This window comes from Chryseobacterium elymi, assembly GCF_003385495.1.
In the GTDB taxonomy this organism is placed as follows: domain Bacteria; phylum Bacteroidota; class Bacteroidia; order Flavobacteriales; family Weeksellaceae; genus Chryseobacterium; species Chryseobacterium elymi.
Genome location: NZ_QNUH01000006.1, coordinates 1 through 115,343, shown reverse-complemented (window position 1 = coordinate 115,343; position 115,343 = coordinate 1). Strand labels below are relative to the sequence as shown.

The following is a 115,343-nucleotide window of genomic DNA, read 5'->3' as shown; positions in this document are numbered from 1 at the left end:
AAAAGCCGGTGATCACTTCGCCTTTTCTTTCAAATGGAATATAATCTGTGGCCTCTGCAGGATCCACCGCCGTAAGAAGAGGAGAATAAAGTGCTGTACAGTTTCTGAGTTGCTGCGTTACTGCTGCCGAAGCGGCATTATTACTTGTAGGTCCTGCCATATCCTGATCGCAATATACCGTATTATTGTTGTTGCCCATAACACCGCCTACCTGGTCAAGATTGAATACCAGCTTAATGTCCAATACTCTTACCCCATTTTGATAAGCTACATTATTGGCGTAATGGGTACTTCCTCTCAATCCCTGTTCCTCACCGGAAAAATGGATAAACTTAATTGAATATTCTGTAGGAACATCTTTTAAAATTCTTGCAGCTTCTAAAATAATAGAGGTTCCGCTTCCGTTATCGTTCACTCCGGGGCCATAGATACTGTCAAAATGCCCGCAGATGATTACATATTTATTAGGATAAACCGTTCCTGTTTTGGTAATGACAAGGTTTTTGGAACTTGTACTCCCAAACGTGAAAGGATCTTCTACGATCTGGCTGGCAGAATATCCAAATGAAGTGTACTTATTTTTCAGCCAGGTTAATGTATTGGCATTTTGGAGTGAACCCGTAGTTTTGATGCCCAGGTTTGAGAACTGTTGTAAGTTCGTGGTAATATTGGTTTGAGAAACCAGATTAGCCCGGTCCTGATAAGCCTGGATAAAAGTCTGGGCCTTACTGCTTAATACTGCCAGACAAACAGAAAAAATTGTGATTGTTTTTTTCATTTTAATTATTTTAAGATTGTGATGGTTGGTGATGAATCTGAACAATAAAAGTCCCGGTTTTTATCCGGGACTTAAGCTGCATTTATTTTTCAATAATGATCTTTCTGGTAATACTGGAACCTTCGGTTTTTACCGTACATAAATAAATTCCGTTTTTTAAACGCGAAACATTCATTTGAGACTTATTTGCTACCTTCAATACAGAAAGCCCCTGTAGATCAGTAATTTCAACGGTGAAATCTTTTATCATGGGATCAGGTAATTCAACAGTTAAAATATCCTTAGCAGGGCTTGGATAAATTTTTACCGATTCCAATGATTTTACTGGCTTTTCTTTATCTGCAGAAACGGCTGTAATGACTGAAGATGCTGTTGCGAAATGCTGCATGGCACCTACCGCAGCTTTGGCTACTTTGAACACATAAACAGGATCTACATTAGTAAAGGTGTCGTTCACCGTATGTTCAGTATAGCTTCTGGTATATTCATAAAAGCCTGTAATCACATATCCTTTCTGTTCAAATGGTATATAATCTGAGGCATAGGCATTGGAAATACTGGTCTGAAGAGGAGAGTACAGGGTAGTGCATGTTGCCAGCTGCTGTGTAACAGTATTGGAAGCTGCATTGTTTCCTGACTGCCCGGCAGTATCTCTTTCGCAGACGATCTTAGTATTGGTTTTGCCTAATTTTCCGCCTACCTGATCAAGGTTAAAGACTAATTTGATATCCAGCTTTTTTACACCGTTTTGATATGCAATATTATTGGCATAATGAGAGCTTCCATATAATCCCTGTTCTTCTCCTGAGAAATGAATAAACTTGATGGAATATTCAGTAGGAACATCTTTTAAAATTTTGGCTACCTCTAAAATAACTGAAGTTCCGCTGCCGTTATCATTTGTTCCGGGTCCCGTGACAGTATCGTAATGTCCGCAAATTATCACATATTTATCAGGGTATAAAGTTCCCGTTTTGGTAATGACCAGGTTCTTAGAGCTTGTACTTCCGAAAGTGAAGGGATCCTCTACAATCTGGCTGGCAGAATATCCGTAAGAAGTATACTTATTTTTGATCCAGGCCAGGGTATTGGCATTATTCAGTGATCCTGTGGTTTTTATCCCTAAATTGGAAAATTCCTGTAGATTGCTGGTAATGCTGGTCTGTGAAACCAGATCAGCCCTGTTCTTATAGGCCTGGATCAGAGTTTGGGCACTGACATTTCCGGCCGCTAATGCAGCCCATAAAAAGATGGTAAGTTTTTTCATATTAAATATTTTGGTGTGGTGTGGTTATTTCTTTATAATGATTTTCCTGGTTACGCTGTTGTTATCAGATTTTACAGTCACCATATACGTTCCGTTTGCCAGGCCGGAAGTATTCATTTTCTTTTCGTTCTCAGCATTTAAAATCAAGCGGCCATTCATATCACTAATTTCTACCTTAAAGCTATTATGGTTCTTTGGCAGTTCAATATTTAAAACATCACGGGCCGGATTAGGATAAATGCTGGTTGCTTCTAACGAATTTTCAGTCTCCACATCATCTGTTGCCAAAACAGTAGTTGAAGCTACTGCAAAGTGCTGCAATGCGCCTAAAGCTGCTTTTCCAACGTTAAATACATAAACAGGATCTACATTAGCGAAAGTATCATTCGGAGTATGTTCATTATAGCTTCTGATTGTTTCATAAAATCCTGTAATGATATCCCCTTTATTTTCAAATGGCATATAGTCAGAATTGTATGCATTTGACATCGTGGTCTGAAGTGGTGAATATAACGTGGTACAGGTCGCTAATTGTTGTGTCATCGCCAATGAAGCTGCGTTATTTCCGGTTTGCCCGCTCTGATCGCTTTCACACTTGATATTATTATTTATATTTCCCAGTTTTCCTCCAACCTGATCAATATTGAAAACCACTTTCAGGGTAAGCTGGCGTACGTTATTCTGGAAAACGACATTGTTTACATAATGAGTACTTCCCAAAAGCCCCTGTTCTTCACCGGAAAAATGAATAAATTTCACAGAATATTCTGTAGGCACATCCTTTAAAATTCTTGCTGCTTCCAGCATAATAGAAGTTCCGCTGCCATTGTCACTGACTCCCGGACCAGCTACTGTATCGTAATGACCGCAGATGATTACATAAGTGTTGGGGTAGACGGTACCTGTTTTGGTGATAATTAAATTTTTTGAAGTATTACCGTTATAGGTGAAACTATCTTCTGTGATCTGGCTTGCCTCGTACCCGTAAGACTGATATTTTGTTTTAAGCCAGTTCAGAGCGTTTGTATTTTCTAGAGTACCTGTAGCTTTTATACCAAAATCTCCAAAGGTCTGGAGGTTTGCTGTAATATTGGCTTGGGATATCTTGTCAACCCTTGTTTGATAGGCCTGTGTAAAATTCTGGCCCTGAAGGCTGTAAGCTGATAAAGAAAGGAGTAAAACAATCGTTATTTTTTTCACTTTTAACTAAAGATTTATAGATTTAATAATTCAACAAATGTAGATAATAAAAATCAATTTTATTTTATGCAAAAAGGAAAATTTTCCAATATGATTTTTTTCTGTAATACATTTTCAGAATCATGAAATTTCTCTAATATATATATGGGGTATAATGATGAAATAATAATATAACAGGTAATATAAAAAATCCCGGACATAGCCCGGGATTTATATTGATAACAAAAAATTCTACATTATTTTACTTGATCTACAACTGCTTTGAAAGCTTCAGGGTGATTCATTGCTAAATCAGCTAAAACTTTTCTGTTAAGCTCTACGTTGTTCTTTTTAAGAGCTCCCATAAACTGAGAGTAAGACATTCCATGCTCTCTGGCACCCGCGTTGATACGAGTAATCCAAAGTGATCTGAAGTTTCTCTTTTTCTCTTTTCTTCCACGGTAAGCATATTGCATTGCTTTTTCTACCGCGTTTTTAGCTACAGTCCAAACGTTCTTTCTTCTACCGAAAAAACCTTTAGCTTGCTTAATAATTTTCTTTCTGCGAGCTCTTGAAGCTACTGCATTTACTGATCTTGGCATAATTTAAATTGTTTTTTTGAAAGGGGCGGCAGCTAAACTGCTCTTAGTGGCACCATTTCAGGGTTAAATTGTTGAATTTGTTTGAATTCTTATAAACCGAATATAGATTTATAAAAACTACTTAATGGCTAATTGACGTAGAACGCTTTTTGTATCCACAGCAGCAACGTAAGAAGTCTGCGTAAGATTTCTCTTCTGCTTAGTTTCTTTCTTAGTTAAGATGTGGCTTTTGAAAGCATTCTTTCTTTTAATCTTCCCAGTTCCGGTAAGTTTAAAACGCTTTTTAGCACCTGATTTCGTTTTTAATTTTGGCATTGTTCTGCTTTTTTATTGTTTTGTTATCAATATCTTGTTTCTTTATTCCTTTGTAAACTTAGGAATAACAGTTTGCAAAATTACGAAAAAAACGTGAAGCCGACTAATTTTTCGAACAATTATTTAAGTAGTACCCGATAAATAGAACAGGGCTGTCTTTGAATTCAATTTCGTCGTTTTTATAGGCATCTGCCATTGGGGTACATTTATCTTTGAAATATTTCAATATATATTTCACACTTGCTTTCTTTACAAAAAAGGTAACGCCTTTATCATACCATGCAGACAGTACTTCCGGTTTTTTGCCATCCATTTCAATAAAATAGAGATAAGTGTCGGCAACAATGGTATTTCTGGTATTATAAAGTCCCATATAATCAGTCTTATCAACGGACTGATATACATCCAGCTTTAGTTTAGGATCATGAATTAGTTTCTTGTACAAAAGAAATTCTTATTATGTTCTACCGGGTAAAAAGGGAAATGTGTTTTTTGATTTTTCATAAATCTAAATAAAAAACTGCAAACAAAAATGTCCGCAGTTTCTATAATTTATATTAGATAAAATTATGACTTGAAAAATTCCAAGAGATCTTTATTGATCGTTTCAGCTTCTGTCGTAGGCATTCCGTGAGGGAAGCCAGGGTAAGAAATCAGCTTTCCATTCTTAAGAAGGGCAGCAGCAACTTTACCCGTTGTTTCAAACGGTACAATCTGGTCATCTTCACCATGCAGTACCAAAACCGGCACTTCTGTACTTTTGAGGTCTTCCGTGAAATCTGTTTCAGAGAAAGCTTTGATACAGTCATAATGAGCTTTAATAGATCCCATCATTCCCTGTCTCCACCAATTTCTGCGAATTCCTTCAGATTCCTTTGCACCTTCTCTGTTATAACCATAGAATGCTAACGAGAAATCTACAAAATACTGTTGTCTCTGAGTGGCTGTATTGTGACGGATATCATCAAAAATAGACATTGGAACACCATTGGGATTATTTTCAGTCTTAAGCATAATTGGTGTTACCGCGCTTATCAGGACTGCTTTGGAAGCTCTTCCTTTGCTGTATTGGGCTACATATCTGATTACTTCACCGCCTCCGGTAGAATGTCCTACATGGATAACATCTTTAAGATCTAAAGCTTCTACAATTTCTGCAACATCAGAAGCATAGGTATCCATGTTATGTCCTTCAGCAGTCTGTTCAGATCTTCCGTGACCTCTTCTGTCGTGAGCAATAACTCTGTAGCCTTGTCCCAGGAAGAACAGCATTTGCGCATCCCAGTCATCGCTGGATAATGGCCATCCATGATGAAAAAATACAGGCTGTCCTTTTCCCCAGTCTTTGTAATAAATCTCAGTTCCGTCTTTTAATGTAAGTATGCTCATTGTTTATTTTTTTATGATTAATAAATTAAAATGTATTTATTTTTATATTTCACAAATGTAGATGGAAAATATTCATAATACATTGATCTAAGATAATATATTGATCAGCTTATAAAAGCTAGGTAATGCATCATTAACGCTAAATTTAGTAGAGAATTTAAGGATCTAGCCTCTTATACAATTAAAATATAGCTGATAATAGGGATTGTTTTATTTTTTACTTTCTTCTAATATTGGTAAGACATCTTTTAAACTGCCAAAGACCTGCCTTTTAATGTTGCGAAGAGAAACAATTCAAGTTAACAATAAGATAAAATGACAGATTTAATAAAATTTTTTCCAAAGTATGAAGAAGTATTTTATGATATCGATTAGCGGGTATTTTACCTATATTTACATTCCTTAATAGAATAATATTTAATAGAGACAAGGGTTTGATGTACAGGTTGTTATTTGTATTTACTTTATGTATTTGTCCGTTTTTTACTCAGGCACAGGATGTTTTAAGCAAATTAGAAAAGGAATATAGCCATGCTTCAAACAATACAGCAGAGCGGCTGAATCTGGCCCCAAAATTCGTTACTGCCTTATTTTTCCATAAGTTTAAATCCAGATCCTATCAGGTTTTAGAAACCAACATTCCCATTGCAGCAAAACAGGCCGATGGAAAATACGCTACTATTTTGTATGCTGTGCAGGCTATGAATTATCGACTTGATAATAAAGAGTCTGAATCTTTAAAAAGTCTGGAGATGGCAAGGATGTATAGTTTAAAAACAGGCAGCAACGAAGCTAAAGGCTATCTGCAGTACGCAATGGGCTGGATTCTGATACGCAATAATAAAACGGCCGATGCTGTTGCTGCTTACTTGAAAGCCATTGACTATTACGAAAACTCGCCCACGACTTCTACATTGTATGGAAGATTTGGCAATGTAGCTAAAGAATTATCCGCTATTTATTCTAACCTTAATGAATACCAGCTGGAAGAAAAATATAGCAAACAGTTTTTGCTGTTGGCATCCAGACAAAATGATCCTAACCTTATTTTCGATGCCTATATGCGGATGGGTTACGTATACGAACAGAAATACGCTCAAAACCCATCGGATAACGCGTTGAGAAATAAGGCAGAACAGTATTATTTGCAGTCTGTTGCGACTTTTAATAAAAATAAAGAGGCGATGTTCAACAGGAGCAGTCTTTCATATGCGGCCATCAATTTAGCCAATTTGTATACCGGTTTTGATAGAGATAAGGCGATACAATATGCACAATTAGCCAATAGTGTGAGCCTGGAAAACGGTGATGCCATTCATATCGCCTCTTCATTTGGAATTTTGGCAGAACTGGCCCTGCAGGATAAAAATTATGATTTGGCAAAGTCTTACTTTCTAAAAGCCTCCATGGAAATTGGAAAAAGCCCGGTTAGGGATCATAATATAGAATTATCCATTCTTGAATCTTTATCCCGAATTAGCGAAGAGCAGGGCAATTACAAAGAAGCGCTGACGTATTATAAAAGTTATGTTGATAAATACAAAAATGTTTACGATCAGGAAAAACTTGATATTACCAAAAGATTGGAATCGCAGTTTGATAAAGAACGGCAGGAACAGAAGTACATAAAGCTGCAGCTGGAAAGTGATAAAAAAGCACAAGAAATCAGATTGATCAACATACTTCGGGCACAACGTGAACAGGTTTACAACAATTTGAAACTGGTGGAGGAAAATCAGCGGGAACGACTGAAATTTTCAGAACTTGAATCGGAGAAAAAAGAGCAGCAGCTTCGACTGGCAAAATTAGAAACCAAGCAAAAAAATAATGACATCAGTAACTATAAAAAGCTGTTGACATTCAAGGAAAAGATCAATACTTACTACATTGTTTTTATCTTTATTTTCATCGTTTTGATTCTTGTATTGCTGTATGCCTATAAGCAACGGGCAAAGTCGATGAAGCAAAGAGACGAGCTGCATGCCTTAGCCATGGAAAAAGAGAAACAGAATTCAAAAATATCTACACTTACCGCATTGTTAGAAGGGCAGGAACAGGAGCGTGGCCGTTTAGCCCGTGATCTTCATGACGGATTGGGTGGGCTGCTTTCAGGGACTAAACTCCAGCTGTCTTCTTTAGACCCACATCAATCCGAAAATATAGAGGAAGGAATTTCAAAATCGATTAACCAGATTGATGGTGCTGTGGAAGAGCTGAGACGCGTAGCACATAATTTAATGCCCGATTTATTAATGAAATACGGTTTGGAAGCAGCTATTCAGGAGTTTGCTAACCGCATGTCCAATAACACAGTAGACATCCATACCGAATTTATCAATTACAGTAACTCTATATCTGAAGACAAGCAACTTATTTTATACAGGATCATTCAGGAATTGGTTAATAATGCCATAAAACATGCCGATACTTCCGAAATTATTATTCAGATAAGTGAAGAAGAAAATGTATTACATCTTACGGTAGAGGATAACGGTAAAGGTTTTGACCCTGCAAGCTTAGACGTAAGAAAAACGGCAGGTTTTCATAATATAGAGTCAAGGGTCCAGTTTTTAAAAGGAACGATGAACATCACCTCCGAATTGAATATCGGGACCAGCATAGAACTTCAAATTCCTATTCATTAACATGATAAAAGTAGCCATAACAGACGATCATCCACTTCTATTGGAAGGATTGAAAAATATTTTAGGAAACAGTGATACCATAGATGTGGTAGATTGTTTCAAAAGCGTTTCAGAAATGAATGCAGGCCTGGCAAAACAGGCTGTCGATATTTTGTTGCTGGATATTAACCTGGTAGATACCAACAGTATCGAACTCATAAAACCTTTAAAGAAAAAGTACAGGAATCTCCGGATTATTATGCTTAGCGTTCATAATGAACTGCCTGTGATTAACAGTACTCTGGCTGAAGGCGCTTTAGGATACATCCAGAAGAATGCTTCGGTTTCCGAAATTCTTGAAGGTATTAATGCTGTATATGCCGATAACCAGTTTTTATGCTCGCAAACCAGGTCTGTTTTGGAGAAAAAATCCGCAGATGGGCTACATCAGGTTCCGAAACTGACGAGAAGAGAAAAAGAAATTTTAGCCGAAGCGGCGAAAGGACTTACGACCAATCAAATGGCAGAAAAGCTTTTCATCAGCCCGCACACCGTAGAAAGTCACCGGAAAAACCTTATTGAAAAATTCCAGACTTCTAATCTTAGTTCAGCCATTAAACTGGCCATAGAATACGGTTTGATAATCGAATAAAACATTCATCCAACAAAAAGGCCTGCTTACATCGTAAAAGCAGACCTTTTTTATATAAATCAAATAATTAGGTGCATAATCATTAATCTTTGAAGCTCAACACAGCCTGAAAAAGGTTTTTCTTTCCTGTTAAGTCATATTCATTGTTATATACGGGCTCATACATTAATACATAAGCATTTCCTTCAAAATCTTTTAAACTGATTGCCTGATCTGCCATGATATCATAAAACCTTGTAATAGTACGCGTAGCCGTCCATTGTTTTAAATTGCCTTTAGGGGTTTTATCGAATCTATGGTCTTTTGCATCGGTATAATACCAATAGGATGGTGCCGTGTCCATCAAAAACAGTTCTTTGTCTTTGTTATACAATTCCTCCGCCATACCCGTATTCTGAAACCATGGAACTTCGGGATTATAAAGACCTGCAGCAGCCGTATAGATATCCTTATCCATAGTGGCTCCCATTAAAAACCCTTCCAGATTGGTAGAGGTAATTTCGAACAGGAAAGCAGATTTTTTCAGTTCGTAAACATCATTTACAGGTTCAATTACTTTTCCGTCTTGTTTAATAACTACTTTCAATGACTGTGCAAAAGCCAAACAACTTAGTAAACAAAAAAGGAGAGTTAAACTTATTTTTTTCATTGTATATTTTAAATAGCTGCAGCAAAGATATTGGACTTTAGCTTCATGAACACTGGCTGATTTCAGGGGTTTTTAATTTTTCTGAAATATTCCTTCCTAAAACAGATCAGCCTTCAACTGGATTTTGATATAAGCTGTTTTTTGCTTTTTACCATTGGCCGAAGCTGAATTAAGCGGATAAACTTCTGCATAAAAGGTATCGTTATCCGTCCAGAATGCCTTTTTTTTATCATCTGCTATTTTGAAGTTGGTAAAATTCACATATAAAAGGTTCTCCTGTTTTTTGGTTTGCGGTAAGTATTTAGCGATAACAAAATTACTCCCCACATCATTATTGGATGAGATGTATGTAACCCAGCTCTTAGCAGGAAGAATTTGTGGATAGCCCTCCGTACCCAATTCAAACACGACTGCATTTTTTATGTTGTAAAAAGAATAGAAAGTATCTGCAACTTCGTCAGAATTTTCTTTGAAAACCTCCATGTTTAAGTAAGATGACTGTCCTACATATTCATTAGCCAGTGGTCCGGTCTCTGTAGATATATTTTCATGTTGTGTAATAACCTCTTTTATGTCATTTTCAATGTATACCCAGTTATTATCCTGCCTTTTTATATTGGGATTTTTTACCAGTGTTTCACCGGTTCGGCTATTTGAGTTTGCTTTAAATTCTTGTTCTGAAACTTCAGCAATGGTACCAAATTTATTAAAAGATTTGTTCTTAAAATCGGATGATTCCTTAAATGTGCTGCTTCTTATCTCGTAAAGATCCACACCTTGTAAAGTAAGCTCAAATGCCGCAGTGAATTCTGATTTCAAGACAAAAGCCTCAATGCTGTTCGAAATAGTATTATTAATGCTGTAATGAATAGAATAGAAGTCATCAAACTCCTCAAATCCATAATAGTTATCCAGTTTATTGTAAGGCATTTTCAGGTAAGCTGCAGCTTTATCCGGAGCTATGAAAAACCTTACCGAATCTAGCTTGGTAAATAATTGAAAGGGGACATCCTGCACATTATCTACACCTTTTATCTTTTTGAAATCGGCAAATGTTATGGTTTTCTGTGTAACTTCCGCTTCCGGTTTATTGGTTTCTGATGTATTGTTTTGCGGATTACATCCCGTAGAAACAATGACCATAGATGATATAAAGAACTGATAAGAGGCTTTCATTTTCTATATTTTTAACCAAAGGTATAAGTATCCGGAGCAACAGCCAATAAAACGGCTTAATATAGAGGGTAAATGGCTGAAATCAGGGATATATTGAATGGTATATTTTAGAGAATTTTACAAAAGATAAATTAAGTATTGTAAATTATTGTAGACCCATGAAAAATATAATAATCAACTTTTCACTTGTGACCGCTTTGCTGGCATCTTGTTCACCTGCTACAGAAAAAAAAGTGGAAAACACAGCTTCTACAGCGGTAAAAAAAGATGCTGTTCCAACGTCCGGTCAGATAGAGAATCATATTTCAAAAGCTGATATACCGGCTGATTTTTCTGTGCTGGTTCCTATTGATTTGCTGAACAGAAAAAGTACAAATACATATGAAAAGTATGGGATAGAGTTCTCCGGCAACTGTTATTCATGTGATTTGGCAAGCTTATCCATTACAAACGATAAAATGGTATGGACCAATGTCTGCGATGAAAATGATACCTTTAAAATTAATGGGTTCTCATTCTCTATTGAAGAAAACAAAACTATTCTAAAAACGTCAGAAAGAACATATATTTTAACCCAGATAGATAAAGCACCGGTCTACGAGCTGCTTGTAGAAGGTCAAAAGCTGCAATTAAATAATAAAAGAATATCCAGATATTTTACCACAAAAAAAACTTTACCCCATTTCAAAGAACATGATTGTGGTGATTTTGAAGGATAGCTCAACTATCTTTTTCTAAAAACATTAAAATAAAAAAACCTCAAAGTAATTTGAGGTTTTTATATGATAGAAGACAGACATTCAGTCTGTTAAAATTATTTAGCTGGTTTTTTAGGACTCATCATCATAATCATTCTTTTTCCTTCAAGCTTTGGAAGCTGGTCTACTTTTCCAACGTGCTCCAATTCCTGGGCAAGCTTTAGAAGTAAGATTTCTCCCTGGTCTTTAAAGATAATTGAACGTCCTTTAAAAAAAACGTAAGTCTTCAATTTAGAACCTTCTTCAAGGAATTTTTCAGCATGTTTCTTCTTAAATTCATAATCATGGTCGTCAGTCTGAGGTCCGAAACGGATCTCCTTTACCACCACTTTTATTTGCTTGGCTTTAAGTTCTTTCTGCTTTTTCTTTTGCTCGTATAAAAACTTTTTATAGTCTAATATCCTTGCAATGAAAGGTTCGGCCTTATCCGAAATTACTACCAGGTCTAATTCCTGTTCCATTGCAAGCTGTCTTGCTTTATCAATTGGAAAAATTCCCGGCTCTACGTTATCGCCCACTAAACGAAGCTCTCTCACACGAATTTTATCGTTGATCAAGTGTAAGTCCTCCTGTACAGGACGTCTCTGTGGGCCCCTGTTGTTAAATCTTTGTGCTATTGTATTATAATTTTATTGGTTAATTACTAATTTTAATTGAACATTTGAAAGATTAATATTCGTTTCAAAATTTTTCAATCTTTAAATTCTTTAATATTTAAATGTTCCTTAGATTGCTGCTTCTTTTTTAAAGTAAGAAACAAAATCTTCCATATTCATGACTCCAAGATCACCTTCGCCACGTCTTCTTACTGAAATTGTGCCGTCATTCTCCTCATTTTCACCTACAACCAGCATGAATGGAATCTTTTTCAATTCCGCATCACGGATCTTTTTCCCTGTCTTCTCATTTCTGTCATCAATCAGACCGCTAATATCGTGATTTTCCAAAAATTGTGAAACTTTTTTTGCATAATCTACATATTTTTCACTGATCGGTAGAATAGTGAACTGATCAGGGCTTAGCCATAACGGGAAATCACCTGCGGTATTTTCTAAAAGGATTGCAATAAAACGTTCCATAGAACCAAATGGTGCTCTGTGGATCATCACCGGTCTGTGCTTCTCATTATCGTTTCCGATGTAATGAAGATCAAATCTTTCCGGTAAGTTATAATCCACCTGAATGGTTCCCAGCTGCCATTTTCTTCCTAAGGCATCTTTTACCATGAAATCCAGTTTTGGACCGTAAAATGCAGCTTCACCATATTCTACAATCGTTTTCAAACCTTTTTTCTCTGCTGCATTGATGATTGCGTTTTCGGCCTTTTCCCAATTTTCATCGGAGCCGATATATTTTTCTCTGTTATCAGGATCTCTTAAGGATACCTGAGTTACAAAATCTTCAAAACCTAATGACTTGAACACATAAAGCGTTAAATCAATTACTTTTTCAAATTCTTCTGAAAGCTGATCCGGAGTACAGAAAAGGTGGGCATCATCCTGAGTAAATCCACGAACTCTAGTCAATCCGTGAAGCTCTCCGCTCTGCTCATATCTGTAAACCGTACCGAATTCTGCGTATCTTTTCGGAAGATCCCTGTAGCTCCATTGTGAAGTTTTGTAGATCTCACAGTGGTGAGGACAGTTCATAGGCTTCAGCATGAATTCTTCTCCTTCATTTGGAGTTTTGATCGGCTGGAAGCTGTCTGCACCATATTTATCCCAGTGCCCGGAAGTTACATACAGTTCTTTTGACCCGATATGTGGGGACATTACGAACTCATAGCCTCCTTTTTTCTGAGCATCAGAAAGGAAATTCTCTAATTTCCTTCTTAAAGCAGTACCTTTTGGCAACCACAACGGAAGTCCTGCACCTACCTTTTCAGAAAATGCAAAAATGCCAAGTTCCTTACCCAGTTTTCTGTGGTCTCTTCTCTTTGCTTCTTCCAGTTTTTCAAGATATTCAGTAAGCTCCTTCTGTTTAGGGAAAGAAATACCATAAACTCTTGTTAATTGAGGATTTTTTTCATTTCCTCTCCAGTAAGCTCCTGCCGCATTTAAAATCTTAACAGCTTTTACAATACTTGTATTGGGAATGTGTCCTCCACGACATAAATCCGTGAAATCATCGTGGGTTACAAAAGTGATCTCTCCATCATTAAGATTAGAGATAAGCTCTACTTTGTAAGGGTTATCTGCATATGTTTTTAATGCTTCTTCTTTAGAAACAGGATATAAAGAGAATGTTGAACCTTTTTTGGCATTTTCCAAAACTTTCTTTTCAATCTTCTCAAAATCCTTTTCAGATAAACTCTCGTCCCCGAAATCCACATCATAATAGAATCCGCTTTCAATGGCGGGTCCTATCGTTAGCTTAGCATCAGGATAAAATTCAAGGATAGCCTGCGCCAACAGGTGGGCAGAAGAATGCCAGAACGCTTTCTTTCCAAGATCATCATTCCATGTCAACAATTGCACCGTTGAATCCGTGGTTATAGGTGTGGTCGTTTCTACTTGTTTGCCGTTTACAACTGCGGAGATGGTATTTCTAGCCAATCCCTCGCTTATAGATTTCGCCACATCTAAAGGAGTAACTTCTCCTTCGAATTCTTTGACACTATTGTCTGGAAGTGTAATTTTTATCATTGTTTACTAAGAAATTTTAAGTTGCAAAAATACGCATTTTTTAAATAATATGCTATTTTTAAAGTATATTTGAAATAAGAATTGCTGGTGAATCTTCAAATTTAGATTTGTTATTTTAAATGTACTCATTCTCAACCTAAATTTTTCATAGAAAAATGTCCTGAAATTTTCAGTATTTTGCAGTAATAATGCTGTGGAAATGAGATTTGTGTGCTGTAAATTTACACCAAATCAAAGAAAAAGATATGATAATATGTACGATGATATGAAAAACTTTAATATTGACCTGCACTGCGACTTGTTATGCTATTTATTGAAAGCGGGTTCAACAATCGATGACAGAGAATTGGGATGCTCACTTCCTTATTTAAAAGAAGGAAATGTAAAACTCCAGGTGATGGCGATATATGCTTCAACCGATGGAAACAGTACTGTTGATGGTGTAAAGCAAAGTGTAATATTTTCAGATCTTTTGAAGAATGAAAATTTCTTTCTGTTTGAAAGCGGGAATTATAAAAATACTGAAAATAAAGATAGAGTAGGCATTATAGCCTCGATTGAAAATGCATCGGCTTTTTGCGGAGAAAATGACACTTTGGAAGCAGGGTTTAAAAATCTGGAAGCCATCATCGAAAACACACAAAAAATTCTTTACCTGGGAATTACCCACCACACTGAAAACCGTTTTGGGGGTGGGAACAACTCTGAAGCCGGCTTGAAAGATGACGGAAAAGTGCTGATCGATTATATTGCAGACCGGAGAATTGCTATTGATCTTTCCCACACAAGTGATCAACTGGCATATGATATCCTTAATTACGTAGACCAAAAAAATTACAATATTCCTATTCTGGCAAGTCACTCCAACTACCGGAATATTCAGAACAAAAAAAGGAATCTTCCGGATGAACTTGCGAAAGAAGTTATTAAAAGAAAAGGGCTGATAGGACTCAACCTTATCCGGGAATGGCTTGATGAAAAGAATCCAGAGAGATTATATGAACATATTCAACATGGACTTGATCTGGGAGCAGAAGATGTTATTGCCTATGGTGCGGATTTTTTCTACGATAAAGAACATCCGGATAAATCCCGTTATCCTTTTTTCTTTGAAGGATATGATAATGCATCATTATTTAACACCACCAACAACAGAATTGAAAAGGATTTTTCCACAGAAATAATGGAAAAGATCAGCTATAAAAATGCTTTAGATTTTATTGAAAGAATATAAGTATACGGTGGTGGCTGAGGCTCTATAAGTCACCACCCTGATTTCTAACTCTTCCTTTTATACCGTACTTTCTGTTTGATAATTTCTATCACATCCACATTTTTTATTTTAGATTTTACCCATCCATGGATGTCAATATAAAACAGTGATCTCCTGTAATATTCGTTTTTAGAAAATCCTTCAAGGACTTCATCGAAAGCTTCAAATGATTTCTGTTGTTTATTTAAAACCAAGCTGTTGATGTTCTTAAAAAACTGAATGCTTTCAAAATGAAAGGCTTCAGGTTTTTTCATTTTTTTTGCAAATTTCAGCGTTGAATTGATGAACTCATCATAATCTTCATCATTTCCGGATTCATATTTGGCCATTAAGATCAGAATTCTTGTATGAAAAAGAAGATCTTCCTGTACATTTCCTTTGCATTCAACCACTTTCATCGAATATTCAATGGATTTTTCAAAGTTTTTACTTCCAAAAAACATGGCGGCCATTTTCAGATAAAGGATCATAAAGTGGTGTTCGTCAATTCTTTCCCGCAGTCTTTCCATTTTCAATTCAATTTCAGGGATGAGTTTCGTGCCTGCAAAAAATTCACCTTTTACAAAATGGATATTCATCAGAGTATTGTAATGGGTAAGAAAAATTAAAGCCTGCAGATTTTCATTCTGGGCAAAATTCTCAGCATTGACGGTTGTATTGAAATTCTCGAAATGTTCTTCCAGAATATCAATATTTCCATACAGAAACAGGATTTTAAGCAGGTAGGTATTCCCTTTGATATACCACACCGGATGGCTAAAAATCATTTCAGGTTTTTTATGGAAAAGATCTACCCACTGATAGGCGTATTTTAAAGTGTATTTGTAATCCTGAAGCAACTGATTTTTCCACACATGGGCTTTGAAATACCATAGTTTTTCCGTGAAATTCAGTTTTTCCAGTTTTATTTTTTTGATTTGATCATTAAAAAGTTCCAGTACTTTCTCACGGTCCGTATCATTTTTTACATAGCCATACGTCAGCATTTCACTGTACAGTTTCAGGGAAAGATTGGAAAGTTCCGTTGCATAATGATTCTGTCGGCTAATCTCTGTAGACTGCTCAATAAGTTCATCAGCCCGCCCTTTTATACTTCGGGTAATAAACTGAGACTCAATTACTTTTTCAAGATCGATGATCTCGGAAGCAATACTTTTCTCATCCAGTTCCAGGGCAGACTGTTTGGTTTTGTCCAATATTTTTAAAGCCTGCTTGTAAAGACCTTTCTGGTACAGGATATTGGCAAAATCCAACTGTTCCCGAAGTTGTATCCTATAATTCTGATGGCTTGGATTCATTCTGAGGCTCACCAGAATCTGCTTATACAGATGGGCCTTCAGGTTGGAAAGCTGCTGTTTGGTGGATATTTTTTTCTCAATGATGATATGTTCATCGTATTCCTTCATCTTATCCAGTTCCGAGAAAAGGAGCAGAAATTTAGCATCAACATTAATTCCAAGACGGTTCACGTACAGCCTGAACTGACGTTTTTCAGAAGTAGTTAATGACTTAATCAGTACAAACAAAAAATCTTTCTGCAATTCTGCCATTGTAAATTTATAAAATGTAATAAATTGATTATTAAGTAAATGTAGTTATTCTTCCGGCTGTTGAATATTGTAATTTTCAGTAAAGATGAAAATGTAAAAATATTGTAAGCGGTAGTTTTGATCAAAATTAAGTAAAAAACTTCATTATGAATTCCGAAAAAATCGAAATTTTTGATACGACGCTGAGGGATGGGGAACAGGTTCCCGGATGTAAACTGAATACAAAACAAAAACTGATTATAGCAGAAAGGCTCGATAAGCTAGGGATTGACGTAATAGAAGCCGGTTTTCCTATTTCAAGCCCCGGAGATTTTGAATCTGTTTCTGAAATTTCAAAGCTGGTAAAAAATGCTAAAGTCTGCGGACTGACAAGAGCTAATAAAAAAGACATTGATACGGCTGCTGAAGCATTGAAATATGCAAAGAGGCCCCGTATCCATACAGGAATCGGAACTTCTGATTCCCATATTAAATATAAATTCAATTCAACGCGTGAGGATATCCTGGAACGGGCAGCAGAAGCTGTAAAATATGCCAAAAGCTATGTAGAAGATGTAGAATTTTATGCAGAAGATGCAGGAAGAACAGATAATGCCTACCTGGCAAGAGTCTGCGAAGAAGTAATTAAAGCCGGAGCTACTGTTTTGAATATTCCTGACACAACAGGGTATTGCCTTCCCGAAGAATATGGTAAGAAAATAAAATATCTGAGAGAGAATGTAAAAGGCATTGAAAAGGCAATTCTGTCGTGCCATTGCCATAATGATCTAGGACTTGCTACGGCTAATTCAATTGCCGGGATAGTCAACGGAGCACGCCAGATCGAATGTACGATCAATGGATTGGGAGAAAGAGCTGGAAATACAGCTTTGGAAGAAGTGGTGATGATCTTAAAACAGCATAAAGGCTTAAATTTTCATACAGATATCAATTCAACAATGCTTAATGAAATGAGTTTGATGGTTTCAGATCTTATGGGAATGCCTGTACAGCCTAATAAAGCTATTGTAGGAGCCAATGCTTTTGCACACAGCTCAGGAATCCATCAGGATGGTGTTATTAAAAACCGTGAAACGTATGAAATTATAGATCCCGCAGAAGTAGGCGTCAATGCTTCATCCATTATTCTTACAGCGAGAAGCGGACGTTCTGCACTGGCATACAGATTTAAGCATATCGGTTATGATATCACTAAAAATGAACTTGATTTCCTGTATCAGGAATTTTTAAAAATTGCCGACCGGAAAAAAGAAGTTAAAAATGATGATCTGTACATGATCATGGAAACATGCAGCCGAAAAATAGGATAGTATTGATTTAAAAATCAAGGAAATTGAAAATGGACAACAATAAAAAGACACTTTTTGACAAAGTCTGGGATGCTCACGTAGTAGAAACGATTCCCGACGGCCCTCAGATTATTTATATAGATAAACACCTGATCCATGAGGTAACCAGTCCTCAGGCTTTTGCAGAACTTGAAGCCAGAAATCTTGAAGTTTTCAGACCAAAACAGATCGTAGCTACGGCAGATCATAATGTTCCGACCCTTAATCAGGAACAGCCTATTCGGGACGAACTGTCCAGAAATCAGGTGGAACAGCTTACGGAGAACTGCAAAAAAAACAATATCGAATTATTCGGATTGGGACATCAATATCAGGGAATTGTACACATCATAGCTCCGGAATTAGGGATTACCCAGCCGGGAATGAGTATCGTATGCGGAGACAGTCATACTTCTACCCATGGGGCTTTTGGGGCCATTGCTTTTGGGATTGGAACCAGCCAGGTTGCTCAGGTTTTTGCCAGTCAGTGCCTGCTGCTCAATAAACCGAAGTCAATGAGGATTACAGTCAATGGAAAACTGAATGATCATGTTCAGGCAAAAGATGTCATCCTATATATTATTTCCAAAATCGGGACTGATGGAGGAACTGGATATTTCTGTGAATATGCAGGAAATGTTTTTGAAGAAATGTCCATGGAAGGAAGAATGACGGTCTGCAATATGAGTATTGAAATGGGAGCACGAGGGGGAATGATTGCGCCAGATCAAACCACTTTCGATTATGTAAAAGGAAAAACATTTGCGCCTAAAGGAGAAGAATGGAAAGATAAACTGGCCTATTGGAAAACTTTAAAAACGGATGAAGGCGCTGTTTTTGATAAAGAACTTACCTTCGATGCTTCGGATATTTTCCCAATGATTACTTACGGAACCAACCCGGGAATGGGAATTCCGGTGCACGAAGTCATTCCGGTTCCTCAGACTGAATCTGAAGAAAAAGCTCTGAAATATATGGGATTGAAAGCCGGACAGGAAGTTTCAGGCATTAAAGTACATTATGTATTTATCGGAAGCTGTACCAATGCACGGATAGAAGATTTCCGTTCTGCAGCAGCCTATATTAAAGGAAAAAATAAGTCCGAAAATGTAAAGGCCTTAATTGTTCCGGGTTCTCAGCAGGTTGTAAAGCAGATCTACGAAGAAGGTCTGGATAAGATTTTCAATGATGCGGGATTCCAGATCCGTCAACCGGGATGTTCTGCCTGTCTGGCGATGAATGATGATAAAATTCCTGAAGGGGAATACTGTGTTTCAACCTCTAACAGAAATTTTGAAGGAAGACAGGGGCAGGGAGCCAGAACTATTCTTGCCAGTCCGCTTACTGCAGCAAAAGCAGCGATAGAAGGTAAAATTTCTGCTTTTGAAAATTTAAACTAAATCCATTAAAAAGTACATGCAAAAATTAGTTGTTTTAAAATCCCGTGCAGTACCGCTGCCGGCAGAGAATATAGATACAGACCAAATTATTCCGGCAAGATTTCTTAAAAGCATTGACAGAAAAGGTTTTGGAGAGAACTTGTTCAGGGACTGGAGATTCAATATTCATACAGGAGAACCGAATCAGGATTTTGTTTTAAACAATCCTAAATTCAGTGGTGAAATTCTTGTTGCGGGAAATAATTTCGGCTGTGGAAGCAGCCGTGAACACGCGGCCTGGTCTTTGACAGATTATGGCTTCAAAGTAATCATATCAAGCTATTTTGCTGATATTTTTAAAGGAAATGCCCTGAACAACGGACTTCTCCCTGTGAAAGTTTCTGAAGAATTTTTAAAAGAAATTCTGGAAGGAATCCAGGAAAATCCTGATAATGAAATTGCCATTGATGTGGAATTACAATCGGTAAGCTTTAAGGATACAACCGAAACTTTTGAGCTTGATTCCTATAAAAAAATATGCCTGCTGAACGGCTATGATGATATTGATTTTTTAATCAGCAAAAAGCAGGCTATAGAACAATTTGAACAAAAAACACAAAAGTATGAGCAACAGTTATTTTAAAATAGCAGTTCTTCCCGGCGACGGGATTGGGCCGGAAGTGGTCAGTGAAAGTATTAAAGTATTGGATGCTGTAGCAGAAGTCTTTAAATGCAGATTCCAATATTCCTATGGATTAATGGGTGCTGAAGCCATTTTTACAACTGGCAATCCACTTCCCGAAGAAACATTAAAGATTTGCAAAGATTCGGATGCCGTTCTTTTTGGAGCGATTGGAGATCCGGTTTTCGACAACAATCCTGAGGCAAAGGTAAGACCTGAGCAAGGGCTATTGAAGCTTCGTAAAGAACTGGGATTGTATGCTAACATCAGACCTCTGAAAACCTATCCTTCACTGATTGATAAGAGTCCTTTGAAAAGAGAGATTATTGAGGGAACGGATATTCAGATTTTCAGAGAATTGGTGAGTGGTATTTATTTCGGTGAAAAATTTACAGATCCGGATGGCAAATACGCCTATGATGTCTGTAAATACAGCACGGAAGAAATTATTCCTATTGCCCATATGGCTTTTAAAGAAGCTGAAAAAAGGAAAAAGAAGCTTACGCTGATCGATAAGGCTAATGTTCTGGATACTTCAAGGCTTTGGAGAAAAACCTGCCAGAAGATTGCCTCTCAATACCCTGATGTACAGCTGGATTATATATTTGTTGATAATGCGGCTATGCAGCTTGTTCTGAACCCAAAACAGTTTGATGTTATCCTGACCGAAAATATGTTCGGAGATATTATTTCTGATGAAGCCAGTGTTATTGGCGGTTCCATCGGGCTTTTGCCATCTGCGTCAATAGGTGAAGAAAACGCGCTATTTGAACCTATTCACGGTTCTTATCCGCAGGCTAAAGGAAAAGGCATTGCCAATCCTGTGGCCTCTATCCTGAGTACAGCCATGATGCTTGATTATCTTGATCTTCCTGAAGCTGCTGACAAATTGAGAAGGGCAGTGGAGCACGCTATTGAGAACAGATATGTTACAGTAGACCTTAATGCTGAACAGCATTATTCTACAAGTGAGGTAGGGAGTTTTATCGCAGACTATATTAAGTATTCTGAGAAATCCTATTACAATTTTGAAAATATTAAGATCGGAAAATCTACAATCGTATAGTTTTACACATAGTTCACATAAATAATAGATTAGTTAGAAGGTTCTGTTCATTCATTTGAGCAGAATCTTTGCGTTTCTATCTGCTTAAAATTTATAAGAACATGCTTTTTAAGTCACAAAAGCTTATTGAACACTTTAGTTATTTTAAGGTTAATACATTATGCATACGAAGTACACTTAAGTTATATTAAAATCTTTGATTTTAGGTTTAATATTTTCAGGATATAAAACTTCTGAAACTAAAGTGTTCAAAAAACAAAAAAACTTTTGTGCCTAAATTTCAAAAAAAGGTTCCACTCAAGTGAGCAGAACCTTTTGGTTTATTTTTTAGTGTTATCCGTTTTTCCTGATTTGTTTTTGGAAGACTTCTGAACATCTTCTTTATCAATATCAGGAGGATTGCTTTTTTCTGAGGAAGCAGGAATATTTTGAAAATCCTGATTCTGTTTTTTCGTTTCTGCACTGTTGGCAGATTCTTTCTTTTTGTTGTCTTTTGAATCCATAGCTTTACATTTTTAGAGTCCTAAAACACCGAGTTTGCCGGTTTCATCTTCTATGGTATAATCCAAAGCTTTTGCCAAAACGAAAATATTATTAAGATTTTCTATTAATTGTTTGCGGCCTTCCGTTCTCAGCTGATTCTCATTAATAGATTTAATTGCAGTTTCCTTAGCTTTCTGGGTAACATTTTTAATATCTTTTTCTGAAATCCTGTTGAAAAAAGAATCGTCCAGCGACTGGATCTCAACGCTAGGCGTAATTCTTATTTCCGCATCAGGAAGTTCAGTGATAACCAGCTTTTTGTTGATAGAATCTACTTCTATCTTCATCTTGTTAAGATCATAAGAAACCTGTGCATTGGTCTTGGTATAGGTAATAATGCTGTTGTTTGAGACTTCTTTTCCAAACACTTCATAGCTCATCTTGGTTTTCTGCATGCTGGACATATTCTGTTCCATGACTACCATTTTATTCATTTTAGAAATCTGGTTGGTAAGAATATAATAATCTGACTTCTCCGTCTTTTCACCAAAATTAAAGCATGATTTAAGCCCGAAGAAAAGAATCAGCATAACGATAATTCCCGCTGCAAATGATATGATTACTTTGTAATTTCTCAATTTTATTTGTTAAAAATTTCTTTGATTACAGAACTGTCGTCTTTTTTCACGATTTCAGCCAAATCCCTTTCAATATATCCTGTTTTAGGCATTTCTATGATCCTTCCGATTTCTTTACCGTACCTTTCAACAATAATGGTGGGAACTTTCTGGATGTTATAACGGACCTCGTCTCCTGTAGGAGATTCCTTTTTGCGGTTAACAGCAATGATCGTGAGCTTATTATCCTGATATTTTAATTCCTCAAGAATCTTCATCAGTCTTGGAAAATCTCTGTGACTGTCTTCACACCATGTTCCTATAAAAACAACAAGAGAATAAGTGTTGAACTTGGCTTTCTTTAGTTCGCCGATCGCCTTCTGATCAATAGCATATTCGTCATGCTCTTTCACATACCAGTCTGCATACGGAGCTTTTAAGAACTGTTCTTTAAATTGGTTCCCTAAAAGCATTTTGCCGTCGTTCTGCGTGTCTACTTCACGGTTCATCACCACTTTTTGGGCACTGAATTGCTGGGAAGCCAGAACTAAGCTTGAAACGGCAACAATATTGGTAATAAATTTCTTCATATTATTTTTCGATAATTGTTTTTAAATCTGCAGGGGAGTAGTACTTGTTTTTAAGAACTTTATGGTCTGCTTTTCTGTAGACATTAAATTTCTCTCCTGATTTTTCATAAAAAGATTCTACCTCTTTTTCTTTGTAAAATGCTACAGTTTCCTCTGCCTGTTCTGCAGTATCACACGCTTTAGACATATTGGAACGTTGTACTTCGTTAAATAGCTCTACAAATTTATTGCCAAGTCCGAATTCCAATACAGCTCCGCTTAAAACATATTGAAGATCACACAGGGCATCAGCTATTTCTACGATGTCATTATCAGCAATAGCCTGCTTTAATTCATTTAACTCTTCCTGAAGAAGTTCAACTCTGAGATTGCATCTTTCCTGGGAAGGGATTTGTGGTGTATCTAAAATAGGGGCTTTAAAAGTGGTGTGGAATTCTGCAACTTGGTTCAGACTGTCAATTTTATCCATGAATTTTATTATTTACCGCAAAGATAGAAAACGATTTTGGAAAATTTGTAATACCTATTAGATATCTGTTCTGATAAAAAGTTAAATAATCGTTGGCTGCAAACATGTTTTCACTAAAAACCCACAGCTTAAACTGTGGATTTTTTTATTGTCAAATCTTTCTGATTGATGTTAAAATAGTAATAAAATATTATTCCAGTTCTTCATACTTCCAGATGCCTGAAATATTTAAAAGTGTCAGACCCGGTTGTTTTTCACCATAGCTGAATACACAGATATAGTTTGAATGACAAACCTGACAGTCTGTGCCAAAATATAAGGTTGGTAAATCGTTTACCGTCAAATCTCCAAAATGGGCCATTCTTTGTGAGGTTTCGGTAATAATTTTGTTATTTAATAATTCACTTTTTGATAATACTGCATCTTCATTATAAATCTGGAGGATCGGAAATCCGGTTTCATATGGGAAAATTTCAATTGTATTTTGATGGCCGCAATCGCAGCAGGTATATTTTGTTGCAGCAGATGGAATTATTTCATCATTGCTGAAGTGTTTCTTTATAATAGCAGCCTGCTTGCTGATTTTAATTTTTTTTGATATTGAATGCATCTGAGTTTATTTATTGCTGAATAACAGTTCCTACCAAATTATTGTACTTTCCGCTTGGACTTTTTTTAATGGTAATTTTCACATAGCCTTCCTGTGCCAGTTTATTCCATGTTTTCTGATAACCTGTTGCTACATCGATCGGGATTTTCCACATCGTCTGTTTTCCACCGCCAATCTGATTAAACCAGGGAATTACATCTGCTGTTTGAGATTTGAAAGGTAGTAAATTATTCAGGACATCTATTTCATAATAAAAATCATATTTGTTTTCAGGCTGGTTTAAGGCTCTTTGTGAAAAAGTATAAACATATCCGTTAATGATCGGACTGGTGAAACTTCCTCCTAGAGTTGGATTTCCATTTCCGTCATAATTCCCGATGGCTCCGCTATATCTGTCGAATTTTTGTCCCGTCTGAAAAGGAACTTCGTCAACAATATTGTATCCTCCGTTTGCAGGCGGCCAACCGCCATTCAGGTTGTTAGCATTAAACAATGCTTCCAGTTCGCTCCATTTTCCAAGTTTATATAAGTCAAAAGCCTGATTTCTGATTGCCTGACTTACGGTTCCTGCCGTATCATAGGTTAAAGCAAACTCATCTGCATTTTTATAGAATACGTGTGTAACGACTCCCGTTGGATTATCAGTTTCTTCATTATCCGAACTGCAGGCAACTGAAAAAAATACGGTTGTCAATAAAAAGATGCACTTAAATAAATGTTTCATAATAAAAGTTTTAATGGTTTAGTTTTTTAATAGTACAGATAATTCTGTTATTTTTTTATAAAAATTATAGTATGAGATAGGTTGTCTGTTCTGATGACATGAAAAGACATTCCTTCCTGTAACCTGACATAGCTTTGACAGTGTAAAAATGGTATTCTTGAGAAATAGAGTCCATTATATGAGCCAAAGAGTCGGTTTAGGGGGTATCTCAAATACTGATTCGGAAAACGGTACAGTGGAAATAGTTTTGAGTGATAAATTTAAATCAAAAATTTTAAATAGTAGTTAATTTTTTAGTAATAAAGCATTATGCGACAAATTAAAGTAAAAGAATAGATGCCTTAATGAAATTTATCCTAAATATTCAAGAGCAGTTAGGCTTCATACATCATCAGGAAATCTATCATTTATTTTCAAATAAAAAGACTGCCCGGAAAGGCAGTCTTCAAAACGTTTATTTAAAGGTTATTAATTTTTAATGAATCTCTTAGCTGCTTCTCCAATCTGGATCATATAAGCTCCTTTAATAAGTCCGCTTACATTCACACTCCCTCTTTCCAGTTTTCCTGAATTGATCAGTTTTCCACCCATATCGAAGATCTTATAATCTTCTGATGCCGTATTTGAAATATGTAATATATCTTTTACAGGGTTTGGATACAGCTTGAGATCAGTGATCAGATCTTGGATATCAAGAAGTTCTCCTTTTCCTGAAGAAACAATATTCAGGGTATAGTCTTCAACCTGACCATAAGTATAAGATCCACATGAAGAAGTTGGTGCAGAGCTGTACTTCATCATCACTCTCATTCTTGTAGAACCTACTGCAGCAGTTGCAGGAATAGTGATACTTCCTGTTGCGGGAGTTGTGGTAGATCCTGCTTTAGACCATGCTAATTCTCCGCTGTCTGTAAAGTCACCGTCACCGTTATAATCGATATACACTGCGTAAGCTTCGCTGTAAACCGTTGATGTCCATGTAGGAGTTACTGAGATGGTATAAGTGCTTCCTCTTGTTACGTTGGTAGAAACAGAAGTGAAGTTTTCATACCCCGCAGTTCCTGTTGAAGTATTGTTAATGGTTCCGAATTTCACATTTCCGATTCTTTCATCTGCTGTATTCGTTGCAGAAGCTGTACAGTAAGTCACCGTACCTCCGGAAAGTGTTGTAACACTTACTGTATTGCTTGAAGGCGATACATTTCCTGCTGCATCTTTAGATTTTACACTAAAGCTGTACGTTGTGGCAGGTGTTAAGCTTGTTACCGTATATGTTGTGGACGCTGTGGAACCAATTAATGAAGCCCCTTGATAAACATCGTAACCTGTAACCGCTACATTATCTGTGGCTCCGCTCCATGAAAGATTAGTGGTGGTAGAAGTGGTTCCGGAAGCTGCAAGGGTAGGAGCTGTAGGAGCTACTGTATCTGTGCCTCCTGAACCTGCATTTACAGTGATATTTGCATTATTAACATCGAAGAAAATATGGTTTGAACCTTTTACCATAATCCTTCCCGTTGTAGTAGACGAATTTGGAATGGTTATCGCCTGAGTTCCGTCGTTCGGAGTTCCGGCAAGAAGGGTAGTCCATGTATTTCCACTGTCTGTTGACCAAAGAATATCTACATTAGCAGCATTTACGCCATTGGCTGTTGTTCCCGCTACATTCCATGTAACAGTTTGTGAACTTCCTCCTGAATAGGTTGTGGCTGAATTTTGCGATGAAACAGTGAAAGGTCCAGCTGTTCCGTTTACAGTAATCACAGCATCATCAGAATTATTTCCTGAACCTCCGGCTCTGTTGTCGCGAACAGTAAATCTGAAGTTTAAAGATCTTGCTACATTGGGCAGTGCTTCTACCGTTATTTCTGAACCTGCAGTGGTGGTGGCTCCTGTTAAGATGGATGCCATTCTTGGGAAATATCTTGTTGGAGAAGTGGTAGGAGTCCATGATCTGAAAGTAGGACCTGATGCTTTGGTAGCACTTGCTGCAGAACTAGCTCCGGTTTGGGATGATGATGCATTATCCATCTGTTCCCAGATATAAGTTAATGAATCTCCGTTAGCATCGGTTCCTGTTCCTGTAAGCATGAACGGTGTGCCTTTCGGAATGGTATAATCAAGGCCGGCATTGGCTGTAGGGATGGCATTTCCTGTAGAAGTGCTTACCGGACATGTTTTAGCTTTGATATTATTAGTAATCTGCTGGATGCTTACGGCATGGAAAAACGCATCCGAATGGGGCTGTACATCCTGGCCGGTAATGCCTGCATACCCCATGATCGTTGATCCTGAGCCAGGCTCCATGTTAACGCCTGTACCCTCATTGCCGTGAGAGAAGGTATGGTTACCTCCGAACTGATGTCCCAATTCGTGGGCTACATAATCAATGTCAAAATTATCACCTGAAGGAATAGCATCTGCCGGAGAAGTGTACCCGCTTCCTTTTGAACCGTTTGTACAGATACAGCCGATACAGCCTGCATTTCCGCCTCCTCCAGAAGCTCCGAATAAATGCCCGACATCATAATTGGCTTCTCCGATCACAGAGGTCAGTGTACTTTGAAGCTGGAATTCCAGTTGCTCATTCCTGATGCCGCAGAATAGGGATCTGTAGAGGCGTTGGTATAAATGACAGCATCATTGTTGGAGATAAGAACCATTCTTGCTGCAAAATCTTTTTCAAAAACTCCATTTACACGGGTCATTGTGTTATTAATGGCAGCAAGAGCATTTGCTTTAGTTCCTCCAAAATAAGTAGTGTATTCTCCGGTAGTTGAAAGAGCAAGTCTGAATGTTCTCAGTTTGGCATCATCTGCGTTCGGCCTTGCAGCAAGGGTATTGGATACTCCTTTTTGTGCCACATCAATAACGGTACATTCGAATTTATTGAGATCATCTTTTTTGTCTGACTTTCTATATACTACATAAGAAGAAAGGTCTTTGGCATAAGGCTCAATAAAAACGGCAGATTTGTCGCCATAGATCTCCATGGAGGAAAGACCAAGCGGAGAAATACTGAAATACACCGTTGAATTAGAATCGGTGAGGCCTTCACCTACGTAAGATTTGATATCCGGATATTTCGCGGCAAGCTGAGGGTCGAAGTTTGAATTTTCTCTCACTTTAAAATTTTCCATATTTCCTTCAGAATTAGGAAAAGAGATGATGATTTCTGATTTTTCTCCCGGTGCAAGCTTTTTTGGGGCTCTTGCGAGAGCATTTTTTAATCCTTCAAAATCTAAACTATAGATTTTCGGATTGTTAATTGAGGTTTTGTTTTCAAAAATGTCTGAAGGTGCTTTTTTTGAACCTTCACTCCAGAGACGATCAGTCTGCGCGAAAGAAATGCCCGTAATAAGAAGCATTCCAATCATGGATAATTGTTTTTTCATAAATTAATTATTTGATTGTGGAATATCAAAGCTAATAAAAAATATGTTACGAAAATCAAAATTATTTAAGAAAAATTTAGAATATGTGTTCAATTTATTATGCAATACATTAAAAATACATTATCTCAAAAAAAGAAAATAGCATACGCTAAATACGTATGCTATTCATTTATTGCTAGAATAATTCTCAATTACATTCTATCATCAGCAGTAGGTCCGTAAAGTCCCGGAACTTTATTTCCTGTTGATCTTAAATAAACTACAAGTTCACCTCTGTGATGATACAGATGATTGTACAAAAATCCTCTGATTACCTGTATTTTCTGTGCAGGAGGGAAAATAACGTTTCCGTTCATTTCCATTTTCCATTCATTAAAATAAGTACTTTCATCAGAATTTTCTAAAACTTTCTGAGCCTTGGCAACATTTTCTTCAAACTTTGCTACTATATTTTCAGCTTTAGAAATATCTCCCTTATCGTACTGGTAAGCTCCCATATCGAAAACATCCAGATTAAAGGTAGGATCATACCAATTGTATACCTCTGCAATATGGGATGCAAGCTGTCCGGTAGTCCAGTTTTTCTCAGAAGGTTTCCAATCTAAGGCACTGTCAGGAATTGCTTTCAAAATTTTTCTCGTGTTTTCTGCTTCATGCAGAAATTCACCTAGAAGAGCCTGTTTAATCATTTGAGAATTTATATTTAAAATTATTTTGTAATGTCTCTTCCTATTACCAGTCTCTGTATCTCTGAAGTTCCTTCTCCTATGGTACATAATTTAGAGTCTCTGTAGAATTTCTCAGCAGGAAAATCTTTTGTATATCCATAACCTCCAAAAATCTGAACCGCATTGTTTGAAATTCTTACACATGCTTCGGAAGCATATAATTTTGCCATTGCCCCTTCTTTGGTCATCTTTTGCTTGGCATTTTTCAGTGTTGAAGCTCTCTGGATCAAAAGTTCAGCTGCATCAATTTCAGTAGCCATATCAGCCAGCATAAAGTTGATCGCCTGGAATTCAGCAATTGCTTTTCCGAACTGATGTCTTTCTTTAGCATATTTTAAAGCCGCTTTATAAGCTCCTCTTGCTGTTCCTAAACTTAAAGCTGCGATAGAAATTCTTCCTCCATCCAGAATTTTCATCGCCTGCTTAAATCCTTCACCTACTTCTCCCAAACGGTGTGAATCCGGTACACGAACATTATCAAAAATAAGTTCAGCTGTTTCAGAAGCACGCATCCCCAGTTTGTTTTCTTTTTTTCCAGAAGTAAAGCCAGGCATTCCTTTTTCTAAAACAAAAGCAGTGGAGTTATTTTTAGCACCTATTTCGCCTGTTCTGGTCATTACTACGGCAATATCTCCTGAAATAGCGTGAGTGATGAAGTTTTTTGCCCCGTTGATGATCCACTCATCACCGTTTTTTACAGCAGTAGTAGACATACCTCCTGAATCAGAACCTGTATTGTGCTCTGTCAATCCCCACGCTCCAATTACTTTTCCTGAAGCTAACTGCGGAAGCCATTTGTTTCTCTGATCTTCATTTCCAAACTCATAGATATGATTGGTACAAAGTGAATTGTGTGCAGCCACAGAAAGACCAATTGATGGGTCTACCTGAGAGATCTCATCCAGAATAGTAACATACTCATGATAACCTAAACCGGAACCTCCGTACTGCTCAGGAACTACAATCCCCATAAAACCCATTTCTCCCAACTGGTGAAATAAATCTTTTGGAAATGTCTGGCTCTCGTCCCACTCCATAATATTCGGTCTGATATTTTTTTCAGCAAATTCTCTTGCTGTTTCCGCTATCATTTTAATGTTGTCAATAGTCTCTGTGTTCATATAGATAAAATAGTTAGTTCCCAAAGATAATTAAATTGACGGAAAGCCAAAAATAATTATTTAGCTCATAGGACTATATGCACAATATTTTAATAATCAATTTTTTATATTTTAATAATTAATGATTTCTTAATAAAAATTTCAGAACTTTAAGTGTTTTAATTTACTATTTTAGTCACCCAATTTTTAAGAATGAAAAAACTTTTACTACCTGTCATTTTAATTTCATCATTTGCTGTTGCCCAGGCTCCTGCCGGTTATTATGACGGAACAGTAGGACTTACAGGCTATGCACTGAAATCTAAGCTACACGATATTATTTCTGAAAAAAATGTCAACTGGCATTATGGTGATTTACCCAACCTGTACAATCAGACAGATTTAGATAAGTATTATGATTATGGGCCGGGTAATACTACTATTTTACTCGATATTTATTCTGAAATTCCTACCGGGGCTGATGCTTATGAGTATACATCGGCAAATTTAATAAGTACTTCAGGTGCTGAAGGATTGGGGTACAACAGGGAACATGCAGTTCCGCAAAGTACTTTTGACAGTAATTATCCGATGTATTCTGATTTACATTTTGTGATCCCTACGGATGCAAGAATCAATCAGCTCAGAAATAATTATCCTTATGGTGTTGGGAACTCCACGGTTCATTATACATTTACAAACACATCCAAAATTGCCAATAGCGCTATTCCTGGTTATATTTACACAAACAGGGTGTATGAGCCTGTGGATGAATTCAAAGGTGATATTGCTAGGATGCTGCTTTATTTTGCAGTAAGATATGAAGATAAGCTGCCTTCATTTAATTACTCAACCAATATTAATCCTGCGATAGACCGATCTCCGTTTGACGGAACGGCAGAACGGGCTTTTGACCCTGCTTATATTTCGATGCTTCTTCAATGGCACCTTCAGGATCCTGTATCTCAAAGGGAAACAGACCGAAATAATGCCATCTATACTATTCAGAAAAACAGAAACCCTTTTATTGATAACCCGCAATGGGTGAATTCTATTTGGGTACAGACACCTGATGCTGTTGCACCACAGGCTCCTTTAAATTTAAATTCCACTCAAACCGGAGCTTACTATACTCATTTGGCGTGGTCACCGAGCACGAGTCCGGATGTTATCGGATACAATATTTATCAGAATGGCGTTTTCTTAACCACTACAAAATCTACATCAATCGTTATTGATCATCTCGCACCTTCCACCTCTTATTCTTTTACAGTAAAAGCATATGACCAAGGTTATCTTCAATCTCCTGACAGTAATGCAATTACTGTATCTACATTAGCTGCAGACACAAATTCTAGAGATCTGTTTATCGTTAAATATATTGAAGGAACAGGGAATAACAAAGCTCTGGAAATTGTAAACAAAACCGGTCATGAAGTAGATTTAAACAATTACAGCATAAGAGTACAATATTACAATAGTTTATATGATTCTTATTATTATGGTAACAGTTTTGAACTTGAAGGAAAGATACCCAATAATCAGAATTTTGTCATTCTGAATCCTAAATCTGCATTATCATGTTACACCAATAATGATGCACGGTTTCTTACAGCAGGTGATGCCCTGACTTTTGCAGGAACCCAATATGTAGAGTTGGCCTATAAGTCAACAACGGTTGATGCTATAGGAAGTAAATTTGTAAGTAATTCATACGGAGATGTTTCTCTTTACAGAAAAACTACGGTAAGCCAGCCAACCACTACTTTTACGATTGGTGAATGGGATTCTTACTCTGCTGATTATTGCCAGAACCTTGGAACATTGTCTACAACTGACCTGATCACTTCCAACAAAGAAGTTAAAATTTACCCGAATCCTGTTAATGACAATCTTTTTATAAATGGAGAAACTCAGGACATAAAAACAGCTCAGGTATTGGATCTTTCAGGAAAAGTTATTTATACAGAAAATAACCCGTTCAGAAATAAGAAAAATATTTCCGTACAGCATCTTTCAACAGGGTTATATTTCTTAAAACTTGATGATAAAGCCTATCAGTTTATCAAAAAATAATAAGTAACTGTCATTGCGAGCGGAGCAATCTCCCAATTAATAAAGTTGAAAATCTTGTATAGATTGCTTCGCTCTGCCCGCAATGACTTCAGTAATGCTTATGTTTAAAGCTTCATTGATATAAGCAGATTCACTAATAATCAATATCTATAAGGGTTTCTGCTTATATTTTTTATTTATAAGTAATTATGCTTATATTTGCATAATGATAGCGGTCATAACCGGTGATATTATAAATTCACAGCATGCAGACACAGAAGTTTGGATCACCAGACTCAAGAATCTCCTGGTAAACTGGGGAAGTTCACCGCTCGCATGGGAAATCTACAGAGGAGACGAGTTTCAGTTCAAATGTAATATTGATGAAGTTTTCTGGCGTTTTCTAGCTATCAAGTCTCTCATAAGAAGCCAGGAAAATTTAGATGTACGGATTGCCATAGGTATTGGTGAAGAGAATTTTTCCTCAGAAAAAATCACCGAATCCAACGGAACGGCTTATGTACATTCCGGAAGACTGCTCAACGACCTTAAAAGTGACGGCCACACCGTTTCTATAAAAACCTCAAACGAAGCCGTAGACAGGGATCTGAACATCCTTCTGAAATGGTCTTCAAAAGACTTCGACAACTGGACGGTAGCTACGGCGGAGATCATTCACGAAATGATCATGAACCAGGATATTACACAGGAAGATCTCGCTAAGAAATTTGCTATTTCACAGTCCTCGGTAAGCCAGAGACTGAAACGTGCCAACTACGACCTTATCGTAGAAACTAATCAATATTTTAGAAAGAAAATCTCAGAACTGTAAGCATGATTTTTACTCAACTCATATTGGCACATCTACTCGGAGATTTTATTCTTCAGCCAAATTCCTGGGTTGCAGATAAGGAACGCCGTAAGCTGAAAAGCCCGTATCTGTATCTTCATGTTCTGATTCATACTGTTTTAAGCTTTGTTTTTCTTTGGAATACAGATCTGTGGTGGATTTCATTGCTTATCGGGATCACTCATTTTATAATTGATGCCTCAAAACTGATTTTCCAGACTGTAAAGAACAAGAAAAAATGGTTTTTTATTGACCAATTATTGCATGTTCTTGTCATAGCCGGGATCTCATTCTATTGTAAAGAATTCAGTTTCGGTTTTCTGCAGAACCCACAATTTTTGAAAGTATTGATGGCTGCATTATTCCTGACAACACCGGCTTCAATTTTTATTAAGATAGTATTGTCTTCCTGGACTCCGGCCCCGGAATCACAAAGCAGTATACAGACCGAATCCCTGTCGAGTGCAGGAAAATATATAGGAATCCTGGAACGTCTTCTGGTTTTCACTTTTATTATGGTGAATCATTGGGAAGGCGTGGGATTTATGGTTGCAGCCAAATCCGTTTTCAGATTCAGTGATCTGGCACAGGCCAAGCAGAGAAAACTGACAGAATATGTGCTCATTGGCACATTGTTGAGTTTTGGATTGGCTGTTTTAACAGGAATTTTAATTAAGTAATATAAAATAAATCTAACTAATACGAATTTAGAAATGGAAAAGAAAGAAATGTTGTACGAAGGTAAGGCAAAACAAGTATTTGCTACCGATAATCCTGATCAAGTAGTAGTACGTTTTAAAGACGATGCTACAGCATTTAATGCTCAAAAAAGAGGATCTGTTGATTTGAAAGGTGAAATGAACAACGCCATCACAACTTTGATTTTTGAATATTTAAATGAAAAAGGGATTAAGACTCATTTCATTAAACAATTGAACGAGAGAGAGCAATTGGTAAGAAAAGTATCAATCATTCCTTTGGAAATGGTAGTAAGAAACTACTCTGCAGGAAGCATGGCTCAAAGATTAGGAGTGGAAGAAGGAATTAAATCTCCGGTTACCATTTTTGATATCTGCTACAAAAAAGACGAATTGGGAGATCCGCTTATCAACGATCACCACGCCGTTTTCTTAGGAGCAGCAACCTATGAGGAGCTTGATGAGATGTATGAGCTTACTTCTGACATCAACGAAATCCTGATTGATCTTTTCGACAAAATGAATATTATCCTGGTCGATTTCAAAATTGAATTAGGAAAAACTTCTGACGGTGAAATCATCCTTGCAGACGAAATTTCTCCTGACACTTGCAGACTTTGGGACAAAGACACTATGAAAAAACTGGATAAAGACAGATTCAGAAGAGATTTAGGAGAAGTTACCGAGGCTTATGTAGAAATCTACAATCGTCTTAAAACTTTACTGAATAAGTAAAGTTTAGAGGTTAGAAGTTAGATATTAGAGGTTAGTATGAAATCGCACAGGATAGAAGATCTTAAAGTTTGGAGTAAATCAATGGCTTTGGTAAAAGAAGTTTATTTGGTGACTGCAGAATTACCAAACGAAGAAAGATTTGGCTTATTGTCTCAAATTAGAAGATCTGCCGTTTCAATACCTTCTAATATTGCAGAAGGAGCAGGAAGGAATAATAAGAATGAATTTTATCAATTTCTCGGAATTGCGTTTGGTTCAACATATGAATTGCAAACTCAGTTACAGTTATTAATAGATTTAAATTTTATTTCTGAAACTAAAATTCTTCCCCTAAAAGAACTTTTAGCTGAGATACAGAAAATGATTTATTCATTAAAGACAAGTTTAAAATTATAATTGAAGTTAACTTAGACTAATTTCTAACATCTAATATTTAACTTCTAATTTAGAAAAAATAGAAATGAAAAGTTTAGACATTCATAAAAGTGAATATTTAAAACAATTTGAGACTCAAACCTACGGAAGAAATCTTTTCAGAACGCAGGAAGAAGAAAGATTGGATGCTCCGAATGAGGAGTGCGGAATCTTCGGAATGTATTCTGATAATGATCTTGATACGTTTTCTCTTTCGCAGTTCGGGCTTTTTGCTTTACAGCACAGAGGTCAGGAGGCGTGTGGTATTTCTGTTTTAAAAGACGGAAAAATCACCAATATGAAAGATGAAGGTTTGGTTTTGGATGTTTATAAAGAGATCCAGGATCCTGAAGCTTTTATGGGAAATTCTGCAATCGGACACACTCGTTATACGACTGCAGGTGACAAAAAGAAGTATAATTTCCAGCCATTTTTCGCAAAAAACGAATATGACCAGATTATTCTTTCTATAGCGCATAACGGTAACCTTACCAATGCGAGAGAATTAAAAAATGAACTGGAAGCTGAAGGCGTAGTTTTCAGAGCTACTTCCGATTCTGAGGTTATTTTAAGATTAATTCAAAAAAATCTTGATTTAGGACTTCGCGGAGCCATTAAGGCGACCATGGAGAAAATTGAAGGCGCTTATTCCGTAGTGGGAATGACGAGAAATAAATTTTTTGCTTTCAGGGATTTCAACGGGATCCGTCCGCTGGTTTTAGGAGCTGTTGACGAAAAAACTTACGTTGTAGCTTCCGAATCTGTTGCATTGGATGCCGTAGGTGCCCAGTATGTACGTGATATTTTACCTGGTGAAATCATTTATACGAATGAAAATGAACCGGGTAAGCTTAATTCTTACATGGTCAATGAAGCGAGAGGTAAGCAAAGGATCTGTTCTTTTGAATACATCTATTTCGCAAGACCTGACTCTACTTTAGAAAATATCAATGTATACGAGATCAGAGAGAAATCCGGTGAAAAAATCTGGGAACAGGCCCCTGTAGAAGCTGATGTAGTAATTGGAGTTCCCGATTCAGGAGTTCCGGCTGCTATTGGCTTCTCAAAAGCTTCTGGAATACCTTTCCGTCCGGTTCTGATTAAAAACAGATACATCGGAAGAAGTTTCATTGTTCCGACACAGGAGATGAGAGAAAGGGTAGTGAACCTTAAGCTTAACCCGATTATTTCTGAGATCAAGGGCAAGAGAGTAGTGATTATAGACGATTCTATCGTAAGAGGAACTACTTCCAAAAGACTGGTAAAAATATTAAAAGATGCAGGCGTAAAAGAGATCCATTTCAGAAGTGTTTCTCCGCCTATTATTGCCCCATGCTACCTAGGAATCGATACCCCTTCAAAGGATGATCTGATTTCAGCTAATATGACTACTGAAGAGCTTAGAAATTATCTGGGTGTAGATTCACTTGAGTTTTTAAGCACAGACAGCCTGAAAGAAATTTTAGGATCTTCCAATCACTGTTTTGGATGTTTTACAGAAGAATATCCGGTAGGAAAAGGAGAGGAGGTAGAATTGTTCAATTAATATTCTAACGATTTGAAATAAATGAAGGGCCAGGTTTGTAAATCTGGCTCTTTTGTTTGTATAAATATATTAAAAGCTTAATATTCCTGTATCATACAATATAAAATCAAGTTTTAATTTTATGCTATTAAAGCTTCATATGAAAAATGTATTTTTAATTGGCCTTTTTCTGGCATTTGCTCAGTTGTATTTCTCTCAGTCTTTTGATAAGCAGGCACACCGTGGTGGAAAGTCTTTATATCCCGAAAATACCATTCCGGCCATGAAGAACGCTCTAAAAATGAATGTCACAACGCTGGAAATGGACCTGGCTATCACGAAAGACAAAAAAGTAATTCTTTCCCATGATGCTTTTCTTTCTCCTGAGTTAGTCACAAAGCCTGATGGAACTTACATTCCGAAAGACTCCGGTTTTTACTATAAAATTTATGATATGCCTTATGCTAAAATTCAAACATTTGATGTAGGCTTAAAGAAACTTGATAACTATCCTGATCAGAAGAAAATAAAGGCCCAAAAGCCTCTCTTTTCAGAAGTAATAGATGCATGTGAGGCTTACTCCCGTAAATTGAAAAGAGCTTTACCTTTTTATAATATAGAAACAAAAACACGTCCTTTTTCTGACCATATATTTCATCCTGAACCAAAAGAATTTGTAGATCTGATGATGAGCATTATTCTAAAAAAAGGAATTCAGGACCGGGTAATCATTCAGTCGTTTGACCCCAGAACACTGGAAATCATTCATAAGGAACACCCTAAGATCATGACTGCCTTGCTGGTGGAAAAAGTTGATGATAAAAAGTTGGCACAACAGCAGGCTCATTTCAAAAATATCCCTGCAGAGAAATTCAGGCAGTATCCTGATCATCTGAATGGCGTAGCAGGAGATATGAAATTTCTGAGCTTTACCCCAACCATTTATAGTCCCGATCATACACTTGTTACTTCAGAGCTTGTGCAGGAATGCCATTCCTTGGGCATGAAAGTTATACCATGGACCGTCAATACCAAAAAAAGATTAAAAGAATTAAAAGATATGGGAATAGATGGAGTGATCAGCGATGATCCAAGAATATTTGAATAACTCCTTTATTCCTTTATTGAACATAATCAGATAGGAAGCCTTTTATAGCAATGTCAGCCAGCAACAACTCTAAAACTCATGGCTCTCTTTCGTGTCTGAGATCTGTGATCTAAAAATCTTTCTCCATATCAATAAGAACGAAAGTCCGGACTTAAAATTTTTAAGTCCGGACTTTACATAGGTTAAATAATTGATTGTCTTCTGTTAGAATTTATAATTCAAGCCTAACTGGAATGTTCTGTGATTCAACGGCTCGGTGCCTTCAGGCTTTTGATTTCTCATATCCGTAAGACTGTTGATATATCTTGCATTGATCCCAATATTTTGAGTAATATCATATCCAAGACCTAAACCAAGACCTAAATTAAACTTGTTAACATTATCTTTATTGATGTCTTCAGAGTTAGATACAGACTGAGTAGTTGTAATCCCCCCTGTAGTCGTAGAAATAGTACTGTTTCCGGAATTTTTTCCGTTGATGAAATAGCTGAATTCAGGACCTGCTTCTACATAAAATTTTTCTGTAGGTCTCATTTGTACCATTAAAGGAACTGAAATATAGTTCATGGTCGTTTTGTAATCGCTTTTCGTTTTAATGTTGGTATCCCCTGTCGTTACGTCCGTAGAAGAGATTACACTTTTTGCTCCTAGCTGATTATATAAAACTTCCGGCTGTAAGCTGAATTTCTGAGAAAGTGGAATATTAACTAAAACCCCCGCATGAAATCCGATTTTCTGGTTGTTAAGGCTTAATTTCTGCTCACTGAAATAAGATGAGTTTCCACCTGCTTTAATACCGAATCTGATAGGCTGTGTTTCTTTTTTGATTGGTTCTGTGCTTACTGTTTTTGTTTCCTGAGCAAACGTCATCATGCCAGCAGCAACTGCCAACCCTAGAAATAACTTCTTCATAATTTTATTTTTAAATTTTACTATTTTACTTTTCACCTGATTTTTCAATCAGACTTGATTTATTTTGCAAAATGCTTGCCAAACTTCAAAAATCCTTATTCAAAGGGCTTCTGCGAAGGTTTTTTCACATTGCCTAGTTTGTGGTTTTAACTGTTTTTTAAGAAAAATTATGTTATGAAAATTAGATTTTTCATAATAATTTTAAACTGAGCTGACTTTATGTTGACGATTTAATATAGAATTAAACTTGGCAAAAAACGGTAAAAGCCAATAAGATTATACAGCAAAATGCCGGACTCTTAAGAAATCCGGCATCAGCTTTTGAAAATATATATAGTATTATTTGAATTTGTAAGCTACACCTACCTGGAATGCATTGTTTCTAACAGCGTCTGCACTGTTTTCTTTATAGATATCTGTAATACCCGCAGTAAATCTGGCTGTTACCCCAAAATTCTGTGTAAAATAATATCCTGCTCCAATCCCGATCCCGAAATTGAATTTATTATATAAATCTTTAATGATTTTTTCTGAAAAGGTTGTTGTCTGCGTAGTCGTAGTATTTCCGGAAGTTCTGGCAGTGGTAATATCACCTTTATTTTTTCCTCCTAAAAGAAATCCGAATTCCGGACCTGCTTCTACATAAAGCTGAGGAAGGATATTATACTGTACCATTACAGGTACAGCAAGATAGTTTAGTGTTTTTTTGTAATCTACTTCTCTGCTGTATCTGTCGGAATTAACATAGTATACTTCTCTTTCTTCAGTTTTTGAACCTAGCTGGTTAAAAAGAAGCTCCGGCTGGATACTGAATTTCTCTGCTACCGGAATATTGGCAAATGCTCCTGCGCTAAAACCAGGCTTTAGTTTCTGATCATTATCATACTGGTCCACTTTACTTAGCGTTGAAGCGTTGAACCCAGCTTTAACCCCGAATGTAACGGGCGAAGAAGATTTAGTTTTTTCCTGAGCATTAACCGAAAGGCTTGCTGCAATTGCTAATCCTAAAATTAGTTTTTTCATGATTATAAAGTTTTAACTTATTTCACCGTACTTCAGCAAAATTCCCGCCAAAGAGAATAAAATGATAAAAGTCATATTTAAGGCGAAAAGATCAGGCTTAAATGAATAAACCTGACCCTTTCTATTTGAAATCAATTTTATATATGAAGAAACTTTCACTGTAGACACTGACAAAACGTCAATGCTTTCAGCTTATTTGTTATAGGCAAACTCCTTGCCAAAAAATTAATTAAAATTATGTACATAAAAAAACCGAATTAAAATAAATTAATCCGGTTTTCTATTGAATATAAAATTTGTTTCTGAATGTATTTGTTTCTGAATGTAAAAGCCTACTATTTGAATTTATAAGCTAATCCTACCTGGAATACATTGTTTTTTACTGCGTCAGATCCATTAGGTCTGTCTTTAGCGACGTCTGTAAGACCTGCAACATATCTCGCTGTAAGACCGAAATTCGGAGTGAAGTAATATCCTGCACCGATACCAATACCAAAGTTGAATGTTTTTAAATCATCTTTGTAGTTATCGGAAGTAGAAGAGTTTCCGTTATTTTCATTTTTGATTTTGTTTTTTGCACTTACCAAGAATCCAAATTCCGGACCTGCTTCTAAATAAAGATTAGGAATCAGATTGTACTGGAACATCACCGGTACTGCGATATAATCTAATTTAGTTGAAGAAGAATATTTAGTTCCTAATAAAGTGTAATCTGCTTTTGCACCATATTGAGAATACAATACCTCTGGCTGAACACTGAATGATTCTGCTACTGGAATATTAGCAAAAACCCCTGCGTTGAAACCTATTTTAGATTTCTGATCATCCAAACCTTCGTCTTTAGAAAGAGAAGATACGTTCATTCCTCCTTTTACACCAAATGTTACCGGGTTAGAAGAAGATGAAGTCTGTTGAGCAAATGCTAGTGAACTTGCAGTTACTGCTAATCCTAAAATTAACTTTTTCATAACTTTAATTTTTTTAATATTTTACTATTTCTAATTTTAAATTTTACTACTGTCAAAAACTTACTACTGAGTTTGACGCAGAGTATCTTCCAAATTGCTTGCCAAAAACAAATAACATGATAAAAGTCAGTTAATAAAGCGGCTTAAAAAACAAGCTTATTGATCTTAATTTATTGACTAATAAGTATTTACTAAAATAATTAAACGTTTGTTTAGATAAAATCTAAATTACTCATTCATTAAAATAATAATGAAAAATGACTCTTTTATATAAATCATTTAAGCATTATTCAGTTTTCTGTAAAAATCCAACGACTTCAAAATGTTTTCCTGGGTGCATTGGTGATCATATGTACATGACCCGATTCCTGAGACTAATGAGAAATTAATTTTACTGTCTGTATTCTTTTTATCGTTCAGCAAAAGTGCAGCAATGCTTTCATCGGTAAAATCGCTTATGTCGAGGTAAGGGTAGTACCTCTGAATGTTTTCAATAATAGCAGCTGCATCCTGTTGACTGATAAGATCTTCAAGAAAAGCCAGATGGGCCTCACAGATCATTCCCATAGCAACAGCTTCACCGTGAAGAATAGGATTTCCCTGGCTAAGACAGAGACTTTCTACGGAATGTCCGATCGTATGCCCGAAATTCAGAGTCTTTCTGATGTTTCTTTCATGAAAATCTTTTTCTACGACGTCCTGTTTAATATCCATTGAAGTCTGGATATGGGGAACTACAGCTTCTACATCAAGTTTGTGGATCTGAATAAGACTTTCCCAATGCGCTTTGTCGGCAATAAGGCCATGTTTCAGCATTTCTGCAAAACCACTCCTTAATTCTTTAAACGGAAGTGTTTCCAGGAATTTAGGATAGATAAAGATATGTTCCGGGAAGGCAAAAGTCCCTACCATATTTTTATAATGCATAAGGTCTATCCCTGTTTTTCCTCCGATAGAGGCGTCACACATTGATAAAAGAGTAGTAGGGATATTGATGAACTGGAGTCCTCTTTTATAGGTAGAGGCCACAAAACCACCCATATCCGTAATCACACCGCCACCAAGGTTAATGACTAGTGCTTTTCTGTCTGCCTGCATTTCGGTAAGAATCTCCCATAGCTGATTAGCTGTCTGGATGTTTTTCATTTCTTCACCAGCCTCAATCTCCAGAATTTCAAAGTTTAAGTCTGTTTCCATGTTGCCTAACAGAACCGGAAGACAATATTCATGGGTATTTTCATCAACTAAAATAAAGATTTTACTGAAAGATTTTTCGTGCAGGAAAGTATTTAATTGAGAAAAATCATCGTTTAATATTGTTATCATTACTGGAGTTTCTTTAAAATTAAAATAAAAGTATTGTGCAAAGTTATGATTCTTAATTTTTAACTCGTAACTAAATTACTATCTTTGCAGAAATTTTTAGAATGAGCAGAGATAACAATAATTCAGAAAGACCAAAAAGACCAAGAACTTCAACAAGAAACAATTCTGATGATTCTCGTGCTTCTAGATCTGGAAATTCTTCAGGATCAAAACCTTTTAAGAAACCTTTTCCAAAAGCTGGAGAAAGAAATTCCGACTATAAAGGAAGCAATTCGAAGTTTGAGCCGAAACCTTTTAAGAAAAGCGGAGACAACCCTACGAACAGAGATGAGGACTCCGGAGCGAAAACAGAGAGCAGAGCTTATATTACCAATTCAAGTGAGGGACGTGAGAGAAAAACTTTTGGTAAATCAGCTCCCAAAAAAGGCGGAAAAAGTTTTGATACCAGAGACAAGTATGAAAGAGGCAGCCTGAAATACGGAAGAAGACCATCCGCTGGAGATGACAAAAATGATGATAAGGCAAGATCTTTTGTACAGAAAAGAAGGTTAAACAAAATTGAGAAAGATGTTCATAAGGACACCATCCGTCTGAACAAGTATATTGCCAATTCCGGGATCTGCAGCAGAAGAGAGGCTGACGAACTGATTACGCAGGGGCTTGTGGAAGTAAACGGGCAGGTGGTAACTGAAATGGGATATCAGGTTCAGAAGACTGATAAGGTAGTTTTCGACGGACAGGGTATTACCCCGGAAAAACCGGTATATGTGCTTTTAAACAAGCCAAAGGGATATATTTCTACAACTAAGGATGACAAAGCCAGAAAAACAGTAATGGATCTGGTTGCTAATGCATCACCATACCGTTTGTTTCCTGTAGGAAGACTGGATCGTTCTACAACCGGAGTTATTCTTTTAACAAATGACGGGCATATGACGAAAAAGCTGACACATCCTTCTTTTGATGCCAAAAAGATCTATCACGTAACACTGGATAAGAAACTGACCCATGAAGATATGAAACTGATTGTGGAGGGGATCCGCCTTGATGAAGGGGTAGCCGTTGTAGATCAGATTTCTTTTATTGAAGGAAAACCTAAAAATGAGATAGGAATCGAAATTCATATTGGCTGGAACCGTGTGATCAGAAGAATTTTCCAGAGACTTGGATATGAAGTGGAAGCTTTGGACAGAGTGATGTTTGCAGGTCTTACAAAAAAGAACATCAAACGTGGACACTGGAGAATCCTTACAGATCTGGAAGTTAATAATCTTAAGATGCTTTAAACGGTTTTCGGGTTGGAAGCCGAGTACAGGTTTTCATTGTATGATGGAAAGCTGAACGTTAAGCAATACAGAAGAATTATAAGCATAAAAAGCGTTGAATTTTATTTCAACGCTTTTTTCTTTTTATGTTACGACTCCTTTACACGAAACCGATTTCTCATATAACCAGCATCCGCAACCGCAAAACTAAAAAAATCTCGAACCCGGTAACCTGAATCTGTTACTGCTTTAAAAACTGTGGAACTTTCCTCTGCGGAGCGGCCTGTTCAAAAGTATAAGCCATATTGATAAGTTTTCCTTCGCTCCATTTTTCTGCGGAAAATAAGATTCCGACCGGTAATCTGTCGATATAACCCATGGTCAGGGTAATGCTTGGATATCCTGCAATAGCGGCTGCATCTGCGCTCCCGAAAGAATATTGATCGCCATTTTGCAGATCAGTTTTCCAGGCTTCTGTGGTGGTAGGGGAAATAATTGCATCCAGGCTGTATTTTTTCATAGTAAGGTCGATTCCTTTTTCACGGCTTCCTTCCTGGGTGGTTTTTACAGCCTTTGCATAGTTTTTTTCTTTCGTTCCTTTACTTTTGGCGGCTAATTCCAGAAATTCCTGTCCGAAATATTTCAGCTCTTCTTTATTGTTTTTGTTGAAAGCAATGAGTTCATCAATATTTTTAATGGGGGCATTTTTACCCAATGATGCAAAATAATCATTCAGGCCGTCTTTAAACTCATCAATCATCAGTTCCAGAGATTTTTCATGGACTTCTCCCGAAAGCGGATCATTTTCTATTTCAACGATGACAGCACCCTGATTTTCCAAAACTTTTAAGGTCTGCAAAAACAACTCATCTACCTTTTTACTGGCTCCTTTGGTGATGCCTTTTACATAGCCTAATCTTTTTCCTTTCAGTCCGTTTAAATTCAGGAAGCGGGTATAGTCTTTATGAAGATACGGCGTATTGCCAACGGTTTTTACGTCACGTTTATCTTCACCAACCATTGTCCCCAGGCTTATAGCAATATCAGTCACAGTTCTGGCCATGGGACCTGCCGTATCCTGAGAACTTGAAATAGGGATGATTCCCTGTCTGGAAATCAGGCCTACCGTTGGTTTTAATCCTACAATCCCATTGATACTTGAAGGGCAGACTATTGAACCGTTGGTTTCTGTTCCAATGGCGATAATACCAAGGTTAGCCGAAATAGCAGCCCCGGAACCGGCACTGGATCCGCAGGTATTTCTGTCCAGAATGTATGGGTTTTTGGTAAGTCCGCCCAGCCCACTCCAGCCGCTTGTGGATTTCATACCGCGGAAATTGGCCCATTCGCTAAGATTGGTCTTTCCAATAATGACAGCTCCCGCTTCTCTTAATTTTTTCACGAGATAACTGTCCTGTAAAGGGAAAGAGTTTTTCAGGGCTAAAGATCCTGCCGTATTGGGCATCTTATCGCGGGTATCTATATTATCTTTCAGTAAGACAGGAATTCCGAAAAGAGGCTTATCTTTTAATTTTGAACTGATATGATCTAAGGAATCTGCAATTCTGACAGCATCCGGATTAATGGTTATCACAGAATTCAGCTGTACGCCGTTTTTGTCAATGTCATTGATCCGTTTCAGGTAAGCTTCAACGACTTCTTTTACCGTTGCCTTATTGCTTTTGTAAAGACTTTGGATCTTCTGGATATCATATTCCAGATATTTGAACTGATCACCCGTGGTATTTTGTGCTTTTCCAAGAATTACAGTGAAAAATCCGATAAGTAAAATCCCTTTTTTCATTTGCGGTATTTCTTTCAAATATAGATAATTATCTTAAAATGCGGGGCAAAAAGTTATGAGTTCCGTGATGCGGGTTCGGGGTTTATGCCGGGTACAATGTGGGGTATCAAAAAAAGACGCAGAAAAACCAATTTCTACGTCTTTGTATCTATTAAATTAAAGCATAAATTATAAGTTTTAAGTTTTTAAATACTGTAAAAAACTCATCACTCATCGTTCAAAATTATCCAAGAACCGTAATTCCTTTCTGAATCATATCATAAATAGCGTCTCTGCCATTTTCAGGCTTTACGTTCACTGCTTTAGTTCCGTTGAAGTGAAGGCATGTGATGTATCCGTTAGCTACAGCATCCGTACAGGTGAATTTCACGCAGTAATCCATTGCCAGACCAACAACCTCAAGCAGCTGGATCTCATGATATTTTAAAAAATCATCCAGCCCTGTTTTCATAAAGTGATTGTTGTCCTGAAAACCGCTGTAGCTGTCAATTTCTGTATTTTTCCCTTTTTGGATAATATGAGTTACTTTATCTCTGTTCAGATCTTTGTGGAATTCTGCCCCGAAAGTACCCTGGATACAATGATCCGGCCACATAAACTGTGGTATGCCATTCAGGATAATGCTTTCGCCAACTTTTCTGTTGTTGTTGCTGGCAAAGCTTTTATGGTCGGCAGGATGCCAGTCCTGGGTAAGAACGATCTGGTCATACTCATTTTCTTCCATCAGAAGATTGATGTAGGGAATGACCTCATTGGCTTCCGGAACTGCTAATGCGCCGCCTTCACAGAAATCATTCTGTACATCTACGATTATTAACGCTTTTTTCATATTAAGATTTCTCGAATTTTTGATAAAATTACTCAAAAAACCGTCCAAAACTGAATTATCGGACAAATCGGCAATATAATTTTTTAGAACCGATAGGAGAGAGGTCTCTGCAACTAAAATTATTAAACTTTTGTTTATAAGAAATTCTATTCGGGTATCTGCCAAATATCAATAGCTTATCTTTGCATGAAATAAATGTTTTTATGTCATTTGAGTCGTTGGGATTATCACACAATATTATTCGTTCTGTCAACAAATTAGGTTACCTGAAACCCTTTCCGATTCAGGAGCAGGCTGTTCCTGTTATTCTTCAGGGAAAAGATCTGATGGGAATTGCACAGACAGGTTCCGGAAAAACAGCTTGTTTTGTGATGCCTATTTTAGAAAAATTACAGAATTCAGAAGTTAAAAAAGACCGTAATGTTCAGGTTTTAATATTGGTTCCTACCCGTGAGCTCGCCATTCAGATTGATGAAGTTTTCAGGGCTTTCACAGAAAATTTAAAACGTGAAGTCCGTACTATGGCTGTTTATGGTGGTGTTTCTATCAATCCCCAGATGAAAGGAATGTTTGGAGTGGAAGTTCTTATTGCAACACCAGGCCGTTTATTGGATTTAATTGATCATAACGCATTGAGTATTGCAGGAATCCGGCATTTAGTGATTGATGAGGCAGATAAAATGTTTCAGCTAGGCTTTGGTGAAGAAATGAATAAGCTTTTCGCTATGATGCCTGTAGCAAAACAGACAACTTTGTTTTCGGCAACTTTAAATGATAAAGTTTCTGAAATGAAGGAACGTTTATCCATTAATCCTACAATTATTGAAATCAAAAAAGAAGAAGTTGAAATTGATAATATCGAACAGCTGGCCTATCATGTTTCTCCTGAAAATAAAGGCCCTTTTTTACGGTATTTAATTAAAGAAAAAAAGGTTGAAAAAGCTTTGATCTTTGTTTCATCTACAAGATCTGCTGATAATTTAGTGGAAAAGCTTAAAAAGAATAAAATTAAGGCCGTAGCCATTCACAGTCAGAAATCACAGGGTGCCCGTCGAAATAATTTAGAAGAATTTAAGGTAAATGGAGCTCAGATTTTAGTCGCTACAGACCTTATTGGCCGTGGGATCCATATCGAATCTTTACCTTGTGTAATCAATTACGAATTGCCGCGTTCACCTTTAGATTACATTCACAGGATAGGTAGAACTGGACGTGCAAGGGAAAAAGGAACTGCCATTACTATTCTGACGGATGACGAACTGCAGCATTTCAGGGTGATCCAAAAAAAGATGGGCAGGAAAGTGACGTTACAGAGAACGGAGGGAATTGATCTGCATGGTTATTAGTAGATGAATTTAATTATATAGGCTTCAATTTTAGAATTGAGGCTTTTCTATTTTTATTCAGTATACTTTTGACTTTTTTTTATTGGCTTTCTGCTTTTCTTGTAGTAATTTTATCACAACAAAAAACTTGATCAAACATACCACCAAGAAAATTAAAAATGAACGATTTAGAGCAAAAAAGATTTCCCATCGGTCAGTTTCAGCAGTCTGAAAACATCTGTGACACCATGCTCGATGAGCATATTAAAGTCATCAAGAATTTTCCGGGGAAACTGAAAGATCTAATTGAGAACTTTACCGATGAGCAGTTAGATACCCCTTACAGAGAAGGAGGGTGGACGGTCCGACAGCTTGTTAATCACATTGCAGACAGCCATATCAACAGTTTTATACGTTTTAAGCTGGCCCTTACAGAAGACAATCCGGTGATCAAGCCTTATGATGAAGCCAAATGGGCAGAACTTCAGGATAGTGTAAACATGCCCATAAAGCCTGCAATGAGAATGATTAAAGGAACGCATCAGAGATGGACGGTTCTGCTTAATACCCTTACCAATAAACAGTTCGAAAGAACTTTCCGGCATCCTGAACAGAATGCAAATTATGACTTAAGGCATTATCTTGCTTTCTATGTATGGCACTGTAATCATCATTTTGCTCACATTGAAAATCTGAAGAGAGAAAAAGGGTGGTAAAAAAAAGTCTGCATAATCCGGTTTATTTTGAAGAAATTGTTTACAGGATTTCCCTCCTTACTGAAAATACTCAACAAAGATGGGGGAAAATGAACGTTTCCCAGATGCTGAGACACTGTGATTTTGTTCTTCAGGTAGCTTTAGGAAAAATTGAACTTTCAAAGATTAACATCTTCTTTGAAGCCATAGGAGTTATAACCAAAATAGAAATGCAGATCTTTAACAACGGAATTCCCCGAAACATGCCTACTTTTCAAAAACTAATCGCTAATTTTGAATGTGATTTTGATGAATCAAAAACCAATCTGCTGAATACACTGAAAGATTTCCGGACAGCATCTGAAAATAAAGATCTTCCGGACCATCACAGATTATTCGGGAAAATGACTGAAAAAGACTGGGGATTTTTAGAATACAAACATCTTGATCATCATTTAAAACAATTTAATGTATGAGTTTTTTTGATAAAATATTCGGAGGAAAAGACAACAATCCTGAGCATCAATCCTTCTGGAAAAAAATAGAATCTGAGGAAGACCTGGCCAAAGCCATTGAAGCCTCCCATCACCATAAAGTTGCTATTTTCAAACATTCAACACGCTGCTTCATCAGCAAAACAGTATTGAAAAACTTTGAAAAAGAAATAGATAATTTGGATGATAAGCTGGATTTATATTTCTTAGATTTGCTGGAATACAGATCCATTTCCAATAAAATTTCCGAAGACTTTGGAATCAGACATGAAAGCCCGCAGCTGATTGTAATTGAAGAGGGAAAAGTTATTAACAGTGCATCGCATGAAGATATATCCGCAAGCCAGATTTCATAATGAAGAATATTAACACATATTTAGCCAAGGTATTAAATGTTCCTTTAGAAAAAGTGAACACGTGTAGCTTACACTATGAAGTAAAGAAAATACCTAAAAATCAGTTCCTTTTACAGTATGGTGAGATCTGCAGGCATATATTCTTTGTAGAAAAAGGGCTGTTGAAAATGTACTCCATTGACAAGAACGGAAAAGAGCACATTATACAGTTTGCCCCGGAGAGCTGGTTGATTTCTGACCGAAGCAGTCTTTACTTCAACGAAAAATCAATTTACTATATAGAAGCGGTGGAAGATACAGAAGTTCTGTTTCTGCATCCCGATTTCTTCAACAATCTCGTAGAGCAGTTTCCCAACAGTATCGAAAGAAGTGATTTTCTTTTGCAGAAGCACATCAGAAGCCTGCAGAACAGGATCAATTCTTTATTGGGCGAAACTGCGGAAGAAAGATACATGAAATTTATTAAAATGTATCCTGATCTTCTTTTGAGAGTTCCACAGTGGATGATCGCGTCTTACCTTGGAATCACACCTGAGAGCCTGAGCAGGGTAAGAAAAGAGCTGGCGCGGAAAAATTTTGTTCCGGACAAATAAATCAGATTTTTTTTGCAAGAGTTCCAACCTGCTGAAGACATAACCTGGTTTCTTCCGTCCACGGAAGACCGATACACAGACGCATGCAGTTTGCAAACTGATCCTGCAGGGTAAACATTCTGCCCGGAGCAATACTGATGTTTTGTTTAATGGCCAGATCATAGAGCTCAGTGGTACGTATATTTTTACCAAACTCCACCCACAGGGAAAGACCTCCTTGCGGGCGGCTTGTTTTTGTGCCCTCGGGGAAAGAATCTGCGATGGTCTGCACATAATTCTGATAATTATTCTGAAGAGCTCTCCGCATTTGTTGAAGGTGCTTTTCATATTTTCCGGATTTGAGGAAATTAGCCACCGCTTCATTAACAATAGAAATGGATGAAGTGGAGTGGAGCAGTTTAAGCTTCATTATTTTATCCTTATATCTTCCCGGTGCAATCCATCCTACACGGTATCCCGGAGCCAGAGTCTTTGAAATTGAGCTACAGTACAGTACATTTCCGTCTCTGTCGAACGACTTGCAGCATTTCGGACGGCTTGGTCCAAAATAAAGATCACCATATACATCATCTTCTATCAGGGGGATCCCGTTTTCAGCAAGAATTCTCACAATCTCTTTTTTATTTTCATCCGGCATACAGCTTCCCAGTGGTGAATTGAAATTAGGGATTAACAAACACAGGTCTATCTGTGGAATCACTTTTCGCAGGGCTTCTATTTCAATTCCTGTTGTCGGGTGGGTGGGAAGTTCAAGCACATTTAATCCCAGTCCGTTTGCCAGCTGTAAAATACCCGGATAGCAGGGACTTTCAATGGCTATTGTATCGCCGGGTTTCCCTAAAGCCATCAGGCAGAAAGACAATGCATTCATCCCGCCGTTTGTAGTAACAAGATCATTTTCGCTGAGATTTCCGCCCCATTGAAGGGAGCGGACTGCGATCATTCTTCGCAGCTTTAAATTCCCCTGAAGTTCCTCATACGCAGTTCCGCCATCTTTTAATTCACGGGTTGCGTTAATGATCTCCTTCTTCAATTTTGCTTGTGGCAGAAGATCTCCTGAAGGAATTCCGATAGAAAAAAATGTCAGTCCTTTCTTACCCATATTTTCATAAACCTTGCTGATTAGTTCGTCCGGTTCATCATTATTGGCAATCAAAGAAGGCCGGCTTACCTCAGGAAGAGGAAGCTTCACAGACATCAGTCTGCTCACAAAATAACCAGATTGGGGTTTGGATTCAACTAAAGACTGGGATTCTAGTTCGAGGAAGACACGTTTTGCCGTATTCATGCTTACCTGATACTCCTTACACATCATTCTTACGGAAGGAAGCCTGTCTCCGGCTTTCAGTAAACCATTCCTGATTTGGGAAGCAATTCCGTCAGCAATTTCTGTATAGATAAATTCTTTGCTCATTTTTTATAACTGTACTCATACAAATATACAAAACTGAGACTGTGTTTATTCATTTCGACGCTTTAATTTTGAATTATCAAAAAAAATATAGAAAAATGATGATTGATAAAATTTCTAAAGATGAAAATATTAGCGGGTTAATTAACGGCTTTATAGGCGTGTTGTTATTCAGTGGATCTATGCCTGCTACCAAATTGGCTGTAATGGAAATGAGCCCTATTTTTGTTACGATTGCCCGTGCAGCTATTGCAGGAATTCTGGCGCTTTCCGTTCTGATAATTTATAAAGAAAAACGTCCTGAAAAGAATCAGATATTTCCTCTTTTGCTGGTTTCTATAGGTTGTGTAGTTGGCTTTCCACTTCTTTCCGCACTGGCACTTCAATATCTTACTTCGGCACATTCCATTGTATTCTTAGGAATGCTTCCTTTGGCAACTGCTGTATTCGGCGTTTTTCGCGGCGGAGAAAGACCGCATCCTATATTTTGGTTTTTCTCTGTTATCGGAAGTCTTTTGGTGATAGGATATGCCATTTCACAGGGAATATCTGCTTCACCTATCGGTGATGTCCTGATGCTGCTTGCGGTTATCCTGTGCGGTATGGGATATGCCGAGGGGGCGAAGCTTTCAAAAACACTAGGTGGGTGGCAGGTGATTTCCTGGGCTCTGGTATTGGCTTTGCCGATTATGATTCCTTTATTTTTCATTTACTTTCCGGATCATATCGAGACCGTAAGTTTTCAGGGATGGTTTGGAATGGCTTATATTTCCCTTTTCAGTATGTTCATTGGATTTATATTCTGGTATAAAGGTCTGGCGCAGGGTGGTATTGCTACGGTAGGACAGCTGCAGCTTTTGCAGCCTTTTTTCGGACTGGCTCTTGCCGCTTATTTTCTTCATGAGCAGGTAAGCATAGGAATGCTGGGCGTAACCATTGGAGTTATTTTATGTGTGGCAGGAACCAAAAGATTTGCAAAATAATCGTAAATAAAGTATTATGATTGAGGTCATAAAAGGCATTTTGTAAATGAATTATCTTTGAAAGCACATTACAAAATACATTTACTATGAAATTTATCATCTTATTAGTACTATTAGGCCTAACTACTGTATTGAGCTGCAAAAAGGAAACAAAAATAGACACTTCTACCACCACAACAACAGACAGTGTAATAATTGATACCCAACCAAAAGACACAACTGTTATTACTACGCCGATGCCTTCGGATACTATCCCTACAGATACTGCTACTGTGAGAAAATAGATAAGGCGAAAGCCATCAAAAAATAATTTACACTTTACAGACCCATAAACCCGTCTTAACAAAACGGGTTTTATTATCCTTCAGTTATCTGCAAGGGTCATTTTGTTGTATAATTATTTAAATTTATTAATATTTTAAATAATAAATTGTTTTAATAGCAAATAATCAATGTATAATTTAATTACAATGTAATCTAATAAATATTTTAACTTAATTTAACAGTTTGCTTAATCGGTAAGGTTCAATATTTGCATATGGTTTACAGAAGCTGATTTCCAATAGAATTTTTTGATAGCAAGATTATATGAAGGAAAATAAAAAATTCAGAATAATACAATCGAATTTTTTTATTAAAAAGCGGTTTCAATAATAAATTTCATTACTTTTTTATTGAAAATATTTTACAAAAACTATGAAGACAATTAGCTGCATGAATATAGCCGAAGAAATACTATATTCATATGGAGGAGAAACCAGACAATATAAAAAAGGTGAGATTATATACAGAGAGGGGGACCATTCTCTTTATTATTTACAGATCATAGAGGGAAAAGTGAAGTTGAACAATTATGATGAAGAAGGCAAAGAATTTATACATAACATTCTCGGAAAAAATCAGAGCTTTGGGGATTCAATGCTCTTTTTAGATAAATTTTATCCTATGAATGCCATTTGTGTCAGTCCTTTGGAAATTATAAGAGTCCCGAAAGATCAGTTTCTCAAGTTGATAAAGACAGATCCAAAGCTTTCTTTGGAAATGAATGCATGTCTTTCTCACAGGCTCTATTTCAAAGCGATTATGCTTCAGAATATGGCCTCCCTGAACCCTACTTCAAGACTTACTGGGCTTCTTAATTATCTTAAAAGCTATCATGATGACAGCTGTGGAAGCTGCTTTCATGTACAGCTTACAAGACAGCAAATTGCCAATCTGGTAGGTTTGCGTGTAGAGACAGTGATAAGAGCTTTAAAAAAAATGGAAAAAGAAGGAAGCATTACCATAGAAAACAGGAAAATTATTTATTAATGCGGGTTTAATATGACTGAAGTCATAAAAAAGTGAATTATTCAGACGTACATTTGAAATATAAGTTTTAATACAATTCTCAAAATCAGATAAGAGCTGTTTAAAGCTTCAGGCTTTTCAGACGATTAAAAAATCAGCTCTACAGCATGAAGCAGCAGATTGCTACCTATCATTCATATTGATTTATAAAACTCAGTAGCAATACTGAAAAACAGCAGCAGTTCAGAGAAATTGATGTTAAAGCTTCCTCTGAAAAAATATAACCACAATTACTCAAATATGGATTGTCACAAAATAATAAAGACTTTGAAGCATAAGCACTTCATTAAGGTTTCCAATAAAGGAAACTGGTTCGAAGATGGTGCGGCTATTTATGCCAAAGAAATAAAAGATAATATTTTTTTATTATTTGTAATCCTGAAAGACATAGAGATAGAAAATATTCAGGCTCTGATTGCACATTTTGACTGTTTCGGCAGTATAGGGCTGAAAGAACCTGAGCAGATCATGTTCCATCTTTCGATCAAAGATAAGGAAGACCTTCATTATTTTGAGAAATATTTAAAAATTTCCGATAACTAATAACCGCTACGGATATGATATTTGAAAACGACACTTTAAAACATTCCGGATTGTATGATAAAAACAATATGATAGAGAATGAATCTCTGTTCCCAAGTGCTATCAATTCTTACGGAGTTACCGCTTTTCTGATTAAATCATTAGAAAAGATAAAAAATAATGCAAAATGTGATATTCTGAAAAATGTAATTGACACTTATATTAAAGAGTATATCCTGAATATCCGCGAGTATCATGGTAAAAGAACCATTTCTCCGGAAAATATGAATGCAGAAATAAATATTGAGAACTCATACTTTACACTCTATGCCAAAACAGCATACTATAAAGTATTAAAAGAAGAAGAATACCTCAGTAAACTGCTGAGCACTCTGGAAAAAGACGGGACAGAAAAAGAATGATCCCATAAAAGACTTTAGTTTGACTTTTTAACCTTCACACCACATTAAAAGTATATTGATATGAAAAATGAGACCCAAAACAACAAAAAGTTAGACCAGCTGGAAGCACACAGTACTTCTAATGAAAACGAAAAACTGACAACCAACCAGGGATTGAAAATCAACAATAATCAGGATTCATTAAAATCCGGAGACAGAGGTCCTACCTTGCTAGAAGACTTCATTCTGAGGGAAAAAATAACTCATTTCGATCATGAAAGAATTCCCGAAAGAATCGTTCATGCAAGAGGCTCCGGAGCACATGGCGTTTTTAAACTGAACAAAAGCCTTAGCGCTTATACCAAAGCGAAATTTTTATCAGAAGTAGGAAAGGAAACCCCTGTTTTTGTAAGGTTTTCAACCGTAGCCGGGAGCAAGGGAAGTACCGATCTGGCGAGAGATGTAAGAGGTTTTGCCATCAAATTTTATACAGAAGAAGGAAATTATGACCTTGTAGCGAATAATATGCCAGTCTTTTTCATCCAGGATGCCATAAAATTCCCCGATCTGGTTCATGCGGTAAAACCAGAACCGGATAATGAGATTCCGCAGGCTGCTTCTGCACATGATACATTTTGGGATTTCATTTCGCTGATGCCGGAAAGCATGCACATGATCATGTGGCTTATGAGCGACAGAGCCATCCCGAGAAGTTTAAGAATGATGGAAGGTTTTGGGGTTCATTCCTTTAAATTTATCAATAAAGAAGGAAAAGCTCATTTTGTTAAATTCCATTTTAAACCCAAACTGGGAGTACATTCTGTGGCCTGGGATGAAGCTCAGAGAATCTCCGGGGCAGATCCTGATTTCCATAAAAGAGACTTATGGGAAGCCATTGAAGACGGAGCTTATCCGGAATGGGATTTTGGTGTGCAGCTGATCCCGGAAGAAAATGAGCATCAATTTGATTTCGACCTCCTGGATCCTACAAAGCTGATTCCTGAGGAAGAAGTTCCTGTAGAAATCATTGGAACCTTAACCCTCAATAAAAATCCGGAAAATTTCTTTGCAGAAACAGAGCAGGTAGCATTCCATCCGGGACATTTGGTTCCAGGAATAGATTTCAGCAATGATCCTTTGCTTCAGGGAAGATTATTTTCATATACCGATACCCAGTTGTCAAGATTAGGATCACCTAATTTTCATGAAATACCGATCAACAGATCTATCAATACAGTCCATAACAACCAGCGTGACGGACACATGAGACAGCAGATTGCCAAAGGAAAAGTAAGCTATGAGCCCAATTCCATCGGAGGCGGATGCCCTTTCCAGGCCATGATGTCAGAAGGTGGATTTACTTCCCATCAGGAAAGAGTTTCTGGTGAAAAGGTCAGAAGAAGAAGCCAAAGCTTTGTAGACCATTATTCACAGGCAAAATTATTTTATAATAGCCAGTCGCTTCCTGAACAGACCCATCTTCAGAAGGCCCTTGTTTTTGAACTCTCGAAGGTGACGATACCGGAGATCAGAGAAAGAATGGTAGGACAGCTGAATTTTATTGATCATGATCTTGCCAAAAAAGTTGCCGGAAAATTAGGTGTAACAGTTGAAAAATTAGAGCAGCCTAACCACAGCATTCCTGCTGATGCTAATATCTCAGAACTTCAGAGCGAAGAAAGAGAGCCTAAGACGAAAATATCTCGAGCATTAAGTATGAAAGATACCGTTAAAGATACCATCAAAAGCAGGAAGATCGGGTTTATTATTGCCAATGGCGCAGATGGAGCTGCTATTAGTAATTTGAAAACTAAGCTTGAAAGTAAAGGGGCAAAAGTAGAACTTATTGCACCAAGTTTGGCACCCGTTAAAACCAATGAAGGATCAATCACTCCAAAACATTCCCTTTCAAGTATTGCCAGTGTCTGCTTTGATGCTTTATATATCGGTGCAGGAGAAAAATCGGCAGCAGAACTAATGGCCCCTGAAAACAGGCATCTTGCTCTTCGTTTCATCAATGAAGCTTATAAGCATTGTAAAGCCATTTATTTCGGATCAGGTACAGAAACCCTTTATAACAACAGTAACATAGCTGCAAAACAACATGAGGATCCGGCCGTGATCGTTTCGAAAGAGGGCGGTTCTGATGAGCAGTTCATTAAAGCTGTTGCCAGACACAGAGTCTGGGATCTCGAAATGGAAAGAAATATGTAGACAAAATACAACACCCCTTCACACCACTAAATATTTAAAATTATGGAATTTCAAAAGAGTCTTTTAGAATATATAAGCCAGTCGCTCATGACTGCAGATGAAACCATTTCTATTGCAGAAAGCGTTACATCAGGATGTCTGCAGCTAGCTTTTTCGCAGATGCCGAATGCCTCACTGTTTTACAAAGGAGGCATGACCGCCTACACATTACCTCAGAAAGTAAAACTGCTGAATGTAGACAGGCAGGAAGCCGAAGAATGCGACTGTGTATCAGAAAATATTGCACGAACCATGGCTCTTAATGTAGCCAAGATATTTGAATCCGACTGGTCAATTGCAACCACAGGATACTGTACACCCATCAGAAACTCAGCTTATAAGATCTTTGCTTACTTTGCTTTTTCTTACAAAGGTGAAATTATTCTTACCAAAAAACTGGAGCTTCATCCTAAAACCCAGGCTCTTAATGCACAGTTATATTATACAGAATTTATTCTGGGATGTTTTAAAAGTGAAATTAATCAACTTCTAATTTTAAAATAATTTCAGATGGGTGAATTAAAAGATAAATCCGTTCTTATTACAGGTGCAGACAGTGGAATTGGTAAGGCAACAGCATTACTTTTTGCGAAGGAAGGGGCTGATATTGCTATTATTTATCATACAGACGATAATGATGCTAAAAAAACAAAAGAACAGATCGAACAGCTGGGTAGAAAATGCATTATTTTTAGCGGGGATATCAATGATTACGATTTTTGTGAAGATACCACGAAGAAAGTAGTTGCTGCATTTGGAGGAATTGATATTCTCATCAACAATGCTGGTGTACAGTTTCCGGCAGAAAATATAAAAGAGCTTGAAGAAAAAAATATCAGGAAGACTTTTGATTCCAATATTATAGGAATGATTCTGCTGACGAAAGTCGTTTTTCCTTTCCTGAAAGAGGGAAGCAGTGTCATTAATACAACTTCTGCGGCGGCTTATCAGGGGCATCCCGAGCTTCTGGATTATGCAGCAACAAAAGGTGCTATTGTATCTTTTACACGTTCCCTGGCACTACAGGCAAAACCAAGCGGCATCCGTATTAATGCAGTCGCACCGGGCCCTGTAGCAACACCGCTTACTCAAAAAACCTTCGGTGAGGAAAAAGAAGATCCCAATAAACCACCTTTTGAAAGAAATGCCACTCCTGAAGAAGTTGCAGCCAGCTTTTTATTCCTTGCCGGCAATGGTGCCGCCCAGATTACGGGACAGGTTCTTCACCCGAACGGTGGTATGATCGTCAACGGGTAAAATCTTAGTAATTTTAGCTTTTGGGGTGTAAATTTTGAATCTTAAACCTTTAAACTGCTGATTATGTCTAAAAAAAGCTTCTTTTACCGTAACAGTTTAAGTATTGTTTTACTTGCATTAATGCTTTTCAGTCTTGCAGGACAGTTTTTTACAGGCTGGAAAACCCTGAATAAAGAACTTGCAGAACACGGAAGTGCAATACTCAGTCTGGGAGCCTATGTCCGGAGCGGACATTTTATACAGGCTACCTTCGAAAACTGGGAAAGTGAATTTCTTCAGATGATGTTATATGTTGTACTGACTGTTTCCCTAAGGCAGAAAGGTTCCAGTGAATCCAAATCTTTAGAAGGAGGAGAAGAGGTAGACAGGGAACCACAAATCCATGCCGACGCTCCGTGGCCGGTAAAAAAAGGCGGAATATGGCTGAGTATTTATAAACATTCTTTATCCTTAGCTTTTGCCCTGTTATTTATTCTGAGCTTCGCGATGCATTTCTATGGAAGTATGAAGGAATTCAATGAAGAACAGGTCATTAAAAATGAACCCGTCGTTACTGCAGTGCAGTATGTCTCAGAATCAAGATTCTGGTTTGAATCCTTTCAAAACTGGCAGAGCGAATTTCTGGCAGTTGCCTCCATAGTCATTCTCTCTATCTGGCTCCGCGAAAAGGGGTCACCGGAATCCAAACCGGTAGATATGCCCCATGATGAAACTCCTTAACTTAATTTTTTTACTTTGGGCTTGGCTTTCATGATTAAATGATAAGAAGATGTAAAAGCAGAAAGGCTTTGGTAACCTACTTTGTAAGCAATCTGGCTTAAAGTATATTGCCCTGTATCAATCAGTTCTATGCTCTTTAATATTCTGACAAGCTGCAGGTATTTTTGAAGAGTAATTCCTGTTTCACTCTTAAAATTCCTCTGTAAACTCCTTACAGACATCTGTGCTTTTTCTGCCAGTTCATCAGTATTCAGATTGTATTTAAAATTTGAATTGATAGAGTTACACACCGGAATAAGGCGGACATCCGATGGAACCGGAATTTCAAGATAGCTGTTTTCTCTGCAAAAGTTAGGAAGACTTTTTAAAATGGCCTTAAGAAACAAATCCTGCTCCTCATCTTCTTTGATCAGCTGATTCCATTTTGAGGCATATAAAAGCATTTCCTTCAAAACAGCAGGAACGGCAAAAACGTGAACATTTTGATAGAAATCATCATCAAAAACAGTTTTGAACAGAAAAACCATTAAATTGACCGTTTGTGCTTCCGAAGTTATCCTGTGCGCTTTCCCTGAAGGAATCCAGATCACATGATACTGTGGCACAAGATAAATCTTCTGATCTATATGAAAATACTGATATCCTTCTTCCACAAAAGTAAGCTGGGAACGCTGGTGAGCATGCTCATGATCATCATGTTTCCAGCTTTTTTCGCACCATACATAAGCTTCTTTTTCAATAGTGTCTTCAAAGCGGCTGTCGGTCTGTTCTGTTAAACCACATTTTACGATGTCGTTCTGCATAGAATTTTTGGCAAATTTAATAAAAACGACAGTACTAACTTTGTATTATAATTATTTATTCTATCAAAAAAATGAAAAAACTAAGTACGGTTTTTGTATTAATCCTATTATTAAAAATCACCACAGTCATGGCACAAGGCAGTAAAGCTAAAATATTAGTCCTTATTCACTCGGACAACGGCGGAACCTATGAACTGGCCAAAGAAATAGCATCCGGTATTGAAAACAGTAAAAATGCAGTGGCAGTCATCAAGCAGGTTAAAGCATCTTGCAATCCTAAACTGAAGAACATTCCTGTAGCTTCGGTGGATGAGCTGCCTTCTTATGATGGAATTGCTTTTGGATCACCTGTTTATTTTGGAAATATCAGTACAGGAATGAGTGAGTTTTTATCTAAAACTGTTCAGTTATGGACCAATCATGTGCTGGAAGGGATACCTGCAACAGTTTTTATGTCTGCTGGAAGCGGAGCAGGAAAAGAACTGGCACTTCAGGCTTTTGGGAACAGTCTTGCAGTTCATGGAATGGTCCTGGTTTCCAATGGAATCCGAGGAACGGATAATATTAATAAAACTATTCCGCAGGGAAATACCGTTTTGGGAATAACAAGCATGGCATCACTAAAAGATGTTGAAAGGCCAACAAAGGATGAACGTGCAGTAGCAGAACTCCAGGGAAGAAATTTTGCTAAAACAGCCTTAGCTTTGAAAGGTACATTCTCTAAAAAACAGGCAGCAGCTGTAATTCCAGTAACATCTCAGGATATCAATGATCTTTTGAAACAGAAAAACATTATTCTGCCACAGGTTCCGCAGCCTGCCGGAAATTACAAGCCGTTTGTACGCTCGGGAAACCTTGTATTCATCAACCAGGTTGCTTTGAAAGAAGGAGAGATTTTAAATCCCGGCAAATTAGGCGTTGACGTTACCGAACAGCAGGTAAAAGAGGCTACAAAAGCTACCATGCTCAATGTTATAGCTGTTTTGAAAGAAGCTGTAAGCGGCGATCTTAATAAAGTAAAACAATGTGTACAGCTGACAGGGATTTTCAATACAAAAGACGATTACACAAAACATGCAGACCTGATGAATGTGGCTTCAGATCTTACCGTAGAAGTTTTTGGAGAAAAAGGAAAACATGCCAGAGCCACTTTGGGAGCTTCATCTATTCCTGTGAATTCTTCCGTAGAAATACAGGCTGTTTTTGAAGTAGAGTAGATCAAACAGAAATGTTCTGCATGCTAATTTCTGAGCATCAAGAATGGAAGAATAAAACACTGGTGGCTGAGATACTCGGTCACCAGTGTTTTTATGTTGTAAGGTGCGTGGCTTCGAGAGTCTCAGCCACCAGTAATTTTTCAAATCAATGCTAATTAAAATTAGCTACTGTAAATATTTTATACTGTGAAAAATTGCTGAATGACCTAAGGGCACTGTTATTTTATACAGTCGCATTTCCTTCCACACCGTCAGCATTATTGGTTTTAATGCCGGTTATGGCAGCAGTTACAAAGCTGAACAGGCTGACAAGTTTCCCGGCTTTCGTATCCCAATAGTAGGTTTCTTTGGGCTCTACACGGATAATCGTTACATCCGGATCATCTTTTCCGTCAAACCATGCCTTGGCCAGTGGCGACCACTTTTCTTCAATGGTGGCTTTATCCTTATAAACAGAGGCTTCACCATAAACAGAAAGATACTGGGAATCGCTATTGTTCATAAAGAAAAGCTGTACTCTCCGGTCTTCTTTTATTTCAAAATTTTTATTACTTGTTCCGCTGCTTATAAACCATAAATTTCCGCTGTCATCTGTTTCCTGAAGGGTCATAGGACGGGAATTGACAGGAACCGTTTCAAGCTCGGTACAGAACATGCATATTCTTGCATTTTCCGACAGTTCTTTGATCTTTTTAATGGCTTCTAGATGGGTTAAATTTTGTGTTGACATAATATTATAATTTAGTGATTGGTATTGAATTATAAATTAAAATTGATTTCTCAAAGGCTGGAATCAATAACTTTTTATTTCTTTAAACATTCAAATACCTGACCAAACAACACTTTTTTGTGGTAGTAATGGTTAAAAAAATCTTTCAAAATCATAATAAAGATCTCACAAAAATCAATATACTTTTCATAGCCTGCTCAGAATTTTGCTGTCAATATAAAACGTTCCGAAAGGAATAAAACAAGCCAAAATAACTTTCCAGGTAGTTTCCTTAAATTTCCACTGCTGTTCAACCCCAACACTTAAGGTGTTGAACAAGAAGAGCAGGAATAAGGTTCCGTGTACAGGGCCCATCACCTTTACAAGAGCTGGATTTCCCAGCCAGTATTTTAAAGGAACTGCTATTAAAACTAAGGTTAGCAGAGATATTCCTTCCAAAATAGCCAGGACCCTCAGGCGTCCGATTTTTGTTTTTAATAAATGTATCATAATTATCTGAAATAAGGCCTGTTGGCAAAAGGAGAGAAGGGCCACGGAATGGCAATAAAAATAACTGTCAGTGCAATTGTAAACCAGATGAGCATGGTTTTGAACTTTTCCCTGTCTGTAGTTTTCCGTTTAGCTAATGCGGACCCGACAGTGATCAGAACAATAGCCGTAATCATAAGCAAGATATGAATCATCCCAAAGAAAAGAAGGTCTAAAGAAGCTTTGGCCTCGCCGAAGTTCTTCCAGAAATACTTTACAATTGGACTTTTTGTATAAAGAATGATTCCCAAAATCAATTGAATATGAGCAATCGTGGCTGTCGAATGCCTGATCAGATCTTCTTTCTTTGTAAATGTTTTATGATTAAAATATCCCTTAAAGGAAATCCATATGGCATAAATAAGACTTAATAAAACCACCCACCGGAATAAGGAATGCAGAAATGTAAGAGTCTGGTACATTTTGAATTTTTTATAACAGCCCAAAGGTATAATAAAACATACTAATTGGTATGTTTTTTAACAAAAAATTATTGCTTTGATTTAAAATAAGATTTAAGTCCTTTTAAATAAATAAGATACACTGATTTTGAATTTTCCAGTTTTCCTAAATTTCTTACTCCCCAATAGCCTGATATTACAAAAACAGCTATTTCTCTGGCGTCAACACCACTTTTTACAGTTCCTTCTTTCTTTCCGTTTTCAATACATGCTATTATTGCGTCTTCCCACTGTTTGGAAAGCAGGTTTAATGCTTTTGTGAAATCTATATGCCACGGAGCCATTTCCTGGGTGAAATTAGAGACGGGACAGCCATATTCAACCTTTAAAAACTCGTTTTCCATTAAAACACCATGCATCAGGTTATAAATACATTCCAATGGGTGATTACTCGTTTCCAGGGGTTTGATGAAAGTGCTTCTGAAGTTGTTGATCAAAAGTTCATTAATGATGGCCAGACCCATGTCATCTTTTGTTTTGAAATGATAATAAAAGGCACCTTTTGTAACCTGAGTAGTCGCAATGATTTCATCAACGCTGGTGGTTTGGTATCCTTTCACATAGATTAGCTCAAAGGCTTTCTGAAGAATATTCAATCGGGTTGCTTCTGATTTTTTCATTGAGGTATACTGGCTTTATTGCAAAGGAACGGAATTTTTAAAATACAAACTTTCATTATTATACAAAATATGTTGGGAAAAGCAAGTCATTCAGGCAGCATACAGACAAATAATTTTACTTGTTTTTATATGAACTGACCAGAGCTGGGCAGTCATTTTTGGGGTAAATATTTGATTATTTTTTTCGACTAAGAGTAATAGATATATGAATTTTTAAGGTAAACAAGGGCGCTCCGCTTATTTATTGAAATACAAATAGAGAGGAAATAATATTTAACCGCAGTCCTAATATTCATGAATTTCAGAATCTGTAAACACAAAGAATTTTCCGCCTTTGGGAATATTTTTGGTATCCAGTCCGGTAAACTCACTGAAAGCAGGAAGAAGTAATTGGTTATTTGTCTGAACAAAACACGGAAGTCTTATTTTTTTCACCGCAGAATTTAATATAATACCGGGATGAATATGTCCTGTGATCTGAAATTCCGACAATGTTTCATCAAAGTCATGGACGAAAGTAAAACCGTCAACCGTCAGAGAATCAGTACTGAAAGTTAAACACAATTTTTTCTCCAGTGCAGTTGATAAACGGTCATGATTTCCTTTTACAAGATAAAAATGAAGATCCGGGTACTGATTTCTCCAGCTGCAGAATGCGTCTACATCTGAATTATCTCCGGCGTGAAGCAAATCTCCAACGACAATAAATTTTTCGGGCTGAAAATATTCAATCAGAAAAGAAAGTCTTTCCAGATCATTTTTCATAATATGATTGGCCAAAGCAATTCCATTTTTTCTGAAATGAGCGGTTTTTCCAATGTGAAGATCCGACAGAATCAATGCTTTCTCCTTTTTCCAAAATACAGCACGCTGATTGGTTAGGGTGAAAATCTGGCTTTTGACGGTAATATTTTTAATTGCGATGTTCAAGTTATTGTTTTGTAAAATGTATTAATGACTTTCTAAAGTTTGGAGACTGGGAGAAGGAGGTTTTATATTATGACATAGAATCCGGAACCCGCACTCCGCAACAAACTCATCATCCACTTATAACTCTAAAACCCTCTTTTCCTTGCCTGTTCCACCATCCGTTTGATCCTTGCATCCAGACTTTCACTCGAAAGTGTCTGCCTTAGGCTGTCTACTTTGATAGGGAAGCTCAGCGGAGTAAAGGTATGGGAATATTTTAAAATGATTTTTGATTTTTCAATTCTTTTAAAGGCTTCTACCAATCGCGGTTCCTGAAGCTGCATATTGAAAACTTCGGTATAGGCCTGTCTGACAAGGAAATGATTCGGGTCGTAATCTTCAAGAACTTTAAAAATGAGTCCGGTCGAGCTTTGCAATGACTTATTCGAACGCTGTTTTCCCGCATAATTCTGGATCACCATTCCTGAGATCACGGCTATATCGCGGAATTTTCTTCTTGCCATTTCTGCGGAATTGATACTGGCTATAACATCATTCATCAGATTGTCACGGGTGAGAATTTTATCTAAATTATCTTCATTCAGAGGAATTTCCTTGTCGCTGAAAAGTTCAAAACCATAATCATTCATAGCCATTGAAAAAGAAATCGGGGCCAGTTTTGAAATACGGTAAGCGATGAGTGCGGCCATCACTTCATGAACCAGGCGCCCTTCAAAGGGATACATGAACATATGGTAACCTTCGCGGTTTTTGATCAGCTCAACAAGAAATTCATCCTCTTTGGGAATGTGTGAATTTTTTTCCTGGCTGGCTAATAACGGATGTAAAAATTTAAGTTCCTTTTCTGAAGCTTTCGGATTTAAGGCATGGGAGAGTTTTTCTCTTAAAAAATGTCCTAAATTGGAGCTTAAAGGAAGTCTTCCACCCAGATAGCTCGGAGCCATTGCTTTTCCTTTTGCTGCACGGACATAAACGGTCATATCTTTGATCATAGCGACTTCCAATGTTCTTCCGGCCAGGATAAATTTTTCTTCTTTTTTTAGTTTTGAAATAAAATATTCTTCCACCATCCCGATATAGCCACCGGAAATAAATTTCACTTTCAGCATGGCATCACTTACGATAACACCCATATTCATCCGGTGCAGCATGGCAATTTTCCTGGAAGTTACTTTGTAAAGGCCGTCTTCCATAATAACGATCTTATGGAATTCTTCATAGCTTTTTAAAACACTTCCGCCGATTGTCAAAAAATCAAGGATGCTTTTCCATTCTTCATCGGTCATTTCCTGAAAAGCGAATACCTTTTTTATTCTTTCAAATGTTTCTTCAGGATAAAATCCGTCACCAACTGCCAGGGTCATAAGAAACTGTACCAGCACATCAAAGCATAGAACCTGCGGTTCACGGGGTTCTGTCACTTTCTGTCTGACGGCTTCTTTTAAAGCAGCGACTTCGATCAGTTCGAGGGAATGTGTAGGAACGCAGTAGATTTTAGAGGTTTCAAAAGGGGAGTGTCCGCTTCGTCCTGCGCGTTGAAGAAATCTGGCAACTCCTTTTGCCGAACCAATCTGAATAACGGTGTCTACAGGCTTAAAATCGATTCCGAGATCCAACGAGGAAGTCGACACTACGGCTTTAAGCTTTCCGGCACTTAAATTTTCTTCGATCCAGATCCGGAGATGAGCATCGATAGAACTGTGATGGATGGCAATCTGGCCCGCAAAATCAGGATAGGCACTCAGCAGGAGCTGGTACCACATTTCGCTCTGGCTTCGTGTATTGGTAAAAACAATGGTAGATTTTGAATCCAGAATAATCGGCACTATTTTGTCGGCTAGTTTTGCTCCCAAATGTCCGGCCCAGGGAAGAATTTCAATTTCATCCGGAATTACCGGAAGAATATCTATCTTTTTATGTTCTTTGGCTGTAATTTTTGTTTTTTTGATAGGATACGGAATTAAAACATCCATTGCTTCATCGAGATTTCCGATGGTTGCGGTAATTCCCCATATTTTTATTTTAGGAACATATTTTCTTAATTGGGAAATAGCAAGCTCAACCATGACACCCCGCTTTGAGCCCAATAATTCATGCCATTCATCAGTTACAACACATTTCATGTCCTGAAAGAACCGGGCATGATTTTTCTGTCCTAAAAGCAGATGAAGGCTTTCGGGTGTAACAACGAGAATTTCCGGCATATTTCGTACCTGCTGCTGTTTTATTTTTGGATCGGTATCTCCATTTCGCACGCCAACGGTCCAGTCGATGCCAATTTCATCCATGGCTTCCTGCATGGCTTTAGCAATATCTTTGGACAGAGAACGCAAGGGAGTAAGCCAGATCATTTTCAATCCTTTTTTGTACTCTTCCGGACGGTTCATGAAATCTGAAACCAGCGCAAGGAAAACAGAAAATGTCTTTCCGAATCCTGTAGGGGCCACCACCATTCCGCTGTATCCACTTCCGAATTTTTGCCAGGTATCGATCTGAAATTTGAAAGGAGAAATGCCTTTACCTGCCATCCATTGCTGGATGACTTTGAATCCGTTGCTGTTTTCAAATGCTTTCAAATTATTGGATCAGTTTTTTTATTTCTTCAAGTTCGTCAATTTCATCTACGGTTTTGTCTTTCCGCCATCTTACAATTCTTGGAAACCTTAAGGCAACCCCGCTTTTATGCCTGCTGCTGAATCCAATGCCTTCAAAGGCGATTTCAAAGACCAGCTCAGCTTTTACTGTACGGACAGGTCCGAACTTTTCTATGGCATTTTTATTGACAAATTTGCTGACTTCCATGATTTCTTTATCAGTGAGCCCCGAATAGGCTTTTGCAATGGTCACCAAAGCACCTCCGTTTTTTACGGCAAATGTATAATCCGTGTAATAGGCACTTCGCCGGCCGCTTCCTTTCTGGGCGTAAATCAGGACCGCATCAATGGTCAGAGGACTGACTTTCCATTTCCACCAGTCGCCTTTTTTTCTTCCGGCATGATAAGGAGAGTTTTTCTGTTTCAGCATGAGGCCTTCGCTGTTGATGTCTCTTGATGCTTCTCTTATTGTATTGAGATCGTCCCATTTTTCAAAGTTAATGACCTGGGAAAGCTTAATATTTGGAGGGGTTTCATTCAGAAGTAATTCTTCGAGCATGGCCCGTCTGGCGGCCATAGGTTTTTCACGGAGGTCGGTTCCTTCAAGTTCAAGCAGATCATAAACAAAGACTTCGATAGGAATATCTGCCAGCATTTTTTTTGTTAAAACTTTCCTGTTTAATCTTTTCTGTAATTCATTGAAATTTAATATATTATAATCCTTTACCGCAAGTATTTCTCCATCTAAAACAAAATTACCTTTCATGGCCTGTACGGTATCTTTTATTTCCGGAAACTGGTCTGTGACGAGCTCTTCACCCCTTGACCATATAAAGACTTCATCATTTCTCCTGATAATCTGTCCACGGATCCCGTCCCATTTGTATTCTGTCTGCCAGTCTTCAGGATCTCCCAGTTCTTCAAGCTCTTTTTCCAGCGGATAAGCCAGGCAGAAAGGATAGGGTTTTGAATTATCTGGATTAACATTTTCTGCCGAAATGAGTTCCTGAAATGTAACTTCTCCGGGAAGCCATTTACCCATCAGGCTGTGCATAAGAGTGCTGGCTTCCTGGGACGAAAATCTGGTCAGCGCATTGATGAGTGTTTTATCTGAAACACCAATCCTGAAACTTCCGCCCAGTAATTTATTAAAAATTAAACGTTCTGTATAATCCAGTCCGTTCCATGATTTTAATACAAATTCTTTTTTTTCAGCATCTGATTTATCTTTTAAATGAACAATATCCAGCATCCATTGGGATAGGGTACGGTCGATTTTTTCGACTGGAGGGGGGAGGATAAGAGAAAGTGTTTCTCCCAGGTCTCCCACTGAAGAATAGCTTTCCTGGAATAGCCAGAACGGCAGTTGTGTGATCTCCAAAGCCCATTCTTTCATATAATTGGTATTGACATTTCTCTTGGGCCTTTTTCCTGTAAACAGAGCAATAAACCATACTTTATCTTCATCCGGAGCCCGTTCCAGATAATCGATGATGGCATCTATTTTTGCATTGGTCTTATTGGTAGTTTCCAACGCATTGATCAAATCTGCAAAATGTTTCATGGCCCGGGGTTTTCAATGATTTCTTTTTCAGATTCTTCCTCGTCTTCTCCGAACTGGGTCTGCACCACATCTGCTTTAATACAGATTTCATTTAAATACTTTGAAAAAATCTCGGTCTGGCCATGAGTAACGTGTACAATTTCAGCTCCTGTAGCTTTTACAGCCTGCAAAAGCCCTTTCCAGTCGGCATGATCGCTCATGGCAAATCCTGCATCGGCACTTCGCCATCTTCTGGCACCACGTACCTGCATCCAGCCTGAACAGATGGCTGTGGCTGCATCCGGTATTTTTTTAATGATATTGCTGTCAAGCAGTGCCGGGGGAACAATAACAATTTCATGCTGAACTTCTTTAGCATTCTCTCTGAAATCAGCGACTGTATAATCCGGAAGATCAATTCCGACAGATTCAAAGGCTTCATTCAATTTTCCGATGGAATAGTGGACATATATTTTCCCCAGGCCTTCTACCGCTTTCATAATACGCTGGGCTTTTCCTAAGGAATACCCTATAAATACAGATGTTTTTGTGTTTTCCCTATTTTTAAGGACCCATGTCTGAAGCTTTTTATTAAGGTCAGGAACTTCAAGCCAGTTATAAATAGGAAGTCCGAAAGTACTTTCCGTGACAAACTCGTTGCACTTCACCAGCTCAAACGGAGTACTCAACCCGTCTTCCTGTACTTTATAATCTCCGGAAATAACGGTGACATAACCTTTGTATTCCAATCTTATCTGTGCGGAACCAATAATGTGCCCTGCAGGGTGCAACGAAACCTTTACTCCATTAAGGGTAAGTGTTTCACCATATTCAACACCCTGGCATTCGATATCAATCCCGATTCTCTGATAGAGGATTGGTTTTGTATAATGATGGCAAAGGTATTTCTTCATTCCCCAGCGGGCATGGTCGGCATGTCCGTGTGTGATGACTGCCAGGTCTACAGGCCTCCAGGGGTCAATATAAAATTTACCCTGAGGGCAGTAAATGCCTTTTTTTGTAAATGTTATCAGCTTCAATGGAAAATATTTTGATTTTCTATAAAACGTTCTGTATTTATAGAAGTTTGGTTATGCTTTATCCTTCAAAAATCTAACCAATTCTGCATTTTGCATGAAAATATTAAAGGGTTTGAAATTAAAACTTTAAAATCAATTTTATTTTGTGTTTCATTTACCTACTCTCACTGAAAATCTCTCAGCAGGCTTTAAATTCTAACTTTCTCATACATTTTTAAGTGATTTAAATATTGTTCAGTTTGAAATGATCAGTATAAATCTGTTTTTATATAGAACTTTCCAGCAATAAAACATTGAACTTTTCAGCAATAAATATCCTTCTGAAATCTATGACCTTTGTCCTGTAACAATAAAGAAAACAAAATGAGCAAAACAATTTTAATTACAGGTGCAGCAAGCGGTTTCGGAAAAATAGCCGCATTTGATCTGGCTAAAAGAGGCCACAGGGTTATTGCAACAGCACAGGTGTATCCTCAGATGAGTGATTTAATCAGGGAAGCAGGCGAACAGGGAATCGAACTTACGGTTGATAAACTGGATGTAACGAATTCACAGGACATCAATTATATCATTAAAAAATATGATATTGATATTCTGATCAGCAATGCCGGTATTATGGAGGGTGGCCCTATTGCCGAGCAGCCACTGGAGCTTATCCGTTCAATGTTCGATGTGAATGTTTTTGGCGGATTGCAACTGGCACAAGGCTTTGTTAAAAAATTCATTGAACAAAAGAAGCGAGGCAAGATTGTATTCACAACTTCAATGGGAGGACTATGGACGGTTCCTTATGTAGCAGCTTATTGTGCTTCAAAGCATGCTATGGAAGCTATTGCAGAGGGATTAAAAACCGAACTGGCTCCGTTCAATATTAAAATCGCAACCTGTAATCCGGGCGTTTTTGGAACAGGGTTTAATGACAGGGGAGTAGACTCTATTTTCCGATGGTATGATCCTGAAGTGAATTTTACTCCGGAATCTGCTTTTGACGGTGCAGCCGATTCGCTTGCCCATCAGCTGGATCCGCAGTCTATGGCAGAGGTAATTGTAGATGTAGCATTGGATGACAATTCTAATTTCAGGAATGTGCACCCTAAAGAAACAGAGGATTTTGTAAAACAAATACAGGCCGATGCATGGACTGCAAAAAGTTAAACAATGAGCATAACATATAACCAGGCTGCAAAAGCTCTTCAGGCAGCTACTGAAAAAGCAAAATCCATCAATATTCCTGTAAGTATTGCCGTTGTAGATACAGGAGGGCATCTTATAAGCATGGCAAGACTGGACAGTGTTTACGGTGTTATCGATTTTGCTGTTAAGAAGGCGAAAACTGCAGTAATGTTCGGTGTTGACAGTGATGTGATGGGAACAATCATTGCCGGAGCAGATATTCACGGATATGGCATGCTGAATTCCAATGACGGGCTTCTTACCATTGCTGGCGGAGTAGTCATCAAAGATGCTGAAGGAAAAATCATAGGTGCAATAGCGTCTTCCGGGGGAACTCCTGAACAGGATAAAGAGATTGCAGAGGCAGGTGCTGCTGTTATGTCTTAAATTTCAGATATTTGTATCATGGAGAAAACTTCGGAAATCATATTTGATAAACTGGTATATTCCTGTGCTTTTGAAATGTACAGGGGGCACGAGGAATTTATTCCCGATCATTTTCTGGGCTATCAGCTGTCCGGTGAAACCCATGCTTTTCATGACAAAGGCAAAACTGTTATAAAGGAGAATACAGTAGTGCTCGTCAGAAAAAATCAACTGATCCGAACGGTAAAATACCCTTCAAAGAATAAAAAATACCAGTTTCTGTCTATAACTCTTGACCAGGAAACACTCCGTCAGTATGCAGCAGAAAATAAAATAACTCCATCCGAAAGATTTCCCGATACTGAAAGGCTTTTTTTTGAACCTGATGAATTTTTCAGCGGGTATTTTGTTTCACTGCTTCCGTATATTAACAAAACAAAAACAGCAACTTCCAGGCTGACTGTTTTAAAGGTTAAAGAGGCGATAGAGTTGATTCTGCAGAGTAATCCTGATTTTAAAAACCTGCTTTTTGATTTTTCAGAACCTCATAAGATCGATCTAAAGGAATTTATGAATAAGAATTTCAAATTCAATGTGCCGGTGGAAACATTTGCAAGGCTCACAGGTCGCAGTCTTTCCGGGTTTAAGCGTGATTTCAGCAAAGCTTTCAACATGACGCCTAAACAATGGCTTAAAGAAAAAAGACTGGAAGAAGCGTATTACCAGATCCGGCATAAAAACAAAAAGCCATCTGATATTTATCTCGAACTGGGATTTGAAAATCTGTCCCATTTCTATTATTCTTTTAAACAAAAGTTTGGTCTCACGACCAGCAAGGTTTAATAAAAAAACACTATCTATAAAAAAGGAGCAGCTTACCGCCGCTCCTTTGGTTTTTATTTTTCAAAATCATAGAAATTGATTCCGACTTCTTCATTCTTAATTTTTACAACCCGGGTATTCAGCGGATAAAAAATAAATTCTCCGGCACCTCGGATTTTAGCATCCATAAGATGTCCGGCCAAAGCGGTATAATCTTCTCTTCCCAATGTAATATGAAGATGAAGGACAGGTTCTCCTTCTATTTCTGAAACATTTCCGGAAATATTGGTTATTTCCATCTGTTCATTAAATGTTTTATCGATATAATTTTTATCAGAAGGCCTGAAAAAGCGCAGAGTAGCTTCATTCACCGCTCCAATACCTGTAATTTCTCCGGCCAGTATATTTTGGTTTTTAACAAAATCGGTCAGTGTATCAACGATACTTGACCCATTTTTCACACTTACAATATAAATCTGATCAACCTTTCTCGCAGACCAATTATTTCCTTTAAAATTCTGTGTATCCATTCTATTTACAGCTAAAATTAATAGTTTAAACTCTCCAAATTCTTTGTATTTACTTTTTCAGGTAATTGATAATGCTGATCACATCATCTTTACCAAAGCCTTCATCATGAGCTGATTGATAGGTCTCACTCAGCACTTTTGATAAAGGGAAGTCAGCGCCTGCATTTTGGGCAAGGAGAATATCTTTCAGCATCAGATCCAGCGCAAAGGCGGGTTCATACTGATTATGGATGAGCATAGGCGTTTTTACTTTGGTAGCACCACTTCCACTGGCACTTTGGTTGATGATTTCCAGCATATCGGTCCGCTCAATACCTAATTTATCTGCAAACAGGACAGTTTCTGCCAATCCCTGATAAATGGCAGAAAGGAAATAATTGATGGACAGTTTTCCGGCAATTCCTTTTCCGTTTTCACCTAAATGCTTCACCGCTTTTCCAAGTTTTTCAAGATAGGGCATTGCTCGCTGCATATCTTTTTCCTCACCGCCAGCCATAATGATCAGAGTACCTTCTGCGGCTGGAACAGTACTTCCAGCTACAGGGGCGTCTATGAAAGAGGCTTCTTTTATTTTAATGGCTCCGCTTAGCTCAGAAGTGGCCTGTGGAGAGATCGTGCTCATATCTATAAAAAGTTTTCCGGTAATGTCCGATTTCAGGATATCTTTGTAAACTGCTTTGGCAGCATGGTCGTCGGTAAGCATTGTGAATACGATAGTACTGTTCTTCACCAGATCTGAAATCTGAGTATAAACGGTTGATTTTTCTTTAAAGTCTTTAGTCTTTTCAGGTGATCTGTTGTAAACTGAAAGCGGAAATCCTGCTTTTTCAAGGTTTTTAGCCATGGGATGGCCCATATTTCCCAGTCCGATGAATCCTATATTTTCTGTCTCCATTTTATTTTTTAATTATAGTTATGTGCAGGCTTCTGTCGTATAATGAAGCTTTGGATGCAGGTGAAAATTTACCGTAGAATTAGATTAAATAATATAAGTCTCTTGTATTGCAGCAAAAAACCTACCGAAATTACTTTTTATATTACGGTTTTATTATCTTTTGATTGTTTATTTCTGGACTATTTTTCACATTTAAAGCTTTTATAAACGGAAAAACTTACTGAAATTTGCAGTAAATAAAATAAATGAGGATCATAGATATTGAAACGTGGAACCGGAAAGAGCATTTTGAATTTTTCTCAAAAATGGACAGCCCGTACTTTGGATTTACCACTGAAGTAGACTGTACAAAAGCTTATGCCTATGCAAAGGAAAACGGCCATTCTTTTTTCGCGACCTATCTTCACAGGTCAATGGTTGCCGTAAATGCAGTAGATGAGCTGAAACTACGGATTGTAGACAATCAGGTGGTTTTATATGATGCCATTCATGCAGGAACTACGATAGGAAGGGCAGACGGGACTTTTGGTTTTGCATTTATCCCTTTTTCAAAGGACTTTAATACGTTCAATGGTATTATGCAGGAGGAAATAGAGGATGTACAGCGCACGTCAGGGATCAGGATGAATAATGGCGAGCTTGGTAAGGATCTCATCAGGCATTCAACCATTCCATGGAATTCTTTCAGCGCCCTGCTTCATCCTACCAGTTATAACAATTCTGAATCTGTGCCGAAGATCACATTCGGGAAATTCAGCATCCGTGACGGTAAAAAGTTTCTTCCGGTTTCTGTGGAGGCTCATCACGGGCTGGCGGATGGAATTCATCTTGCAAGATACCTTGCGGAGTTTCAGAAACAGCTAGATGGCGGGTATAAGCTTGAGTGTTAAGTTCTGTAAAATTTTAATTTATTAAAAATGAGAGAATCAATACATAATTTTCCTATTTTCAATTTTTAAAATCTTATCTTTTTCCATGCTTTTTATCGCTCTTATCACTGTTTCTACACGCAGGCCTGTGAGGGAAGCAAGTTGTTGTCTTGTTAAAGGAACTTGGAAAGAATAAGGTGTTTTGTCCTCATAATAGCTTTTGAAATATTCCATTAGCTGTTTCAGCTTTAGCATAGGATTCTGGAAAGAAAGATTATAAAGCATCATATATTTGTAATACATCCTTTCTGCCATGCACTGATAAATATTCAGAGAGACTTCCTGGTTTTCATTTATTAAATTCAAAAAACTGGATTTTGGAAGTTTGAAAATCTGGGAGTCCTTTATAGCGACTGCATTCATTGGATAGGGACGGTCTACAAAGAGAAGAGATTCTCCAAAACTGTGTCCGTCTGAAAATATATTCTGAATAAATTCTTTTCCATCCTCAGTGTAATTATTGATTTTAACCTGTCCTTTTTCAATCTGGTAATAAAACATAGAAAGCTCTCCTTCGCGGAAAATAATATCTCTAGATTTATATACTTTAGTTTCTGCTCCGAATGAAATTAATAAATCTTCTACAATCATGGTCTAATAAGTTAATTAAAATTTTAAACAAATGTTTAACCATTGATGTCTTTCATTATGCAATAAACAGAACAGCTGAAAATTTCAATAATGTAAAGAACGGCAATTTTAATGAGTTTCTTCAATATAGTGTACCACATACGTACCACAATTTTTTTGGGGCACTATTTCAAATCCTTTTATATTCACTAAGAATAGGGAATGAACTCATCAAAACATTGATTACGATCATAAAAAATAAAATTCACACCTGCTATATTTGTTTATATAAAGTACAAGCTACGTTCAAAAAATTAAGTTAAAAATGGAATAATATACTGTTTATAGATAAAGCGTGGTATGTATGTGGTATTTTAATTCTGCAAAATTTTAATCATTTTCTCTTTCTTTGTTCCATTTAAAGTAGCTGAAGAAATGAGTGTCAGATAGGGGTTTGCAAGAAAAGATACCGGTCTAAAAGTGTATTTATTGCTTCGAATTATGAATTTAATTATGCAACCTTAAGCTTTCCATAAACATCATAAAAACAGCTGTTATACTATAGCAGGAGAGAAGAACAGATACTGATGCTTATACATACAGCATCAGAAATAAGTAGAGATGAGAAATATTATGAAAAACGAAAAACCACAATCTAATTTAGAAGATTTGAACCAAAAGATTTTTATGCAGGACGAAATTATCACTTTAGCAAAAGAAAATTCCCCACGTTTGCTGAATAAATTCAGGTTAGTTTACCCTGATTTTTTTGATAAAATAGCTAAAGTATATCCCAATCTCAAAAATTCTGAATTGATTTTTTGCATTTACCTAAAACTCAACTTTACCACTAAGGAAATTGCAACCTATACTTTTGTGACTCCAAAAGCCATTCAGAACAGAAAAAACAGGATCCGGAAAAAACTTAACATTCCTTCCGAAGTGGATATTTATAAGTGGTTTAATGACCTTTAAACAATTTTGTATTACATTATATTTGGATTACTGCTTTGTCCAGATCGTGGTAAAGCAGTATTTTCCATTGCTCATCAGCAGCTTCTTTCTGCCATTTCAGTCTTAATTCCATAGCTTTTCTGCCATTAAAATCACTTTTATAAGCAAGATGGTATTTAAGGTAAGACTCCTGGGGAAGATCATCCGCTCCGTAAAAAACAGTTTCCCCGTTCTCTCTGATCCAGAATACCTGCATAAAAGGGGTATGGCCACCCACCACTTCAAAAGAAATCCCGTTAGCGATCTCTCCCTGATCTTCACTCATCCATACAATATTGGGAAGGCTGATCAGTTTTTCCAATGTATCAAAATCAAAAGAGGGATTTCCTTTATTTTCCATCGCAAAAGCCAGTTCCCTTTTTTGAACATAAATTTCTGCATTGGGAAATGCCGGTTGAAAATCATTGTCGTTCCGTATGATACTCCCATCAATATGGTCTTTATGAAGGTGTGAAAGAAGAAGTTTTGTGATCTGTTCCGGTTTTATATTCTCTTTTTCCAATAGCTCGGAAATGACAGTCTTTCCTTCAGCGTTTTTCCAACCTATGCCGGCATCAAGAAGGATATAATCATTGGCTGTAATAATAAGAAACGGCTGCACAGACATTTTAATTCCTTTCACTGTATCAAAATTTTCATCTGTCAATAGTGTAAAGTCCTTTGTTTTGCTGGCCGAGAAGTTGCCTTCTTTGAGCGGAATAATTTTCATTCTGCAAATTTCCCAAATATTTCTAAAACCTAAAAACCTTTTTTTCAATAGAGCTCATCGGAAAAAACGATCATCTTACCAGCTGTTCAACCCGTTGTTTAGAGCTTTGATATAATTTTCTTCATCAAAAGAGTAGAGATCAGGAGCTTTATGGGCGCCACCGCGTCTCTGTTCTTCAAGCTTTTTCAGGATTCCCAAAGTCTTCATTTTTGTATAGAAATTTCCCCGGTTAAGCTCTTTTCCCAACACAGCTTCATATAATTTCTGAAGTTCAGGAAGCGTAAATTTTTCCGGAAGAAGGTTTCGCCCGATAGGTATTGCTGCAATTTTCTGCCTCAATATGAGAAGAGCTTTTTCAATGATCTCACGGTGATCCATCGCAAGTTCAATTTCCTGCAGTTTGCTGAGAAAGATCCATTCGCAGGTCTCACTGTATTGATCGGGAATGATGTTAAGCATTGACGGGTTATAAAGTGCATAATATCCTACAGAAATAAACCGTTGCTTTTGAAAAAGAGTTTCATCAAAATCCTCAAAATAAGATTCACTTCTGTTTTTCCTTCCGAACACTCCGAATTCTTCAAGATAAATATCTGCAACACCGGTTCTTTCTTTGAGGATTCTTTTAACAGCTTCATCCAGATCCTCATCTTTTTTAACATAGCCGCCCGGCAGCAACCATTTTTGCCTGTAATTGGTCTTTAGAAGCAGAACTTTAAGTTCATTATGCTCAAATCCGAAAATAACGGGATCGGCTGAAATATGAGGCAGGAAAATTTCTTTTGCCTCGGCAGATTGCTGTAAAAGCTGTTGTTTAAAATCCATGGAACTAATCTGAGATTGTGTCTTATTACAAATTTGCTAAAAAAAAACGAAATCTTACCAAAAATCCTTTGCATAGAGGCCTTAAAAAAAATCACTTTAATAATCTTAACAAAATGAAATCAACTACAAAATATTAACAGATAATTTTCCGTTAGAAATAAGACACAAAATACATGGCTGACTTTTCTGTAAAGCTATTAACTGACGAAAAACAATTCCTGCTTTTACTGCTGACAAATTATTTTAAGATTAAATGCCATAGTTGATTGAAAGAGGCCGTTTATTTGTAACGGCCTCTTTTTATAAATTCATTATCTTTGCTGATCTTAAGCTGAACTTTTTATTTGACTGTTTCAACCTTATACGTTAGCAGTTCTATAATTCTAATCATATCATGCAGGCAAACTTATCCTCTGGCATTTCTCGTACTGTAATCTGGCTTATGGCTGTCATTTCGGGTCTTGTGGTGGCCAATAACTATTATAATCAACCTTTATTAGCACTCATTTCCGATGATCTTCATGTTTCCGAAAGTGCAGCGGGAAGAATTTCCGTGCTTACCCAGATAGGCTACGCGCTGGGACTTTTATTGCTGGTGCCTTTGGGAGATAAATTTTTCCGTAAAAAATTAATTTTATTTGATCTGGTTCTTGTATTCGGATCCTTGCTTTGGATGACCTTTGCCACCGAATTATGGATGCTGTACGCAGCAAGCCTGTTGATTGGTGCAACCTCTGTCATTCCTCAGCTGTTTGTACCTATTGCGGCAGAATTATCTTCGGATAAAGAAAAATCTTCCAATATTGGACTTGTAATGTCCGGGTTGCTTCTTGGAATACTTTTGTCACGCTTTATCGGTGGTATTGTAGGCGAAGTCTGGGGCTGGAGGGCCATGTTCGGAATCGCGGCAGGACTAATGATCCTGGTGTGGATTGCCGTATACAAAATGCTTCCGGAAATGCAGCCAAATTTCAGGGGAACATACAGAGAACTGATGAATTCCGTGGTTCATCTGGCAAAAACACAACCCATATTACAGCTCGCTTCATTCCGTGGGGCAATGGCCTTCGGATCTATGTGTGCTTTATTTACCACCTTGGTCTTTCATATGGAAAAACCGCCTTTCAATGCAGGTTCTTCCGTAGTGGGAAGCTTCGGGCTGGCCGGAGCTGTAGGAGCGCTGGCAGCGGCAAAAGTGGGAAAACTTCAGAAATACCTGGACATCAATAGAATCATATTGTACTCACTTTTTATAGTGGTGGGAAGCTGGGCGTTTACTTATTTTGCCGGGGAAACGTATTGGGGCCTGATCGTTGGTGTTATCCTGGTTGACCTTGGCGTACAGTCCAGCCATATTATGAACCAGACCAATTACTTTTTAATTAAATCCAACGCGGTCAACAGATTGAATACTGTTTATATGGTCTCTTATTTTATTGGCGGATCCCTCGGAACGTGGCTGGCTTCTATAGCCTGGCAATATACACAATGGGAGGGAGTATGCTTTGTAGGAGCGTCTTTTGGACTGCTGGCCATTTTAGCTCATCTTGTATTCAGTAATAAAGTAAACGCATCCCAGCCTTAATTTTCAGCCTCTGCCTTACCCATATTTTCCTGAACCAAGTCCCTGTGTTTGGCTCCCCATTTTTCCAGATCTTCCCAGATCGGGATCAGTTCTCTGGCAATATCCGTGAGCTCATAATCTACTCTTGGCGGAACTTCAGCATGTACTGTTCTTTTTACCAGCCCTTCTTTTTCCAGTTCCCGGAGTTGAAGTGTGAGCATTCTTTCGGTAATTCCACAGATCCGGTCGCGCACTTCACTGAAACGTAGTTTTCCGTCTTTTAACCTATTTAAAATCAAAAGCTTCCATCTTCCGCCAATTTTACAAACTGCATAAGACAGATCACATTCCTGTATATATTTTTTATTAATATTATTCGTCGAATTTTCCTTTATTTTTCCCATAGCTTACAAATTTGTTAGTACCATACAATTAGATGTATACAGTACAAATGTAAGGTTTGAAAATTAATTTTGTCCTCACAAACTGAAAATAAACAGCAGTTCCGGAACAAGATCGCTCAACATTCCAAAAAATAGTATTCACACAAAAAATAAGAGTAATGCAGTTAACAGAACCTATCAGACAGATTTTAAATCACTTAGAAACAATACATTCATTCAATGCCAAAAATCCATTAGAGGATACCCGAAAATACCTTGAAACCATGTCCCTTCAGCTTAGCAGAAAAAAAGAACCTATTGCCATGATAGAAGAGCTGAATATTCCTCTGGAAAGCCATCAGATTCCAGTCCGGATCTACCGCCCAAAAGGGAAGGATATCCAAAATTCATCAGCAATCATTTATATTCATGGAGGATGGTTTATTGCCGGCAGTTTTGAAACCCATGATGCTGTAGTTCGGAAACTGGCCAATAAAACCGGATCAGTGGTGATCTTTGTGGATTACCGCCTAGCTCCTGAACATGCTTTTCCTGCTGGCTTAAACGATTGTATTGACACTGTAAAATGGGTCGCAGACCATGCGGAATCTTTAGGAATTGATGCCAACCAGATCGGTATTATCGGGGACAGTGCCGGAGGCGCACTTGCAACAGGTGTTTCTACCCAGGTAGGAGAGTTGTTGAAGTTTCAGGTACTGATTTATCCTGCTGCAGATCATCAGCTCAATACAAAATCGTGGGAGACGTATGAAACCGGGCCGGTTTTAAATAAAGAAGGAGGTATCCAGGCCTGGAAATGGTACCATCCTGAAGGAGCAGACCATCCAAATCCTTTGGCAATACCTATTTTGATCAAAGATTTTAAAAATACACCACCTACATTGGTTCTCATTGCAGAACATGATGCTTTGAGAGATGAAGGAGAAGAGCTGTCACAGCATATGAAAGACGCAGGAATTCCTGTTCGTATCAGCTTTTATAAAGATATGGTTCATGGTTTCATGCATATGGGAGAGATCCTGAATGAAGTCCAAAAGGCGACTGATGAAATAGCAGAGTTTGCGCATCAACATCTTAAAACTGCAGGAAAATAAGTATGAAAAAATATGCATATATCGGCTGCCTTGGATTCATTGCAGTTATTACCACTGAATTTGGGGTCATTGGAATTCTTCCGCAAATCGCGGAACATTATCAAATAGGTGTAGATAAAGCAGGCTGGCTGCTCAGTGCTTTTGCTTTGATCATTGCTTTAACGGGGCCTTTCATTACTTTACTAATGTCCGGATTTGATCGCAGGAAAGTGATGCTTACCGCAATTTCTATATTTTTGTTTACTGCTTTAGTTTCCTCACTGTCGCCACCGTTCTGGCTTCTGATGCTGGTCAGGGTGCTTCCGGCTTTTTTGCAGCCTGTCTATATTGCCACAGCATTGTCTGTCGCTGTGTCCGGTGCTGATGAAAAGCAGGCGAACAAACTGATGGGAATTGTTTTTATAGGGGTTGCCCTAGCTATGGTGATAACAGTTCCTTTTGCAACATGGCTGGCCAGTGTATGGATATGGGAATCTTCTTTCATTATCCAGAGTGCAGTCAGTATGATAGCTTTGGCTGTTATCTATTTTTTACTTCCTCCAATGCCTGTCAAAGAGAAGAAATCTTACAAAAGTCAGCTTAAAATTTTGACACAGCCAACATTTCTCATCAGTACTGCTATGAATTTTTTCATGATAACAGCCTGGTTTTCTACCTACAGCTATTTTGCAGATTATCTGAATAAAGCTAAAGGAATGGACGGACCGATGATCAGTTATATGCTTTTTCTGTTTGGAATCATTGGTGTTTTTTCCAATTGGATAGCAGGGAAAATGTTAAGCTGGAATGTCTCAAAAACAACAGCTCTGTTTCTTTCAGGTACGGTTATAATGCCATTCCTGCTGTACTTTTCCGGAGACAGCCTGCCCGCCAATGTTATAAGTATCGCGATCTGGGGATTTCTGTATTCTCCAAGTTTTCAAAATGCTTCAACCTATATGATTTCTTCTGTTCCGGGTTCTCTTGAATTTGCCAACAGCCTGGCTACTTCTTTTGGAAATTTAGGAGTAACGCTGGGAACTACCTTGGGAGGCTGGATGATCGTGACTAAAGGAGCCGCTTATAATCCATGGATCGGTTTTGTATTTGGGATGCTGGCTTTTCTGATGATCATTCTCAGAAACATTCTTGAGAAAAGATCCCAAAAGCAGAAGATCGTTATTTCGTGTCATTAATGTATTGTAATAAATTTTGTTACAATTAAGAAATATATTAATTTTGCAGTCTGATAGTTTTATCAGAATTAAAATAAATAAAGAATGAAAATAGAAATATGGTCAGATATTATGTGCCCGTTCTGCTATATCGGTAAGCATAATTTTGAACAGGCTCTTGAAAAGTTGCCGTTTAAAAACGAAATAGAAGTAGAGTGGAAGAGCTTTCAGCTAGACCCAACCTTAGATGCTGCCCAGCCTCAGAATACGATTGAGTATTTCAAAGAGAAAAAAGGATTTCCTGCAGATCAGGCATCTCAAATGATTGGGCAGGTTGCCCAGATGGGAAAAGGAGCAGGAATTGATTTTAATTTTGAAAAAGCTTTGATCATCAATACTTTTACAGCCCATAAATTACTTCATCTTGCCAAAAAATACGGTAAGGCGAATGAAATGGAAGAAGCTCTTTTTAAAGCTCACTTTATCGACGGAAAAAATGTAGGAGATATTGAAGAACTTGTTTCTCTTGCGGGAAATTTAAATATGGATAAAGAGGAAACCAGACAGACCTTAACATCAGATCAGTTTGATTATGAGATCAGTCAGGATATCCAGGAAGCCAAAAACAATGGAATTTCCAGCGTTCCTTTTTTTGTTCTGAATGGAAAATATGCCGTATCCGGAGCACAGCCTGCTGAAGTTTTTGCAGATGCGCTTCAACAGACGTACAAAGAAACAGTAAGCCCGTTTAAAGATCTTTCCAAAGAAGGAGGTGCATCGTGTGATACGGATGGATGCAGTGCTTAATTAATATAATTTATTTTCTTTTAACCACAAATAGATCACTATTGAATAACAACCACATCTGTAGAATTCGTAAAAAGGATTAGTGATACTGGCGTTTTTTATAGAAAGAAATAAAATTCAACTTATTCAGTAAAAAACATCTCAAACTGAGGTGTTTTTTTATTTCATATGGGTCAATAAAAAAAGAAATGGCTCTTGTTTTATCTTTTCAATGCTTATTTTTGTTAAAATATTTACACTCAATGATAAAAATCAATACCGAGGCTCAATATCCGGTTTCTGAAACCCTGTTTGTCTTTGCTTTGGATTCAGAAGCCGGAAAAGCTTTTGATGGGAAAAATAAATTGGTAACAGGAATAGGAAAAGTAAACGCAGCCATAGAACTTACCCGCGAAATTCATTTCAGAAAACCTAAACTGATTATTAATCTGGGTTCTGCAGGAAGTAAAAGCTTCCGGAAGGGTGAAGTAGTCTGCTGCACAAAATTTATACAAAGAGATATGGATGTGAGAGGCCTAGGTTTCAGTCTTTATGAAACCCCTTTATCCGGTATTCCTCCTGTCCTGGAATATGGTCTTCAGATGAACGGTCTGGAAGAAGGAATTTGCGGCAGCGGTGACAGTTTTGAGATGAATCATTCAGAAACGGATTACAATATTGTAGATATGGAAGCCTATCCACTTGCCCTGATTGCAAAGAAAGAAAACATTCCTTTTCTATGCCTGAAATATATTTCTGATGATGCGGGAAGCGATGCCGCAGACGACTGGGCAGTTCAGGTGCATCTGGCTTCTGAAGCTTTTAAAAAACTACTTTTTACTGAAGATTCAGATTTGCATCAAAACTAACGGCCTACTTTTGGACAACGGATAAAAAAATAAATATGAGTGAAATATTAAAACAGCAGCTCTTAAAGATTATAGAGGTTTCTGATCAGGAGTTTGATTATATTTTAAGTCATTTTAACTATAAAAAATTGAAAAAACATCAGTTTCTTGTTCAGGAAGGGCATCAGGTAACGGATGATTATTTTATTTTGTCCGGTTGTGTAAAATCTTATTATACAGATGCCGCAGGGAAGGTTCATATTATTCTTTTCGGAGCCAGAGACTGGTGGATTACAGATTACGAGGCTTACTATTATCAGAAATCAGCAACACTGAATATTGACTGTATAGAAGATACGGAAGTATTGTGCTTAAGCAGTGAAAACCGTGAAAAACTCTGTAAAGAACTGCATAAGGTAGAGCATTTTTTCAGAAAAAAAACCAACCGCAGAAATGTATCCCTGCAAAACAGGATCCTGACTTTACTGAGCAGCAGTGCTAAAGAACGCTATGAAAAATTTCTTTCAGATTATCCTGATCTCGTACGGAAACTTCCCAAACATCTTCTGGCTTCTTATTTAGGGGTAACCCGGGAAACACTCAGCAGGCTCTATACTTCGAAATAATGTGAGGCAGATCACCATTAAAATGTGAGGTATATCCTTTTAAAAGACTGCCCATATTCCCAATTTTGTCAGAGAAACTTTAATACATAAGACAATGACAAAATTTATGATCCAGCCTGAAAGCAGTACGGTGAACTGGACAGGCAAAAAGATCCTTGGACTGCACACAGGAACGATTAATATCCAAAGCGGTTATCTTAGCTTTGAAAATGATATCCTTACCGGTGGAGAAATCGTAATTGATATGACCAGTATCATTATTACGGATATTAAAGACCCAAAAGTAAATAAGGACTTTCTTGATCACCTGAACCATGATGATTTCTTTTCCACAGACCAGTTTAAAACAGCTAAACTGTCTATTATTCACGCAGAAAAATCAGATGGAAAACATACCATCAGTGGTCACTTAACCATTAAGGATATAACCAATCCTATAAGTTTTATAATTTCCGTTGAGATTTTTACAGACTTTCTTCATGCGCTTGGAGAAATAGTGATAGACCGTACGATGTACAATATGAAGTATGGTTCCGGTAAATTTCTTTCCAATCTCGGAGATCAATTGATTCACGATGATTTTGTACTTCAGTTTAAGCTGATCGGACAAAAATAAATAGCTATGAACTGGAAAGACACAAAATTCACAAAAACTTTCGGGACTGAATTCCCTATAATTCAGGGGCCGTTTGGGGGAAAACTTTCTTCGGTGGAGCTTACTGCTCTTGTTTCCAATGCGGGCGGTTTGGGTTCTTTTGGCGCCCAGCCTTTTTCAGGGGAAGAAATGATACATATTTCAAGAGAAATCAGAAGACAAACCACTAAGCCATTTAACCTTAATCTTTGGGTAAAAGACAGGGATGACAATATTGATCAGTTTCAGGGCGGGGATTTTGACAAAGTAATGCAGATATTTCAGCCTTACTTTGATGAGACCGGAATACAACCGCCTTCATTTCCACTTCCCGAAAGTCCCGGTTTTGAAGAACAGGCAGAAGCTCTTCTTGACATAAAACCTTCCGTTTTTAGTTTTGTCTATGGTATTCCTTCTGAAGGTATCCTGGAAAAATGCAGACAGCTTGGCATTAAAACCATAGGAACAGCTACCACACTGGATGAAGCCATTGCCATAGAAAATGCAGGAGTGGATGCGGTTGTCGCTTCCGGTTCCGATGCAGGAGGACACAGGGTTTCATTCCTTGAACAGGCTGAAAAATCTTTAGTGGGAACGTTTTCACTCATTCCTCAGGTTGCAGACCGCGTAAGAATTCCTGTTATTGCTGCCGGTGGAATTGCTGATGCAAGAGGAGTGAAAGCAGCTTTCAGTCTCGGAGCCGATGCAGTACAGATTGGAACTGCATTTTTAGCCACAAAACAGTCAGGAACCAGTAATATCCATAGGAATTTATTATTTTCCGAAGACGCAAAATATACCACACTGACTAAAGTATTTACCGGAAGGCTGTCCAGAGGAATCAGAAATCGCCTTACAGAGGAACTGAATGAGCTACAGCATTCTCTGGCGCCATACCCTTTTCAGGGGAAGATCACTGGAAAACTCGGAGCCTATCCCGCAAATACGGAAACTCACCCCGAATTTAAATCATTTTGGAGCGGACAGGCAGCCCCGCTGCTAAAACATCATGATGCAAAAGTTTTAATAGAATCTTTAATTAATGAAATTAATATGATTATGTAAAATACCTGTGGCTTCTGAACCAGTAAAAAAACATCATTTTTATAAGCATAAGTCCTGAAGAAAATTTTTCAGGATTTTGTTTTCTATTTGTATTTTTACATTTCAGGCCTGCAATTATATGAAAATTACTTTTTATCAACCGGTACATCCTATGCTTAAAAAATATATTGAAGGATATTATTTTGTAGAAAAAGATGATAGGGATGAACCGGTAAGATATCTTACTTTTCCTGACAACTATTTCATTGTATCAGCATGCCAGAATGTGGCTCTAATCCAGAATAGAGGATGGGTGGAAATCCGTAGATCTTTATCCGAAAATTTAGTAATCGACTTTGTTTCCAGATGTTCTGTTCCCACTGAAATTTTTTACCATCAGTCTGTTAATGAAATTACTGTTTATTTTAAGCCATTGGGAATGTATCATTTTTTTGAGGCAGATGACAGTGAGGCTATGCAGGAACATATTCATGTTTCGGATTTTAAAGAAATATCGAATACAGTTATAAATGAGCCTAACAGAAAAAAACAAATTGAAATACTGGAAGAGTATTGGCTTTCGAAATTCCAACAGAAAAATTTAACGTTAGCGTACGCTATATTGACTGATTTTGAAACTGAACTCAGCATCGAAGAGATAGCAGCAAAGAACAATATAACAAGACAATATCTGAATAAAATTTCTAAACGGTATCTGGGTAAACCAGCGTCCGAATTCAGAAAAATCCAGAGATTTCGCAAAGTTTTGATTTCAAATAAGAAAGTAAAAAATCTCACAGAGCTCTCCTATGAGAATCTTTTTTACGATCAGTCCCATCTTATTAAAGATTTTAAAGAATTCACTAAAACAAGTCCCAGAAAATTCTTTGAAAAAGTAGATATTGAACAAAATAATATCTGGCTGTTTATCTAAGTTTCCATTTTTACAATTTATAGGCTTTCCATTGAAATACTTTTACTAAATATTAAATCATATTTCAATGAAAAAAATACTGGCCGGAATTTTCTTTTTCCATTCTCTGATTTCCTATGCACAGAGCGATCATACTAAAGTAGTACTGTCTGATATCACAGAAAAAGTGAAGAACAACTATATTGATAAAGAAGCCTACAAAAAAGTTGATTCTTTATTTCAAAATGAATCTAAGAAAGGCAGTTTTAATCATTTGAGTAAAAAAGACTTTGCAGCACTTCTTACCCAAAAGTTGAGAATAAACATCAATGATAAACATTTTTTTGTTAAATACCTAGAAAACTACAGCCCACAAAAAGCTGTCGATGAGAAAGAAAGAGAAAAAGAGAATAATTTTCATAACAGCCTTGAAAACTTTGGATTTGAAAATATTCAGCGGTTAGAGGGTAATATTGGTTACATTAATTTTAAAGGCTTCGCATCCCCCGAATCCAGTGAAAAAACACTGGCTGCCGCTATCAATTTTGTGGCCAATACCAATTCATTGATTATTGACCTGAGAGAAAATGGGGGCGGAGACAATGATATGCTTCTGTTGTTCTGCAGCTATTTTTTTGATAAAAAAACGGATCTTTATACTACTTATTTCAGAAATAAAGATAAAACAGTCATCAACAGTACACAGCCTAAAACTTCCGGGCAGAAATATCTTCACAAAAATATCACCATTCTTACCAGTAAAAAAAGTTTTTCTGCAGCAGAAGGTCTGGCTTACTTTTTACAGGAACATAAACTGGCCGAAGTAATCGGTGAAAAAACGGGCGGTGCTGCCAATCCGGTAGATCATTTTATCATCCAAAATCAATATTTGCTACTTGTTCCGACAGGAGAAATAACATCTTCCATAAGCCATAAAAACTGGGAGTATATCGGAGTGATTCCTGATCAGGAAGTAAAAGCTGAAGACGCTTTAAAGGCTGCTCATCTTAAAATTTTAAAAAATATTTTAAAAACAGGAACAAAAACTGAATTAAGCATACCGGAAATAAAAAATCTTATTAATAAATTAGAGCAATAAATATAGATATGTCATCAATAATCATTAATAAAGCCGGGATACGGGACCTTGAAACCATTCAGAATATTGGCAGACAGACTTTTTCAGAAACCTTTGCAGAAAGTAATTCAGAAGAAGCTATGAAAACCTATCTGGAAGAAAGTTTCAGCACGGAAAAAGTAAATTCAGAATTAACCAATCCCAATTCTCATTTCTTTATTGCCTGGGAAGAGGATATTCCTGTCGGTTACCTGAAATTAAACTCCGGAGAGGCACAAACTGAGCTTAAGGACGAAACTTCATTAGAAATAGAGCGTATTTACGTCAAAAAAAGCCATCATGGCCAGAAAGTGGGTCAATTGCTTTACGATCAGGCTCTGGAAACGGCTAGAAGCCTGAACAAAAGTTATCTGTGGCTCGGAGTCTGGGAGGAGAATTTGAGGGCACTTCAATTTTACAGGAAAAATGGTTTTGAGGAATTCGGAACTCATACCTTCAGATTAGGAAATGATGATCAGACCGACCTGATGATGAAGAAAATGTTAGATTAAATATTATCAGCTTTGAAAGAATTTTTAGAACAGATCAGTACCTATTATCCTTTATCAGAAGAAACAGTTAAGGCATTGATGAATATCTGTACCGAAGCAACATATCATAAAAATGAGCTTCTTCAGGAAGCCGGATCTGCTGCCAGATATTATTATTTCATAAAATCAGGATTGGTAGGATATTATACTGTAGACGAACAGGGAGATTCTGTATACAAGATTTTCTTTGAAGAAAAAAGTTTTGTGGCTTCTACCGCAGCCATTATCAAAGATACGCCCAGCGACTTCAATATCATTGCTTTAGAAGACTGTTCGGTAATAAAGTATTCTGCAAAAGCTTTCAGAGAATTGATCACAAAATACCATGATCTGGCCTTATTTCACATCCGTTATCTGGAGGAAAACTGGGTGGTTAAAAAAGAACCGTTAGAGATTTCTTTAAAATATGAAACAGCCAAGCAACGTTATTTACAGCTTCTGGAGAACAAACCGCTCCATAACCGGCTGAAACAGCATCATATTGCTTCCTATCTGGGAATTACACCTACTCAGCTGAGCCGCATAAAAAAAGAAATAAACTGACAAAAGCTTCAACATATGTTGAGGCTTTTTTATTTTCTTAGCTTCATCTTTGTCACATAAATAACAACAATAGTACACGTAAATAAACAAACTTACAATGATTACAGATGTACTATAATTCGTCAATTAAAATTTATCCTATGAGAAATTTAGCAAGTATTGTATGTGTATTAGTAGTATCTGCACAGCTTTCCGCACAGAAAGTTATTCATAAAGAAGTCTTTAGTGCCAAAATGAATAAGAGCATTAAAACGATCATTATTACACCGGATGTACAGCAGGGAATAACCTATCCATCGGTTTATATTCTTCACGGCTACAGTGGAAATCCTGAACGTACAATTAAGCAGGATATTCCTGATTTGGTTAAAAAAGCCCAGGAATATAAGATGATTTACGTACTGCCGGACGGAAATTATAATTCATGGTATGTAGACAGCCCGCTAATTAAAGATTCACAGTATCAAACCTTTATCGGACAGGAGCTTGTAGATTTTGTTAATAAAAACTATCCTGTAAAAATCGATAAAAAATTCCGTGGCATTTTGGGTTGGAGCATGGGAGGTTATGGTGCTGTCAACATTGGGACGACATATAATAATACATTTGGTATTGTGGGAAGTTCTTGCGGGGCTTTGGATTTCAATTCATTCGGGGAAGGGTATACTCATTATCAGGTAGATAAAGTATTAGGATCTGCAATATCATTAAATCCTAAATTTCTTACAGACAATAAAGTGAAGACTATGGCTACAGCAGAACAGCAGTACATTTTCGATTGCGGTACGGAAGATACACAAATGATTGAAATGAACAGAAAATTTCATAAAAAACTCACAGACCTTAAGATTCAACATCTTTATATAGAGTCCTTAGGCATCCATGATCCTAAATACTGGAGCAGGTCTTTATCTGAGCAGTTGACTTTATTTGATCGATTTTTTAAGCTATAAAATTAGCTTTATATAAATTGATGTATCTGGTTTTATTATAATTATTTATGTGTTTTATTTGAAGTTGAAATCAGTAGCTCCTAACCATCCTAACCATGTCAAGGTTCAAAACCTTGACATGGTTAACAGGGCTCAAATCTTTAAACGATTAAGATGATAAGAAAACTTAAATGCTCTTGATGGTTTAAATATTTATTCAGGTTTAAAAAGTATTCAGCTAAAAAAATCCTTTTAAGCCTTGTGCTTAAAAGGATTCATCATAATGATAATCAAGTAATAATGAAATACTTTAAATATTTTCAAAATTTTTACCCAAATGTTCTTCAATTACAAAGAACGGGTCTTCAGTAAGTGTGTGCGCTCTCATTTCCATAAGACTCACTTTACTCATCATACGAAGCATAATTCTTCTCTGACATTCGTGCTCTACACCATCAACATTTCTTACCCCGGCTCTGAAAGCAGATCTCCCGTGGGCACATAAATGGTTATTCACCAATATCACATCTCCGGCCTGTGGTGTGAACCCTGAATAGATCAGATCTCTTGCCTCTTCCCAAAACTCGTTCAGATGATGATGGGCTTCATCAGTCTGCCGAATGCTTGGATTAAACAGCTGTTCAGCAGCATCAAACCTCATAAAGGGCAACTCATAGTTACCATACAGAACGGCATCCAATGCTTCTTCTTCATCCGCACCTCTCTCCAGATTAGCATCTTTCGGAATCTTATACATCCGTTCAAAAAGAGGCCTGAATTTTTCTCTGATTGATCCATGGGAACGAATTGAGTAAAGGGTAGAGGGCACCTGCTCTTCATTACGGATGTACATAAAACTTAAAAAATCTGCCTGGTGTTTCAGAAAAGCATCTTCGGTATGTACATAAAGATCTGTTGCAGATCCCGATCCGGTCTGCGTTTCTCTCATTTTTTCATCCGGGATGATCGCATGCATTAATCCGCCACCTTTTCGCTGTGAATAATATTGTACAGGCTTAGACGGAAGTGCTCCGTGGATCAAAGCACAGGCAAAGCCATAGATATTGAATTTGGAATAATCTGCAGACTGCCAGTTGGGTGGAGTATTTCCTATACTTTCCTGATCAATATCCATAAGTCCTCTAAACACAAGGGCCCCATACTGATCTTTCGAAAAGTCGCTGGCGAAATCAGCCGCTATATGCAGAATTCTTTCCGGTAAAAAATAAGAGGCCAGCTGATGAACATGGGTAATGAAATCTCTGTTTTCATAGCTGCCATATTTTCTCTGAAGATGCGTCGCTGCATCTTGTATCATTCTTCTTTCCTGAGAGGTGATCTCAATGACTCTCGGAAGCAGTTTTACCGCAGTAATACTGTCGTTATCTAAAATTTCTAGCGAATTCATTAAAAAAAATATTTGGTGTGTGAATATAATTTCTATATTTGTTTTTAATTATTCTAAATAACAATAACCGATTCAAATTTATGAATAATTTATCAACCACCAAATAAAAAGTAAAAAAAATGTAAAAATAAAAACTTGACTATCAAGCATATACATATGTATGTTATACGCTTTTACACAACTTATTGATTTTAAAAATTACCTTACAAATACGTATATGAACAACAATCAAATGCCCGCCGGAGAGATCCTGGGCGCCTACTTACCTCACATTTCGGGGAATTTTGGAAATATTTTTCATTCTCACAATTATGATCATTATCGTTCCGCTGTCGAAGAAACTTTAGACCTTGTAGGAACTTTTCTTCACAGAAACGACAAACCCTTCAGCGGAATCGAAGCCAAAGAAATGAAAGGCATGGTACAGCAGATAGACCTTAATCAAAAACTGTCTTCGTATCAGGAGCTACTTGAAGAGGTAGATACTATATATGTAAAGCACGCGACAGCTTTTCACCTTCCACAATACGTGGCACACCTTAACTGTCCTATCGTTATCCCTGCATTGGCAGGAGAAATCCTTGTCAGTGCCATCAATTCTTCACAGGATACTTACGACCAGAGTGCCGGAGGAACCTTCATGGAAAGAAAACTGATCGACTGGACCGCAGAGCAGTTAGGATACAATACAGAAACCAGCGACGGCGTTTTCACGGCAGGTGGGTCACAAAGCAACCTGATGGGACTGGTGATGATGCGTGACTGCTTCTCCCAGAAGAGATACAACCATAATATTAAACTGGAGGGTCTTCCACAGGAGGCCGGACATTTCAGAATTTTTGTTTCCGATAAATCTCATTTCAGTAACCTAAAGAACGCCTCTATCATGGGATTAGGCGAAAAATGCATCGTTAAAGTCCCTACAGACGAAAGATTCTGCATGGACATCGCTTTACTGAAGAAATACATTAAGAGAGAAGAGCAGATGGGAAATATTCCTATCGGAATTGTAGCTACGGCCGGAACTACAGACTTCGGAAACGTAGACCCACTGGAAGATATTGCCAACGTTGCTGAGCAGTATAATATCTGGATGCACGTAGATGCCGCTTACGGATGTGCTTTATTATTAAGCGAAAAGTACCGTCATCTTCTGAACGGTATCGAAAGAGCGGATTCAGTAACGATAGATTATCATAAATCTTTCTTCCAGCCCATCAGCAGCAGTGCTTTCATTGTTAAAGACAAAAGGGAATTAAGAATCCTGAAACACCATGCAGACTATCTGAATCCTGCCGAAATGGATGAAGAGGAAATTCCTGCACAGATCAACAAATCCATTATCCAGAGTACACGAAGATTCGATGCTCTGAAGCTGTGGTTTACTTTAAGAATGATGGGCAAAGAACAGCTCTCAGAATACACAGACACAGTGATAGACCTTACCAAAGATGTAGCGTCTATGATCACTGAAAACCCTCACTTCGAACTGCTTTCCGATACGGATTTGAGCGTTTTGGTTTTCCGTTATATCAGACCTGATATTGAAGACCTGAATGCTTTGAACCAGCATATCAAAATGAAGCTTTTCTACAGCGGAGAAATTCTGGTGGCAAGTACCAAAGTAGATGGAAATTTCTACCTGAAGTTTACTTTCCTGAACCCGATTACGACAACAGAAGATGTTCACCAAATTTTAAATACAATACAATCGCATGGAGAAGACTTTGATACAGCAAACTAAGCTTACGGAAAAAGCACAGGAAATCACGATCAGAATCCTGCTGAACGGAATGCTCCGAGAGCTTGGAAACGGAAAATTCTACCTGGGAGTCCCGAAATATGATGCCCTTACCGCTCAGGCACTGAAAAACAGTACCTATCCGCTTCATATAAGATTTGAATTAAAGAAAAGCAACATCTTTTTATTCGCTCCGGTTTCTTACCGTTCTGAAAGTGCTTTCCATAATTATGGAAAGCTTTTATGGGTGGTTGATCATAACAATCAAAAGGTTTTTGAACCGGATGTTGATGAGCTTACCGAATTCGTATACCGCGAACTTTCTGAGCAGTTCAGTGAAAAAGGCCTTGAATTATTTACGAAAAGGATTCACAGCAGTCTAAGAAATTTGGAAATGATCATGAAAGAAGGCTTACAGGATCAGGATGCTTTGACGTATTCTTTCCTGGAATCTGAACAACAGCTTCCTGTAGGACACAATCTTCATCCGTTTACAAAAGCGAGAATGGGGTTCTCCCGATCAGAACAGCTTCTTTACGGCCCGGAATTCAATAAAGGTATTCAGCTGGAGTATTTTCTGGTGCACAAAAGCTGTGTTCTGGAGCAGTCGGTTTTGGAGCAGCCTTACAACGAATTTCTGAAAAGCATCGTTTCATTACCGGAAGATCTTGAAGCGAAATACCTTAACGAAGGTGAAAAACTTTCTGATTTTTATACGATTCCGTGTCATCCTTGGGAAGCTACTTATCTTTTATCTATCGCAGAAGGAGCAGAAATGATCAAAGACCGTACTCTGATCCATATCGGAGCTTTTGGGGAAGAATTTTATTCAACATCTTCCATCAGAAGTATGTACAGTCCTCATATTCCGTGGATGCCAAAGTTTTCTTTAAATGTTCTTTTAACGGGATCTATAAGGATCAATACGGAGAAGGATCTGAAAAGAGGCTATGCATCAGCTTTATGGAGAAAACATGCAGGCGCAGCATTTGAAAAGGATTTTAACCAGTTTAAACTGCTTTTGGAGCCTGTAACATTAGGCGTTTATCATCAGGATAAAAATATTGAAAGCCTTAATCTGCTGATCCGCGAAAATCCGTTCCAGCAGGAAGATAAAATACTTCTTTTAGCAAGACTGTGTCAGGATGAGCCTGCAGACGGACAGAATTTTATCCAAAAATTCTTTACAGATGTTTCTGAGAAATTGGGAACCAGTCCGGAAGAATCGGTTACCATTTGGTTTGCAAAATATATTCATCTGCTGATTGCTCCTTTAAACCATTTATACAGCCAATACGGCATGGCTCCTGAAGCACACCAACAGAATCTTTTAATTCAACTGGGTGATCAGTTGCTTCCGACGACTCTTTTTGTAAGAGATGCACAGGGATATTTATTAAGAGAAAGCGCAAGAGAACAGTATGCGGAGCTTTCCAAAGCGTATCCTGAGATTGAAGATCTTTTTATCAGGGATGAACGTCTTTTAGATATTATCTCTTACCATGTTTTAGTGAGCAATCTTTCAGCACTTGTAGCATCATTAGGAAAGACGGGATGGGTGAAAGAGAGAACACTGATCAATATGCTGCACACCGAATTTGAGAAGATTCATCAGGAAATGCCTTCAGATTTTACCCGTTACGCACTTAAAAACCGTCATTGGGGAACAAAAACAAATTTTAAGGCGGTAGCTAATGAAATCGATGGAATCACCAGTGCAGCAGCCATTTCTTACGCCAAAGTTCCGAATCTTCTTCATTATCATTATTTCTCAGATCAGCTGATCCATCCGAAAGGGAAAGAAGCTTTCTTCAAGCGTTATTTCCAGAAAGATGATGTCACGGTTACGATGAGACCTATAGATCTTGATGAAGACCTAGAAATGCTTCATGAGTGGTTTAACCGTGAACACGCGATCAAAATCTGGCAGATGAACTGGCCGATTGACGAGCTGGAAACCTATTACCGTTTAATGCTGCCGAGTGATGAAGCACACAGCTACATCGTTATGAGCAATGGTGAACCTACATGCAATATCGAAGTATACTGGCCATGCAGAGACATTGTCGGTGATTACTATGATGTACTGCCTACCGATTACGGAACCCACCAATTTATCGCACCCACAGACCCGAAGAAGAAATATGTTTCTCCTTCCACCCAGTCTATGGTAGATTATGTATTTGCCCAGCCGGAGGTTGGAAAAATGGTAGGGGAAGGCTCGGTAGATTCTCTGGCGTCTATGATGAACAAGGCTCATGTCGGGTTCAAAGTAGATAAAGTCATTGAAATGCCTCATAAAAAAGCCAACCTTAATTTCTGCTACAGAGAATGGTACTGGGAAAAATTCCCACAAAACAAAGATGTAGAATTCACCGTAAAAATCACTGAACATGAATAACGATACGATATATAACGTGATCGGAATAGGTATTGGTCCTTTTAATTTAGGACTTGCTGCTTTATCCAATCCGATTTCTGAATTAAAAACACTTTTCCTTGACCAGAGAGACGGTTTCGACTGGCATCCGGGATTAATGATCGACCACGTAACACTGCAGACGCCCTTTCTGTGTGACTGTGTATCCATGGCAGATCCTACCAATCCTTTAAGCCTTCTGAACTATCTGAAAGAAACAAACAGATTGTACAAATTCTTTATCAGGGAAGATTTTTTTATTCCGCGTAAAGAATATAACCGTTACTGCCAATGGGTGGTGAGCCAGCTGCCGCAGTGCCGTTTTTCAACGCAGGTGGTTGATATCGTGTATGAAGACGGACTATATTTAATCACAACCATTCATACCAAAACTAAGGAAACCGAAGTTTTCAGAACAGAAAGACTGATCCTGGGAACGGGGACACAGCCTCACATTCCTTCGTTTATTCCGAAAGAGGATTCACGTATTCTTCATACAAGCTCTTATCTGTACCGTAAGGAAGAACTTTTAGCTCAGGGTAAAAAAATTGCCGTGATCGGTTCAGGGCAGAGTGCTGCAGAGGTTTTCTATGATTTATTGCAAAGCCGTGATGAAAATACCCAATTGGGCTGGTATTCACGTCCGGACCGTTTCTTCCCTATGGAATATTCAAAGCTGACGCTGGAACTGACTTCTCCTGATTATGTAGATTATTTTTACAGCAGGGATGAAGCAGCCAGAAAATCAATATTAAGCAAGCAACAGGCACAGTTTAAAGGAATCAATTACGACCTCATCAACCAGATCTATGATTTCATCTACGACCTGAATATTGATAATGCTGATCCTAAGCTGACCATCATTCCAAACAGCCAGTTGGATAGAGTAGATAGCAGTAATCCAGATCATTTAACTCTTGAATTTACCCAATTGGAGCAGGATGTCCCTTACGAACAGGAAGCCGATTATCTGGTAGTAGGAACAGGATACCGTTATCATGAACCGGCTTTTCTGAAAAATATTCAGTCCAGAATTAAAAGAGATTCTGCAGGACTATTTGCGGTCAACAGGAATTATTCCATAGACCATAACGGCGGTGAAATCTATGTGCTTCATGCTGAAGTACACACCCACAGCTACATTTCTACCGATCTTGGAATGGCGGCCTACCGTAATTCCTATATCATCAATGACATTTTGGGAAGAGAACATTATAAAATCGAAAAGAAAATTGCTTTTCAGGATTTTAATGTAGAGAAACACGCTGCTGTATCAACTGTCAAAATATAACAGAACAATGAACACCCACTTAAAAAATAATACCATCAGCCAGGAAATCTGGCTACAGGCCAACAGAGATCTTATGGCCAAAACAATTGCAGAGTTAATGCACGAAGAACGCCTGAAACCTGTTGCCGTTACTCAGGATGAAGAAGGATTTGCTGTCTTCAAACTGGAAACCGGAATCGAGACTATAGAATACGTTTTCCGCGGACAGGAAAGAATGATGGATTACTGGCACATTGATACAGAAAGTATCGTGAAAATAGAGGATGGAGTACCCACCTCAGTGCTGAATATTCCCCAGTTCTTCCTTGAAATGCAGACCGTATTCGATCTGGATGCCAATACGCTCGCAAGATATACCGAAGAATTGCTGCACACGTTATACTGTGACGCATTAATTTTATCCAGAGGCGTGATGTCTTCAAAAGAGCTCGCTTCCAGTAATTACCAGACCGTAGAGCATCAGATGACGGGCCATCCGTGGGTCATCGTTAACAAAAGCAGGTTAGGATTTTCTCCTGCCGATCTTGAAACGTTTGCTCCCGAAGCAGGAGAAGATTTAAAAGTCTTATGGCTGGCTGCTCATAAGGACAGATCAGCGTTCCAGTCGCTGGAGCATATAGATCAGGAAGGATTTTACCGTTCTGAAATTGGAAACGAATTGTATCAGTCATTTCAACAAAGACTGATTGATTCCGGAAAGTCTCTCGAGGATTATAATTTAATTCCCGTGCATCCGTGGCAGTGGGAACATAAGCTGAAGATTCATTTTGCCGGTGATATCGCATCTGATATTCTGATACTCTTAGGAGAAGGAAATGATATGTACAGCCCACAGCAGAGCATCAGAACTTTGTTTAATACAGATCATCCTGAAAAAAGATATCTGAAAACTGCTGTTTCTATTTTAAGCACAGGAAATATCAGGGGACTGTCACCTAAGCAAATGAAAATTGCCCCTTCCATTACAGACTGGGTGAAAGGACTGATCAAAGGTGATGTTTATCTTGAAACAAAAGGAACCATATTTTTAGGAGAAGAAGCTTCTATTGCTTATCTGCACCCTCAATACAGCGCAATTGCCGGTGTTCCTTATCAGTATAACGAATTTCTTGGAGCTTTATGGCGCGAAAGTACATCCAATTATTTACAGGACGACGAAGAAATGTTTACCATGGCTTCCCTGCTTTTCGTAGATCAGAATGGAATTCCATTGGTACAGGCTTTTGCAGAGCAGGCAGGAATCAGTATTCAGCAGTGGATTACAGATTATCTGGATGCCTATCTTACACCGTTGCTTCACATTTATTATACCCATTCTCTTTGTGTAACACCTCACGGAGAAAACATTATGGTCGTATTGAAAAACGGAGTACCACAGAGAATTGTCATCAAAGATTTTGTGGATGATATTGTCCTGACGACAGAAGCAAGGGAGAAACTTCCTGACCATCTGGCAGACGGACTGATCCAGTCTTCCAACAAGGAAAACGTTCCGCTGTCTATTCTTCTAGGCGTTTTTGATGCGTTCTTCAGATATTTATCCAATGTTCTGCATACCCATTCCAATTTTCAGGAAGAGACCTTCTGGACGCTTGTTCACGACTGTATAGAGAACTATAAAAACCATAATCCTCATCTGAATGAGCGGTATGAAAAATATGACCTGTATGTTCCTACCTTCAAAAGGTTCTACATCAACAGTCTTCGTTTGAAAAACAACGGCTACAGTGAAAATAAAGCATTTGCTATTCCAAAGAAAGACGGTGCATTGCCGAATCCTTTGTATCAGATTGCCAATAAAAATTCTGTAGCGACCGTATGAGAAAGTTTCTGCATCTTGTAAAAGAAGGCTCTGTATTTGCGTACGGAGCTTTAGCGGGAAAAAAAGTAGAACTTACCTCAGGGAGTATCAACCGTTCTATCTTCAGCCTCGCCATTCCGATGGTGATGGAGCTCGTGATGGAATCTGTTTTTGTCAGCATTAATCTTTTAATTATTGCAAAATTAGGAGATAAGGTCTTGGGCCTTGTAGGAATTGCAGATAACTATATCAATTTTGCCAATGCGATTGCCATTGGTTTGGGTATTGCTGCTGCAACACTAACGGCGAGGAGAGCCGGAGAAAAAGACCAGGAAGGTATGGGCCGGACTGCTCATTATATCATACTGCTGGCATCGGCCTTTGCATTACTGATTGGTGGTCTATCATTCCTTTTCGCTGGTGAGATCATCAATTTCCTTGGATTTAATACAGGGATGGTAGATAACGGACTTCCTTTCTCCAAACTGGTCTTTCTGAGTATCGGCCTAGTGATTCTGCGTCTGTCTATCAATGGTTTGTTCAGGGGAGCAGGGGATGCGGATCTGGCGATGAAGTCGCTTTGGCTTTGTCATATCTCCAGTATGGTCTTTGCGATAATTCTTGTTTTCGGACTTGATTTTATTCCTGCTTATGGATTAATGGGATTGGCGTATGCCACCATATTATCCCGGTTACTGGCGGTTTTATATCAGTTCTTTATTCTTCTTACACGCAAGACCAGCGTCAACATTCTGGTGAAATTTCATCTTGACCTGCCTTTAATTAAGAAAATACTGAAAATTACTTTTGGCGGGCTGGTTCAGTATATTATTCCTACTTCCAGCTGGCTGATTATGGTTAAAATCATCGCTACTTTCGGGACTACTGCTCTTGCAGGATACATTATTGCGCAGAGAATTGCTTCTGTGGCGACGATGCCTGCCTGGGGAATAGGAAATGCTGCTGGAGTTCTTACAGGACAGAATCTAGGAGCTGGCAACCCGGACCGCGCAGAGAAAACGGTATGGAGAGCCGGAGGAATCAATATGACCTATCTGATAGCCGTCGCTATATTCTGGCAGTTCGCTGCGGAATATGTGGTGACGTTCTTCACCAAGGAAGCTGAGGTAGCCAGATACGCTGTACAATACATCCATGTGGTGTCTATGGCTTATCTCTTACTCGGTTTTACAATGGTGATCAGCCGTGCCCTTAATGCGGCAGGCAATATTATGCAGGTAACCCTGCTGTACATGATCATGTTCTATGTGATTCAGCTTCCTTTGGCGTATCTGCTTGGGGTAAGGCTTCAGTGGGAACTGAAAGGGATATTCACCGCTATTGTTTCCTCGGAAATTGTACTGGCTGTATTGTTCCTCATGATCTTCAAAAATGGTAAATGGAAAACTATAAAAATTTAAAATGCACACAACAGACGAATTTTATGAAATTATCGCATCAGCAATCGCTGTGAAAAAAGAATTGGTAGACGAAAACCTTACCTATCAGGAAATTCCTGAATGGGATTCCATGTCGCATCTGCTTATTGTAGAAGCGTTGGAGCAGTTCTACCGTGTCAAGTTTGACTTTAACGACATCCTTGAAATGGGAACCGTCGGAAAGATCCGCGAAAAAATGAAAAAATACGATGTACTCGTAGAAAACTAAGTATATGAAAATTTTAGAAAATGTAATTGCCAACAAGAATTTGTTGTTTACAGATGCTTCCACCGGTGTTTCTACGCCGGTTGGAACACTGTACCGTTCTTTAGGCCTCAATCCTGTAGAAAAAGGATTGATCTTTTTGTACAATGACAATCAGGTACCCAGTATTGAAGTGCTCCTCAATTTTTATGGAACGGCACATGCCATTGCTGTTTTAGGGCAGAAACTGCATCCGGAATTTAAAGACCGTCTGGAAGCCGAATACCGTCCCAAATATATCTTTGATCCCTCAAGAGATGAGGTTCAGGGATATTCGTTAAAGGAGTTTTCTGAAACGGTGAAAATCTTTGCTAAGGAAGATTACCAGCCGGAAGTCACGATTCATCCTGACATCAAGATCCTTTTAAGTACTTCCGGAACTACCGGAGTTCCAAAACTGGTGAAACTTTCCGATGAAAACCTTTATCAGAACGCCGTGAGCATCCTTCAATACATGCCTATCCTGGAAACGGATGTAGTTCCGCTCAACGTACCGATTAATTTCGTGTACGGTTTTTCTATTTTTACCACCAACTGTATGCGTGCGGGAAGAATAGTCTGTACAGACAAAGACATTATGCAGAAAGCATTCTGGGATGAAATGGAAGAGTATGGGTACAGTACGCTGGGAGGCGTTCCGTATCTATACGAAAACCTGAACAGAATCGGATTCTTCAGAAAAGACAGTTCCAGTCTGAGGTACATGACGCACACGGGAGGGGTGATCAATGCTGAATTGAGAAAAACCATCTTCAATTACTGCCTTGAGTTTGAAAAACAATTTTTCGCTCAGTACGGACAAACCGAAGCAGGCGGAAGAATGGCTTATCTTACCACAGACGGACTTCTTGAAGAGGAAACGTCTATAGGTACCCCCGTAAATGGAGGAAGCTTCCAGATCGATCCTGAAACGGATGAACTGCTCTTCTTACATTCAAGCATCAGCGGTGGATATGCCAACAAGCTTGAAGATCTTTCCACTTACGAGCAGCCTAAGGTTCTTCATACAGGAGATACAGGCAGAAGAGGGCAGAACGGACTGTACTACATCACAGGAAGAATCAAGCGGATCATGAAGCTTTTCGGGATCCGCCTCAACCTGGATGAGGTAGAATTTATCCTTAAGAATGAATTGGAAGGCAATACAGTGGTCTGTCTGAACGGCAATGACAAAAAAATCATTGTTCTGTATGACAACATCAATATTGATCCTAAGACCATTACGGAAACCATTAAAAATAAACTGCGCATCAACCCGCAGTACGTACGCACCGAGCACATAGAATCATTTCCATTATCACAAAACGGCAAAATAAACTATCCACTGTTACAAAACTTACAGCATGAAAACATTTAGAACCCTTATATTACTTTTACTTCTTGTCAGCTTCCCGCTTATCGTTTCTGCCCAGCAGAGTGAACGCGTTAACGGCAAGGTCATGCTGTCTGAAAAGGTCCCTGTAAAAAATGCGCTTTTAAGGTTAGTCAATACGCCGTATCAGGCAAAAACCAATAATTTAGGAGAATATTATTTTGATAATGTGCCACCCGGAGCGTATACGCTCCAGGTGGTTTTAAATGACATTGAGCTGATGCGTGAGCAGATCCGCATTGAGAAAGACGTCTTTGAAATTCCGGTGATTTACACTTCAGTAGAAAACAACGTTATCGAAGGGATCACAGTATACGCCGTAAGCAGAAATAAGTTTCTGGATAAGGACAGTACCTCGATCTCTAAAATGCCTTTGAAAAACATAGAAAATCCTCAAATGTATACAAGCATCAACCAGCAGATCCTGAAAGAACAGTTGGTTTATGATGTTTCGGACGCTTTAAAAAACGTTCCGGGTATTGTAAAAATGCAGGGAAGTGCAGGGAGAGCGGGAGACGGAAGTTTTTATTATAATTTAAGAGGTTTTCCTACCAGAGTTTCTATGGTAGATGGCGTACCAGCAACAACCAATTCAGAAATTGACCCCGCAGATATTGAGCGTATCGACGTGATCAAAGGGCCTTCCGGAACACTTTACGGTGGTGCAGTGAATTCTTTTGGAGGACTGATCAATGTGGTGACGAAAAAATCGAAAGATTATTTCGGGGGAGAAGTTTCTTATCTTTTAGGAAGCTACAATCTGAACCGTGTGACAGCTGATGTATATGGCCCGATAACAGATTCAAGAAAAACTCTATTCCGTCTGAATGCTGCTTATCAGTATCAGAACGGATTCAGGGATTCTGAATTCAGAAAGTCAATGTTTGTAGCCCCGACACTCAGTTACCAGGTAAATGACCGGTTAAAGTTCAATTTGGGAGCTCAGATTTACACGTACGAAGGAACAAATACGCCAATTATTTTCCTATCCAGAACAAGGAAGTTTTTCGCGACAACTCCTGACGAACTTGGATTTGACTGGAAAAAATCTTATTCCAATAATGATATGAGTTTAAAGGCACCTTCCATCAATGTAAAAGCTGAGGTCAATTACAAAATTTCAGATCAGTGGAGTTCTCAGACTTTGATCTCAAGAAATTACAGGAAAACGGAAGGGTTGTACCAGTATCAGTTCATCAGGGGAAATACCAGCGACGCCCTCTTGGAGCGTAATGTACAGTGGCAGAATTCTGAGGGAGCTTCGACAAGTATTCAGCAGAATTTTAACGGAGAATTTAAAATAGGGAAAATTAAAAATAAGGTTCTTATCGGCTTGGACTATTTGAATCAGTCATTAAACAACAATAATTCTCCAATCGTTAAATACGACACCATCAACGGGCAGAATCTGACAGCCAAGTATGGTATGATATCTAAAGATTTGGTGCTTCAAAAAATACAGACTTTTACCCGGGCCGCCATCGAAGCTGGTAAATCACCCTTGGAAAGAAATACATTCTCAAGTAATATGTATGGCGCTTATATTTCCGATGCTGTTTATATTACGGATCGTTTAGTTACTCTATTGAGTTTACGTTTAGATCATTATGAAAGTAACGGACAGCTTGACCTGAACACGAATGCCCTTAATCCTTCTTCACCAAAATTCAAGCAGACTGCATTGTCTCCAAAACTGGGTGTATCCTACCAGATCTTTAAAGACCGTTTATCAGCTTATGCCAACTATATGAACGGCTTCAGCTACACACCTCCGGCTTCTCAGCCGCTTTCAGACTACAGCGGAGATTTCAAGCCACAAAAGTCTAATCAGTGGGAAGTGGGATTCAAAGGAAATCTTTGGAGAAACAGAGTGAATTTTACCGTAGGATATTATGATATTCTGGTTGATAATATGCTAAGATTAACAGAAGTAATCCGTGACGGAAAAAGCCATAGTATTACCATCCAGGACGGAGAGCAGAGAAGTAAAGGAATTGAAATTGAAACTATCCTGAACCCTATTCATGGCTTGAATATTATGGCAGGATATTCTTACAACGACAGTAAGTTTGTAAAAGCTGCCGCTAATGTAGATGGGCGTCGTCCGTCATCCGCAGGTCCGGCTAATGTATTCAATTCATGGGTCAGCTATATATTGCCAATCAAAGGATTTCAGGGACTTGGATTAGGTTTTGGAGTGAACCGTGTGGGTGAGCAGGTTAGTGTAGACAACGTGACTACCGGACAGTTTATATTCCCGGCTTATACTTTAATAAACGCTTCCATATCTCTTGAAAAAGAAAGATACAGATTAGGATTTAAAATGAATAATTTAGGAAATGCGCAGTATTTCGCAGGACAGGGTGTTATAGTAGCCCAAATGCCCCGTAACTTTGTAGCAGAGGTTACCCTTAAGTTTTAATATGAATTCTATACTCAGAAAGACAGCATATCAATTACATCTATGGCTCGGACTAACGTCCGGGCTTATAGTTGTTATAATGGCAGTTACCGGATGTATTCTCGCTTTTGAAAAAGAACTGAAACATGCTATACACCCGGAGAAATATTTCGTCAAAACCATTAAAAAAGAAAAACTGCAGTTTTCTGAACTTAAGTTGAAAGCAGAACAGGCACTTCCTGACACTTTAAAGGTTAGCAGGGTAGAAATATCCTCAGATCCATCCCGAAGCTATGCATTCCGTTCACTGAAAATGAACAATACAGCTCTGACCTATTGGGGAACTTATATTCATTATTACAGAGTTTATATAGATCCTTACACCGGAAAGGTTCTTGAAGTGGAAAATGCAAAGAATGATTTTTTTGAGATTGTGATGGACCTTCACCGAAGGCTTTTATTAGGTGAAAAAATTGGTAAAACGATTACAGGATATTCCACACTGATACTGGCTATAATGCTTTTTTCCGGACTGGTGATCTGGTATCCAAAAAAAATGAATAAAAAGGCTTTGAAAGGGATGTTTTCCATTAAAATATCAGCCAAATGGAAAAGAATCAATTATGACATACACAAAGTCCTCGGATTTTATGCAGTTATTCCTTTATGCCTTATTTCATACGCCGCTTTGATATGGAATTTTGAAGATGTTGATCAATGGATCAAAAAAACACTGAACGGAAAGACGAAAACCGAACAGAAGGCTAAAAGTACCATTCCTTCTGAAGAATCTTCAGACAAGAAAAATATTTTGAATATCGTAGGAAACAGGGTAGAACAGAGCCTCGCGAATAAGAAATCTGCACTCATCAGCTTTCCTAAAACAGAAGAAGGGACTTATTATGCTGAGGTAACGTACGGGAATAAGCAATACCAGAATGAGCAGTTCAATTTTGATCAGTATTCAGGAAAAATACTAAGGCATCAATCCTACAAAGACAAAAATATCGGCAATGGAACAGCATTAAGAGAAAGAAATTATGACCTTCATACAGGAAGTCTCTTTGGAATGACAGGCCGGATTGTATACCTTTTTGCAGGCATGATTGCAGCTTCACTTCCCATCACAGGCTTCATTATTTATATCAACAGAAAAAAGAAGAAACCTAAGAAAAAGAAAGGGAAGATATTGACTCTTTCCAATTAAAAAAACAAAAATTCAGATAAGTGTAACGTAGCTGTTACACTTTTTTTATTTCAAAGATCCTATTGATATCAATAACATAAGTATCTACTTAGTCTGTAAGATCTGCGAGAATCCTTAGATTAAATCTGCTCTACGATTTTAGATGTTTTTTGCCTCTCGCAGATTCAGCGGATTGTGCAGATTAATAAAACGCAAACATCTGCCATATCTGCTTAATCTGCGAGAGATTTCCTATAACAATCTTTTAGCGTTATCAGAAAGAATGTCAATACTCTTTTCCATTTCCTCAAAGTTAAGATTTCCAAAACCCAGTCTCATCGCTGTAAGATCTTTAGTCTGATAGAGTAATGTTTTAGGAATAAACAGATTGTTCTGTGCACAGTTCCGGCTTAGCTGCATCAGGTTGACAGGAATATTCCATTCCAACCAGAAAGCAAGACCTCCCGAAGGCTTCTGGAAATTGACTAATCCTTCTAAATTTTCTTCAAGTAATTCTGCAAAATAATCCCGTCTTTCCTGGTAAACCTTTAAAGACTTTTTAAGATACCGGTGTATTTCTCCCTCTTCAATCATTTCGCCCAAAGCCCTTTCCATTAAAATATCACCCTGACGGTCGATGATCCCAAGGTATTTCCTCATTTCAGCCATCAGATTTTCCGGAGCGACAATAAAACCGGTCCTGAACCCCGGTGCCAATGATTTCCCAAAAGATCCGATGTAAATCACCATTCCTTTCGTATCTGCACTTGCCAACGGAAGAATGGGACTTTTATCATAATGAAATTCATAATCGTAATCATCTTCCAGAATGATAAACCCGAATTCATGGGCAAGATCCAACAGATCAAGCCTTCTCTGTGCACTTAACGCAACGGTAGTAGGATAGTGGTGATGCGGCGTAAGATAAAGCATCCGGATTTTCTGCTTTTTACAGGCTTCCCGGACGTTTTCTACGATAATTCCTTCTTCATCTATCGGCAGAGATACAATATTCACACCTGCTTTCTGGAAAATCATATTTACGGAAAAATAGCTCAAAGCGCCTACCAATACAGTATCTCCTGCGGAAAGGAGAATTTCGGAAACGATATAGATACTCATTTCTGTACTCCGGGTAATGAGAAGATTGTTCTTTGAAATAGGCAGTCCGCGGGATAGATTAAGATAATGTGACAGGTGTTCCTTAAAAAATTCACTTCCGTCATAATTGTAATGGCCCAGCATTTTCTGGTTAGATTTCCGTTTAAGAATAGAGCTGTAAAACCTTGAATGCTGTCCGATCTGAGTCAGCCTTATATCCGGAACACCGTCATTAAACACATACTCACAGTCCGAATGTTCAAAAGGGTTGTCCAGAATATTCGAAGTTTTAAAAGAAAAACCTGCAGTTTCAGGATAATTCTGAAGACTGTTTTTCTCAAAATTTTTAACCCTCGTTGGCTTTTCCTGATTTTCCCCGATGATGAATGTTCCTTTGTTCGGAAGACTTTCAACCCAGCCCTGCGCGGATAATTCATCATAAATCGCAACAGCAGTATTCCGATGGATTTCCAGGATTTCACTGAATGTCCGGGTTCCCGGCAGCTTGGTACCATAAGGCAAGAAACCTCTCTGAATAGCATTAATCAGTTGATTGGCTATCTGCATATAGATCGCAGTCTCTGAATTTCTGTCAATTTCTATAAAACTTTGGTAAGGAATCTTAACCGGACTATCCATAATATTAAAACTGGCACCTTTTAATGGTCCGGCAATATACTAATTTTGGTTCAAAATAAAAATCTATGAAATTTCAACAATTACTTGAAAGAATTGTACAGGATGGTGGAACTCATGCCAAATGGCTGAATACGCTTTCGTTCATGGAAAATGCGGGCGCCAGAAAGATCTCTAAGTGTGAGCATCCGGTTTCCGTTACGCTGATTCAGCTGAAACATGCTGCTGAAGAACATCGTCATGCTTATTATCTAAAAAAACAGATTGGCAAAATAGATCCCGAATTATGTAAAACCTATGAAGCAGACGAGCTTCTGGCCCCGACTGCCACCAGACAGTATCTTCATTCTCTGGATGTAAAGGCTTGCAGATACCTTCAGACTGCATTTAACCTGAACAAAGAAGAACTGAAATTTGCAGCCTACCTTTTTGTGACCTATGCTATTGAGGTTCGTGCAGATGAGCTCTATCCGGTTTACCAGGATATCCTGACCAAAAAATCTTCAAAAATTATGGTGAAATCTATTATTCTGGAAGAAGAAGGGCATCTTGAAGAAATGATTCATCAGTTAAATGAATTTTCCGCAGACTGGAAATTACACGCAGAAAGGATTCTTACAATAGAAAAAAAACTGCATAATCAGTGGATCAATGCCATAGCAGAGGAAGTTTCTCAATTAAATTATGCTTAAAAAATTTCAGGAAGCTCTTGATAAAAGAAAAGAAGCGGGAATATTGCGAACTTTAAAGCCAAAATTATCCGGTATTGATTTTTATTCCAATGATTATCTTGGCCTGGCAGGAAATGAAGAACTTCAGGCACAACTGCTCCTGAAAGTTCAGGAAAACCCTCAGCTTCTTTCAGGAAGCTCCGGTTCAAGGTTGATTAGCGGAAACAGCAATATAACTGATGAAGCAGAAAATTATATCGCCGAACAGCATCAATATCCTGCAGCTCTGCTCTTTTCTTCCGGATATAATGCCAATCTGTCCTTATTTTCTACGCTGCCGAACCGTCACGACACGATTATTGTTGATGAGCAGATTCACCGTTCTGTTCATGATGCCTGCAGGATGTCACATGCTAAAAAATTAAAATTCCGGCATAATGACCTGGCAGATCTGGAAAATATCCTGAAAAAGCAAACCGGGTCCTGTTATATTGCTATAGAAAGCCTGTATTCAATGGACGGAGATCTCGCACCTATTCAGGAAATTGCAGCTTTAGCCAAAAAATATGATGCTGCACTGATTGTAGACGAAGCCCATGCTTTCGGAGTTTTCGGATATGGTTTGATTGAGAAATGCGAATTACAGAAAGATGTTTTTGCCGCTGTAGTGACTTATGGAAAAGCTTTAGGAGCCCATGGTGCAGCTATTCTTTGTGATGAAACCGTGAAATCCTATTTAGTGAATTTTGCATCTCCTTTTATCTATACCACAGCAGCACAGGATTTTTTATGGATGGCTATTAAAACAGGTTATGAATTTTTAAAGCAAAAACCGGAACTGTCAGAAAAACTTCATCAAAATATTGAAATTTTCAGCAATCAGAATATACAAACACCATCTTCACAGATAAGCCCGATACAAGCCATTCTGATTCCTGACAATCAGCAATTAAAAAACTTACAGAAAACATTATCTGAAAATAGCTTCTTAACCTACGCTGTCTACAGTCCAACTGTGAAAACAGGAACCGAAAGACTCAGAATATGCCTTCACAGCTTTAATACTGAAGAAGAAATTGTAGAACTAACGAGAATTATTAAAGAATTTATTTAAGACGAGTCAATAAACACCAAACCCCGAATCTTGCAATCTGTAATAACAAATGAATCAACTATTTATCACCGGCATAGGCACCGAAGTAGGAAAAACAGTATGCTCTGCCGTTTTAACGCAATATTTTAAAGCAGATTACTGGAAACCCGTGCAATCCGGGGATCTCGACTATACGGACAGCCATAAAATAGAATTGTGGACAGAGAGCACCGTCTGCCATCCGGAAACCTACCGTCTTCAACTGGCAGCATCACCACATCAGTCTGCCAGGGAAGAAAATATAGAAATCAGTTTAGATCAGTTTCAGCTTCCCAAAACAGATAACAAACTAATCGTAGAAGGGGCCGGAGGGCTTATGGTGCCTCTTACAGATGATATTTTCATGATCGATCTTATAGAAAAACTGGATCTTCCGGTGGCATTGGTGGTGAGGAATTATTTAGGATGCATTAACCACAGTTTACTTTCCATCATGGCCTTAAAACAAAGAAAACTTAGGCTGGAATACTTGATTTTCAATGGAAATTTCCCTCCGGATACCGAAAGAGTGATCTGTAACTTTATGAAAAGAGAAACCAGAATTATCTACATTCCTGAAATCGACCAGCCAACTAAAGTCAGCATTAAAGCTGCCGCAGAACAATTAACAAAAACAAATTTATGATAATGGATAAACAAACAACCGTAAGAAACAACTGGACAAAAGAAGAAATAGAAGAAATTTATCACCAGCCGTTACTGGAACTGATTTATAAAGCATCTACCGTTCACCGTGAATGGCACAATCCGACCGAAGTACAGATCTCCACCTTATTATCCATCAAAACAGGAGGATGTCCTGAAGACTGCTCATATTGCGGTCAGGCGGCGCGTTACCATACCAATATCAAAGTGCAGGCATTGCTCCCGACAGAAACCGTTATTGCCCACGCTCAAAAAGCAAAAGACAGCGGTTCATCCCGTTTCTGTATGGCCGCAGCATGGCGTGAAGTCCGTAACAACAGAGATTTCGACAGGGTAATTGATATGGTAAAAGGCGTGAACGAACTTGGACTGGAAGTATGCTGTACTTTAGGAATGCTAACCGAAGAACAGGCCATCCGTCTTCAGGAAGCAGGTCTATATGCTTACAATCATAACCTTGATACTTCTGAACAGTATTACGAAGAAATTATCTTAACCCGAACATTCGATAACAGAATCAATACCATCAATAATGTAAGAAAAGCTGGAATAACGGTTTGCTCAGGGGGAATTATCGGGCTTGGGGAAACGCATAGAGACAGAATTTCAATGCTTTTAACCCTTGCCACAATGCCCAAACATCCGGAATCAGTTCCTATCAATGCGTTAGCAAGAGTAGCAGGAACCCCGCTCGAGGATAACGAAAAAGTAGATACCTGGGAAATGGTAAGAATGATTGCTACTGCAAGAATTGTTATGCCTTCTTCAATGGTCAGATTAAGCGCAGGACGTATCGAAATGAATGAAACAGAACAAGCATGGTGCTTTATGGCCGGAGCCAATTCCATCTTTACAGGAGAAAGAGAAACCCTGTTGGTAACGCCAAATCCGGGAGTTTCCGAAGATATGCAAATGCTGGAAAAACTGGGTCTGAAACCGATGAAGATGAAGGAGAATAGTTGTTGTTAATGAGTTTCGGGATGAGGGGTAGCTACAATTGGCATGGAACGATCATCTCCACTAACTTCTAACCTCTAATTTCTAACTTCTAATTAAAAAAAATGAATACATCAATACAATCTCTACAGTCAAGAGATAAAGCCGTCAACTGGCATCCCTACACGCAGATGAAAACAGCAGGAGATGCAGTGCCTATCGTAAAAGGAAAAGGCGTCTATTTATATGACGATGAAGGCAAGAAGTATATTGATGCGGTTTCATCCTGGTGGGTGACTTTGCACGGCCATGCCCATCCTTATATAGCAGAGCGGGTATTCGAACAGCTAAATACTTTGGAGCAGGTTATTTTTGCGGGCTTTACGCATGAACCGGCCGTTCAGTTGTCTGAGAATTTATTAAAATTGCTGCCTGAAAATCAGAAAAAGGTTTTCTATTCAGATAATGGTTCTACAGCAGTAGAAGCAGCATTAAAAATGTGTATTCAATACGCCTATAATCTTGGAAAAGATAAGACTAAGATTCTGGCTTTCAGAAATGCCTATCATGGTGATACCTTCGGAGCGATGTCTGTGAGCGGGAGAAGTGTCTGGACAAAGCCTTTCGGAAGTATGCTGTTCGAAGTGGTTTTTATTGATATACCTAACGCAGAAAATCTGGAAAGCATAAAAATTAAAATCAGAAATATAGCAGAAGAGACAGCCTGTTTTATCTATGAACCATTGGTACAGGGCGCAGCAGGAATGCTGATGTATGAGGCCAAACATCTGGATGAGCTGATGAAGTTCTGCAGAAGCAAAGAAATTCTGATGATTCAGGATGAAGTATTTACAGGTTTCGGGAGAACCGGAAAACTGTTTGCTGCCAATCACCTGACGGAAATGCCGGATATTATGTGTTTCTCAAAAGGCCTCACCGGAGGAACAATGCCTATGGGAATTACCACCTGTTCGCAGGAAATTTTTAATGCCTTTTTATCGGATGACAAATACAAGACGTTGTTTCACGGACATTCCTTTACGGCTAATCCGCTAGCCTGCACAGCTGCATTGGCAAGCATGGAACTTTTATTAAAGAAAGAAACGTTAACAGCCATCGACCGTATCAGCAGACAACATTTAGAATTTGCCAAAATTCTTTCAAAGCATGCTGATGTTGAAAATGTACGCCATACTGGAACTATTCTGGCCTTTGAATACAAAACTGCTCAGAATACTTCTTATTTTAATCAAATTGGAAAGGTTCTGTATGATGAATTCCTTAAACGTGGGATTATTATGCGTCCACTGGGGAATGTCATGTATCTGGTTCCACCTTATTGCATTAGTGCGGAAGATCTGAATTTTATTTACCAGAATATTTTGGAGGTTTTAGATACTTTTAAGCATTAAGATCATTCCCCCATTGATGCAACTGATTAAGAATAGGACCTAATTTTTTGCCCTGATCAGTAGGCTTATAATAGACTTCAGGAGGGAAATTATAGACTTCAATCCGTTGAATAATATGATTTTCCTCCATCTGTTTCAGCTGCTCCGAAAGCACTTTCTTTGAAACCATCGGCATTTTTCGCCATAATTCTATAAACCCACTGTAAGGAAAACCGTGAATACATTCGGAAGAAGATCAATGAAAACGATCTGGAGAACAGATGCTTAGTTCTCCAGGACGGGATGGAATATTCTTTATAATTAATTTAAAAGAGTTTAAATCTATTAATCTTTAAGAAGAGTGGATTGGGGGATGGCTCATTTTTTGGATACCCTCTCTAAATTAATTTCTATGCTATCCCTATTTCTCTTAGAACTTAACTGGAAAGAATTATTTCTGGGACATGAAGAATGGTCTTTCCTTCTGGAAATCATACTCCGGACTGCCATTATGTTTATTGCTATTATCATTGGCTTAAGGGTTTTAGGGAAAAGAGGAGTAAAGCAGCTTTCTATTTTTGAGCTGGTCGTTATTATCGGTTTAGGTTCTGCGGCTGGTGATCCTATGTTCAATAAAGATGTTGGTATTATTTCTTCCATTCTCGTTTTTATAGTCATCATTCTTTTATACAGTATTGTCACTTTTTTTATAGGAAGAAGCAAAAAATTTGAGAAACTGGTGGAAGGAAGTTCCATCTGCCTGATCAAGGACGGTGAATTTGCCATTGAAAATTTTAAAAAAGAAAATCTGGGCAGCGATGAATTTTTTGCCGAATTAAGATTGAAGGGAATATCACAGCTTGGACAGATTGAAACAGCTATTGAAGAAATTTCCGGTGAGATCAGTGTATTTTACTATGAAGATAAAGATGTTAAGTATGGCCTTCCCATCATGCCGGATTCATTAAAAAATCCATTAAAAAAAATTCATAAAGAAAGTCAATATTCCTGTATCTTCTGTGGACATACCGAATTTAAAGCAGAAGGAAATAAAGCATCCTGTCCCAAATGTAAAAAAGATGAATGGGTGGAAGCAAGCAACAAAAGGAGAATAACTTAGCCAGACAAAACATTTAAAAGGACTGTTCTTTCAGGTACAGTCCTTTTGTTTTAATCTTCAACACATTTATTCCTGGCCGCCTTCATTCCGAAGTAAAACATCAGAATAACAGCAAAACTTAAAAAGTAAAAAGAACTTTTCCACGAGACGTCCCAATCATGAAGCTTTCCGAAGACAGGAGGACCGAACGCCGCAATCAGATACCCTACAGACTGTGCCATTCCCGATATTTTTACCGCATTGGCACTGTTCTTTGTTCTTGTCGAAAAAAACAGAATAGACAGGCTGAAAGACAAACCATTAGAAACACCGATAATGACAGCATTAGCATAGATCCATTGCGCCTGCAGCCAGACAAACATCATCGTACTTCCGAACATCAAACTGCAGATAAGTACGATCAGAATCCGTTGATCCTTCATTTTCCCGGCAATAATCGGGGCACAGAAAGTAATAGGGATCATGGTAATCTGAATAAAAAACAGGACCCATCCCGCATTTTCACTTTCCATTTTACAATCAGTAAGAAATGAAGGCAGCCATGCCATCATGCAGTAATAAAATAAAGACTGCAGCCCCATAAATACACTGATATTCCATGCCTGCGCAGATTTAAACATATTAAAATCAGAAACACTTAAAGCTGCTTTTGCCTGCCCCCGGTTCTTTTTATTGAATATCAGTTCCAGAATAAGAACAAAAAAACCCAGCCCGGCAATGATCAGCCAGATTCCCAGCGAGCCCCGCCATCCGAATCCTGTCCATTCTCCGATTTTCACACTGAAACCTGAGGCTAAGGCAGCTGTAAGATTCATAGAAACTGCAAAAATCCCGGTCATCAAACCGATCTGTTTAGAAAAATTATTCTTGATATACCCCGGAGTCACTACATTTCCGATACAAATTCCAAGTCCTATGAATACGGATCCTGCGAAAAGCATCCAAAGAGATCCCGTAATCCGTAAGAATAGTCCAAAACTTAAAATAATCAGGGAATACATCAGAAACCGGCTGATACTGAATTTATACGAAAATCTGCTCACTAAAACGGAACAGGTTGCAAACATAAACAGTGGAATAGAAGTAAGCAGGCTCACCTGAAAACTATTCATATTCAGAGTATCCCGTATATCCCCCAATACCGGGGAAACAGAGATAATAGGAGATCTCAGATTACTGGATACCAGGATCACAACCAGCACATTGAGCATCATCAGAACATAAGAAGCATTCTTTCTTGATTCACTCTTCATCATATAATTAATATTTGACGCAAAATTAATTCAGCGGTTTTATTTAGTTTTGCCAAAATATTAACCTAAAACGACATGAGTCCTCACGACACTATAGATATTGATCAATTGAAGAAACCATATTTTGTTTGGTTTGAAGAAGACTGGCGACATGATGACATTCTGCATTCTCACCAAAAAGGGCAGCTTGTTTACGTGGAAAGTGGGTTTCAGTATATCACGGTTGATGGGAAAATCTATCTTCTTCCGCAAAATCATGCAGCCTGGATTCCACCAGGCGCCATCCATAAAACCAATTCTCATTCAGAAAAAATTAAACTGATGATCATGTTCGCCGATGCAGAAGAAAGCAGTGTTTTTCATCATAAGATTAATATTTTTTCTGTTCCTCCTGTCCTGAAGGAAATGATAAAGTATGCAGAAAAATGGTCAAAAAATATTTCAAAAGACCCGAATGAGATTCTTTTCTTACAGGCCCTTTTCAATGAGCTGCCCCATTTTGTGGAACATTCACTGAAGCTTCATATCAGTCTTCCTGAAGATAAAAGATTATCTAAATCTATTGAATATCTTCACAACCATTACCGGGAAGACGTGAGAATGGTGGATCTGAGCGAAATTTCAATGCTTTCCTTACGCACACTGGAGCGCATTTTTAAAAAAGAGACAGGAATGACAATTGCCAAATACCAGCAGATACTAAGAATCATTAAAAGCCTGGAGCTGCTGAACTCCGGTGACCATACCATTTCCGAAACGGCATACAAAGTAGGGTATAAGAGTGTTCAGTCCTTTACAAGAAGTTTCCGGTCTGTAATGCAGTCCAGACCTACGGATTTTATAAAAACTACTCAATAATTCAGCTGTAAATTATTATCAGAGCAAAAAAAATCTCCAGGTTGCCCCAGAGATTCATATTAATCTAAATAAGTTCTAGAACTTAAATGTGCATCCGCAAACGCTCATTTTGCCTTCAACGACGGTAGTCCATTGTCCGTTCCATGTCCCTCCGTAAGAAGCACAGATTGAAGGACATATTTCTTTTGCATCTTCGTTGCTCCAGATAGGTCCTGCTAAAACGTCCATAGTATATTCTGTACTTCCGGATGGTTGCGTATCATATTCAACTTCGATAACGCTCATCTGACCTTCGACAATAGTGCTCCATTGCCCAGTGAATTTTCCTAAATGTGCCGCAGCAATACGGCCTCCGATTTTTTGTGCTTCATCATTGCTCCAAAGCGGACCTGCAATGATATTGATTTTGAATGTTGACATGGTGTAATGTTTTTAAGTTGTTTAACATTACAAAGTTGTCACTTTAAAGAGATATATGCTAGCGTAGAAAATACCAAATTTACCATTCCGTATTTACACTTAATTGCAAAAAATAATAGCCTAAAATGAAAAAGGTCCCCTAAAGGAGGAGACCTTAAAAAAACACAAATGATGAAAAAAAATTATTTCGATCCACAAATATAGGTAAAATTGTATTATGCAAAACATTATATAAGCATAAAATTTAAAAAAGTATTAATTCCAATTAAAAATAAGGGTCTGTTCAATAATGCTTTTCTTACAATTTCCTTTAAAATATATAGTAAGATATTATCATAAACCAAAAAAATAATTAAAAAACATTTTTTTAGTAAAAATAGTTTAACCGCATGATTAAGGTCATAAAAGATCCTATCCATTTCCTCCTATTTTTTGAGAATTATAAATTAAACTGCATTTTCCCGGATACATTAAGTTTTAACATCAGCCTCTCCATCGAGGAGCTTTATTTAGACCGTTATGATCGCGCTCATAAAGAAATACCTTTTGTTTTTATAACTTAGTACAAAATCAGTTAAGATGAAACCTAAGCAGATCAATAAAGTTCCACAGCAGCAATCCGGTGGATTTCACGATACGGAAAGCCACAAGCAGTTTGCACTGGCACTTCTACCGCTTAAGTTTGACATTTTGAAACAAAGATTTTTTTCAGTGAATCTGTGGAAAAGCTATTGTGGTGAAGGCTTTGCAGCCTTTAAGCTTTATGATTCCGAAGGAAATGCAGCTGAAAGGCCTCCTCAAAAAGGAGATTTTATGAGAATTGATATTCCCGGACCGGGAGAACCTGAAGCAAAAGGATATGACTGGGTAGAAGTAACCGATATCTGCTTTCAGGAAGATCACTATTCGGAAAGCATTTTAATAACATGCAGACCATCCGTAAATCCCCAAAACAGAAAAAACAGTCATACCGCTCATTTTTACAGTTCCAGAGCGACTTCTACTTTTATGATTGCAAGAACACCGACTCATCTGAAAGCCGCAGTCTACGGACGGAATGAAACACCCAATTTTAATGCCGGATATATTGATATCATAAGAAATCTTATGGTTGCAGCCGGAGGAATGATGGGAATCTCAAAGATACAGTGGAAAAAACTGGCGGATGGTTTCTTGGATTTTGAGTAAAATTTCATTTATTTTCATATCAGAAAAAAATATTTTTATCATTAGTTTCTTGTTTTTAATCACAACCATTTCCTGATTGATTAAACGCTAGGATAAACAAATCCGTTTCACTTATTAAAAGCAATACAGAGAAGTATATTGTATTACAATAAATGTAATTATTTTCAGATATTTTTTACACGAATCAAATTAAATACATCAAAAAAAATGATATTTAACATATTTCTGATATTATAAGT

Annotated in this window: 115 protein-coding genes (1 of these 115 running past the window's edge); 66 read left to right on the top strand and 49 right to left on the bottom strand. The window is 37.9% G+C overall.

Features of this window, described 5'->3' with window-relative positions; translation table 11 throughout:
• The 7 genes from DRF60_RS08745 to DRF60_RS08715 form a co-directional block, all read right to left on the bottom strand.
• Positions 1–778, bottom strand: the 5' portion of a protein-coding gene (locus tag DRF60_RS08745) for a M28 family peptidase (RefSeq protein ID WP_116011721.1). It extends 410 nt beyond the left edge of the window; 778 of the gene's 1,188 nt are visible here — the first part of the coding sequence; it begins with the start codon at positions 776–778; its stop codon lies beyond the left edge, outside the window.
• An 82-nt stretch (positions 779–860) separates the two neighbouring features.
• Positions 861–2,045 (bottom strand): M28 family peptidase, encoded by a 1,185-nt coding sequence (locus DRF60_RS08740; protein ID WP_116011720.1) that lies wholly within the window; start codon positions 2,043–2,045, stop codon positions 861–863.
• Between the two features lie 24 nt (positions 2,046–2,069).
• Positions 2,070–3,245 carry a M28 family peptidase gene (locus tag DRF60_RS08735; protein ID WP_116011719.1) on the bottom strand — a complete coding sequence of 392 codons (1,176 nt, stop codon included), beginning with the start codon at positions 3,243–3,245 and terminating at the stop codon, positions 2,070–2,072.
• A gap of 236 nt (positions 3,246–3,481) precedes the next feature.
• Positions 3,482–3,826 (bottom strand): 50S ribosomal protein L20, encoded by a 345-nt coding sequence (gene rplT / locus DRF60_RS08730; RefSeq protein ID WP_034705993.1) that lies wholly within the window; start codon positions 3,824–3,826, stop codon positions 3,482–3,484.
• Positions 3,827–3,943: 117 nt separating this feature from the next.
• Positions 3,944–4,141: a 50S ribosomal protein L35 gene (rpmI, locus tag DRF60_RS08725; RefSeq protein WP_047453167.1), complete on the bottom strand. Its 198-nt coding sequence runs from the start codon at positions 4,139–4,141 to the stop codon at positions 3,944–3,946.
• Positions 4,142–4,244: 103 nt separating this feature from the next.
• On the bottom strand, positions 4,245–4,586 hold the full coding sequence (locus DRF60_RS08720; RefSeq protein ID WP_116011718.1) for a hypothetical protein: 342 nt from the start codon (positions 4,584–4,586) through the stop codon (positions 4,245–4,247).
• 122 nt (positions 4,587–4,708) lie between these two features.
• Positions 4,709–5,530, bottom strand: a complete 822-nt coding sequence (locus DRF60_RS08715; RefSeq protein WP_116011717.1) for an alpha/beta fold hydrolase — start codon at positions 5,528–5,530, stop codon at positions 4,709–4,711.
• A 437-nt stretch (positions 5,531–5,967) separates the two neighbouring features.
• Here DRF60_RS08715 and DRF60_RS08710 point away from each other — a divergent pair, with 437 nt between their 5' ends.
• Both DRF60_RS08710 and DRF60_RS08705 read left to right on the top strand, forming a co-directional pair.
• Positions 5,968–8,175: a tetratricopeptide repeat-containing sensor histidine kinase gene (locus DRF60_RS08710; protein WP_116011716.1), complete on the top strand. Its 2,208-nt coding sequence runs from the start codon at positions 5,968–5,970 to the stop codon at positions 8,173–8,175.
• Between the two features lies 1 nt (position 8,176).
• Entirely contained in the window at positions 8,177–8,806 is a 630-nt protein-coding gene (locus DRF60_RS08705; protein ID WP_116011715.1) for a response regulator transcription factor, read from the top strand.
• A gap of 82 nt (positions 8,807–8,888) precedes the next feature.
• Here the strand turns inward: DRF60_RS08705 and DRF60_RS08700 are convergent, their stop codons facing one another.
• Both DRF60_RS08700 and DRF60_RS08695 read right to left on the bottom strand, forming a co-directional pair.
• Complete coding sequence (locus DRF60_RS08700; RefSeq protein WP_116011714.1) at positions 8,889–9,455, bottom strand: hypothetical protein; 567 nt, start codon at positions 9,453–9,455, stop codon at positions 8,889–8,891.
• Between the two features lie 96 nt (positions 9,456–9,551).
• Entirely contained in the window at positions 9,552–10,631 is a 1,080-nt protein-coding gene (locus DRF60_RS08695) for a resolvase (protein ID WP_116011713.1), read from the bottom strand.
• A 158-nt stretch (positions 10,632–10,789) separates the two neighbouring features.
• On the opposite strand from DRF60_RS08695, the gene DRF60_RS08690 reads away from it, so the two are divergent.
• Positions 10,790–11,350 (top strand): hypothetical protein, encoded by a 561-nt coding sequence (locus DRF60_RS08690; protein ID WP_116011712.1) that lies wholly within the window; start codon positions 10,790–10,792, stop codon positions 11,348–11,350.
• A 95-nt stretch (positions 11,351–11,445) separates the two neighbouring features.
• Here the strand turns inward: DRF60_RS08690 and infC are convergent, their stop codons facing one another.
• Positions 11,446–11,946 (bottom strand): translation initiation factor IF-3, encoded by a 501-nt coding sequence (infC, locus tag DRF60_RS08685; RefSeq protein ID WP_185144581.1) that lies wholly within the window; start codon positions 11,944–11,946, stop codon positions 11,446–11,448.
• Positions 11,947–12,114: 168 nt separating this feature from the next.
• Entirely contained in the window at positions 12,115–14,034 is a 1,920-nt protein-coding gene (gene thrS, locus DRF60_RS08680) for a threonine--tRNA ligase (protein ID WP_116011710.1), read from the bottom strand.
• Positions 14,035–14,299: 265 nt separating this feature from the next.
• Between thrS and DRF60_RS08675 the strand changes: the two genes are divergently transcribed.
• Positions 14,300–15,268 carry a dipeptidase gene (locus DRF60_RS08675; protein ID WP_116011879.1) on the top strand — a complete coding sequence of 323 codons (969 nt, stop codon included), beginning with the start codon at positions 14,300–14,302 and terminating at the stop codon, positions 15,266–15,268.
• Between the two features lie 44 nt (positions 15,269–15,312).
• Here the strand turns inward: DRF60_RS08675 and DRF60_RS08670 are convergent, their stop codons facing one another.
• Positions 15,313–16,857, bottom strand: coding sequence for a hypothetical protein (locus DRF60_RS08670; RefSeq protein WP_116011709.1), 1,545 nt, complete (start codon positions 16,855–16,857; stop codon positions 15,313–15,315).
• A 146-nt stretch (positions 16,858–17,003) separates the two neighbouring features.
• On the opposite strand from DRF60_RS08670, the gene DRF60_RS08665 reads away from it, so the two are divergent.
• The 4 genes from DRF60_RS08665 to leuB are packed head-to-tail and all read left to right on the top strand — an operon-like array spanning position 17,004 to position 21,312.
• Positions 17,004–18,167, top strand: coding sequence for a 2-isopropylmalate synthase (locus tag DRF60_RS08665; protein WP_116011708.1), 1,164 nt, complete (start codon positions 17,004–17,006; stop codon positions 18,165–18,167).
• A 29-nt stretch (positions 18,168–18,196) separates the two neighbouring features.
• Positions 18,197–19,585 carry a 3-isopropylmalate dehydratase large subunit gene (gene leuC, locus DRF60_RS08660; RefSeq protein ID WP_116011707.1) on the top strand — a complete coding sequence of 463 codons (1,389 nt, stop codon included), beginning with the start codon at positions 18,197–18,199 and terminating at the stop codon, positions 19,583–19,585.
• Between the two features lie 16 nt (positions 19,586–19,601).
• Positions 19,602–20,207 (top strand): 3-isopropylmalate dehydratase small subunit, encoded by a 606-nt coding sequence (leuD, locus tag DRF60_RS08655; RefSeq protein WP_116011706.1) that lies wholly within the window; start codon positions 19,602–19,604, stop codon positions 20,205–20,207.
• Positions 20,188–21,312 (top strand): 3-isopropylmalate dehydrogenase, encoded by a 1,125-nt coding sequence (leuB, locus tag DRF60_RS08650; protein ID WP_116011705.1) that lies wholly within the window; start codon positions 20,188–20,190, stop codon positions 21,310–21,312. Before leuD ends, leuB begins: the two co-directional genes overlap by 20 nt.
• Positions 21,313–21,632: 320 nt before the next feature.
• Here leuB and DRF60_RS08645 read toward each other — a convergent pair whose 3' ends face one another.
• From DRF60_RS08645 to DRF60_RS08605, 10 genes are all read right to left on the bottom strand, one after another.
• Entirely contained in the window at positions 21,633–21,815 is a 183-nt protein-coding gene (locus DRF60_RS08645; protein ID WP_048504084.1) for a hypothetical protein, read from the bottom strand.
• A 12-nt stretch (positions 21,816–21,827) separates the two neighbouring features.
• Positions 21,828–22,433 carry a DUF4230 domain-containing protein gene (locus DRF60_RS08640; protein WP_116011704.1) on the bottom strand — a complete coding sequence of 202 codons (606 nt, stop codon included), beginning with the start codon at positions 22,431–22,433 and terminating at the stop codon, positions 21,828–21,830.
• A gap of 2 nt (positions 22,434–22,435) precedes the next feature.
• Positions 22,436–23,002, bottom strand: coding sequence for a thioredoxin family protein (locus tag DRF60_RS08635; RefSeq protein ID WP_116011703.1), 567 nt, complete (start codon positions 23,000–23,002; stop codon positions 22,436–22,438).
• A 1-nt stretch (position 23,003) separates the two neighbouring features.
• Positions 23,004–23,471: a pyrophosphohydrolase domain-containing protein gene (locus DRF60_RS08630; protein WP_116011702.1), complete on the bottom strand. Its 468-nt coding sequence runs from the start codon at positions 23,469–23,471 to the stop codon at positions 23,004–23,006.
• A 190-nt stretch (positions 23,472–23,661) separates the two neighbouring features.
• Positions 23,662–24,081, bottom strand: coding sequence for a hypothetical protein (locus tag DRF60_RS08625; protein WP_116011701.1), 420 nt, complete (start codon positions 24,079–24,081; stop codon positions 23,662–23,664).
• A 10-nt stretch (positions 24,082–24,091) separates the two neighbouring features.
• Complete coding sequence (locus DRF60_RS08620; RefSeq protein ID WP_116011700.1) at positions 24,092–24,805, bottom strand: glycohydrolase toxin TNT-related protein; 714 nt, start codon at positions 24,803–24,805, stop codon at positions 24,092–24,094.
• 468 nt (positions 24,806–25,273) lie between these two features.
• The gene (locus DRF60_RS08615; RefSeq protein ID WP_262510871.1) at positions 25,274–27,352 is read right to left on the bottom strand and encodes a GEVED domain-containing protein; all 2,079 of its coding nucleotides are present in this window, start codon (positions 27,350–27,352) and stop codon (positions 25,274–25,276) included.
• A gap of 5 nt (positions 27,353–27,357) precedes the next feature.
• Positions 27,358–28,200: a zinc-dependent metalloprotease gene (locus DRF60_RS21770; RefSeq protein WP_262510870.1), complete on the bottom strand. Its 843-nt coding sequence runs from the start codon at positions 28,198–28,200 to the stop codon at positions 27,358–27,360.
• 191 nt (positions 28,201–28,391) lie between these two features.
• Complete coding sequence (locus DRF60_RS08610; protein WP_116011699.1) at positions 28,392–28,889, bottom strand: DinB family protein; 498 nt, start codon at positions 28,887–28,889, stop codon at positions 28,392–28,394.
• 20 nt (positions 28,890–28,909) lie between these two features.
• On the bottom strand, positions 28,910–30,049 hold the full coding sequence (locus DRF60_RS08605; RefSeq protein WP_116011698.1) for an acyl-CoA dehydrogenase family protein: 1,140 nt from the start codon (positions 30,047–30,049) through the stop codon (positions 28,910–28,912).
• Between the two features lie 192 nt (positions 30,050–30,241).
• Here DRF60_RS08605 and DRF60_RS08600 point away from each other — a divergent pair, with 192 nt between their 5' ends.
• The 7 genes from DRF60_RS08600 to DRF60_RS08570 all read left to right on the top strand — a co-directional run bounded on the left by DRF60_RS08600 (position 30,242) and on the right by DRF60_RS08570 (position 37,413).
• The gene (locus DRF60_RS08600) at positions 30,242–32,104 is read left to right on the top strand and encodes an endonuclease (protein ID WP_116011697.1); all 1,863 of its coding nucleotides are present in this window, start codon (positions 30,242–30,244) and stop codon (positions 32,102–32,104) included.
• A 205-nt stretch (positions 32,105–32,309) separates the two neighbouring features.
• Complete coding sequence (locus DRF60_RS08595; protein ID WP_116011696.1) at positions 32,310–32,915, top strand: SatD family protein; 606 nt, start codon at positions 32,310–32,312, stop codon at positions 32,913–32,915.
• A gap of 2 nt (positions 32,916–32,917) precedes the next feature.
• The gene (locus DRF60_RS08590) at positions 32,918–33,613 is read left to right on the top strand and encodes a DUF3307 domain-containing protein (RefSeq protein WP_116011695.1); all 696 of its coding nucleotides are present in this window, start codon (positions 32,918–32,920) and stop codon (positions 33,611–33,613) included.
• A 33-nt stretch (positions 33,614–33,646) separates the two neighbouring features.
• Complete coding sequence (purC, locus tag DRF60_RS08585; protein WP_047402036.1) at positions 33,647–34,366, top strand: phosphoribosylaminoimidazolesuccinocarboxamide synthase; 720 nt, start codon at positions 33,647–33,649, stop codon at positions 34,364–34,366.
• 36 nt (positions 34,367–34,402) lie between these two features.
• Positions 34,403–34,762, top strand: coding sequence for a four helix bundle protein (locus DRF60_RS08580; RefSeq protein WP_116011694.1), 360 nt, complete (start codon positions 34,403–34,405; stop codon positions 34,760–34,762).
• A 64-nt stretch (positions 34,763–34,826) separates the two neighbouring features.
• Positions 34,827–36,326, top strand: a complete 1,500-nt coding sequence (purF, locus tag DRF60_RS08575) for an amidophosphoribosyltransferase (protein ID WP_116011693.1) — start codon at positions 34,827–34,829, stop codon at positions 36,324–36,326.
• Between the two features lie 139 nt (positions 36,327–36,465).
• Complete coding sequence (locus DRF60_RS08570) at positions 36,466–37,413, top strand: glycerophosphodiester phosphodiesterase family protein (RefSeq protein WP_116011692.1); 948 nt, start codon at positions 36,466–36,468, stop codon at positions 37,411–37,413.
• Between the two features lie 204 nt (positions 37,414–37,617).
• On the opposite strand, the gene DRF60_RS08565 is transcribed toward DRF60_RS08570, so the two are convergent.
• From DRF60_RS08565 to aroB, 4 genes are all read right to left on the bottom strand, one after another.
• Positions 37,618–38,325, bottom strand: a complete 708-nt coding sequence (locus DRF60_RS08565; protein WP_116011878.1) for a porin family protein — start codon at positions 38,323–38,325, stop codon at positions 37,618–37,620.
• Positions 38,326–38,664: 339 nt separating this feature from the next.
• Positions 38,665–39,348: a porin family protein gene (locus DRF60_RS08560; RefSeq protein WP_116011691.1), complete on the bottom strand. Its 684-nt coding sequence runs from the start codon at positions 39,346–39,348 to the stop codon at positions 38,665–38,667.
• Between the two features lie 335 nt (positions 39,349–39,683).
• On the bottom strand, positions 39,684–40,316 hold the full coding sequence (locus DRF60_RS08555; RefSeq protein ID WP_116011690.1) for a porin family protein: 633 nt from the start codon (positions 40,314–40,316) through the stop codon (positions 39,684–39,686).
• 279 nt (positions 40,317–40,595) lie between these two features.
• The gene (aroB, locus tag DRF60_RS08550) at positions 40,596–41,642 is read right to left on the bottom strand and encodes a 3-dehydroquinate synthase (protein ID WP_116011689.1); all 1,047 of its coding nucleotides are present in this window, start codon (positions 41,640–41,642) and stop codon (positions 40,596–40,598) included.
• Between the two features lie 101 nt (positions 41,643–41,743).
• On the opposite strand from aroB, the gene DRF60_RS08545 reads away from it, so the two are divergent.
• The gene (locus DRF60_RS08545) at positions 41,744–42,928 is read left to right on the top strand and encodes a pseudouridine synthase (RefSeq protein WP_238640128.1); all 1,185 of its coding nucleotides are present in this window, start codon (positions 41,744–41,746) and stop codon (positions 42,926–42,928) included.
• Between the two features lie 220 nt (positions 42,929–43,148).
• Here DRF60_RS08545 and DRF60_RS08540 read toward each other — a convergent pair whose 3' ends face one another.
• Positions 43,149–44,711 (bottom strand): amidase, encoded by a 1,563-nt coding sequence (locus DRF60_RS08540; RefSeq protein ID WP_116011688.1) that lies wholly within the window; start codon positions 44,709–44,711, stop codon positions 43,149–43,151.
• Positions 44,712–44,934: 223 nt separating this feature from the next.
• The gene (gene pncA / locus DRF60_RS08535; protein ID WP_116011877.1) at positions 44,935–45,540 is read right to left on the bottom strand and encodes a bifunctional nicotinamidase/pyrazinamidase; all 606 of its coding nucleotides are present in this window, start codon (positions 45,538–45,540) and stop codon (positions 44,935–44,937) included.
• 203 nt (positions 45,541–45,743) lie between these two features.
• Between pncA and DRF60_RS08530 the strand changes: the two genes are divergently transcribed.
• The 5 genes from DRF60_RS08530 to DRF60_RS08510 all read left to right on the top strand — a co-directional run bounded on the left by DRF60_RS08530 (position 45,744) and on the right by DRF60_RS08510 (position 49,003).
• A complete protein-coding gene (locus tag DRF60_RS08530) occupies positions 45,744–46,886 on the top strand; it encodes a DEAD/DEAH box helicase (protein WP_116011687.1) in 1,143 nt (380 codons plus the stop codon).
• Positions 46,887–47,044: 158 nt separating this feature from the next.
• Positions 47,045–47,581: a YfiT family bacillithiol transferase gene (locus DRF60_RS08525; RefSeq protein ID WP_116011686.1), complete on the top strand. Its 537-nt coding sequence runs from the start codon at positions 47,045–47,047 to the stop codon at positions 47,579–47,581.
• Positions 47,575–48,036 (top strand): DUF1569 domain-containing protein, encoded by a 462-nt coding sequence (locus DRF60_RS08520; protein WP_238640125.1) that lies wholly within the window; start codon positions 47,575–47,577, stop codon positions 48,034–48,036. Before DRF60_RS08525 ends, DRF60_RS08520 begins: the two co-directional genes overlap by 7 nt.
• On the top strand, positions 48,033–48,410 hold the full coding sequence (gene ytxJ / locus DRF60_RS08515) for a bacillithiol system redox-active protein YtxJ (protein ID WP_116011685.1): 378 nt from the start codon (positions 48,033–48,035) through the stop codon (positions 48,408–48,410). Before DRF60_RS08520 ends, ytxJ begins: the two co-directional genes overlap by 4 nt.
• Positions 48,410–49,003 (top strand): Crp/Fnr family transcriptional regulator, encoded by a 594-nt coding sequence (locus DRF60_RS08510; protein WP_116011684.1) that lies wholly within the window; start codon positions 48,410–48,412, stop codon positions 49,001–49,003. Before ytxJ ends, DRF60_RS08510 begins: the two co-directional genes overlap by 1 nt.
• 1 nt (position 49,004) lies before the next feature.
• On the opposite strand, the gene DRF60_RS08505 is transcribed toward DRF60_RS08510, so the two are convergent.
• On the bottom strand, positions 49,005–50,417 hold the full coding sequence (locus tag DRF60_RS08505; RefSeq protein WP_116011683.1) for an aminotransferase-like domain-containing protein: 1,413 nt from the start codon (positions 50,415–50,417) through the stop codon (positions 49,005–49,007).
• A 95-nt stretch (positions 50,418–50,512) separates the two neighbouring features.
• Here DRF60_RS08505 and DRF60_RS08500 point away from each other — a divergent pair, with 95 nt between their 5' ends.
• From DRF60_RS08500 to DRF60_RS08460, 9 genes are all read left to right on the top strand, one after another.
• The gene (locus DRF60_RS08500; protein WP_116011682.1) at positions 50,513–51,397 is read left to right on the top strand and encodes a DMT family transporter; all 885 of its coding nucleotides are present in this window, start codon (positions 50,513–50,515) and stop codon (positions 51,395–51,397) included.
• An 86-nt stretch (positions 51,398–51,483) separates the two neighbouring features.
• Positions 51,484–51,681, top strand: a complete 198-nt coding sequence (locus tag DRF60_RS08495) for a hypothetical protein (RefSeq protein WP_116011681.1) — start codon at positions 51,484–51,486, stop codon at positions 51,679–51,681.
• Between the two features lie 412 nt (positions 51,682–52,093).
• Positions 52,094–52,708 (top strand): Crp/Fnr family transcriptional regulator, encoded by a 615-nt coding sequence (locus DRF60_RS08490; RefSeq protein ID WP_238640123.1) that lies wholly within the window; start codon positions 52,094–52,096, stop codon positions 52,706–52,708.
• A gap of 306 nt (positions 52,709–53,014) precedes the next feature.
• Entirely contained in the window at positions 53,015–53,290 is a 276-nt protein-coding gene (locus tag DRF60_RS08485) for a hypothetical protein (protein ID WP_123902658.1), read from the top strand.
• A 14-nt stretch (positions 53,291–53,304) separates the two neighbouring features.
• Positions 53,305–53,691 carry a hypothetical protein gene (locus DRF60_RS08480; protein ID WP_116011678.1) on the top strand — a complete coding sequence of 129 codons (387 nt, stop codon included), beginning with the start codon at positions 53,305–53,307 and terminating at the stop codon, positions 53,689–53,691.
• A 60-nt stretch (positions 53,692–53,751) separates the two neighbouring features.
• The gene (locus DRF60_RS08475; RefSeq protein WP_116011677.1) at positions 53,752–55,884 is read left to right on the top strand and encodes a catalase; all 2,133 of its coding nucleotides are present in this window, start codon (positions 53,752–53,754) and stop codon (positions 55,882–55,884) included.
• A 42-nt stretch (positions 55,885–55,926) separates the two neighbouring features.
• Positions 55,927–56,427 carry a CinA family protein gene (locus DRF60_RS08470; RefSeq protein ID WP_116011676.1) on the top strand — a complete coding sequence of 167 codons (501 nt, stop codon included), beginning with the start codon at positions 55,927–55,929 and terminating at the stop codon, positions 56,425–56,427.
• A 6-nt stretch (positions 56,428–56,433) separates the two neighbouring features.
• Positions 56,434–57,180, top strand: coding sequence for an SDR family oxidoreductase (locus DRF60_RS08465; RefSeq protein ID WP_116011675.1), 747 nt, complete (start codon positions 56,434–56,436; stop codon positions 57,178–57,180).
• 63 nt (positions 57,181–57,243) lie between these two features.
• Entirely contained in the window at positions 57,244–57,900 is a 657-nt protein-coding gene (locus tag DRF60_RS08460) for a DUF6766 family protein (protein WP_116011674.1), read from the top strand.
• Here the strand turns inward: DRF60_RS08460 and DRF60_RS08455 are convergent.
• Entirely contained in the window at positions 57,897–58,703 is an 807-nt protein-coding gene (locus DRF60_RS08455) for a helix-turn-helix domain-containing protein (RefSeq protein ID WP_116011673.1), read from the bottom strand. The genes DRF60_RS08460 and DRF60_RS08455 overlap by 4 nt on opposite strands.
• Before the next feature lie 71 nt (positions 58,704–58,774).
• On the opposite strand from DRF60_RS08455, the gene DRF60_RS08450 reads away from it, so the two are divergent.
• Complete coding sequence (locus DRF60_RS08450) at positions 58,775–59,920, top strand: Atu1372/SO_1960 family protein (protein ID WP_116011672.1); 1,146 nt, start codon at positions 58,775–58,777, stop codon at positions 59,918–59,920.
• Between the two features lie 223 nt (positions 59,921–60,143).
• On the opposite strand, the gene DRF60_RS08445 is transcribed toward DRF60_RS08450, so the two are convergent.
• From DRF60_RS08445 to DRF60_RS08410, 8 genes are all read right to left on the bottom strand, one after another.
• The gene (locus tag DRF60_RS08445; protein WP_116011671.1) at positions 60,144–60,650 is read right to left on the bottom strand and encodes a pyridoxamine 5'-phosphate oxidase family protein; all 507 of its coding nucleotides are present in this window, start codon (positions 60,648–60,650) and stop codon (positions 60,144–60,146) included.
• Positions 60,651–60,836: 186 nt separating this feature from the next.
• Positions 60,837–61,139: a DUF3817 domain-containing protein gene (locus DRF60_RS08440; RefSeq protein WP_116011670.1), complete on the bottom strand. Its 303-nt coding sequence runs from the start codon at positions 61,137–61,139 to the stop codon at positions 60,837–60,839.
• A gap of 2 nt (positions 61,140–61,141) precedes the next feature.
• Positions 61,142–61,600, bottom strand: a complete 459-nt coding sequence (locus DRF60_RS08435) for a hypothetical protein (RefSeq protein WP_116011669.1) — start codon at positions 61,598–61,600, stop codon at positions 61,142–61,144.
• A 68-nt stretch (positions 61,601–61,668) separates the two neighbouring features.
• Positions 61,669–62,259 (bottom strand): TetR/AcrR family transcriptional regulator, encoded by a 591-nt coding sequence (locus DRF60_RS08430; RefSeq protein WP_116011668.1) that lies wholly within the window; start codon positions 62,257–62,259, stop codon positions 61,669–61,671.
• Between the two features lie 285 nt (positions 62,260–62,544).
• A complete protein-coding gene (gene pdeM / locus DRF60_RS08425; RefSeq protein WP_157967946.1) occupies positions 62,545–63,189 on the bottom strand; it encodes a ligase-associated DNA damage response endonuclease PdeM in 645 nt (214 codons plus the stop codon).
• A gap of 125 nt (positions 63,190–63,314) precedes the next feature.
• A complete protein-coding gene (locus DRF60_RS08420; RefSeq protein WP_116011666.1) occupies positions 63,315–65,765 on the bottom strand; it encodes a ligase-associated DNA damage response DEXH box helicase in 2,451 nt (816 codons plus the stop codon).
• Position 65,766: 1 nt separating this feature from the next.
• Entirely contained in the window at positions 65,767–67,347 is a 1,581-nt protein-coding gene (locus tag DRF60_RS08415) for an ATP-dependent DNA ligase (RefSeq protein WP_116011665.1), read from the bottom strand.
• On the bottom strand, positions 67,344–68,366 hold the full coding sequence (locus DRF60_RS08410; protein ID WP_116011664.1) for a ligase-associated DNA damage response exonuclease: 1,023 nt from the start codon (positions 68,364–68,366) through the stop codon (positions 67,344–67,346). The genes DRF60_RS08415 and DRF60_RS08410 overlap by 4 nt, the downstream gene beginning before the upstream one ends.
• A gap of 363 nt (positions 68,367–68,729) precedes the next feature.
• On the opposite strand from DRF60_RS08410, the gene DRF60_RS08405 reads away from it, so the two are divergent.
• The 3 genes from DRF60_RS08405 to DRF60_RS08395 are packed head-to-tail and all read left to right on the top strand — an operon-like array spanning position 68,730 to position 70,748.
• Positions 68,730–69,521, top strand: coding sequence for an SDR family oxidoreductase (locus DRF60_RS08405; protein ID WP_116011663.1), 792 nt, complete (start codon positions 68,730–68,732; stop codon positions 69,519–69,521).
• 3 nt (positions 69,522–69,524) lie between these two features.
• Positions 69,525–69,926: a GlcG/HbpS family heme-binding protein gene (locus DRF60_RS08400; RefSeq protein ID WP_116011662.1), complete on the top strand. Its 402-nt coding sequence runs from the start codon at positions 69,525–69,527 to the stop codon at positions 69,924–69,926.
• Between the two features lie 18 nt (positions 69,927–69,944).
• Positions 69,945–70,748, top strand: a complete 804-nt coding sequence (locus DRF60_RS08395) for a helix-turn-helix domain-containing protein (RefSeq protein ID WP_116011661.1) — start codon at positions 69,945–69,947, stop codon at positions 70,746–70,748.
• A gap of 53 nt (positions 70,749–70,801) precedes the next feature.
• Here DRF60_RS08395 and DRF60_RS08390 read toward each other — a convergent pair whose 3' ends face one another.
• Both DRF60_RS08390 and DRF60_RS08385 read right to left on the bottom strand, forming a co-directional pair.
• Positions 70,802–71,257 carry a PPC domain-containing DNA-binding protein gene (locus DRF60_RS08390; RefSeq protein ID WP_116011660.1) on the bottom strand — a complete coding sequence of 152 codons (456 nt, stop codon included), beginning with the start codon at positions 71,255–71,257 and terminating at the stop codon, positions 70,802–70,804.
• A 49-nt stretch (positions 71,258–71,306) separates the two neighbouring features.
• Positions 71,307–72,152 (bottom strand): NAD(P)-dependent oxidoreductase, encoded by an 846-nt coding sequence (locus tag DRF60_RS08385; protein ID WP_116011659.1) that lies wholly within the window; start codon positions 72,150–72,152, stop codon positions 71,307–71,309.
• A 245-nt stretch (positions 72,153–72,397) separates the two neighbouring features.
• On the opposite strand from DRF60_RS08385, the gene DRF60_RS08380 reads away from it, so the two are divergent.
• Positions 72,398–73,042 carry a chloramphenicol acetyltransferase gene (locus DRF60_RS08380; RefSeq protein WP_116011658.1) on the top strand — a complete coding sequence of 215 codons (645 nt, stop codon included), beginning with the start codon at positions 72,398–72,400 and terminating at the stop codon, positions 73,040–73,042.
• 36 nt (positions 73,043–73,078) lie between these two features.
• Here DRF60_RS08380 and DRF60_RS08375 read toward each other — a convergent pair whose 3' ends face one another.
• Positions 73,079–73,672: a Crp/Fnr family transcriptional regulator gene (locus tag DRF60_RS08375; RefSeq protein ID WP_116011657.1), complete on the bottom strand. Its 594-nt coding sequence runs from the start codon at positions 73,670–73,672 to the stop codon at positions 73,079–73,081.
• Positions 73,673–74,284: 612 nt separating this feature from the next.
• Here DRF60_RS08375 and DRF60_RS08370 point away from each other — a divergent pair.
• On the top strand, positions 74,285–74,626 hold the full coding sequence (locus DRF60_RS08370) for a helix-turn-helix transcriptional regulator (RefSeq protein ID WP_157967945.1): 342 nt from the start codon (positions 74,285–74,287) through the stop codon (positions 74,624–74,626).
• Between the two features lie 16 nt (positions 74,627–74,642).
• On the opposite strand, the gene DRF60_RS08365 is transcribed toward DRF60_RS08370, so the two are convergent.
• Positions 74,643–75,374: an MBL fold metallo-hydrolase gene (locus DRF60_RS08365; RefSeq protein WP_116011655.1), complete on the bottom strand. Its 732-nt coding sequence runs from the start codon at positions 75,372–75,374 to the stop codon at positions 74,643–74,645.
• Positions 75,375–75,449: 75 nt separating this feature from the next.
• Positions 75,450–76,199 carry an NUDIX hydrolase gene (locus DRF60_RS08360; RefSeq protein ID WP_116011654.1) on the bottom strand — a complete coding sequence of 250 codons (750 nt, stop codon included), beginning with the start codon at positions 76,197–76,199 and terminating at the stop codon, positions 75,450–75,452.
• Positions 76,200–76,641: 442 nt separating this feature from the next.
• On the opposite strand from DRF60_RS08360, the gene DRF60_RS08355 reads away from it, so the two are divergent.
• Positions 76,642–77,784 (top strand): MFS transporter, encoded by a 1,143-nt coding sequence (locus DRF60_RS08355; protein ID WP_238640122.1) that lies wholly within the window; start codon positions 76,642–76,644, stop codon positions 77,782–77,784.
• Here DRF60_RS08355 and DRF60_RS08350 read toward each other — a convergent pair.
• Positions 77,781–78,167, bottom strand: a complete 387-nt coding sequence (locus tag DRF60_RS08350) for a winged helix-turn-helix transcriptional regulator (protein ID WP_116011652.1) — start codon at positions 78,165–78,167, stop codon at positions 77,781–77,783. The genes DRF60_RS08355 and DRF60_RS08350 overlap by 4 nt on opposite strands.
• A gap of 158 nt (positions 78,168–78,325) precedes the next feature.
• Between DRF60_RS08350 and DRF60_RS08345 the strand changes: the two genes are divergently transcribed.
• The 12 genes from DRF60_RS08345 (at position 78,326) to DRF60_RS08290 (ending at position 88,430) form a co-directional block, all read left to right on the top strand.
• Positions 78,326–79,261: an alpha/beta hydrolase gene (locus tag DRF60_RS08345; protein ID WP_116011651.1), complete on the top strand. Its 936-nt coding sequence runs from the start codon at positions 78,326–78,328 to the stop codon at positions 79,259–79,261.
• A 2-nt stretch (positions 79,262–79,263) separates the two neighbouring features.
• On the top strand, positions 79,264–80,436 hold the full coding sequence (locus DRF60_RS08340) for an MFS transporter (RefSeq protein ID WP_116011650.1): 1,173 nt from the start codon (positions 79,264–79,266) through the stop codon (positions 80,434–80,436).
• An 84-nt stretch (positions 80,437–80,520) separates the two neighbouring features.
• Positions 80,521–81,222 carry a DsbA family oxidoreductase gene (locus DRF60_RS08335; protein ID WP_116011649.1) on the top strand — a complete coding sequence of 234 codons (702 nt, stop codon included), beginning with the start codon at positions 80,521–80,523 and terminating at the stop codon, positions 81,220–81,222.
• A 242-nt stretch (positions 81,223–81,464) separates the two neighbouring features.
• Entirely contained in the window at positions 81,465–82,070 is a 606-nt protein-coding gene (locus DRF60_RS08330) for a 5'-methylthioadenosine/S-adenosylhomocysteine nucleosidase family protein (protein ID WP_116011648.1), read from the top strand.
• Between the two features lie 35 nt (positions 82,071–82,105).
• A complete protein-coding gene (locus tag DRF60_RS08325) occupies positions 82,106–82,675 on the top strand; it encodes a Crp/Fnr family transcriptional regulator (RefSeq protein WP_116011647.1) in 570 nt (189 codons plus the stop codon).
• Positions 82,676–82,769: 94 nt separating this feature from the next.
• Entirely contained in the window at positions 82,770–83,291 is a 522-nt protein-coding gene (locus DRF60_RS08320) for a YceI family protein (RefSeq protein ID WP_116011646.1), read from the top strand.
• Between the two features lie 6 nt (positions 83,292–83,297).
• Positions 83,298–84,374, top strand: a complete 1,077-nt coding sequence (locus DRF60_RS08315) for an NAD(P)H-dependent flavin oxidoreductase (protein ID WP_116011645.1) — start codon at positions 83,298–83,300, stop codon at positions 84,372–84,374.
• Positions 84,375–84,492: 118 nt separating this feature from the next.
• Complete coding sequence (locus tag DRF60_RS08310) at positions 84,493–85,287, top strand: helix-turn-helix domain-containing protein (protein WP_116011644.1); 795 nt, start codon at positions 84,493–84,495, stop codon at positions 85,285–85,287.
• A 67-nt stretch (positions 85,288–85,354) separates the two neighbouring features.
• On the top strand, positions 85,355–86,365 hold the full coding sequence (locus DRF60_RS08305) for a S41 family peptidase (RefSeq protein WP_116011643.1): 1,011 nt from the start codon (positions 85,355–85,357) through the stop codon (positions 86,363–86,365).
• Between the two features lie 8 nt (positions 86,366–86,373).
• Positions 86,374–86,895, top strand: a complete 522-nt coding sequence (locus DRF60_RS08300; RefSeq protein WP_116011642.1) for a GNAT family N-acetyltransferase — start codon at positions 86,374–86,376, stop codon at positions 86,893–86,895.
• A 12-nt stretch (positions 86,896–86,907) separates the two neighbouring features.
• Positions 86,908–87,477, top strand: a complete 570-nt coding sequence (locus tag DRF60_RS08295; protein WP_116011641.1) for a Crp/Fnr family transcriptional regulator — start codon at positions 86,908–86,910, stop codon at positions 87,475–87,477.
• Positions 87,478–87,617: 140 nt separating this feature from the next.
• Positions 87,618–88,430, top strand: coding sequence for an alpha/beta hydrolase (locus DRF60_RS08290; protein ID WP_116011640.1), 813 nt, complete (start codon positions 87,618–87,620; stop codon positions 88,428–88,430).
• Between the two features lie 289 nt (positions 88,431–88,719).
• On the opposite strand, the gene DRF60_RS08285 is transcribed toward DRF60_RS08290, so the two are convergent.
• The gene (locus DRF60_RS08285; protein ID WP_116011639.1) at positions 88,720–89,817 is read right to left on the bottom strand and encodes a TauD/TfdA family dioxygenase; all 1,098 of its coding nucleotides are present in this window, start codon (positions 89,815–89,817) and stop codon (positions 88,720–88,722) included.
• A 217-nt stretch (positions 89,818–90,034) separates the two neighbouring features.
• Here DRF60_RS08285 and DRF60_RS08280 point away from each other — a divergent pair, with 217 nt between their 5' ends.
• The 9 genes from DRF60_RS08280 to DRF60_RS08240 are packed head-to-tail and all read left to right on the top strand — an operon-like array spanning position 90,035 to position 103,753.
• Positions 90,035–91,561 carry a pyridoxal phosphate-dependent decarboxylase family protein gene (locus DRF60_RS08280; protein ID WP_116011638.1) on the top strand — a complete coding sequence of 509 codons (1,527 nt, stop codon included), beginning with the start codon at positions 90,035–90,037 and terminating at the stop codon, positions 91,559–91,561.
• A complete protein-coding gene (locus tag DRF60_RS08275) occupies positions 91,533–93,959 on the top strand; it encodes a GNAT family N-acetyltransferase (protein ID WP_116011637.1) in 2,427 nt (808 codons plus the stop codon). Before DRF60_RS08280 ends, DRF60_RS08275 begins: the two co-directional genes overlap by 29 nt.
• The gene (locus tag DRF60_RS08270) at positions 93,952–95,268 is read left to right on the top strand and encodes a lysine N(6)-hydroxylase/L-ornithine N(5)-oxygenase family protein (RefSeq protein WP_116011636.1); all 1,317 of its coding nucleotides are present in this window, start codon (positions 93,952–93,954) and stop codon (positions 95,266–95,268) included. The genes DRF60_RS08275 and DRF60_RS08270 overlap by 8 nt, the downstream gene beginning before the upstream one ends.
• 7 nt (positions 95,269–95,275) lie before the next feature.
• Positions 95,276–97,090: an IucA/IucC family protein gene (locus tag DRF60_RS08265; protein WP_116011635.1), complete on the top strand. Its 1,815-nt coding sequence runs from the start codon at positions 95,276–95,278 to the stop codon at positions 97,088–97,090.
• Positions 97,087–98,490, top strand: coding sequence for an MATE family efflux transporter (locus DRF60_RS08260; protein WP_116011634.1), 1,404 nt, complete (start codon positions 97,087–97,089; stop codon positions 98,488–98,490). The genes DRF60_RS08265 and DRF60_RS08260 overlap by 4 nt, the downstream gene beginning before the upstream one ends.
• 1 nt (position 98,491) lies before the next feature.
• Positions 98,492–98,737: an acyl carrier protein gene (locus DRF60_RS08255; protein WP_062646915.1), complete on the top strand. Its 246-nt coding sequence runs from the start codon at positions 98,492–98,494 to the stop codon at positions 98,735–98,737.
• A gap of 4 nt (positions 98,738–98,741) precedes the next feature.
• Positions 98,742–100,130 (top strand): AMP-binding protein, encoded by a 1,389-nt coding sequence (locus DRF60_RS08250; protein WP_116011633.1) that lies wholly within the window; start codon positions 98,742–98,744, stop codon positions 100,128–100,130.
• A complete protein-coding gene (locus tag DRF60_RS08245) occupies positions 100,117–102,567 on the top strand; it encodes a TonB-dependent receptor (protein WP_185144580.1) in 2,451 nt (816 codons plus the stop codon). The genes DRF60_RS08250 and DRF60_RS08245 overlap by 14 nt, the downstream gene beginning before the upstream one ends.
• 1 nt (position 102,568) lies before the next feature.
• Positions 102,569–103,753 carry a PepSY-associated TM helix domain-containing protein gene (locus DRF60_RS08240; protein ID WP_116011632.1) on the top strand — a complete coding sequence of 395 codons (1,185 nt, stop codon included), beginning with the start codon at positions 102,569–102,571 and terminating at the stop codon, positions 103,751–103,753.
• 231 nt (positions 103,754–103,984) lie between these two features.
• Here DRF60_RS08240 and DRF60_RS08235 read toward each other — a convergent pair whose 3' ends face one another.
• Entirely contained in the window at positions 103,985–105,472 is a 1,488-nt protein-coding gene (locus tag DRF60_RS08235) for an aminotransferase-like domain-containing protein (protein WP_116011631.1), read from the bottom strand.
• A gap of 65 nt (positions 105,473–105,537) precedes the next feature.
• On the opposite strand from DRF60_RS08235, the gene DRF60_RS08230 reads away from it, so the two are divergent.
• The 5 genes from DRF60_RS08230 (at position 105,538) to bioA (ending at position 110,286) form a co-directional block, all read left to right on the top strand.
• Positions 105,538–106,161, top strand: coding sequence for a hypothetical protein (locus DRF60_RS08230; protein WP_116011630.1), 624 nt, complete (start codon positions 105,538–105,540; stop codon positions 106,159–106,161).
• Positions 106,154–107,254 carry an aminotransferase class I/II-fold pyridoxal phosphate-dependent enzyme gene (locus DRF60_RS08225; RefSeq protein ID WP_116011629.1) on the top strand — a complete coding sequence of 367 codons (1,101 nt, stop codon included), beginning with the start codon at positions 106,154–106,156 and terminating at the stop codon, positions 107,252–107,254. Before DRF60_RS08230 ends, DRF60_RS08225 begins: the two co-directional genes overlap by 8 nt.
• Before the next feature lie 49 nt (positions 107,255–107,303).
• Positions 107,304–107,918 carry a dethiobiotin synthase gene (gene bioD, locus DRF60_RS08220; RefSeq protein ID WP_116011628.1) on the top strand — a complete coding sequence of 205 codons (615 nt, stop codon included), beginning with the start codon at positions 107,304–107,306 and terminating at the stop codon, positions 107,916–107,918.
• A 2-nt stretch (positions 107,919–107,920) separates the two neighbouring features.
• Positions 107,921–108,907 carry a biotin synthase BioB gene (gene bioB / locus DRF60_RS08215; RefSeq protein WP_116011627.1) on the top strand — a complete coding sequence of 329 codons (987 nt, stop codon included), beginning with the start codon at positions 107,921–107,923 and terminating at the stop codon, positions 108,905–108,907.
• A gap of 92 nt (positions 108,908–108,999) precedes the next feature.
• Positions 109,000–110,286: an adenosylmethionine--8-amino-7-oxononanoate transaminase gene (gene bioA, locus DRF60_RS08210; RefSeq protein ID WP_116011626.1), complete on the top strand. Its 1,287-nt coding sequence runs from the start codon at positions 109,000–109,002 to the stop codon at positions 110,284–110,286.
• Here bioA and DRF60_RS08205 read toward each other — a convergent pair.
• Positions 110,276–110,479 (bottom strand): winged helix-turn-helix transcriptional regulator, encoded by a 204-nt coding sequence (locus tag DRF60_RS08205; RefSeq protein WP_394337451.1) that lies wholly within the window; start codon positions 110,477–110,479, stop codon positions 110,276–110,278. The two genes, bioA and DRF60_RS08205, sit on opposite strands and share 11 nt — an antisense overlap.
• A 198-nt stretch (positions 110,480–110,677) precedes the next feature.
• On the opposite strand from DRF60_RS08205, the gene DRF60_RS08200 reads away from it, so the two are divergent.
• A complete protein-coding gene (locus DRF60_RS08200) occupies positions 110,678–111,385 on the top strand; it encodes a DUF421 domain-containing protein (protein WP_238640119.1) in 708 nt (235 codons plus the stop codon).
• A gap of 50 nt (positions 111,386–111,435) precedes the next feature.
• On the opposite strand, the gene DRF60_RS08195 is transcribed toward DRF60_RS08200, so the two are convergent.
• Positions 111,436–112,641 carry a CynX/NimT family MFS transporter gene (locus DRF60_RS08195; protein ID WP_238640117.1) on the bottom strand — a complete coding sequence of 402 codons (1,206 nt, stop codon included), beginning with the start codon at positions 112,639–112,641 and terminating at the stop codon, positions 111,436–111,438.
• A 72-nt stretch (positions 112,642–112,713) separates the two neighbouring features.
• Here DRF60_RS08195 and DRF60_RS08190 point away from each other — a divergent pair, with 72 nt between their 5' ends.
• Positions 112,714–113,496 (top strand): helix-turn-helix domain-containing protein, encoded by a 783-nt coding sequence (locus DRF60_RS08190; RefSeq protein ID WP_116011623.1) that lies wholly within the window; start codon positions 112,714–112,716, stop codon positions 113,494–113,496.
• Positions 113,497–113,571: 75 nt separating this feature from the next.
• Here the strand turns inward: DRF60_RS08190 and DRF60_RS08185 are convergent, their stop codons facing one another.
• On the bottom strand, positions 113,572–113,916 hold the full coding sequence (locus DRF60_RS08185) for a mannan-binding lectin (protein ID WP_040995112.1): 345 nt from the start codon (positions 113,914–113,916) through the stop codon (positions 113,572–113,574).
• 579 nt (positions 113,917–114,495) lie between these two features.
• Between DRF60_RS08185 and DRF60_RS08180 the strand changes: the two genes are divergently transcribed.
• The gene (locus DRF60_RS08180; RefSeq protein WP_116011622.1) at positions 114,496–115,104 is read left to right on the top strand and encodes a hypothetical protein; all 609 of its coding nucleotides are present in this window, start codon (positions 114,496–114,498) and stop codon (positions 115,102–115,104) included.
• Positions 115,105–115,343: the final 239 nt, after the last annotated feature.

What these genes read in the sequence shown, in the direction of transcription:
- DRF60_RS08740 (WP_116011720.1), bottom strand. Translation starts at nt 2,045, where the DNA reads ATGAAAAAACTTACCATCTTTTTATGGGCTGCATTAGCGGCCGGAAAT.
- rplT (WP_034705993.1), bottom strand. Translation starts at nt 3,826, where the DNA reads ATGCCAAGATCAGTAAATGCAGTAGCTTCAAGAGCTCGCAGAAAGAAA.
- rpmI (WP_047453167.1), bottom strand. Translation starts at nt 4,141, where the DNA reads ATGCCAAAATTAAAAACGAAATCAGGTGCTAAAAAGCGTTTTAAACTT.
- DRF60_RS08715 (WP_116011717.1), bottom strand. Translation starts at nt 5,530, where the DNA reads ATGAGCATACTTACATTAAAAGACGGAACTGAGATTTATTACAAAGAC.
- DRF60_RS08710 (WP_116011716.1), top strand. Translation starts at nt 5,968, where the DNA reads ATGTACAGGTTGTTATTTGTATTTACTTTATGTATTTGTCCGTTTTTT.
- DRF60_RS08705 (WP_116011715.1), top strand. Translation starts at nt 8,177, where the DNA reads ATGATAAAAGTAGCCATAACAGACGATCATCCACTTCTATTGGAAGGA.
- DRF60_RS08700 (WP_116011714.1), bottom strand. Translation starts at nt 9,455, where the DNA reads ATGAAAAAAATAAGTTTAACTCTCCTTTTTTGTTTACTAAGTTGTTTG.
- DRF60_RS08695 (WP_116011713.1), bottom strand. Translation starts at nt 10,631, where the DNA reads ATGAAAGCCTCTTATCAGTTCTTTATATCATCTATGGTCATTGTTTCT.
- DRF60_RS08690 (WP_116011712.1), top strand. Translation starts at nt 10,790, where the DNA reads ATGAAAAATATAATAATCAACTTTTCACTTGTGACCGCTTTGCTGGCA.
- thrS (WP_116011710.1), bottom strand. Translation starts at nt 14,034, where the DNA reads ATGATAAAAATTACACTTCCAGACAATAGTGTCAAAGAATTCGAAGGA.
- DRF60_RS08675 (WP_116011879.1), top strand. Translation starts at nt 14,300, where the DNA reads ATGAAAAACTTTAATATTGACCTGCACTGCGACTTGTTATGCTATTTA.
- DRF60_RS08670 (WP_116011709.1), bottom strand. Translation starts at nt 16,857, where the DNA reads ATGGCAGAATTGCAGAAAGATTTTTTGTTTGTACTGATTAAGTCATTA.
- DRF60_RS08665 (WP_116011708.1), top strand. Translation starts at nt 17,004, where the DNA reads ATGAATTCCGAAAAAATCGAAATTTTTGATACGACGCTGAGGGATGGG.
- leuC (WP_116011707.1), top strand. Translation starts at nt 18,197, where the DNA reads ATGGACAACAATAAAAAGACACTTTTTGACAAAGTCTGGGATGCTCAC.
- leuD (WP_116011706.1), top strand. Translation starts at nt 19,602, where the DNA reads ATGCAAAAATTAGTTGTTTTAAAATCCCGTGCAGTACCGCTGCCGGCA.
- leuB (WP_116011705.1), top strand. Translation starts at nt 20,188, where the DNA reads ATGAGCAACAGTTATTTTAAAATAGCAGTTCTTCCCGGCGACGGGATT.
- DRF60_RS08645 (WP_048504084.1), bottom strand. Translation starts at nt 21,815, where the DNA reads ATGGATTCAAAAGACAACAAAAAGAAAGAATCTGCCAACAGTGCAGAA.
- DRF60_RS08635 (WP_116011703.1), bottom strand. Translation starts at nt 23,002, where the DNA reads ATGAAGAAATTTATTACCAATATTGTTGCCGTTTCAAGCTTAGTTCTG.
- DRF60_RS08630 (WP_116011702.1), bottom strand. Translation starts at nt 23,471, where the DNA reads ATGGATAAAATTGACAGTCTGAACCAAGTTGCAGAATTCCACACCACT.
- DRF60_RS08625 (WP_116011701.1), bottom strand. Translation starts at nt 24,081, where the DNA reads ATGCATTCAATATCAAAAAAAATTAAAATCAGCAAGCAGGCTGCTATT.
- DRF60_RS08620 (WP_116011700.1), bottom strand. Translation starts at nt 24,805, where the DNA reads ATGAAACATTTATTTAAGTGCATCTTTTTATTGACAACCGTATTTTTT.
- DRF60_RS21770 (WP_262510870.1), bottom strand. Translation starts at nt 28,200, where the DNA reads ATGAAAAAACAATTATCCATGATTGGAATGCTTCTTATTACGGGCATT.
- DRF60_RS08610 (WP_116011699.1), bottom strand. Translation starts at nt 28,889, where the DNA reads ATGATTAAACAGGCTCTTCTAGGTGAATTTCTGCATGAAGCAGAAAAC.
- DRF60_RS08605 (WP_116011698.1), bottom strand. Translation starts at nt 30,049, where the DNA reads ATGAACACAGAGACTATTGACAACATTAAAATGATAGCGGAAACAGCA.
- DRF60_RS08600 (WP_116011697.1), top strand. Translation starts at nt 30,242, where the DNA reads ATGAAAAAACTTTTACTACCTGTCATTTTAATTTCATCATTTGCTGTT.
- DRF60_RS08595 (WP_116011696.1), top strand. Translation starts at nt 32,310, where the DNA reads ATGATAGCGGTCATAACCGGTGATATTATAAATTCACAGCATGCAGAC.
- DRF60_RS08590 (WP_116011695.1), top strand. Translation starts at nt 32,918, where the DNA reads ATGATTTTTACTCAACTCATATTGGCACATCTACTCGGAGATTTTATT.
- purC (WP_047402036.1), top strand. Translation starts at nt 33,647, where the DNA reads ATGGAAAAGAAAGAAATGTTGTACGAAGGTAAGGCAAAACAAGTATTT.
- DRF60_RS08580 (WP_116011694.1), top strand. Translation starts at nt 34,403, where the DNA reads ATGAAATCGCACAGGATAGAAGATCTTAAAGTTTGGAGTAAATCAATG.
- purF (WP_116011693.1), top strand. Translation starts at nt 34,827, where the DNA reads ATGAAAAGTTTAGACATTCATAAAAGTGAATATTTAAAACAATTTGAG.
- DRF60_RS08570 (WP_116011692.1), top strand. Translation starts at nt 36,466, where the DNA reads ATGAAAAATGTATTTTTAATTGGCCTTTTTCTGGCATTTGCTCAGTTG.
- DRF60_RS08565 (WP_116011878.1), bottom strand. Translation starts at nt 38,325, where the DNA reads ATGAAGAAGTTATTTCTAGGGTTGGCAGTTGCTGCTGGCATGATGACG.
- DRF60_RS08560 (WP_116011691.1), bottom strand. Translation starts at nt 39,348, where the DNA reads ATGAAAAAACTAATTTTAGGATTAGCAATTGCAGCAAGCCTTTCGGTT.
- DRF60_RS08555 (WP_116011690.1), bottom strand. Translation starts at nt 40,316, where the DNA reads ATGAAAAAGTTAATTTTAGGATTAGCAGTAACTGCAAGTTCACTAGCA.
- aroB (WP_116011689.1), bottom strand. Translation starts at nt 41,642, where the DNA reads ATGATAACAATATTAAACGATGATTTTTCTCAATTAAATACTTTCCTG.
- DRF60_RS08545 (WP_238640128.1), top strand. Translation starts at nt 41,744, where the DNA reads ATGAGCAGAGATAACAATAATTCAGAAAGACCAAAAAGACCAAGAACT.
- DRF60_RS08540 (WP_116011688.1), bottom strand. Translation starts at nt 44,711, where the DNA reads ATGAAAAAAGGGATTTTACTTATCGGATTTTTCACTGTAATTCTTGGA.
- pncA (WP_116011877.1), bottom strand. Translation starts at nt 45,540, where the DNA reads ATGAAAAAAGCGTTAATAATCGTAGATGTACAGAATGATTTCTGTGAA.
- DRF60_RS08530 (WP_116011687.1), top strand. Translation starts at nt 45,744, where the DNA reads ATGTCATTTGAGTCGTTGGGATTATCACACAATATTATTCGTTCTGTC.
- DRF60_RS08525 (WP_116011686.1), top strand. Translation starts at nt 47,045, where the DNA reads ATGAACGATTTAGAGCAAAAAAGATTTCCCATCGGTCAGTTTCAGCAG.
- ytxJ (WP_116011685.1), top strand. Translation starts at nt 48,033, where the DNA reads ATGAGTTTTTTTGATAAAATATTCGGAGGAAAAGACAACAATCCTGAG.
- DRF60_RS08510 (WP_116011684.1), top strand. Translation starts at nt 48,410, where the DNA reads ATGAAGAATATTAACACATATTTAGCCAAGGTATTAAATGTTCCTTTA.
- DRF60_RS08505 (WP_116011683.1), bottom strand. Translation starts at nt 50,417, where the DNA reads ATGAGCAAAGAATTTATCTATACAGAAATTGCTGACGGAATTGCTTCC.
- DRF60_RS08500 (WP_116011682.1), top strand. Translation starts at nt 50,513, where the DNA reads ATGATGATTGATAAAATTTCTAAAGATGAAAATATTAGCGGGTTAATT.
- DRF60_RS08495 (WP_116011681.1), top strand. Translation starts at nt 51,484, where the DNA reads ATGAAATTTATCATCTTATTAGTACTATTAGGCCTAACTACTGTATTG.
- DRF60_RS08490 (WP_238640123.1), top strand. Translation starts at nt 52,094, where the DNA reads ATGAAGACAATTAGCTGCATGAATATAGCCGAAGAAATACTATATTCA.
- DRF60_RS08480 (WP_116011678.1), top strand. Translation starts at nt 53,305, where the DNA reads ATGATATTTGAAAACGACACTTTAAAACATTCCGGATTGTATGATAAA.
- DRF60_RS08475 (WP_116011677.1), top strand. Translation starts at nt 53,752, where the DNA reads ATGAAAAATGAGACCCAAAACAACAAAAAGTTAGACCAGCTGGAAGCA.
- DRF60_RS08470 (WP_116011676.1), top strand. Translation starts at nt 55,927, where the DNA reads ATGGAATTTCAAAAGAGTCTTTTAGAATATATAAGCCAGTCGCTCATG.
- DRF60_RS08465 (WP_116011675.1), top strand. Translation starts at nt 56,434, where the DNA reads ATGGGTGAATTAAAAGATAAATCCGTTCTTATTACAGGTGCAGACAGT.
- DRF60_RS08460 (WP_116011674.1), top strand. Translation starts at nt 57,244, where the DNA reads ATGTCTAAAAAAAGCTTCTTTTACCGTAACAGTTTAAGTATTGTTTTA.
- DRF60_RS08455 (WP_116011673.1), bottom strand. Translation starts at nt 58,703, where the DNA reads ATGCAGAACGACATCGTAAAATGTGGTTTAACAGAACAGACCGACAGC.
- DRF60_RS08450 (WP_116011672.1), top strand. Translation starts at nt 58,775, where the DNA reads ATGAAAAAACTAAGTACGGTTTTTGTATTAATCCTATTATTAAAAATC.
- DRF60_RS08445 (WP_116011671.1), bottom strand. Translation starts at nt 60,650, where the DNA reads ATGTCAACACAAAATTTAACCCATCTAGAAGCCATTAAAAAGATCAAA.
- DRF60_RS08440 (WP_116011670.1), bottom strand. Translation starts at nt 61,139, where the DNA reads ATGATACATTTATTAAAAACAAAAATCGGACGCCTGAGGGTCCTGGCT.
- DRF60_RS08435 (WP_116011669.1), bottom strand. Translation starts at nt 61,600, where the DNA reads ATGTACCAGACTCTTACATTTCTGCATTCCTTATTCCGGTGGGTGGTT.
- DRF60_RS08430 (WP_116011668.1), bottom strand. Translation starts at nt 62,259, where the DNA reads ATGAAAAAATCAGAAGCAACCCGATTGAATATTCTTCAGAAAGCCTTT.
- DRF60_RS08415 (WP_116011665.1), bottom strand. Translation starts at nt 67,347, where the DNA reads ATGAAACATTTTGCAGATTTGATCAATGCGTTGGAAACTACCAATAAG.
- DRF60_RS08405 (WP_116011663.1), top strand. Translation starts at nt 68,730, where the DNA reads ATGAGCAAAACAATTTTAATTACAGGTGCAGCAAGCGGTTTCGGAAAA.
- DRF60_RS08400 (WP_116011662.1), top strand. Translation starts at nt 69,525, where the DNA reads ATGAGCATAACATATAACCAGGCTGCAAAAGCTCTTCAGGCAGCTACT.
- DRF60_RS08395 (WP_116011661.1), top strand. Translation starts at nt 69,945, where the DNA reads ATGGAGAAAACTTCGGAAATCATATTTGATAAACTGGTATATTCCTGT.
- DRF60_RS08390 (WP_116011660.1), bottom strand. Translation starts at nt 71,257, where the DNA reads ATGGATACACAGAATTTTAAAGGAAATAATTGGTCTGCGAGAAAGGTT.
- DRF60_RS08385 (WP_116011659.1), bottom strand. Translation starts at nt 72,152, where the DNA reads ATGGAGACAGAAAATATAGGATTCATCGGACTGGGAAATATGGGCCAT.
- DRF60_RS08380 (WP_116011658.1), top strand. Translation starts at nt 72,398, where the DNA reads ATGAGGATCATAGATATTGAAACGTGGAACCGGAAAGAGCATTTTGAA.
- DRF60_RS08375 (WP_116011657.1), bottom strand. Translation starts at nt 73,672, where the DNA reads ATGATTGTAGAAGATTTATTAATTTCATTCGGAGCAGAAACTAAAGTA.
- DRF60_RS08370 (WP_157967945.1), top strand. Translation starts at nt 74,285, where the DNA reads ATGAAAAACGAAAAACCACAATCTAATTTAGAAGATTTGAACCAAAAG.
- DRF60_RS08365 (WP_116011655.1), bottom strand. Translation starts at nt 75,374, where the DNA reads ATGAAAATTATTCCGCTCAAAGAAGGCAACTTCTCGGCCAGCAAAACA.
- DRF60_RS08360 (WP_116011654.1), bottom strand. Translation starts at nt 76,199, where the DNA reads ATGGATTTTAAACAACAGCTTTTACAGCAATCTGCCGAGGCAAAAGAA.
- DRF60_RS08355 (WP_238640122.1), top strand. Translation starts at nt 76,642, where the DNA reads ATGGCTGTCATTTCGGGTCTTGTGGTGGCCAATAACTATTATAATCAA.
- DRF60_RS08350 (WP_116011652.1), bottom strand. Translation starts at nt 78,167, where the DNA reads ATGGGAAAAATAAAGGAAAATTCGACGAATAATATTAATAAAAAATAT.
- DRF60_RS08345 (WP_116011651.1), top strand. Translation starts at nt 78,326, where the DNA reads ATGCAGTTAACAGAACCTATCAGACAGATTTTAAATCACTTAGAAACA.
- DRF60_RS08340 (WP_116011650.1), top strand. Translation starts at nt 79,264, where the DNA reads ATGAAAAAATATGCATATATCGGCTGCCTTGGATTCATTGCAGTTATT.
- DRF60_RS08335 (WP_116011649.1), top strand. Translation starts at nt 80,521, where the DNA reads ATGAAAATAGAAATATGGTCAGATATTATGTGCCCGTTCTGCTATATC.
- DRF60_RS08330 (WP_116011648.1), top strand. Translation starts at nt 81,465, where the DNA reads ATGATAAAAATCAATACCGAGGCTCAATATCCGGTTTCTGAAACCCTG.
- DRF60_RS08325 (WP_116011647.1), top strand. Translation starts at nt 82,106, where the DNA reads ATGAGTGAAATATTAAAACAGCAGCTCTTAAAGATTATAGAGGTTTCT.
- DRF60_RS08320 (WP_116011646.1), top strand. Translation starts at nt 82,770, where the DNA reads ATGACAAAATTTATGATCCAGCCTGAAAGCAGTACGGTGAACTGGACA.
- DRF60_RS08315 (WP_116011645.1), top strand. Translation starts at nt 83,298, where the DNA reads ATGAACTGGAAAGACACAAAATTCACAAAAACTTTCGGGACTGAATTC.
- DRF60_RS08310 (WP_116011644.1), top strand. Translation starts at nt 84,493, where the DNA reads ATGAAAATTACTTTTTATCAACCGGTACATCCTATGCTTAAAAAATAT.
- DRF60_RS08305 (WP_116011643.1), top strand. Translation starts at nt 85,355, where the DNA reads ATGAAAAAAATACTGGCCGGAATTTTCTTTTTCCATTCTCTGATTTCC.
- DRF60_RS08300 (WP_116011642.1), top strand. Translation starts at nt 86,374, where the DNA reads ATGTCATCAATAATCATTAATAAAGCCGGGATACGGGACCTTGAAACC.
- DRF60_RS08290 (WP_116011640.1), top strand. Translation starts at nt 87,618, where the DNA reads ATGAGAAATTTAGCAAGTATTGTATGTGTATTAGTAGTATCTGCACAG.
- DRF60_RS08285 (WP_116011639.1), bottom strand. Translation starts at nt 89,817, where the DNA reads ATGAATTCGCTAGAAATTTTAGATAACGACAGTATTACTGCGGTAAAA.
- DRF60_RS08280 (WP_116011638.1), top strand. Translation starts at nt 90,035, where the DNA reads ATGAACAACAATCAAATGCCCGCCGGAGAGATCCTGGGCGCCTACTTA.
- DRF60_RS08275 (WP_116011637.1), top strand. Translation starts at nt 91,533, where the DNA reads ATGGAGAAGACTTTGATACAGCAAACTAAGCTTACGGAAAAAGCACAG.
- DRF60_RS08270 (WP_116011636.1), top strand. Translation starts at nt 93,952, where the DNA reads ATGAATAACGATACGATATATAACGTGATCGGAATAGGTATTGGTCCT.
- DRF60_RS08265 (WP_116011635.1), top strand. Translation starts at nt 95,276, where the DNA reads ATGAACACCCACTTAAAAAATAATACCATCAGCCAGGAAATCTGGCTA.
- DRF60_RS08260 (WP_116011634.1), top strand. Translation starts at nt 97,087, where the DNA reads ATGAGAAAGTTTCTGCATCTTGTAAAAGAAGGCTCTGTATTTGCGTAC.
- DRF60_RS08255 (WP_062646915.1), top strand. Translation starts at nt 98,492, where the DNA reads ATGCACACAACAGACGAATTTTATGAAATTATCGCATCAGCAATCGCT.
- DRF60_RS08250 (WP_116011633.1), top strand. Translation starts at nt 98,742, where the DNA reads ATGAAAATTTTAGAAAATGTAATTGCCAACAAGAATTTGTTGTTTACA.
- DRF60_RS08245 (WP_185144580.1), top strand. Translation starts at nt 100,117, where the DNA reads ATGAAAACATTTAGAACCCTTATATTACTTTTACTTCTTGTCAGCTTC.
- DRF60_RS08240 (WP_116011632.1), top strand. Translation starts at nt 102,569, where the DNA reads ATGAATTCTATACTCAGAAAGACAGCATATCAATTACATCTATGGCTC.
- DRF60_RS08235 (WP_116011631.1), bottom strand. Translation starts at nt 105,472, where the DNA reads ATGGATAGTCCGGTTAAGATTCCTTACCAAAGTTTTATAGAAATTGAC.
- DRF60_RS08230 (WP_116011630.1), top strand. Translation starts at nt 105,538, where the DNA reads ATGAAATTTCAACAATTACTTGAAAGAATTGTACAGGATGGTGGAACT.
- DRF60_RS08225 (WP_116011629.1), top strand. Translation starts at nt 106,154, where the DNA reads ATGCTTAAAAAATTTCAGGAAGCTCTTGATAAAAGAAAAGAAGCGGGA.
- bioD (WP_116011628.1), top strand. Translation starts at nt 107,304, where the DNA reads ATGAATCAACTATTTATCACCGGCATAGGCACCGAAGTAGGAAAAACA.
- bioB (WP_116011627.1), top strand. Translation starts at nt 107,921, where the DNA reads ATGGATAAACAAACAACCGTAAGAAACAACTGGACAAAAGAAGAAATA.
- bioA (WP_116011626.1), top strand. Translation starts at nt 109,000, where the DNA reads ATGAATACATCAATACAATCTCTACAGTCAAGAGATAAAGCCGTCAAC.
- DRF60_RS08200 (WP_238640119.1), top strand. Translation starts at nt 110,678, where the DNA reads ATGCTATCCCTATTTCTCTTAGAACTTAACTGGAAAGAATTATTTCTG.
- DRF60_RS08195 (WP_238640117.1), bottom strand. Translation starts at nt 112,641, where the DNA reads ATGATGAAGAGTGAATCAAGAAAGAATGCTTCTTATGTTCTGATGATG.
- DRF60_RS08190 (WP_116011623.1), top strand. Translation starts at nt 112,714, where the DNA reads ATGAGTCCTCACGACACTATAGATATTGATCAATTGAAGAAACCATAT.
- DRF60_RS08185 (WP_040995112.1), bottom strand. Translation starts at nt 113,916, where the DNA reads ATGTCAACATTCAAAATCAATATCATTGCAGGTCCGCTTTGGAGCAAT.
- DRF60_RS08180 (WP_116011622.1), top strand. Translation starts at nt 114,496, where the DNA reads ATGAAACCTAAGCAGATCAATAAAGTTCCACAGCAGCAATCCGGTGGA.